Source organism: Aeromonas sp. 61P, assembly GCF_051919545.1.
GTDB classification, from domain to species: Bacteria; Pseudomonadota; Gammaproteobacteria; order Enterobacterales; family Aeromonadaceae; genus Aeromonas; species Aeromonas veronii.
In genome coordinates this window covers 120,565-232,304 of record NZ_JBQBEL010000001.1, presented here as the reverse complement: position 1 = coordinate 232,304, position 111,740 = coordinate 120,565, and the positions used below count along the sequence as shown (strand labels likewise).

The following is a 111,740-nucleotide window of genomic DNA, read 5'->3' as shown; positions in this document are numbered from 1 at the left end:
ACTCAAAAGAATATCAACGATTTTTTAAATGACATATAAATCAATGGTATAGTGTTGATTTATATACTTGCTGTTTTTGAACTCCTACTGCCGTAGTGAGGGCTCACATGCGACTTTATTGAAGAAGTTGTTAGTTGTGTAAAGTGAGAGTCAGATCTCCTTTAATCAACACGAGACATGCAGCAAATGGCCAGGAAAAGCGAGATGTTCCTATGGCTTAAGCCACATTATCTGGGCGTATGATGACTTGTGACTCAATCAGCAAAGCCAGCTATTTGTGCGTGAGGAGGCGGGATGAAAAGATATTGGCCGCCTGTATGGGTAGCACAGGCGACCTGATAAGAGCTTCTTTCAACACCACCTGCTCATCTGTTTCGCGCCAATTTCAGCATCACTACAGATGAGTCATCAGAGATAGCTGACAGTCACGATCGCCATGTTGCTGGCATTGGTCACTTTGTAGCTGATAGTGCTGCTAATTGAGCTGATTTGACCGGCTTGCTGCAAGTGAGCCAAAGGCATGGTTTGCTTGTTCATGCCTGAATAGCAGGTCACGCTGCTGTCAGAAAAATCACATGGAGATTCGTAGATAGTGCCAGTAAACGTCACTGAGCCATCAGCTGCAGAAGCAGTGGATGGCAACAAGGCGGTACCAAGCAGCAAGGAAGTGCATACAGAGAGAACTGTCTTGCGAACTAAACGGGAGGCGGTGTGTTGAGCTTTCATATCTATGTCCTTTTCGTCACAGGTGTTGTACGAAAAGGGCAACGCAATCAAAGAGTAATGCCATAAATCGGCAATAACATCACTCTTCTCAGATGGCAGCTCCGCTGTCTTAGGTATCAAAACCCTTAGACCGGTGGCTTTGCGTCCCGACCTTTCGATCGGTTTGCCCTTTACTCTATGTCTAGATGATAACACTCCACTTTGAGAAATCAATCGGCTTAAAAATCATGAGAGATGGATCACAGTTAGTCTGCATAATTAATAACGTATATTTATTTTTTTATCTCAAATCTTGCCTGTGAATATTGCGGGCAAGCCTCTATATTAGCGCGTCATATCTATGATTAATATGTAATGTAGTAGATGTATATTTATGTGTGTGCTGCCAATAATTTTATTACCTGATTACCTGATTACCTGATTACCTGATTACCTGATTACCTGATTACCTGATTACCTGATTACCTCTTTAGGGGGCGATTCATGAAGTGGTTGATAACTATTGTCAAAAATAGATAGGTTATCTTTGTTGTGTTTTTGTTGGAATTTTGTGTGCGACTTTAAATTCATAGTCTGACAATATTGCAATAGATGTCCTTTATATGAACTTTATTTATTTTATGATCTCGCTTTATGTTTTATTGTTGGCTTAAGCCATTGTTTTTTATGTGTTTATAAAAGAATTTATACAAATCAAAATGTATTTGATGTGCATCAAACGAGTCGTTAATTTGTTCGTCAAGCAAAAGCGGAATGCGGCTTTCTGCACAGACGACAAGGACGTATGTAGTTGTGCAGTTGAGGTGTAGCGGGAACTACCCCTGATGCGGTGTGCTGCTTTTGCTTATTTAAATAAACCTGAAGAGGCACAGTTTATTATTGGCATGATTTCTCATCGGCTTAATGAGAGACGAGCGCCAACAGTTGCTGTGCAGTATATCGCGGCATCACTTAATATCGTGACTCCAGCATGATTGGAGTGATGCAGTACAACACACGTTAATGTAGGTATAAACGAATGAAAGCTAATAAGATTCTGGTTGCTATGGGTGTTGGTTCAATGCTGCTGTGCGGCTCCGCTTTTGCTGCTGGTGGTGCCGGTTCCGGTAAAGTCACTTTTAACGGTGAAATCATCAACGCTCCTTGCTCTGTAGCCCCTGAGTCTGTTGACCAGGTAGTTGAAATGGGCCAGATCAGCACCAAAGAGCTGGCCAACGGTGGTGAGTCCAACTCCAAGCCGTTCAGCATCAAGCTGCTGAACTGTGAAATCTCCGACGCCGAAGATGCTGTCAAGGTGACTTTCAGCGGTGCCAAAGACCCGGTAGATTCCAGCCTGCTGGTGATCGGTGGTGGTGACGCCGCTGGTGCCGGTATCAAGATGACCGCTCCGGGTGGTGCTCCGATCGTGCTGGGTACTCCGACTTCAGCCTTTACCCTGGTTAATGGTGATAACGAACTGCCGTTCAGCGCCGTGCTGAAAGGCTATGCAAAACAAGACACCAACCCGCTGAAAGCCGGTGCTTTCACTGCAGTGACCAACTTTACTCTCTCCTACGAGTAATAGAGTGCCTTAACGTGTGACAAGGGTTGTGGTGGTGCGAGCCACCACAACTTCACACATTCTGTTTCCTCACATCGAACCCTAATCATGAAAACTTCAATGATGGCGGCCATGGTGCTGCAGCTGGTGATGATGGCGGGATCAGTCCACGCCAACGAACTCACGGATGGACTAGCCGAATCGGGCTGTACGCTGAAGGTGCTGCGCAGCATTCCACTGCAGGCTCAGCAACCGGGCACGTTGAAAATCAGCGGTTGTCAGGTTGACGGGGCGACGGTGGCATCACTGCCTTTTATTTCCATGTCCGTGCGTGGTGCCATGAGCGATGAGCTGGGCATTCTCAATAACGGCCAATATCACAAGGTATCCGGTGAGCGCTTTATTGTCTCGGATATCGTCAACAGTGATCTGGAATTCAATTTGGGGCTCATCAGCAGTCAGCTGTTTTTTCCGGACAGTACGACGCTGTTAGAACTCAATTATATGTAAGCAAACCAATTGCTTAGTGTAGATACCTCATTACGTGAGACCTTTATGCAATTCCTAGAGTGAAAATATGAGCGTTTCAACATCAGACTCTGTGAGAAAAAAACATTATTCAAAAATGGCTTTTATGCTATGCGTGCCCGGCCTGATGGCGGTGGCAAATCACGCATGGGCAGAAACGGAGTTTAATATTGATGCGCTCGATCTGGATGAGCGGACCAAGATCGACCTCTCCCAGTTTGCCGACGAAGGCTACATCCTGCCCGGCGACTACTACCTCGAGATTGAGGTCAACAAGAACAAGCTACCCCTGCAGAAAATCCCTTTCTACGAGAACGATACTGGCAAGGGAAAGGGTGGGGTGGCCTGCCTGCCGCAAGACGTGATCCCCAAGCTGGCGCTGACCGACGAGGCCATCGCCAAGATCGATACCTGGCACGATGGCCAGTGTGCCAACCTGTTGGCGCTGGACGGCGTAGTGATCTCGAACGATATCGGTAACGGCTTGCTGCGTATTGCCATCCCTCAGGCGTGGATGAAGTACAGCGATCCCAACTGGATTCCGCCCGAGCAATGGGATGAAGGGATCTCGGGGATGATGCTGGATTACAACATCAATACCCAGGTCAACGAAGGCGATGGTTACTCCAATCGCAACATCAGCAGCTATGGTACGCTGGGGTTCAACTACGGCGCCTGGCGTCTGCGGGGTGACTATCAGGCCAGCTCTTACTGGGGCGACAATGAGCGGACGTCGACCGAGCTGAACCGTATCTATGCCTATCGTCCGCTGCCGAACATGGCCGCCAAGCTGACAGTGGGTGAGCAGCAGCTCAACTCCCAGTTAATCGATGGTTTCCGCTATACCGGCGTCAACCTGGCCAATGACGAGCGCATGCTGCCGCCTAGTCTGCAGGGTTATGCGCCGGAAGTGAGCGGTATTGCCAAGACCAACGCCAAGGTCACCATCTCCCAGTCCGGCCGGATCATCTATGAAACCAACGTGCCGGCGGGCCCGTTTCGCATCCAGGGGCTGGACAGCTCGGTGCGCGGCCGCCTCGATGTGCGGGTAGAGGAGCAAGATGGCAGTGTCAATTCGTTCCAGGTAGACACGGCAACCGTTCCCTACCTGACTCGCCCTGGCTATGTCCGATACAACCTGGCGGTTGGTGCACCTTCCGAACAGACGGATTCGGTGCACGATGTGCACGGCCCAGCCTTTGTGACCGGTGATTTCTCCTGGGGGGTGGCGAACTCCTGGTCACTATACGGCGGCAGCCTGATTGCGGGTGAATACAACTCCATGGGATTGGGTATCGGTCGTGATCTCTATGCCTTCGGCGCTATTTCCGCCGACCTGACCCAGTCCATCGCCAAGTTGCCGGGCCTGTCGACCAAGATTGGCCAGTCGGTACGGGTGAACTACGCCAAGCAGTTTGATGAATACAACAGCTCGATCACCTTCGCAGGTTATCGCTTCTCCCAACATGACTTCATGACCATGTCGCAGTTCCTCAATAACAAGGATCGGTTGGAGAACAACACTACGACCTCGAGCGATGATTACAATACCTGGGGTGACAAGGAGCTCTACACCATCACCGCCAACAAGACCTTCTGGGCGGAGGATGCAGCCAAGGCGCTGACGGTTTATCTGGACTACACCCACAGAACCTACTGGGATCACGAGGCAGAGGATCGCTACGGCCTCACTATCAACAAGAACGTGAACATCGGCAGCTTCAAGGATGTTTCCGTCTATGTGTCGGCCTACAAGACCAAGACCGAGAACTACGAAGATGACAAGAGCGTCATGTTGACCCTCAGCGTGCCAATAGGGGACAGAAAGAGCGCGGGATACAGCGTACAGTCCTCCAACGGCAAGGTGACTCACCTGGCCACCTATCAGGACTACAGTCGACCGGATGATACCTATCAGTTGGGGGCGGGCGTGCAGAGCAATGGCCACGCCGTGGCGCGGGGTTACTACAACCACAACAGCGACATCGGAGCGGTCAGTCTCAATGCCTACAGCGTGCAGAGCGAATACACCTCGGTTGGTGCCAGCCTGCGTGGCGGTCTGACGGCGACCCAGCACGGTGCAGCCCTGCACCAGGCGACTCGTCGTGGCGGTACCCGTATGATGGTGGATACCGACAATACCTCCGGCGTCTCTTTCAACAATGGCCGCGCCGTGACCAACCGCTTTGGCGTCGCGGTGATCAGCGACATGACCGACTATCGCAAGAGCGACACCCGGGTCGATGTGGATCAGCTGAGCGACGACATCGATGCGATGAATGCCATCAAGCAGGGGACCCTGACCGAGGGCGCAATTGGGTATAATGCTTTCGAAATTGCGGAAGGGTTCAAGCTGCTGGCCAATGTCAGACTACCCGATGGCTCAGTGCCGCCGTTTGGTGCCACCGTCGTCAAGGATTCCGGCCGTGTGCTCTCGGTGGTGGATGAAGATGGCCTGGTCTATCTGACCGGGGTGAAACCGAATGAAGCGTTTGAACTCTCCTGGGGCGGGGCCCGCCAGTGCAAGATAGTGGCGCCGCAACAAGTAACCGATCTGTCGATGAAGACTCTCACTTGCAAGTAATGGGATACCGATGAAAAAGCTGCTCTCTTATATCTGTCTGGCTGCGCTTGGCATGACCTCACTCAACGTCAGTGCCGCCATTGTGCTGGATCGTACTCGTGCCGTTTATCCGGGCGGCGCAAAGTCCATCAGCCTCAACATCAAGAACGAGAACCAGAAGCTGCCCTACTTGGCGCAGGCCTGGATTGAAGATGCCCAAGGCCAGAAGATCTCTTCTCCCTTCGTGGTGCTGCCGCCGGTACAGCGGGTGGATGCCAACCAGAAGTCCATCGTGCGCATCGCCAGTGTGCCGGCCATCGACAGCTTGCCCAAGGATCGTGAGTCCATCTACTACTTCAACCTGCGCGAGATCCCGCCCAAGAGCGAGAAGAGTAACGTGATGCAGATTGCCGTGCAGTCCAAGATCAAGCTGTTCTACCGCCCCGAGGCCATTCTGCCCGAGCGTGGGGCTGTCTGGCAGGATCAGGTGCTGATCACCAAGCAGGGCAAAGCCCTCAAGGTCAACAACCCGACCCCTTACTACATCACCTACGTGGGCCTGGGTCATCAGCAGGGCAAGGAGCGGACCACTATCAAGGGGTTCTCCGCCTTTATGGTTTCTCCCAAGTCAGAGCAGACGGTCACCATCCCGGAAGCACTGGGTAATGAATTTGTGATCAGCTATGTCAATGACTACGGCGGATATATGGATATCAAATACCAGTGCACAGGCAATGCCTGTAAAGCCGTGAAGAGCGAGTAAGCCTTATGCTACGTTCTATCTTCTGTTCAAGTCTTATGTTGTTGGCAGGAACGGCATTGGCAAATGGCTATGTGACGCCTAACCCAACCCATGATTACTATATATCGTTGGACAAGGCTGACATTCAAAACAGACCTGGTTTTACTACCAAGGCATTTGAGTGGAATTTGGGAGGGCAATACTCAGGTATCGTTACCTGCCCAGATAGAAGCATTCCACAATCTCCAGTGTACTATAAAGCAACAATGACGGATGGCTTGCCTCAAGTTGGTGATGGTTTTGTAAAACTGAATGACTTTTTGGATATGAAAGTCGAAATTTGGATAGCCGGTTGGAAGAAAAAATTTGTTACAGCCCCATTCCCGAATGAAAGTAACGATTACCCAAATTACTCTTGTACTAAAGGGAAAGAGACAAGAATAAATAATTTCGAAAGCGGTAGCCGTGGAAAGGTAACTTTTCGCGTGAGAAAACAAATAATTAATGGTGTGCAAATATCAGATCGTCAAGTTGTAGAGATGTATGGCCGTCTAGGGGCTACAACGACAGACTTTAATAATTTGCCAATGTCTAGAATTACGATTACATCTGCAATTTTATATGTACCAGAAGAGTGCGTGATCAATGGTGGGCAGACGATTGAAGTAGAGTTTGGTGATTTGCCAGGATCAGGATTGGATGGAAATAACTTTGAAAAGACGGTTCCGCTGACATTTCAATGCCGTGGTGGTGTTTTCGAAGGGGATGCTTTGAAGATCAATCTTGGTATTTCTGGAAAACCAACCTCTTTCAGTCAAGACTATCTGCGGACAACTCGGGATGGCTATCAAGGTGGAAATGTTATTTCCGATTTAGGGATAAAATTCAAACAGCTGGATGGTTCTCAGCTGAAATTGAATACCTTCTATCCGGTTTCCATGCAGGGAAATATCGGTGACTGGGGCTTTATCGCGGCACCGGTAACCCCAGCAGGTGCAGATATTCCGGCGGGCGATTTCTATGCGACTGCCACCATCGTTGCCGAGTTCCAGTGAGGATTTGTAATATGTTGCGGACATTGTGGATAGGTTTGGCGCTTTGCCCGATGCTGGCCGTGACGGCGGCTCCTCGTGCCAGCAATGACCTGGAATTGCTTGGCAATACGGTTCATCTCCATGGCAGGATCATCGATCAGCCATGTGTGGTTTCTCCTGAATCCCTTGATCAGGAGGTCGAGATGGGGGTAGTTGACGTGAAGGAACTCTATGCCAACGGAGTCGGACAGCTAGTGCCGTTCTTCATTCGTCTGACCAATTGCAAGCCGGGTATTTTCCGCATGGCCAAGGTGACCTTTACTGGCTCGCAGGATACCGAACTCAGCGGCGGATTGGCATTCACGGCCGGGATTGCCAGGGGGGCAGGCATCCGCCTGTATGACGTGGCTCAATCACCTCTGAATTTGGGTAGTGCCTCCCGCGGCTATCTGCTAGGTGGTGCGGCAGATAATGAGCTGCAATTTTTTGCCAGAGTCGAAGGACATCCGGCGGCATTGACCGCCAAGAACATCCAGCCTGGCGACTATTCTGCCGTCGCCAATTTCATCGTTGCTTATGAGTAAACTCAGAAGTCGTTGCGCTGGATGACTTTTGTATTGCCATGGCTAGGCCAGGTGATGACGCCACCTAGATAACTGGAAAGGTAAATACCTCTGGGCAATTGAATGAACTTGGCTTTTTGTTTGGGGGGCGTTAGCGCCGCGACCAGAGTGGCGACCAGAGCGTTATTGGTCAGCGCCTGCTGGTCAATGAAATTGACAATGGTATTTTTTATCTCGACCGAAATATCGCTATTATCCCGCTCCAGATCCCCAACAGAATCCAGATTGAACAGTGTCTTTCCCTGATTGTCAGTGGCTATCACGGTGGCCACTACTATTTCTCTGTTCATAGTCACAATATATTTACTCTTTCTGGTCATTTCTACCCAGTTGTCTGGTGCCTGACAATCTCTGTGATATCTGACTGTGGTTTCTTGATTATTGTAATAGTTGTTGGAAACATTATTTCCCTGCTGGTTCATGGTTGTGATAACGCATTGAACTTCTTCGGCCACAGGGTGACCGCTACGCAACAGGAAGATATTTTCGGATAATTTCCTGCTGCTATTGTTGATGGAAAAATAGCTGATGGCTTCTTTTCCAACCAGAATTGAAATCTGCTCATCAGCTTTACGTGAAACAGGTTTTATCAAGGGCGTCAGTGAATCTATTTTCACATTCAGTGCTTTTTCCGTCTCGCTGGTCATGTAGAGAGAAATCTGACCTAAATTGATAGCGCGTAGTGTATTTGCTGTCGCATAGTTATAAATGACGAGGGCTAGTGAAGTCAGCGAGACCAGCAGCAATGCAAACAGCAAAATACGCTTTGGGCTGAAATATCGGTCATATTTGCGGCGAGTATATTGCCGCCTGGCTTGAGGTGCAGGGGAAGGCGTCGGCGCATGAATTTCTTCCGCTGGTGCTGGTTCTTCACTTTCCCCAGCGAGCTCAATCGGAGCACAAAACATATAGCCAACCCGTGGAATGGTATCGATCGCATCCATTAAGCCGAAGGATTCCAGCTTTCTTCTCAACGAGAGTATCTGCCGGTTCAAATTGGTATCGGTATTGTCCTGATTTGGCCACAAGGCATCCTGCAGTTTGCTTCTTGGAATGACAGTGCCAGCCTCATCACACAGCATTTCGAGTAGCTCGGCTTCCTTGTTGCTGAGCTTGATGCCCTTGTCCCCTTTCGAGATTCGGAATATTGCAGCGGAGAAAAAGATATCCTCTGCAATTTTATAAATTCTGTTACTCATGTGTGACTCGTCTTACTGCCAAGAAGAGCATTTTACCACCACGCAGTCTTTGTTCAAATAATGATAAATCGTCAATTTCTTTTATTATCATATGGTTAGCTTTCCTACTAAATGCATGGTGGAGGGTATGGTACTACAGCCAATTAATTTGGTTCAAAAAATGTGCAAAAAAAGGCCGTTTATGTAATCGTTCTCACTTATTCAGACTGAGGAGGAGGATTTTGATACCACCAGCATTTTATTTTGAGTCATATGTGTATTTGGATGGCTCCATTGTGTCAGTTTTTGTCGCATGAATAATTATTGCGACCTAATAATATTCTGAAATTGTTTTCGTTGTGGCTTGAGATTGCCGCCAAGATCGGGCCAGGGGAGCCAGTGGTCGGGCACCATAAAGCTGGGCAGGGTGCTGCGGATCCAGGCTGCCAGCTCGGAGTCGGGAACCGGCTCGCCGTGCCAGTCGATAAAGGCGGCGGGGCGTTGCCCCCACTCGTCGCTCGGTACCGGCACCACCAGCGCCTGGGCGACAGCGGGATGATCTATCAGTCGCTGCTCGATGGTTTCGGGCTGGATGTTTTCGCCACCCGAGATGAAGAGGTTATCGAGCCGTCCCTCTACCAGCAGCTCCCCTGCCGCAGTGAACCTCCCCTTGTCGCGAGTATGAAACCAGCCTTCGCCATCGAGGGGCAGATCCAGCTCGCCAGCCCGGTAGTAACCGGCAAACAGGGTGGCGCCGCGCACGCAGATCTCCTGCTCCCGGATGCACACTTCCCGCCCCGGTAGCGGTTTGCCAACTACGCCTGCATCGCCGGGGATAGCGGTACAGACCTGACTGCCCATCTCGGAGAGACCATAACTCACCTTTGGTTCGAGCCCCATGGCGCAGAGGCGCTTCACCAGCGGTTGCGGGATGGCGGCGCCACCGAGCAGCAGCTCGCGCAGGCGGGTACGGGCGGGGTCAAAACCCTCTGCCAGCAGGCGCCAGAGTTGGGTCGGCACCAGCGAGAGATGGGTAATGGGCTGCTGTTCAAGCCGCGCCTTGAGCGGCTGACTGCGATCGTCTAGCACCAACGTGGCGCCCGCCAGAAAGACCCGAAACAGGATGGCGTAGCCGCCCACATGGAACAGTGGCAGGGAGAGCAGCCAGCCGCAGGCCTCATCGAGGGGAATGAGGGTGGCAGAGCCGCGTGCCGAGGCAAGGTGGTTGCAGAGCCGGTGCGCCACCGCTTTCTGCGTACCGCTGGAGCCGGAGGTGAGGATCATGTTGTTGAGCTGAGTCGATTCCAGCGGCCACGCTTCCTCGCTTGCCGGCAGTTCGCGCGTGAAGTCGAGCTGCAAGGGCTGCCAGTTGTCTGCCGGGATCTCCCCTGCCGACCAGAAGGCATCGGCATCGAGTTGCACCGCCAGCTCGCGCTGCTTTTCGAGAGGAAAGGCGGGGTTGAGCGGGCAGAACACCACGCCGCTGCGTACGCAGGCCCACGCCAGCAGCACATCTTCCAGCGCACCGCGCACCACCGCCGCCAGATGAGCGCCACGGCGCACTCCAGCCTGTTCCAACTGTTGGCACAGGCTGTTAAGGCGGGCATCGAGCTGGCGATAACTGAGGGGCGAGGCTGTGTGGATGGCAATGCGGTTCGGGGTGGTGATTGCCCGGTGGCGTACCGGGCAAGGTGTCTGTTCGGGTGAACGGGAGGGGTCAATCACGGTAATACAGTTGCTCCAGTCGGCTCAGATCCGGTTTGCCATCTTCCCCCAGCAGGTTGCCCGCCATCCAGCGGCGGGTATCCAGACCCGGTGCCTGTTCTGGCGCCCATTCGCCTGCCAGATGAAACAGCTGGTTCAGGCCCAGATCCGATTCGAAGCAGGAGGAGATGATCACCTTGAGCCGCAGTTCGCGGGCGCGGGCGATCAGCGCTTCGCAGTTGGCGAGTGAACCGAGCAGGGTAGGCTTGAGCACCAGCGCGCGCAGTTGCGGGATCGGCTCCCACGGCTTGCCTTGTGCCAGCAGTTCGTCCAGCGCCACTGGCATGCCGGTGCGGTTGGCGACAAAGGCGATGTCGGCAAAGTCGGCGCAGGGGTCTTCCAGATACTCGATGCGATTCGGGTCGAGGTGGCCGCAGAAGGTCCACGCCTCCTCGCGAGTCCAGCCCTGGTTGGCATCCAGCACCAGCTTGAGGGAGGGAAGGCGGTCGCACAGCAGGCGGATCAGCGCCAGCTCGTCACGCATCGGGTAGCGCGCTACCTTCAGCTTGGCCTTGCCGGGCGTGCGGTGCAGCCACTCTTTCCAGTTGCGCAGCAGCTCCTGGGGGGAGCCTTGAATGAGGGGATAGGGCTCCGGCAGCGGGTTGCGCTGCTCGGGCCATGTCCGGCGCGCGCAGTCGAGGCCAAATTGCACCGACGGCAGCACGGGGTTCGGGGTATCGCCGGTGGCCAGGGCCGCCAGCGTGGCAAGGGCTTCTGCCTCTGCCTGTTGCAGGCTCTCTTTCGAGAAGCCGGGCAGGGGGGCGATTTCCCCCCAGCCGTCGTTGATGCGTACCAACAGCCCCTCTCGCGCCACCTCCACCTTGCCGTGAAAGGTCAGTGGCTGGGTAAAAGGCAGTTGATAGCGATACAGGGCGAGTGTCATCAGGGGTTCCGCTTGTATTTGGAGAAGTCGGGGCGACGCTTTTCGTTGAAGGCGTTGCGGCCTTCCTGACCCTCTTCGGTCATGTAGAACAGCATGGTGGCATTGCCCGCCAGCTCCTGCAAGCCCGCCTGACCATCACAGTCAGCGTTGAGGGCGGCTTTCAGGCAACGCAGCGCCATCGGGCTGTTTTGCAGCATTTCACGGCACCAGCGCACGGTTTCGCGCTCCAGTTCCGCCAGCGGCACGACGGTGTTGACCAGACCCATGTCGAGGGCTTGCTGGGCATCGTACATGCGGCAAAGGAACCAGATTTCGCGGGCTTTCTTCTGGCCGACGATGCGAGCCATGTAGGAAGCACCCCAACCGCCGTCGAAGGAGCCCACTTTCGGGCCGGTCTGGCCAAACTGGGCGTTGTCGGCGGCGATGGTCAGGTCACACATCATGTGCAGCACGTGGCCGCCACCGACCGCGTAGCCCGCTACCATGGCAACCACAGGTTTCGGGCAGGTGCGGATGTCGCGCTGGAAGTCGAGCACGTTGAGGTGGTGAGTTCCCTCGTCATCGCGATAGCCACCGTAGTCGCCACGGATCTTCTGGTCGCCGCCGGCGCAGAAGGCTTTCTCGCCAAAACCGGTCAGGATGATGGTGCCGATCTGATCGTCATAACGGGCATCGGCCAGCGCCTGCAGCATCTCTTTGACGGTGCGGGGCGGAAGGCGTTGCGCACCTGGGGACGGTTGATGGTGATCTTGGCAATACCATCGTTGGACTTGTGATAGAGGATGTCCTCGTAACCGGCGGAGCAATCCTGCCACTCAACCGGAGCATACAGTTCAGCTTCCGTCATTGCTTCAATCATGACTCGTCTCTTCTTGTTGGTTGACCCACTCCGCGAGGAGTCGGGCAAAGTTATCAGGCTGATGGGCGTGCAGATTATGGCCGCCATCCAGCACCAAGTGGTTGATTCTGCTATCCTGGTTCGCCAGCTGGCAAGCCAGCTGATGGAATTTGTGATCCCGCTTGCCACTCACATAAGTAACCGGCAGCTGGCTCGCCATGAGCCAGGGGTCGAGATCCGGCTGCTTGCCGAGCGAAGTGGCGCGTAGCATGGTGGCGATGCCCTGACCGTCGTTGCCAAGGCGGCGGTCGATCTGGCGGGCCCGGGCCGCATCGTCAAGATCGGCAAACACCCCTTGCCGGTACCAGTCTGCCAGCACGTCAGCCAGGGGCTCACGCTCAAAGCGCTGCGCCCACTGTTCATCGTGCTGGATGCGGGCGGCCCGCTCACAGGCCGGTAACCCCGGGTTGCAGTTCTCCAGCAGCAGCCCCCGCAGCCCGGTGGGCTCGCGGCTGGCGTGGTAGAGGGCCAGTCGCCCCCCCAGCGAATAACCCGCCAGCAGATAGCGTTCAATGTTGCGGCTGGCCAGCTCGGTGACCAGCCACTGGTGGCTCTGCTCAAAGTCGCTGACGTTGAGATCGCTATGCTGGCCGTGACCCGGCAGATCGAGGGCGATGCAGTGGATGGCGGGCAGCCGGTCAATCACCGGTTGCCAGTCGCCGCTATCCCCCAGCAGGCCGTGCAGCAGCACCAGCGGCACATTGGCATCTTTATTCGCCACGGATGGCGGCCCCCAGCGCCTTGAGATCATCGGCCACTTGCTCGCTCGGTACCCGGATCTCGATCAAGGTAACGCCATGTTGGAGGGCGGCGCGGTAATCGCGTTCGAACTCAGGCAGGGTGGTCGGCGCCCGATAGGCGAGACCAAACATGGCGGCAGCATGTTCAAAACTGAGGCCGTGGGGCAGCCGGTAGTAGCTCTCCAGCAGCTCCCCTTCGGTGGGCACCGGCAACATACGAAAGATGCTGCCGCCATCGTTGTTGAGCAGGATCACCACCAGCGGTCGACTCGCCTTGCTGAGCAGGGCGAGGCTGTTGAGATCGTGCAGGGCGCTGAGATCGCCAAGCAGCAGGGTGGTGGGCTCATCACTGTCCTGCTCGATTGATTGGGCAAAACCGTAGGCGGTGGCGATCAGGCCATCGATGCCGGAGGCGCCGCGGTTGGTCATCACCCGGCTCGGCCCCTTGCCCGTTTCGCCGAGCATATCCATCAGTCGGGCTGGCATGCTGTTGCCGACAAACAGTTGCCCTTCGATCAGGCGGTTGAGGCGATGGCAGACCCCGAGCTCGGAGAAGTGCTCGCAGGCGGCGGTGATCTGCTGGCTGGCGTTATGTTGCAGCTCTGCCAATGTGTGCCAAGGGGCTTGTGTGGTGACCGGATGGGCCGCAGCAAAGGCGCTGGCACTGCAGAGCAGCCGGTTGCGCAGCCGGTAGTCGGGATCTAGCCGCGCCGGTTGCGGATCCACCAGCCAGTAATCCTGCCATGAATGGTGTTTTATGAACTGGCCAAGCCGCTTGGAGACAAGCCGCGCGCCAAATTGCAGCAGCACCTCGGCGCGGCCCAGCTCGGCGACGAATTCAGGGTCGTTGAGCGCCATATCCATGTGGATGAGGTTGCGGCTATCGAAGCGGATCTGGCTCTGCAGGTCTGCCAGTAGCGGCCAGCCGAGTAGTTCTGCCAGTGTGGCGACGGCCTGTGCCTGATTCGGGTCTGTAATGCGGCCAGCTACAACGATGCCGCGCTGTTGCCGAAAGGTTTCCCACTCCGCCTGAGGTGGGCAGCTCGGCTCGTTTTGCTGCCACGGGCTCCATGGCTTGCGCGAGCCGAGCCAGTCACCGAGGGGGGCCAGATAGTCGGAGAAATCCTGATAGTGCTCGCCCGGGTAGAGGGGCTCGGGGTACATGCAGTTGAAGTGCACCACCCCGGGGGTGAGCGCCTGTTTGGCCAGCGCCTGATCCACCGAGCTCAGCACAAACGCCGCCGGAATGGTTGGGGTGGGGCTTGGCAGGTTCTGCTGATAGACGGGGTAGCGGCCGAAGATCCCCTGCTGGTCGATCGCCTGATTGGCGCCGTTGTCGATAAGCTCGTGAGGGCGATCGGCGGAGAGAATAATCAGCGGCACGCCGGTGAGCTGGGCCTCTGCCACCGCGGGCCAGAGGTTGGCTACCGCGGTGCCCGAGGTCATGAGCACCGCCACCGGCCGGTTGCTCCCCTTGGCCAGCCCCAGCGCCATAAAGCCGAGACCGCGCTCGTCAAAGTGCAGGTGACGACGAAAGCCTTGATGCGCTGCGGCGGCCATGGTCAGCGGCGCAGAGCGGGAGCCGGGGGCCAGCGCGATGTCGCGCACCCCGAGGCGAAAGAGCTCCTCCAGCAAGAGGGAGGACCAGACGTGGTTGAAGGTGGCGTGCTGGCTCGAAAACGGTGTGCAGGCAAACTCTTCGCTGGCAGGCTCTTTACGGGTGGGCATAGGGGCTCTCGTAGCGTGAAAAGGGTGAATGACTATCCCAGCAGGGAGAGCACATTGGCGATCTTGTTGTCGAGTTCGGCCCACTCGGCGACAGGCTCGGAACCGGCGACAATACCGGCACCGGCAAACAGGGTGACGCTGCCCGGCTGAATGCGGGCGCTGCGAATGGCGACCGAGAACTCGGACGTCTCCCGACTCAGCATGCCGCAGGCACCGGCGTACCAGCCCCGATCATAGGGCTCGAACTCGCGGATAAAGGCGAGCGCCGCCTCGCGCGGGGCACCGCCCACCGCAGGAGTCGGATGAAGGGCATCGAGCAACTGCCAGTCGCAGACGCCGGGCTTGAGTTCGGCCTCAATATCGCACTTGAGGTGTTGCAGCAGCCGCAGTTTGAGAATGCGTGGCTCGGTCAGGGTGGCATCGTGGGTCAGTGGCGCCAGACGGCTGAGGATGTCGGCGTGTACCAGTCGGTTTTCCAGCCGGTTCTTGCTGTCGGCCAGCAGTTCGGCGGCCAGTTGGGCATCCACCTCTTCATCGCCGGAGCGGCGGATGGTGCCCGCCAGTGCCTCGGTAAAGAGGTGGCGATCTTCCCGGCGGTAGAGCCGCTCGGGGGAGCAGGCGATAAAGGCCTGCTCGGGGGAGAATTGAAAACCGAAGTGGAAGCAGTCCTGGGCGTGGCGGGCCCACTGGTCGAGCATGGCCCAGGGATTGATATCCGCATCATGGTTCGGACTGGTCAGCACGCTCTCCCGCGACAGCACCACCTTGGGGGTGTGGGCCTGAAAATCGGGGGCGGTGACGCGCTCAACCAAGGTCTGCCACTGGGCGGGGCCGGGGCAATCCTGTCGCTGCCAGGGCTGCTTTTGCAGGGCGGGCAGCGGGGCTTCCGGGCGCAGGGCATCGAGGGCGGCTTCGGCCGCCTGCAGTTCGGCCTCGAGATTGTTTTCATCCAGCCAGAGGTTGAGGCAGAGGCTGACGCATTCGCCACGGCGCACCAGCTCGATGCGGGGCAGCACGAAACGGCAGGGGCCAAACCCTTGCCAGCCGGACTGGGCCGGATCGAACGCCAGCCCACCATAGTAGCGAGGGCTGTCGTCATGATGCTGGTTGGCTGTGTTAGTGCACACCTGCTTGATGGCGTGCGGCTCGGTCAATTCATGGATGGCGCCCAGCGCGACATACTCGGGACGAGCCTCTCCACGAGCCTGCCAGTAGATGCGGGGATAGAGGGTTTGCGCCGCGAGCCAGCCCAGAAAGGAGCGGATTTCGATCGCCACTCGCAACCGTACGAAGCCGCTGACGTTGCTGTGACGCAGGGCGTCCAGTTGTTGCTTTATATGGGTCTGAGCCAACATGGATTCTTTTCTGAGCCGGGTAGTAACGAGCGATCCGGTAGCTGGATGCCGTAGGTTTATGCCAAAGGGCGATGATTTCCTATATATTATCTGCCCATTCGTCCATGTAAATCGCCCGCGGGAGCTTCACTCTCCGGGGCCAAGTATACCCAAATCCGGTTCGATAACCCTTAACACGATCAATATCCGATTGTTTGGCCATCACAAAATGACAAATACCTTCTCTGTTTGGTTGCTGGCGGCGCGTTTGCGAACATTGCCGCTCGCCTGCTCTTCCATCCTGCTGGGCTCGGGGCTGGCTGCCAGTCGTGGCGCCTTTGATGGCACCATCATGGCGCTCTCCCTGCTGACCGCCATCTTGCTGCAGATCCTCTCCAATCTGGCCAACGATTACGGCGATGCGGTTTCCGGCGCCGACAACGGTGAGCGGATCGGTCCGCAGCGCGCGGTGGTCTCCGGTCTTATCACCAAAAAGCAGATGTGCGTGGCGATGGGGCTGACTGCGCTGGCGGCGGTGGCCAGTGGCCTGCTGTTGCTCGGTTGCGCCTTCGGTGGCCAGTGGCTGCAGATTTTGGCGTTTGTAGTGCTGGGTGGCGCGGCCATCGTCGCGGCGGTGACCTACACCGTCGGCAAGACCCCTTACGGCTATCGCGGGTTTGGCGACATCTCGGTGTTCCTCTTCTTCGGTCTGCTGGGGGTGCTCGGCTCCTACTACCTCTTCACCAAGACGCTGGAGTGGGATCTGCTGCTGCCCGCCACCGCCTGTGGTTTGCTGGCCACCGCCGTGCTCAATATCAACAATGTGCGCGACATCGAGACCGACGCCGCCAGCGGCAAGATCACCCTGGCGGTGCGCCTTGGCCGCAACCGCGCCATCGCTTATCACTGGGTACTGCTGGGGGCGGCGCTGCTGGCCACCATCGCCTTTATCCTGATCCAGCCCGCCAGTTTCTGGCCGTGGATCTTCCTGCCCGCCATGAAGCCCCTCAGCGATGCGGCCCGCACCTTGCGCGAAAGTTACGATGGTGAGGTGCTGACCGGTTCCCTCAAGAAGACCGCCATCAGCGCCTTTCTGTTCAGCCTGCTGCTCTCCATCGGGTTAGCGCTCTCCTGACCGCTGGTCGCAGCTCGCCAAGGCGAACAATGAAAAGGGCTCCCGAGATGGGAGCCCTTTTTGGTTTTGGCCGGTTTAGCTGGCGCGCGCCACCCTGAGAGGGCGGCGGGAGAAAATCAGGATATCCAGCAGCCAGATGGCGACCATGGAGGCGCCCACCAGCGGGAAGGCGATCCCCAGCAGGATCAACAGGGCGATGGCACCTCGCATCGGCGGGAGTTTGGCGGGCAGTGGCGGCGCGGCGAGACGGCCTTGCGGACGGCGGCACCACCAGATCCACAGACCACTCACGGCGCTGGCCAGCACCATCAGGCAGATGATCAGCATGGCGAGCTGATGGGGCCAGCCGTAGAGCTTGCCCATGTGCAGCATGACGCCGCTCTCCACTGTCTTGGCGACCGGGCCGTAATCCTGCCAGCGCACATCGGCCAGCACCTTGCCGCTGTATTGATCGATATGCAGGGTGGCGTCGTTGCGCGGATCGTCGGCAAACAGGGCGATGGTGTAGACGCCGGTGGCGCTGACCGGCGGGGTGATGCTGTAACCCGGTTGGACTCCCCGCTCATGGGCGATATCGACCACCTGTTGCAGCGCAATACGCTGGCTGGCCATCACCACTCCCTCATGCTCGCCGTGGTTCATGGCACCGTGATCGTGCCCCTCATCGACCGGCTGCGAGCTGGGCATGGGAGTGTTCTCCACCGCCCAGGGAACCGTCTGCTCGTGGGCCTGATTCAGGCTGCGAGCCAGCGGCGCCGATTTGGGCACCTCGTTCCACATGGCGGCGGGGAAGCGGTTCCAGACCGCAGCAAACTGATCGCCCCAGAAACCGGTCCAGGTCATGCCGCTCAACAGCAACAGCAGCAGGAAACCGGCGCCCCAGAAGCCGACTACAGCGTGCAGATCCCGCCACCAGAGGCGTCCACGCTGGCTCACTCTGGGCCAGAGGATGCCGCCCACCCCGGGCCCCTTGCGTGGCCACCAGAGGTAGAGACCGCTCAGCAGCAGTACCAGCCCCCAGCCAGCCGCCAGTTCGATCAGCCGGTCCCCCGTGGTGCCGAGCAGCAGGTCGGCGTGCAGGGAGCGAGCCACCGCTTGCAGATTCCACTTGTTATCCATGGTGCCGAGCAGGGCGCCGCTGGCGGGATCCATAAACAGAGTCAGATCGCGATCCCCCTGATTGACGATGAACTGGGCGCTCTGGTCGGGAGCGACAGGCGGCAGGTATTTACGCAGGCTGGCATCGGGCATGGTCATCACCGCCTTGGCCAGCAGCTGGTCGGCACTCAGGGTCTGGCTGGCGGGGGCGACCTTCATCAGCTCGGGGTACATCAGGTTGTCGAGCTGGGGTTTGAACAGATAGACGATCCCGGTCAGTGACAGCAGGATCAGGAAAGGGGCGACAAAGAGACCGGCGTAGAAGTGCCAGCGCCAGATCCGTTGGTAATGACTCGAGTCCCTGTTTTTCATTGCACATCCTTGTTGGGGTGCCAAACCTTTCGGCTGGTGGAATGTTTGTGGCGGCGCGGATAATAGCAGTAACGTTTCGTTAACTGCAATCACACATCTTGAGATCGATTCGGTGCGGGATGTCGGTAACATGAGGTGCCGACGGTTTGCTGGATAGGATGAGCACGCTTTGGGAAAAGCCTGTTTGCTGCTGGACTTTTCCTTATAAATTATTACCTTGTGGTAACAATTTGCAGGCGATGGTGGTGGTAACGGAATGGGAGCAGTCATGCAGCCAGATGGGCAATTTGACATGGAGCGCAGGGGTCAGATGCTGATCTGCCGCCCGAGTGGCCCCTTCAATCTGGCAGGTGCCATGGCCTATGAGGCGCGCTTTCGTCACGAACTGGCCGGATTGATGGATGGCCCCTGGGGGATTGTCGAGGTCGCAACCGAGTTTGAAGCGGCCGGGCCCGAGGTGCTGGCCCGTTTTCGTCGCCAGTTTGGCTGGTGTGCCGAGAGTGGCTGTCAGTTTCTGGCGGTGGTCTTCGTGGGGGGCTTCAAGCGCTATCTGGCGGATAACATCTTCAAGGGATTACCCTTTCGGGCGGTACGTTACTTCGAGCAAGAGGCAGCGGCCATCCAGTGGCTGGGGGAGCAGCTCAACACCGCTCCCTGTGAACCTGCGAGCGCTTGACCACCCTTATCCTGACTGGCCTTGGCTCAATCCAGCTTGATAAACCACTTGTCCCGCTCGTCAACGCAGTCGGGTTCACCCATTTCGAATTCACGGCAGATCAACGGCCGCACCTCGTACATGGATGGGGCACATCATCGTGGTGAGTGTATTCGAGGAGCCTGGTCAATCCAGCTTGATAAACCACTTGTCCCGCTCGTCAACGCAGTCGGGTTCACCCATTTCGAATTCGCGGCAGATCAGCGGCCGCACCTCGTAGATACGGCACATCATGGTGTTGCGGTCGAGGGCGGCGCACCAGCCATCGTCCAGCCGGCGCATGACCGGTATCTCGCCTTCCCGTTCCAGTACATAACGGTCCGGCACGCCGGTATCGGTAAAGAGCATCACTTCGAGGCGGCAGCAGCAGGCTTCGCAGTTCTGGCAGCTCACATCGGTTTGGATTGCTTGGGTCATGGTGCCTGTCTTGCCGCATGGCGGCATCGGAGATATGAAACAGGCGCCTGTCAGGCGCCTGTGGTCTGGCTAACGGCTTGCAAAAAACCTTAGCCCAGTTTGCGGGCGCGGTAGCTGCGACCCTTGATCTTGCCTTCCTGCAACCGCTTGAGGGCGGCGCTCGCCACGCTGCGCTTCACGGCGACGTAGGAGTACTGCTCGGAGATCTGGATCTTGCCCACATCGGCACCAGCAATGCCGCCTTCTCCGGTCAGGGCGCCCAGAATGTCACCGGCCCGCACCTTGGTCTTGCGGCCTGCATCGATGGAGAGGGTCACCATCTGCGGGGCGATCGGCTTGATATCGCGGCCGATGCTGTCGAGATCACCCAGCGGCATCGGAGCCTGCTGGTACTCTTCGATAAAGTTGACGCGCTGGGCCTCGTTCGGCTGATAGAGACTCAGGGCCAGACCCTGCTGGCCGGCACGACCGGTACGACCGATGCGGTGCACGTGCACTTCCGGATCATAGGTCAGCTCGTAGTTGATGACGGCGCCCAGCTCCTTGATGTCGAGGCCGCGGGCCGCCACATCGGTGGCCACCAGAATGGTGGCGCTGCCGTTGGCAAAGCGCACCAGCACCTGATCCCGCTCCCGCTGTTCCAGATCGCCATTCAGCGCCAGCGCCGAGAAGCCCTTGGCGGCCAGATGGTCGGCCACGTCGTTACAGGCGCGCTTGGTGTTGCAGAACACCACGCAGGAGCTTGGCTGGTAGTGACTCAGCAGCCAGGTGAGGGCGTCGAGGCGCTGACCGGCAGGCACTTCGTAAAGCTTCTGTTCGATGGCGCTCCCCTCGTGCAGGGACTCCACGCTCACCTCGACCGGATTGCGCTGCACGCCGCGGCTCATCTGGGCGATCCCTTCCGGATAGGTCGCGGAGAAGAGCAGGGTCTGGCGCTGCTGGGGGGCATAGCTGATGACCCGGTTGATATCTTCGCCAAAGCCCATGTCCAGCATGCGATCCGCTTCATCCAGCACCAGTGTCTTGAGGCCGGAGAGCTCCAGCGTGCCTTGCTCCAGATGTTTGAGAATGCGACCCGGGGTGCCAACGGCGATGTGGGCACCAAAGCTCAGGGTTGCGGACTGCGGTGCGGTCGGGGTGCCGCCGCACAGGGTCACCAGCTTGACGTTGGGCAGGGCGCGCGCCAGACGACGGATCTCCTGAGCCACCTGATCCGCCAGTTCGCGGGTCGGGCAGAGCACCAGCGCCTGCACTTCGAGGCGGTTGACGTTGAGCTTGGCCAGCAGGCCGAGGCCGAAGGCGGCGGTCTTGCCGCTGCCGGTTTTTGCCTTGGCGATCAGGTCTTTGCCATCGAGCACCAGAGGCAGGCTCTGGGCCTGGATCGGGGTCATCTGCAGGTAACCCAGGCTGGTGAGGTTCTCTTGCAGGGCGGGGGAGAGATTGAGGCTGCTAAATTCGCTGTTGTTCACAAAAGGACTCTATTTCGGAGAAAACGGGGATGCGCGAGCGCTAAGGCCGCGCATCATACCAGAATGTGGCACCGGATGTGGCGGATTTTTGAACGGCTGGCCACGAGGGGCCATTAAAGGTTCATTTGTTGCCAAACCGACCGCGGACGATCACCGACAATACGATAAGGACTATTTTTCAAACACTCATCTAATTATTTATCATGGATAAACGTTTTCTATTTTCAGTGTTTTAATATAATGACTGGAAAATATTGTGCGAGCAGTTACTGCGCCACAAGGAATGTTGCGAAAATGCTGATTAAATATTTTTAAAGAATATGAAAACGGCGCCACCATTACTCAACATTATGTTTTAAAAGGATTTATGTTATCTGTGTTGCGCGATTAATATCAGTTCATTGCACAATTAATTTAAAAACGTTTGTATTATCCTGCCTCCATAATATTGCGCGGGATTGTGATGGCTATCTGATTTTTAAATGTGCAAATGTCTATGATGGCGCCGGTCAAAAATTACAATTTACTCAGGTGCTACAGGTATGGAATACGTTCACTTTGTGCTCGGACTGGTGATGGTCCTCGCTCTCTCTCTGCTGGCTAACCGCCACAACTGGAAACAGATCAAACTGCGTTATATCGGCCAACTGCTGGTGGTCGAACTGGCGCTGGCCTGGTTCATGCTGAACTCCGAAGTGGGTCTGGCGGTGGTGGGGGGCTTCGCGGCCGGCTTCACCAAGTTGATGGAGTTTGCCAAACAGGGTACCGACTTCGTGTTCGGTGGTCTGGTCAACGAAGGGGCCTTCTCCTTCTTCCTGATGGTGCTGATGCCCATCGTCTTCATCTCCGTGCTGATCGGTATTCTGCAGTACATCCGCCTGCTGCCGCTGGTGATCCGCGGTATCGGTACCGTGCTGGCCAAGATCAACGGCATGGGCAAGCTGGAGTCTTTCAATGCCATCAGCTCGATGATCGTCGGCCAGTCCGAGAACTTCATCGCCCTCAAGAACATCCTGCCGCACCTGAACGAGAAGCAGATGTACACCCTGGCGGCGACTGCCATGTCTACCGTCTCCATGTCCATCGTCGGTGCCTACATGCAGCTGATCGAGCCGCGCTACGTGGTTGCCGCGCTGGTGCTCAACATGTTCAGTACCTTTGTGGTGCTGTCGCTGATCAACCCCTACGAGCCGGATAACTCCGTGACCGACATCAAGGCCATTGCCGAAGGTGACGAGCACCACACCCCGAAGAAAGAGAACTTCTTCGAGATGCTGGGTGAGTACATCATGGCCGGTTTCACCGTTGCCGTGATCGTGGGTGCCATGCTGGTGGGCTTCATCGCCCTGATCGCCCTGATCAACTACCTGTTCGAGATGGCATTTGGCGTGAACTTCCAGTTCGTCATGGGCTACCTCTTCTACCCGATCGCCTGGATCCTGGGTATCCCGAGTGGTGAAGCGCTGCAAGCGGGCTCCATCATGGCGACCAAGCTGGTAACCAACGAGTTCGTGGCGATGATGGATCTGGGCAAGGTGGCTGCCGAGCTCTCTCCGCGTACTGTCGGCATCCTCTCCATCTTCATGGTCTCCTTCGCCAACTTCAGCTCCATCGGCATCATCGCCGGTGCGGTAAAAGCGCTGAACGAAGAGAAGGGCAACATGGTTTCCCGCTTCGGTCTGAAGCTGGTCTACGGTTCAACTCTGGTCAGCCTGCTCTCTGCTGTTATCGCAGGCATCATGATCTGATCCTCTAGTGGCATCTGCCACGGTTTGAGCCCCTGACCTCGTCAGGGGCTTTTTTATTTCTGGCTTACAGGCGCCAGCCGCACCACCAGCCGGCAACCAGCAGGGTGAGGGTGCAAAAGCCGGTTTCGATGGCGCCGCCACTGCGCAGCGGCCAGCCCGGCAGGCGGTAACGGCGCTTGATGGGCCAGAAGAGCGGAATGCCCGCCGGGGTGAGCCAGTCCCCCAGCAGATGGCTGAGGTAGCCGACGATAAGCGCATCCTTGACCCCCATGGGCAAGGTGTCCGGCGGCAGGCTCTGGTTCAGCCCCCAGACGGCAGCGGCGACCGCCAGCAGACTGTGGGTGAAACCGCGATGCCCGAACAGCCGCGACAGAGGTTTCGAGATCCACGGCAGTCGTTGCCCCAGCACCGATTTGGGGTGGTCGAGGTCGGGCAACAGGGCGCTGGCCAGCGCGGCAGGGATGGTCTGCCACAGGCTGGCATCGGCCAGGGCCGGAGTGAGCTGCAGTTTGTGGGCGATCAGGGTGCAGGTAACGGAGAAGAGCAGGTGCCCTTGGGCGGTCATGATGATTACGGCGTGGACAAGATGGCGGCGCATCTTACCAGCCTGACGGTTGTGGTCAGCTCTTATTTTAAAAATCAGGATGTTACGGCGAAAAAGCGCCCATGTTGGGCGCCTTTAGGGTCTCTTTACAGCTTGCCTTTGACCAGCCACTTGTCGAGGGCGTTGGCGAAGCGCTGTTTGTCAGCGGCATTGAAGGGGGCCGGGCCGCCGGTCTGCACGCCGGCCGAGCGCAGCTCTTCCATAAAGTTGCGCATGCCGAGCCGCGCCTTGATGGTCTCGCGGGTGTAGATCTCGCCACGGGGGTTGAGCGCCTCGCCGCCAGCATCGATCACCCAGGAGGCGAGGGGGATATCACCGGTGATCACCAGATCGCCGGGCTGAACCTGCTGGGCGATGACATGATCTGCCACATCGAATCCCTTCTCCACCTGCTGGGTTTTGATGAAGGGCGAGGGGGGCACCCGCAACCCCTGATTGGCCACCAGGGTGGTGACGACCTGGGCGCGGTGGGCGGCGCGGTAGAGGATCTCCTTGACCGGAATGGGGCAGGCATCGGCATCAACCCAGATGGGCATGGCATGGTTTCCTGTAGTGAAAGCGGATGGAAAACGAGAGCGGCCATGTTAACACAGGCCTCCCCTTCCCGGCGCGGGGCTGAGTCGGCCCCGCCTTTGGTGTAAGCTGGGGCCAGCACATGAAACGAGAAGGAGACGAGATGGATCGGGTGCCCGGTGAAGTGATTTATGCCCTGACCCTGGATGGCAAGGGTGGCATGGCGCTGCTGACGGCGGGAAGCGAAGTCCCGGCGGCACATCCCGGCTGGCTGCATCTGGATTACGGCAATCCCGATTCGGCGCGCTGGCTGTTGCAGACCCCCTTGCTCAGCGAGGCGGCCAGGGAGTCGCTGCTCGGCCAGAGCAATCGTCCCAAGCTGGTGCGGATGGGGGAGACGGTGCTGCTGATCCTGCGCGGCATCAACCACAACAAGGATCACAGGCCCGAAGAGATGGTGGCGCTGCGCATCTTCATCACCCCGGATCTCATCATCAGCAGCCGTCGTCGTCCGCTGCTCTCCGAGCAGGATGTCTTCAACCAGCTCAAGCTGGGGGGCGGCGCCGATACCCCGGCCGACTGGCTGGTGGAGATCTGCGATGCCCTGACCGACCGGGCGGGGGAGTTTGTCGAGGAGCTGCACGACAAGATCCTCGATTTGGAGGAGATGGTGCTGATGCGCGACATGCCCGCCAATGGCCGGCTGGCGCTGATCCGCAAGCAGCTCATCATGATCCGTCGTTACCTCTCCCCCCAGCGGGATCTGGTGGCGCGGCTGGCCAACGAGAAGATCAGCTGGCTGGATGAGGATGATCGCCGTCGTCTGCTCGATATCGCCGATCGGCTGCGGCGCTGGCTCGATGACCTCGATGCCGGGGTGGCACGTACCGCCGTGCTGGCGGACGAGATCAACAATCTGATGGCGGAGGCGACCAACCGCCGCGCCTACCAGATGTCGGTGATGGCACTGCTCTTTTTGCCTGCCAGCTTCCTGACCGGCCTGTTTGGCATCAACCTCGGCGGTATCCCCGGTGCCGAGAATCCGACCGCCTTCTGGGTCTTCTGTGGTTCGCTGGTGGCGCTGGCCAGCGGGCTGGCTATCTGGCTCAAGCATCGGCGCTGGTGGTAAGGAGGCATAACCCATGTGGCAATCAATTGGCCTGACCCTGCTGCTGTTGCTGGGTCATACCCTGATCCGGCGGCTGATTCACAAGAGCCTGCTGGCGCTCGGTCAGAGCAGGCAGGTGAGCGAGAACCGGGTGCTCTACGTGGCCCATGTGTTCCACTTCCTGCTCGGCTGCGCCACCTTGCTGGTACTGGCCGGGGTGTGGGGGCTCGACTTCTCCCGACTGGTGGTGCTCGCCTCCTCCTTCTTTGCGGTATTGGGGGTCGCCATGGTCGCCCAGTGGTCGATCCTCTCCAACATCACCGCCAGCATCACCATCTTCTTCGCCTTCCCCTACAAGATTGGCGACCGGATCCGCATCCTCGACAAAGATGATTCGGTCACCGGCGTCATCACCGAGATTGGCTTGTTCTACGTGCGGGTGCGTGATGACAACGGCGATCTGGTCACCTATCCGGCCAACCTGATCCTGCAAAAGCCGGTCAGGAAGCTGGAGGGCAAGGTGGCGGAACCGCTGCAACCGGAATAGAAAGCAACCGGAATAACAAAAGGCTCCCTCGGGAGCCTTTTTACTGTGCGGTGGTTGGCGCTAGCGTTCGAAGAAGCGGTAGAGGTGCTCCACCTGAACCGGGCAGTCGGCCACCTGATGCAGATGTTCGCGGGCCTGCTCGACGGTGCCGAAACTGACCGGGCAGCCGAGGGTGTCGGTCAGCTCGTAGAGGGCGCCATCCTTGCCTCTGAATTCGATGATCCAGCCGGGAATAGCCACGTCGTGGAGTATTTCGGCCTCTTGCAGGATCTGTTGCTGATAGAGCTTACGAAGTTCACTGACTGTCATGATGCTCTCCTGTGGGGAATATCCAGCTCCAGTCTATGCCTGCCCTTTATATGCGGCAACGGGATCATCCCCGCAGGACCTCCCATGCCCAGCGGATGCGGATAAAGGTCTCGGCATTGCCGCCCCGATCCGGATGGTGCTGCAATGCCAGCTCCCGCCAGCGGCGGCGGATCGCCTCCTGACTCGCCCCTTCATTCAACTCGAACAGGGCCAGCGCCTCGGCTTTGTGCCCCTCACCGTCATAAGCGCGCCAGAAGCGGTTGAGCAGGGCCTCAACTTCGGCACGATCGGTCTGCCAGAACACCTGCCAGTCTAGATAGTAGCTACGCAGATTTTCGCCAAGGGCAAAGCCGTGGTTGGTTTGTAGGTTCTCGGCCAGCGGTTCGAGCCGGATATCCAGAGTGCTGATCACCAGCCACCATCCTTCTTGCCAAAGCTCGGCCTGCAACTGGTAGAGGGCGTTCATGATCAGGAAGTTGACCCGAAACAGCTGCAACTGCTCATCGTCGGCCAGTACCGGAATTGCCCCCTGCTGGCGCAGAGCAGCCATCAGTTCATGCACCTTGTAGCTGCCCGCCGCCTGCTGCAACAACGCCAGCAGCGGGGCAATCAGCGGGTTGACGTTCGGGTCACTCATGACGTTCGATTCTTCCATGTGAGGGTTTTTCTGCCTGTGGCGCCAATAGTGTGCGACGTACAGGCGAGGCGGTGCGGGATCAGAGTGGCATCTGCCAATGTGTGGGGCAAGGTGCAGTGGCAAGAGCGGCGCAGAAAAAGACCGCCAACAGGCGGTCATATCATTTCATGTGGCCGGATTAGATGGGGCTCTCCTTGTGGAGCTCGCCGACACAGTCGGCCAGCGCCAGTACCAGTGCGGAGCGCACCATCTGATCGAGCCGGTTGAGCTGCATCTGGTAGAAGGCCCAATCCTCTTCGCTGGCGGGGGGCTCCAGCTTCATCATGCCACCCTGATTGACCCCGTGCAGGCGGTCGAGCAGATCGCGGATCGGCTTGTCGCTGAAGCGGTAATCCTTGGGGTCGCGCACCAGAAAGTCGCGGATCTTGATATAGGCTTCGATATCCTGATAGCGCTCGAGTGAGATGAGGCCGAGGGCGAAGATGAGCTTGAGGCGCACCTCCAGCTGGCCGAGGGGGCCGCTCTGGTTGAGCAGGGGTTCGATGGCGTATTTGACGGCATACTCCTCCTGACGGAACGCGCGTCGCATCAGGGAGTCGACCGCCTCTTCCAGGATGGTCACGGCTTCGAGAAAGAAGCCGCGGGGGCCATCCTGCTCATTCAGTCGTTCCAGTACTTCATCTTCCTGGTGTGTGGTCATAGGTGCATTGGGTCCAGCTGACAGGGAGAGAGTGGGCCTCTCTCCCGGTTTTTATCATATGGGGCACATTCCCTTGCCATTCAAGCGCTTGGCGCGCTATCAGTGGTGGCTGAATGCGCCGCAAGCAGGGTTATTACAGGGTTTCGTAACGGGCGACGATGGCGCGAACCACTTCGCTCTCTTCATCCAGTCCGGTGACGCGGGCCAACGCTTTGGCCGGGCCAAGCTCCGCCAGCAGGGCTTGCAACTCCACCGCCTGCGGGTCATCGGCATTGCGATAGTGGAGCGCCGCGGCGATCCCCTCCTGCAACTGCTCGTTGGGCAGGCCGTACTCCAGGGTGCCCAGCAGCGGCTTCACCAGTCGATCTCCCGCCGCCAGCTTGCGCAGCGGCTGACGACCGACCCGGTCAATCTCGTCCACCAGATAGGGGTTGGCGAAGCGGGCCAGGATCTTCTCGATGTAGGCGGCGTGCAGACGCGGGTCGAAGCCGTAGCGTTTCACCAGCACGGCACCGCTCTCCTCCATGGAGCGGCGCACCTTGCTGCGGATCACCGGATCCTCGATCGCCTCGCGCACTGTGCGGTAGCCCCGCAGCTTGCCGAGATAGGCGGTGACGATGTGGCCGGTGTTGAGGGTGAACAGCTTGCGCTCGACGAAGGCCATCAGGTTGTCGGTGGGCTCCATGCCCGCCACCTGTGGCAGCTCCCCCTTGAACTGGGTCTGGTCGACGATCCACTCGCTGAAGCTCTCTACCGTCACTTCCAGCGGATCATCGTTGGCAGCCGCGGCGGGCGGCACGATGCGATCCACCGCCGAGTCGACGAAGCCGATACAGGATTCGAGCGTGGCATGATACGCGACCGGCAGGTACTTGAGTACCTCCCGCTTGAGGTGGCTGGTGCCGCGCACCATGTTTTCACAGGCGATGACGTTGAGCGGAGTCAAGTTGCCGGCATCGAAGCGGGCCTGCAGCCCCTTGGCCAGGGTGCTGGCAATCTTGTCCAGAATGTTGGGGCCCACTGCCGTGGTGACCAGATCGGCGGTGATGATACGGGCGATCACCTCGTGACCGGCGGAGCTCACCGCTGCCACGTTACGCACCACGTCCAGCTTCTGATCCGCTCCCACCACATGGACCTTGTACTCCTGGCGGTGGTTGAGCTGATCGATCAGGGTGTCGTTGACGTCGGCGAAGGTGACCTGATGGCTGGCATCCGCCAGCACTTTGCCGATAAAGCCGCGACCGATGTTACCAGCACCAAAATGCAATGTTTTCATGATATTAACCTCTTGAACCAAAGACGATGAAAGATGATTACGCAGCCTGTTCGGCACCCAGCAGATCCAGGAAGGCCTGGGGATCCGTGGTGCTGGCCAGCCGGTCGATGAGACCGGGTTCATCCAGTGCATTGGTCAGGCGGGTTATCACCTGCATATGTTCGTCGTTGCGGGCGGCGATACCGATCACCAGCCGTGCTACCTCATCGGCAGCCTCGCCAAAGGCGACCCCGGCCGGGTACTGGCAGATGACGATGCCGGTACGCTTCACAAACTCCTTGGCGGCGATGGTGCCGTGCGGCACGGCAATGGATTCGCCGAGGTAGGTGGAGACCAGTTGTTCCCGCTCCAGCATGGCGTTGACGTAGTCGGGCGCCACGTAGCCGCGCTCGGCCAGCAGTCGGCCTGCGGTCAGGATGGCGGCCTCCTTGTTGTCCGCTTTCAGTCCCAGATGCACGTCATGACGGCTCAGGGTAAAGACTTCGGCTGCCTGTGGTTCGTAGCTGTCGTCGTTGGCCGCCACCAGCAGTTGCGGGTTGGCGACATCATCGTTGGCGGCGCGGCTCAGGCTCTGTACCAGCTCCTGATAGAGGCCGTTGTCGAGGAAGTTGGTGAGCGAGATATGGTGAGCGTTCGGCGCATGGCGACGGGCCCGCTCGGTCAGATCCTTGTGGGTAATGACCCAGTCCACCTGATCGTCGAGCTGATCGATGGCGCGGTTGGTGACGCTGATATCGAGCCCTGCGGCCTGCACCCGCTTGCGCAGCATGCCGGCGCCCATGGCGCTGGAGCCCATGCCCGCATCGCAGGCGACCACGATATTGCGTACCGCCATCAGTTCGCCGCCCGGCTTCTTGGCCGCTGCGGTTTCGGGCTTGCCGCCCTTCATGGCTTTCATCTTGCGAGTGGCTTCACTGAGGGCATCGGCCTCGTCAGCTTCCGGCTGCTGGGCGCGGACGAACACGGCGGCGACCAGGAAAGAGACCAGAGTCGCGCTGATGATGGAGAGGGCGACCCCGATCAGGGAGGCTTTCGGCGTCATCAGCAGCACGGCGAAGATGGAGCCCGGCGACGCGGGGGAGACCAGACCGGCATTGAACAGGGTCAGGGTAAAGACCCCGGTCATGCCGCCGGCGATCACCGCCAGAATGAGGCGCGGGTTCATCAGCACATACGGGAAGTAGATCTCGTGGATGCCGCCGAAGAAGTGAATGATGGAGGCACCGGCAGCGGACTGCTTGGCGGCGCCGCGACCAAACACCATGTAGGCCAGCAGTACGCCCATGCCCGGGCCCGGGTTCGCTTCAATCAGGAAGAAGATAGAGCTGCCGTGCTCGGTCGCCTGCTGGATCCCCAGCGGCGAGAAGATGCCGTGGTTGATGGCGTTGTTGAGGAACAGGATCTTGGCCGGTTCGACAAAGATGGAGGTGAGCGGCAGCATGTGGTTATCCACCAGGAATCCGACGCCACCGGCCAGCACGCCGGAGAGCACCTTGACGAAGGGGCCGATCACGAAGAAGGCCAGGATCGCCAGCAGCATGCCGATAAGGCCGGCGGAGAAGTTGTTGACCAGCATCTCGAATCCGCTCTTGACGCGACCGTCCATCGCCTTGTCGAAGCGCTTGATGGCCCAGCCACCGAGCGGGCCGACCATCATGGCGCCCATGAACATGGGGATATCGGTCCCCACGATGACACCCATGGTGGTGATGGCGCCGACCACGCCGCCGCGCTCGCCGCCCATCAGTTTGCCGCCGGTGTAGCCAATCAGCAGCGGCAGCAGGTAGGTGATCATGGGGCCGACCAGCTTGGCCAAGGTTTCATTGGGCAGCCAGCCGGTGGGGATGAAGAGGGCGGTGATAAAGCCCCAGGCGATAAAGGCGCCTATGTTGGGCATGACCATATTGGACAGGAAGCGTCCAAAATTCTGTATCTTGACTTTGGTATCCGGTGATAACATGTCGGGACCCCGTTTTAAGCCTGTTTGATTAAAAGTGGTAGTCGGGATGGCCGGTTTTGCCGAACCGCCATCCCGGTCGTCCAAGCAACTTCAATCTACCAGCTTGATATCAAATTAGGCTGAAAACGGGGTGTCTTGTGATCCAGCTCTCAGATACCCAGCGATACCCCCTCCATAACCAGTGACCCACATCACATTCCCATGCTGTAATTCGGCTACATTTCGATCTTTTCTGTTTTGCATGGTCATTTTATGTGACTCAAGTCACTAAAGTTTCTTGGTGATCACCTTGCGTAAAGGTGATTCGTGTCACAAATTAAATTTTTGTATTCGAATGGGACAAATCACTCAGTCACTCATCAGCGGGTAGTGACGATGGATCTATCGAAACACTCCATTGCTTACCAATGAATCAATAAATTTGTAACCCGCTTTCAGTTTTTACGGTCGGCGATGAGCTCTCTTTTGCTGCTGGTTGATGGGAATGGGCGCCAACATGCAGGATGCTATCGAGCGGCAGATGTTCGGGGCGCTTGTTTGCCGCACAGGGCTGATAGCAGATAAAAACAAACCGCCAGCAGGCGGTTTGTCGGTTTTTGCGATCTGGCCCCTGTCGGGGACTGCGGCTTAGTAGAAACCGGCATCCTCGGGAGAGGGGCGGGTCTTGAAGCGGCGATGGAGCCACATGTACTGCTCCGGCGCCTTGCGCACGGCAGCTTCAATCTCGCGGTTGGCGCGGGCGGCATCGACCATGTCATCCCCGCTCGGGTAGTCGGCGAGCGGCGCCCCGATATGGAGGGTGTAACCCTCGCTGGTGCGGATGTTGTAGCAGGGCAGGGTGACTGTGTTCTTCACCCGCGCCAGAGTGGCGGTGCCGGTGATGGTGGCCGCCTGCTCCACCGCGAAGTAGGGCACGAACACGCTGGCGTGGGAGCCATAGTCGTGATCCGGCGCGTACCAGAGGGCGTCACCGTTGCGCAGCGCCTTGATCATCCCCTTCACGTCCATCCGGTCTACCAGATATTTGTTGGAGGCGCAGCGACCGTGGTACTGGGCATACTCCAGCACCGGGTTGGTGTTGGGGCGATAAACCCCGACCCCTGGCCGTACCAGACCGAAACAGCGGGCGTTGAGTTCAAGCGTCAGGAAGTGGCAGGAGAGCAGTAGCATGCCCTGACCTTTTTCCATGGCGGCAATGACATGCTCTTCCCCTTCCACCTTCATCAGGTTGCGCATCCGCCAGTCTGGCCAGAACCAGGCGATCCCCACCTCGAACACGGCGCAGCCCACGCTCTCGAAGTTTGCTTTTAGCAGTTTCTCCCGCTCATCCCGGGTCAGCTCGGGCATGGCCAGCTCCAGATTGCGACGGGCAATCTTGACCCGGGACTTCAATATCCTGGCGGCGAGACGACCGAGCTGACGGCCCAGCCACATCTGGCTACGCCACGGCAGCAGGGTCAGCAGCCAGAGCAGGCCTAGGCCGAACCAGCTGGCCCAGTAACGGGGATGAAACAGGCGGGGCTCCAGGCGGGGAGCGTTGTCGTGGGCCATGGCTAATCTCTTGTTCGCAAACACAATCGGGGGATTCTAGCCGAAAAGGGGGGGCGGGGGCGAATGGCTGTGTGCTGGTCAGAGGGGTAACCCGCGTCCGGTTAGCGTGACAGCGGCGGCAACTGCGGTCGGCTTTTTCTACACCGGATAAAAGAGTGTGATAAAATCGCCCGCTGATTTTTCAGGTTTTGAGAGTCGATACAGATGAAGATCACCCTGCCCGATTTTGAAAAAGCCCGCGTTCTGGTCGTTGGCGATGTCATGTTGGACCGTTACTGGCATGGCCCTACCGGTCGGATCTCCCCGAGGCACCGGTGCCCGTGGTCAAGGTTGAACACATTGAGGAGCGTCCCGGTGGCGCAGCCAACGTGGCCCTCAACTCCGCCGCCCTTGGCGCTCATGCCGTGCTGCTTGGCCTGACCGGTCAGGATGAAGCGGCCGATGCCCTGGCGGGTCAGATGGCTGGCGTCAAGGTGGCCTGTGATTTCGTTCGTCTGGCCGACTTCCCGACCATCACCAAGCTGCGGGTGCTGTCCCGCAACCAGCAGCTGCTGCGTCTGGACTTTGAAGAGCCCTTCCACTCCGTCGATGCCACCCTGCTGATGAGCAAGGTTGAGCAGGCGCTGCCGAATAGCGACGTGATGATCCTTTCCGACTATGGCAAGGGTGCTCTCAACGATGTGCCCGGCATGATCCAGCGCGCCCGAGCCGTGGGTATTCCGGTGCTGGTCGACCCCAAGGGGACCGACTTCGAGAAGTACCGCGGTGCCACTCTGCTGACCCCCAACATGTCCGAATTCGAGGCCGTGGTGGGCAAGGTGAAGAGCGAAGAGGAGCTGGTCGCCAAGGGGCTGGATCTGGTCAAGCGTTTCGAGCTGGATGCCCTGCTGGTCACCCGTTCCGAGAACGGCATGACCCTGATCCGCGAAGGTCAGCCGGAGCTGCATCTGCCGGCTCAGGCCCACGAGGTTTATGATGTGACCGGTGCCGGTGATACCGTCATCTCCACTCTGGCTACCTCACTGGCGGCAGGCAAGAGCCTGGACGAAGCCTGCGCGCTGGCCAATACCGCTGCCGGTATCGTGGTCGGCAAGCTGGGTACCTCCACCGTCAGTCCGGTCGAGCTGGCCAATGCCCTCTACACCGAGCAGGAGACAGGCTTCGGCGTCATGTCCGAAGCCCAGCTGAAAGTGGCGGTTCGTGCCGCCCGTCTGCGTGGCGAGAAGGTAGTGATGACCAACGGTTGCTTCGACATCCTGCACGCCGGCCATGTCTCCTATCTGGCCAATGCCGGTAAGCTGGGGGATCGCCTGATCGTGGCGGTCAATACCGACGAATCGGTTCGCCGCCTGAAAGGGCCGGGTCGTCCGGTCAACCCGACCGAGCGCCGCATGGCCGTACTGGCTGCGCTGGGCGCGGTGGATTGGGTTGTGCCATTTGGTGAAGATACCCCGCAGCGCCTGATCGCTGAGATCCTGCCGGATCTGCTGGTCAAGGGCGGCGACTACAAGCCGGAAGATATCGCCGGTTACGCCGAGGTGACCGCCAATGGCGGCGAGGTACGCGTCCTCAACTTCGAGGATGGCTGCTCTACCACCGACATCATCAAGACGATCCGCGAGCGCGGCTAACGTTCTGCTGGCCCCGCAATCTGGCGGGGCTCGCTATCGGCGGCTGCAAGCCGACAGAAATACGGATAACAAAAAGGCGACCTTGCGGTCGCCTTTTTCATTCCCGATAGCGGCTATCAGCCCTTGGCTTTTGCCGTGGCAGGCATCAGGCCCTGGTTCACTTCCACCAGATCCTGCGCTTCCAGAATACCGGCAGCCTGTTTCAGGCTCAGGATATTGAGAATGTAGTTGTAACGGGCTTCGGAGAGCTTCTGCTTGGCCTCGTACAGCTTGCGAGTGGAGTCCAGCACGTCGACGATGGTACGGGTACCCACTTCGTAACCGGCTTCGGTCGCCTTCAGGGCGCTGTCGGCGGAGACCACAGACTGGCTGTAGGCGCGCACCGAGCCGATGCTGGCGTTCACGTTGTTGTAGGAGGAGCGCACTGTGCTCTGCACCGAGCGGAAGTTCTTCTCCAGCAGTTCGCTGGCCGCTACGTAGTTGTATTGAGCCTGCTTCACCTTGGAGCTGGTGGCGCCACCGCTGTAGATGGGCAGCTTGAAGGTCAGACCGATATTGGCCTGATTGTCATTGCCGCCGCTCTGAATACTATCCAGCTTGTAATCGGTATTGCTGGTTTGCAGTCCGGCACCCAGATCCAGAGTCGGCTCATGGCCGGTTTTGGCCAGATCGATCTGCTCCTTGGCAATGTCCTTGCTGATGCGGGCACTGTGCAGTTGCAGGTTTTTGTCCAGCGCCAGCTCCAGCCACTTGTCGGAGCCGAAAGCGGTCTTCTGCGGGCTGAAACGATCGGTGTTCAGCACGTCCAGATTGCGGTGATCGATACCGGTCAGCTCGCGCAGGGTCTCGTAGCTGTTGTCCAGCGAGTTTTCGGCATTGATCTCGTCAGCCAGCGCTTGGTCGCGGGAGGCTTCGGCTTCATGAACGTCGGTGATGGCGGTCAGGCCCACTTCGAAACGCTGCTGGGTTTGCTCCAGTTGACGCTCTACGGCAACCTTGTTGGCACGAACGAACTCCAGGGTATCCATCGCCTTGAGCACATCAAAGTAGGCTTTGGCGGTGCGCACCATCAGGTTCTGGATTTCGAGGTTGTAGGCGACATCTGACTGGGTGGCCTGTTTCTCGCTGATATCCAGATTGACCCAGTTACTGCGACGATAGAGGGATTGCGACAGCGTCACTTCACCCTTGGCGTTGGTATTGCTCTGGGTATCGTCTTGTTTTGCAGATAATTGAGCCCGGCACCCAGATCGATCTGGGGCAGCAGAGGGGCGCGGGATTCGTTGATCTTCTCGAAGGCCTGGTCGCGAACGGCTTTGGACTGCAGCAACTGCGGGTCTTTGATCTGGGCTTGCTGGTAGATGTCGAGCAGGTTTTCGGCATGGGCACCGGCACTGACGCCCAGCAACACCATGACTGACAAAAGTGTTCTTTTCATAGATCGTTTTAACCTTATGTAGTAACCCAAACTGGTTGCTGGAGAGGCAAATATTGTCACCGACCAAGCTTGATTGCAGCTTAATCACTCTACTATAAGCAAAATTTAATGCTAAGAGTCTCAGGTCCGGTGACGGGAACGTCAAGAACCGGACGCAGTTTTCTCCCCGCGCGCCTAGCCAAATGGTCTGTGGCTGCTAAAATCCACCCCTCATTACCATGGCACGCCGAGTGAATGAACGTTCATTCATGTTCCTCGGATTTTATGGTCAAACTGATACAAGTCAAGCTGACGGGAGCCCCGGATGTCGCAGCAACCCTTGCCGCAAGATCGGCATTACGCCGCCGATGATGTGAAAATCATTGAAAAATCAGCTGGATATAACGGCTTCTTCAAGGTGAATGTCTATCGTTTGCAGCATCGGTTATTTGCTGGCGGCTGGAATCAGCCCATCGTGCGCGAGCTGTTCGAGCGGGGCCATGCTGCCGCGCTGCTGCCCTATGATCCAGTGCGCGACCAGATCGTGCTGGTGGAGCAGTTCCGCATCGGCGCCATGGAGACCAGTCCGACCCCCTGGCTGCTGGAGCTGGTGGCCGGCATCATAGACCCAGGCGAGGTCGCTGAAGACGTGGTGCGCCGGGAAGCGGTGGAAGAGGCCGGGATCGAGGTTGCCCGCTGCGAGCATGCCATCAGCTATCTGGTGAGCCCGGGCGGCAGCACCGAGCGGATCGAGGTCTTTGTGGGCGAGGTGGATGCCAGCAAGGCCGAGGGGCTGCACGGTCTGGCTGATGAAGGCGAGGATATCCGGGTGCAGGTGGTGAGCCGCGAACAGGCCTACGCCTGGCTCAAAGAGGGACGCATCGACAATGCGGCCTCGGTCATTGCCCTGCAGTGGCTGGCCCTCAACCATGGCGAGCTGCGCGCCCGCTGGCTGGCGGATCGCTGAGGTGGCGCTGACCCTGCAACAGAGCAAGCGCTATGTGCCTGATCTGATGTCCTTGCAGCGTACCTGCGAGGTCAACTACATGGCATTGATGAAACTGCTGCCGCCTGATGGGGAAGTCGGCGCCGAGCGCCGCTATCGGGTCGGCAACGATCTGCAGTTCCAGCTCACCATCATTGGCGAGAGTCGCTTCACCAATCAGGTGATCCTGAGCCAGCACAACCCCGAATTACCCGAATATTTACAAGCTCAGATAGAGATTCGTTTGTATCATGATGTGCGGATGGCGGAAGTGTGTGCAGCGCAACAGATTTCCCGTTTGCAACCACGTTATGATTATCCCAATAAAAAGATGCACCAGCGGGACGAAAAGGAGCAGGTAAATCTGTTTCTGGCCGAATGGCTAAAATTTTGTCTCAGACATGGTACCAGCCCGATCAATATCTCCAGTTGAACAAATAAAAAGAAGCGTGATTTTGGAAACAGAGCTCCCCCAGGCGCAGGACGGCAGTGTGCGCCTGTTGCAAATTACCGACACCCACCTCTTCGCGAGTGCCGAAGGGCGGCTGTTGGCTGTGCGCACCGCAGAGAGTCTGGCCGCCGTGCTGGAACAGGTGCAGGCCAATGAACACCCCTACGAGGTGATTCTGGCGACCGGCGATCTGTCGCAGGATCACAGCCCGGAATCCTATCAGCGTTTCGCCTCCATGATGGCGCCCCTGGGCCGCCCCATCTACTGGCTGCCCGGCAATCACGATGACAGCCCGCTGATGACCGAATATCTCCATGCCGCCGGGATCAGCGAATCCAAGCAGCTGGTGGGCGACCACTGGCAGGTGATCCTGCTCGACACCCAGGTGCGCGGCAAACCTCACGGCATGATTGGCGATCACCAGCTGGCCGCCCTCGACCGCGCCCTGCGTCAATATCCTGATCGCCACGCTCTTATCACCCTACACCATCAGGCGGTGCCGGTGGGCTGCGCCTGGCTGGATCAGCACAATCTCAAGAATGCCGATGACCTGTTCGCCGTACTGGCCCGTCATCCGCAGCAGAAGACCATCCTGTTTGGCCACGTCCATCAGGAGTTTGACGAGGTGCACCGCGGGGTGCGGCTGATTGCCAGCCCATCGACCTGCATCCAGTTCAAACCGCTCTCTGATGGCTTTGCGCTGGATGAATCCGGCCCGGGCTGGCGCTATCTCACCCTCTATCCGGATGGGCGGGTGGCCAGCGAGGTGTGGCGCCTGCCGGTGGGGCAGTTTGTGCCCGACCCCAACGCCACCGGTTATTGAGGAGAGCATTCCATGAAGTCGGTTCTCCTTTATCTGCACGGTTTCAACTCCTCACCGGGTTCCGCCAAGGCGCAGCAGATGGCTGCCTGGGTGGCCGCCAATCGGCCGGATATCGAGGTGATCATTCCGACCCAGCCCAATACGCCAGCGGCGGCCTGGGCGGCTATCGAGCAGACCATCGCCGATCTGCAGGGTCGTTATGGTAGTGAATTCAAACTCGGCGCCGTGGGCAGCTCCCTCGGCGGCTTTATGGCGACCCGGGTGAGCGAGCAGTACGGTTGCCGCGCTGCACTGATCAATCCGGCGGTGCGCCCGCATGAGCTGCTTTGCGACTACCTCGGCCCCCAGACCAATCCCTATACGGGTGAGCAGTACGAACTGCTGCCTGAACATATGGATGAGCTGCGGGCACTGGCGGTACCGGTGACGGCGCCGGAGCGACTCTGGATCCTGCAACAGCAGGGGGATGAGGTGCTCGACTATCGCAAGGCGCTGGATGAATACCGCTTTGCCCGCCTCTCGCTGGAGTGCGGCGGCGACCACGCCTTCGTGGCATTCGAGCGCTACCCCGCCCAGATTATCCGTTTCCTCGGGCTTTAATCATGCAACCGCCGTTGGCCGCCTTTCTGGAACAGGTACTGGCCACGGCGCAAGCTGGCCTCACCTACTCCAAAGACCCCTTCGATATCGGCCGTTTCGAGGCGCTGCGAGCTGCCACTGTGGCCCTTATCGCCAACCAGAGCGAGCTGGCGCCGGAAGCTATCAGCGACTGGATTGCCCTCGACAGCGGTTATCCCACCCCCAAGCTCGATGTGCGGGCCTTCATTCAGAACGATGCGGGTCATATCCTGCTGGTACAGGAGCGCAGCGACGACTGCTGGACTCTGCCCGGTGGCTGGTGCGATATCGGTGACTCGCCGGCGGATGCCGTGGTGCGTGAAGTGGTGGAGGAGACCGGCCTTGAGTGCCGTGCGGTGCAACTGCTGGCGCTGTTCGACAAGCTAAAACACCCTCATCCACCCCAGTTGCCCCACGCTCACAAGGCGTTCTTCCTGTGCGAGGTGATCGGCGGCCAGCTGCTGGGCGAAACCGATGAAACCAAAGGGGCAGGGTACTTCCCCATCGACGACTTGCCCCCGCTCTCCTGCCATCGGGTGGTGGCCTCCCAGTTGCGCACCCTCTATGAGCACTTGCTGCAGGGGCGGCGCGACACCCTGTTTGATTGACATCTGAGGAAGTGAACCCGTTCGAGCTGGGGGAGGTGCCGACGCGCGATGGCGTGCACCATCCAGCAGATCGACAGGTCTGAATGAAAGGGGCTCATATGTTCCTGTTGCGCCCTGCGGGGCAGTGTTAATCTTTAGCGGCCTGTTTACTTTGCCTCGCCCGGGGCAGGGGATGGCCTGACTCTTCTGAACTTCACTGCCAACAGGGAGCACGTTTGTGACAACTCCTTCTGCGCTGCCGGATCTGGTACTGGGCGCCTCTCTCTACTTTCCGCCGCTGTTCAAGGCGGTGCTGCTCGGCCTGCTCTGCTGGCTGCCGGTGCACCATCTGCTGCGTGACTGGCTCTATGGCGGGGATGTCTGGCACCCCTTGTTGATGGATCTCTCCCTCTTTATCCTCGCCGTCAGCGGCGCTCTATGGATGCTGTTACATGGCTAAATCACCTCTCGCGACCCTCAAATACTTCTCCACCCTGCTGGTCTGCGCGCTGGCGCTGGCGGCGGGCTGGTGGCTATGGAACTACTACATGCAGGGGCCCTGGACCCGGGATGGCAAGGTGCGCGCCGAGCTGGTCAGCATTACCCCCGAGGTGTCGGGCAAGATCATCAAGATCGTGGTGAAGGACAACCAGCTGGTGAAGGCGGGGGAGGAGATCTTTACGCTCGACCCCGAGCCCTACCGGATCGCCCTCGATAATGCCCGGGCGGCGTTGGCCAAGGCGAAATCGGATCTCGACAAGGCCGAGCATGAGGCGAACCGCCGTAGCGGCCTGTCGCGCAGCGTCATCTCAGCCGAGACGATGGACGAAGCGCGCCTCAATGCCCAGGCGATGCAGGCGGCCTATCAGGTGGCACAGGCCAATCTGGAGAAGGCGGAGTGGTCGTTGGCCAAGACCCGGGTGCATGCCGCGAGCGATGGCTACATCACCAACCTGCAGACCCGGGTCGGCAACTATGCTAGCGCCGGCGTGCCGCTGGTGGCGCTGGTGGATACTCACTCCTTCTATGTGCAGGGTTACTTTGAAGAGACCAAGCTTGGCCACATAGCGCCGGGCAAACCGGCCGAAGTGGTGCTCTACAGCGGTGAACAGCGGTTGCGCGGCGAGGTGGAGAGCATAGGGCGCGCCATCCACGATCAGAGCGTCGATGGCGGCAACGGCCTGCTGATCGACGTCAAACCCAACGTGCCCTGGGTGCGGCTGGCCCAGCGGGTGCCGGTGCGGATCAAGCTGCTGGATGTGCCGGCGGACGTGACGCTGATCGCCGGTACCACCTGCACCATCACCATTGGCGAGTAGGGTGAGCGAGTCATTCTGGCTGCGTACCCCCTGGGGGAGGGCGACAGGGGGGCAGTGGCGCTATGCCCTGCGCAACGCGCTGGCCATGTGCCTGTCGCTCTGGCTGGCCTTCGTGCTGCAGCTCGACTCCCCCTACTGGGCGATGAGCTCGGCTGCCGTGGTGAGTTTTCCCACCGTGGGCGGGGTGATCAGCAAGAGTCTGGGGCGGGTGGTTGGCAGCCTGATGGGGGCGATGGCTGCGGTGGTGATCACCGGTCTTGGCATCAGCGATCCCTGGCTGTTCAGCTTCCTTATCGCCCTCTGGTTGGGCTTGTGTACCTACATATCCAACCACTATCAGAACAACGTCTCCTACGCTTTTGCCCTCGGTGGTTACACAGCCGCCATCATCGCCTTCTCCTGCGTCAATGTGGCGGATCCCCACCATATCTTCGATATTGCCCAGGCGCGGGTGAGCGAGGTGATCATCGGTATCCTCTGCGGCGGCCTGATGATGATGATCCTGCCCAGCACCTCGGACAGTGAAACCCTGCTGGAATCCCTGCGCAAGAGCCAGACACGCCTGCTGGAACATGCCCAGCTGCTCTGGCTGGGGGAGATGACGCCCGAGGTGCGCAGCTCCCACGAAGGGCTGATCGGCCAGATCCTCACCATGAACGTGCTGCGCATTCAGGCGGTCTGGAGCCATCACCGGCTGCGGCGCCAGAACCGGCTGCTCAACTTCCTGCTCCATCGCCAGCTGCGGCTCATCAGCCTTATCTCCAGCCAGCGCCGCATGCTGCACAACTGGCCGGAACAACCGGAGGGTATTCAGGCGCTGCTCGCCACCCTGCTGGCCGAGCTTGGCAAACCGGGGTGCGACAAGTATCGGGTCGCGAGGTTGCTGGCTCCCCTGATGCCGACCAGCGAGCATGATTACCGGCTGCGCACCTTTTTGCTGCGGCTGCGCCACTTCTGCTGGAGCTATCTGGAGTGTCAGCGCTGGCTCGACCGGTTGACCCGTTACGACGATCAGGAGTGGCCGGCGCCGCCCCGTCACACCTCTCTCACCAGCCATACCGACACGCTAGAGGCCGCCTACAACGGCGGGCGCACCTTCCTCTGCGTGCTGCTCGGTTGCACCTTCTGGATCAACAGTCAGTGGGATGCGGGCAGCTCGGCGCTCACCATGCTCTCCATCTGCTGCGTGCTCTACTCGGCGACCCCGGCCCCGGCTCAGGGGGCCAACACCATGCTCAGGGCGATCCTGCTGCTCAGCCTCATCTGCTTTGCGGTCAAGTTTGGCCTGATGATCCGCATCGACGACTTTTGGGTTTTCTGCCTCTTGCTCTTTCCGGCGCTGCTCACCATGCAGCTCTGCAAACAACAGCAGGTGCGGCAGGCGGGCCTCTGGGGCCAGATGATCGTGCTGCTCGGCTCGTTTCTCGCCATCACCAATCCGCCCAGTTACGACTATCAGCAGTTCATCAACAGCAGCCTCGCCCAGATGCTGGGGGTGATGAGCGCCGCGCTGGCGTTCCAGCTGCTGCGACCCAGCTCGGATCGGCGCAAGAGCCGCCGGATTATCCGTTCCCTGCGCCGCCACTTCATGGATCAGCTGGAGCCGGCCCCGCGCCAGAGCGAGAGCCAGTTCGAGTCGCTCATCTACCACTGCATCAGCCAGCTCGGTCAGAGTCAGGATCAGACCGCCCGCCTCTGGGTGCTGCGCTGGGGCGTGGTGCTGCTCAACTGCAGCCATATTGTCTGGCAGCTGCGCCAGTGGCGCGGTGACGAACATCCTCTCTATCTGGTGCGTGACAACTGTATCCGCAGCCTGAAGGGGATCCTCACCGAGCAGGGGGTGCAGCACGCCTCCCTCGACCGCACGCTGGCCGAGCTGCAGCGGATCAGTCAGGGCCTGGCCAACCATGGCGATGGCACGGCGCGAGAGCTGGCAGGCATGGTGTGGCGGCTGCAAAGCTCGCTCTCCCAGCTGCAACAGGCGCTGCCAGGCCCCGCCGAAGGGAGCTGAAACAGCCTTGGGAGGGGCACAATCCCCTCCGGATCACCCTTTCCCGCAGCCAAGTTTGTCCAATACCCTCCCAACGAGTAAGATTCTCCCCAAACGTCAATTCGCAAGGCCCTCCATGTCTACTCAATACAATGCGGATGCCATTGAGGTCCTCAATGGCCTTGAGCCGGTGCGTCGCCGCCCCGGCATGTATACCGACACCACCCGGCCCAATCACCTCGGCCAGGAGGTCATCGACAACAGCGTCGATGAAGCGCTGGCGGGTCACGCCCGCAATCTGGAGGTGATCCTGCATGAAGACCAGTCCCTCGAAGTGATCGACGACGGCCGCGGCATGCCGGTCGATATCCACCCGGAAGAGGGGGTCAGCGGGGTGGAGCTTATCCTCTGCAAGCTGCACGCGGGCGGCAAATTCTCCAACAAGAACTACCAGTTCTCCGGCGGTCTGCACGGGGTGGGTATTTCGGTCGTAAACGCCCTTTCCGATCGGGTCGAGGTGACGGTGCGCCGCGACGGTCAGGTCTACGACATCGCCTTCGAGCGCGGCGAGAAGGTGCAGGAGCTGACCATCACCGGCACCTGCGGTCGTCGCAACACCGGCACCCGGGTGCGCTTCTGGCCGCAGGCGAGCTACTTCGATTCGCCCAAGTTCTCGGTCACCAAGCTGGAGCACCTGCTCAAAGCCAAGGCCGTGCTCTGCCCCGGCCTCACCATCAAGTTCCTCGACAAGAACACCGGCATCAAGCTGGAGTGGTGCTACGAAGATGGCCTCAAGGATTATCTGGTCGACGCGGTCAAGCAGTTCACCTGCCTGCCGGAGCAGCCCTTTATCGGCTCGTTCAGCTCCGAACAATCGGCGGTGGACTGGGCGCTCTGCTGGTTGCCGGAAGGGGGCGAATGCCTCGCCGAATCCTATGTGAACCTGATACCCACTGCGCAGGGCGGTACTCACGTCAACGGCCTGCGTCAGGGGCTGCTCGACGCCATGCGCGAGTTCTGCGAGTTCCGCAACCTGCTGCCGCGCGGGGTCAAGCTGACCCCGGAAGATATCTGGGATCGCTGTGCCTACATCCTCTCCATCAAGATGCAGGATCCGCAGTTCGCCGGTCAGACCAAGGAGCGCCTCTCCTCCCGTCAGAGCTCGGCGTTCGTCTCCGGCGTGGTGAAGGATGCCTTCAGCCTCTATCTGAACAGTAACACCGAGCTGGCGGAGCAGATCGCCGAGATCTGCATCAGCAGCGCCCAGCGCCGGATGCGCGCCGCCAAGACGGTGGTGCGCAAGAAGATTACCCAAGGCCCGGCGCTGCCCGGCAAGCTGACTGACTGTAACTGCGCCGACCCCATGCAGGGCGAACTGTTCCTGGTGGAGGGTGACTCCGCGGGCGGCAGTGCCAAGCAGGCTCGGGATCGCGAGTTCCAGGCCATCATGCCGCTGCGCGGCAAGATCCTGAACACCTGGGAGGTGGAGGCCGGTCAGGTGCTCGCCTCGCAAGAAGTTCACGATATCTCGGTCGCCATCGGGCTTGACCCCGATTCCGAGGATCTTAGCGGCCTGCGCTACGGCAAGGTGTGCATCCTCGCGGATGCGGACTCGGACGGTCTGCACATCGCCACCCTGCTCTGCGCCCTGTTTGTGAAGCACTTCCGCACGCTGGTGGAGAAGGGCCACGTCTATGTGGCCATGCCGCCCCTCTACCGGATCGATATCGGTAAAGAGGTCTACTACGCCCTCGACGAGGACGAGAAGAACGGGGTGCTGCAGCGGGTCGAAGCCGAGAAGAAGAAAGGCAAGGTGATGGTGACCCGATTCAAGGGCTTGGGCGAAATGAACCCGAAACAGCTGCGGGAAACCACCATGGATCCCAACACCCGCCGTCTGGTGCAGCTCACTATGGAGCCGGCAGGGGAGAGCGAAGGGGATGCGGCTGACGAGACCCTGCAGCTGATGGACATGCTGCTGGCCAAGAAGCGGGCGGGTGATCGCCGCGAGTGGCTGGAAGAGAAGGGCAACCTCGCCATCATTTAAGCTGTCGGCTGGCCCTGTCGGGGCCGGCAAGCATTTAGCCGGAGTCGCCCTGTGGCGGCTCCCGAACCGAAAGAGAAAATCACATGAGTGATGCTATCGAGCTCAGTCTGGACGGGGTAGAGCGCCAGCCAATGCGCACCTTTACCGAACAGGCTTACTTGAACTACTCCATGTACGTCATCATGGATCGGGCCTTACCGCATATCGGCGACGGCCTCAAACCGGTGCAGCGGCGCATCATCTACGCCATGAGCGAGTTGGGGTTGTCGGCCCTCTCCAAGCACAAGAAGTCCGCCCGTACCGTGGGTGACGTGCTGGGTAAGTACCACCCCCACGGCGACATCGCCTGTTATGAAGCCATGGTGCTGATGGCCCAGCCCTTCTCCTACCGCTACCCGCTGGTGGACGGTCAGGGTAACTGGGGTGCGCCGGACGATCCCAAATCCTTCGCCGCCATGCGTTATACCGAGGCGCGCCTGTCCCGTTTCTCCGAGCTGCTGCTCTCGGAGCTTGGTCAGGGCACGGTGGAGTGGACGCCGAACTTCGACGGCACCATGAAGGAGCCGGTGGTGCTGCCCGCCCGCCTGCCGCACATCCTGCTCAACGGGGTGACCGGTATTGCGGTGGGCATGGCGACCGACATCCCGCCCCACAACGCGCGGGAAGTGGCCTACGCCTGTGCCGAGCTGCTCGACAACCCCAATGCGGGTCTCGATGCATTGATGGCGCACATTCAGGGGCCGGACTACCCGACCAACGCCGAGATCATCACCCCGCGCGACGATATCCGCAAAATCTACGAGACCGGCAAGGGCTCCATCAAGCAGCGGGCGGTCTGGAGCGAGGAGGATGGCGACATCGTCATCACAGCGCTGCCCCATCAGGCCTCCGGTGCCAAGATCATGGAGCAGATCGCCGCCCAGATGGTGGCGAAAAAGCTGCCGATGGTTACCGATCTGCGCGATGAATCTGACCACGAGAACCCGACCCGTCTGGTGATCGTGCCGCGCTCCAACCGGGTGGACGTGGAGGGGCTGATGGCCCACCTGTTCGCCACCACGGATCTGGAGAAGAACTACCGGGTCAACCTCAACATCCTCGGCCTCGACAACCGGCCGCAGGTGAAGTGCCTCAAGACCATCCTCAGCGAGTGGATCCAGTTCCGCCGCGAGACTGTGCGTCGCCGTCTGCAATTCCGCCTCGACAAGGTGCTGGCTCGCCTGCACATCCTCGAAGGCTTGCTGATCGCCTACCTCAACATCGACGAGGTGATCGAGATCATCCGCACCGAGGATGAGCCGGGCAAGGTGATGGTGGAGCGCTTCAACATTACCGAGACCCAGGCCGAAGCGATCCTCGAGCTGAAACTGCGCCATCTGGCCAAGCTCGAAGAGTTCAAGCTGCGCGCCGAACAGAACGAACTGGCCGAAGAGCGCGACAAGCTGGAGCTCATTCTGGGCTCCGAGCGTCGTCTCAACACCCTGCTCAAGAAAGAGCTGCTGGCCGATGCCGAGAAGTACGGCGACGATCGCCGCACCCCGCTGGTGGAGCGGGCTACCGCCGTGGCGCTGACCGAGAAGGAGCTTATTCCCAGCGAACCGGTCACCGTCATCCTCTCCGACAAGGGGTGGGTGCGCGCCGCCAAGGGCCACGATGTGGATGTCGAGGGGCTCTCCTACAAGGCGGGGGACAGCTATCTGGCCCACGCCTGTGGCCGCAGCAACCAGCAGGCGGTGTTCCTCTCCACGTTGGGCCGAACTTACGCCCTCGAATCTCACACCTTGCCATCCGCGCGCAGTCAGGGCGAGCCGCTCACCGGCCGCTTTGCGCTTGGGGCAGGGGAAGAGGTACGTCATCTGGTGATGGGCAACGAAGGTGAGCCATATCTGATCGCCAGCGATGCCGGTTACGGCTTTGTCTGCACCTATGACGACCTGATCGGCAAGAACAAGAACGGCAAGGCGCTGCTCACCGTGCCGGAAGGGGGTCAGGTGATGGCACCCCAGAAGATCGGCTCGCCGGAGACCGATCTCTGCATGGCCATCTCCAACGAAGGGCGCATGCTGCTGTTCCCGCTCAACACCTTGCCGGTGCTCGGCAAGGGCAAGGGTAACAAGCTCATCAGCATTCCGTCGGCTCGGGTGAAAGCACGGGAGGAGTTTGTGGTGATGGCCGCCGTGATCCCGCAGGGTCAGTCGGTCACCCTGTTTGCCGGCAAGCGCAAGCTCACCCTCAAACCCTCTGATCTCGACTACTATCGCGGCGAGCGCGGCCGCCGCGGTGCCAAGCTGCCCCGCGGTTTGCAGCGGGTCGATCGCATCGAGATTGAACCCGCCGCCGGTGCCGAACCGGTAGCCGGGGAAAATCAGGAAGGGTAATTAATACAGAAGGGCGCGAAAGCGCCCTTCTTAACAAAAAAGTGACACTTCTTTTCATTTTAAGTTTTTTTAATAACGTTGAACTGATTTTTATGAACTCCTATGCTTCCAATTAATATATTTACATAACCCTTCCAAATCAGGAAATATAGTTCGACTACTAACACCATGTCGGTCTAATGATTTTAATAGAGACTCTCTATTTTCTTGTGGGATAACAATTTCTTGAATTGAGTCTTTTATTTTTTTGTTCTTTTCTAAAGAAACAAACCTATTGTTGGATGTTGAATATTTATGTGCTGTAAACCAGCCGTGCTGAGCGATTATTCTTGGGTTATTCAAAGTTGGCTTTATAACTTGAGTTTCCCCTTTATCAAATGGTCCTTTTTTCGGTTCGCTTAAAAATTCATCAGCTTTTAATGCATAAACATAAACGTCACCAGACTGCCAATCATTACAGGCAAAAAATAGAGCCGCAAGTGGATTGCTTGTCCAATCTAAGAGCCTAGTTTTCATGCCGAAATGTTGTGCCACGACCATTAACTCCCAATCATCCATATCGTTTCTTGGGAGAATAGAACTTCCCATTCTTCTAAGTTCTTGCAGGAGATTCTTTTCATCATTAGTTGAATCTAAATGAGGTTTTTCTCTCGCAACACTTGGAAGTAAGTTTCCTTTTCTAGCTTGCCCTCTGAATAGCATCAATTCAGCGCCATTACTGAGGTTTTCTATAGACGATATAAATTCTGAAAAGCTGGATATCCGCTGAGAGTTCATAGTTTAACCTTCTGTTGTGTTTTGAAAGTGCATATTCCCATGTGTATTAAGTTGTGAATATATTTAATGATAGTCTACCAATATATTACTCCAGATTATTGTGACTATAGTCACGTCTATAGGGGTAACAATAATACAGTCTTTTCAGGGCCGTAGGTTAGATTAGCGAAGCGTAAGCAGACGTTCGCGAAAGCCGGTTGCCGCTGTTCTGTCGCCAACCCTCTTTTATCCCTTTTCCTATCGCCACTGGGTCAATGGCGCGACCTATTACGCTGCGCTAATCGTCCCTACTCGTCCCCGCTAACTAAGCTTGAAGGGAGCACACAGTGCCAGGAGGCCAATCATGGAGATCGACAAAGCCATTGGACTGATCGAGGCCCACGGAGTCTTTCACGGGGATCACTACAGCTTCAACAGCGGCGAGTTCGTGCAGTGGTGCCAGGAAGATACCCACCAGACCCTCAGCCTGGAGCAGGCCAATCACGATCTGGCGCCCTTTTGCATCCGGGTCTGTTTCGCCGAACCGGTCCGGTCGTGGCGTTACTATCTCACCTGAACTACCTCACCTGAGGAGTGACGCAGCACGTAGGTCTGATTAGCGAAGCGTAATCAGATGATCGCGAAAACAGGTTGCCGCTATTATGTTGGTGCGCCAGTTGATCTCTTCTCTATGTCCATCGCCACCGAGATTGCGGTGTGGACGATTACGCTTCGCTAATCGACCCTACTTCTATCTGTTTTCTTTAACGTTCTGCTGCTTGTCGATGGTTTGCTCCCCTCATCCCCGACCCTTCTCCCCTTATCTATGACAAAGAGTGGGAGAAGGGAGCAGAGATCGCAGCCATTGATAGTGACCGTGGTATGGCGTGATAGCTAAGCGTGACAGCTAGGGCTTCAGGTTGGCAGGTGCTGATCCCCTCTCCCTTTGGGAGAGGGTTAGGGTGAGAGGAAGCTGACAATAGGGCAAACGCCGCAACAGGCGCCAGGTTGCCAACCTGAAAAAGAGCCATCCACCCCCCAAAAAAGAGGGCCCCGCCATCCATGATGGCGGGGCCCTTTGCATTAACAGCAGTGCCGCTGATTCAACCGTTCGCACTGGCATGGGCCACTGAAATGGCTGGCCCGAGCCCGATCAGACGGGGATAGCTGTCGCCGCCGGAGGTGGGGTGATTTTCGAGGCGATCAGCAGGCGCAGACGGGGCACCAGCAACAGCAGGACGATCCCGCCCGCCATCGAGCCCCAGCCGAGCATATTGAACACCGAGCTGTAGCCCGGGTTGGTGGCCACCGGAGAGCTGCCGATATTCTGCGGCATGGCGCCGGAGACATAGCCCGCCAGCACCGAGGCGATGCCGGTCACCATCATCCAGCAGCCCATCATCAAGCCTTGCAGGCTGGCGGGGGCCAGCTTGCCAATCATGGCGTAGCCGATGGGGGAGATCAGCAGCTCGCCAAAGCTCTGCAGCACATAGCTGATGGCGATCCACTTGAAGGCGACCAGCCCGTCGGCCCCCGCCAGATGAATGCCGATCGGCAGCACCAGCATGCCGAGCCCCATGCAGAACAGGGAGGCGGCAAACTGGGAGGGGATGTCGATATTCCAGCCCTGCTCGCGCAGTCGCTTGAACAGCAGCGCCATCAGCGGGCCACCGATGACGATGACGAGGGTGTTGATGTTCTGGATCCACTGGGGGGCGACCCGCAGCCCGAACACGTTGAGGTTGATGTTGTGCTCGGAAAAGAGCATCAGCCCCATGGGCGCCAGCTGGTAGAGCGACCAGAAGATGAGGGAGCCGAGGGCGAGGATCAGGTAGGCCACCATGCGGCTGCGCTCGGCGGCGTCCGAGTGACGGGCGGTCATCACGCAGAGCAGCACCAGCACCACGGCCCCCAGGATCAGCACGAAGCTGCCGCTGAAGCTGGCGTGGGTCAGCAGCAGGCGCAGGGCGGGCACCAGCATGGCCAGAATGGCGAGGCCGGCCAGCATTCGGCGGTAGAAGCCGCTCCCTTTGACATGGCGCAGCGGGGTGCTGATATCTGCCAGAATGGGCCAGCAGGCGAAGGTAGCGATGATGGCAATGATGTTGCCCAGCGTCGCAAACAGGAACAGGGTGCGGTAATCCTCGGTGAGCTGGAAGTAGCCCGCTACCGTGAAGCCGATAAAGAAGCCCAGATTCATCCCGGCGTAGTTCCACAGGAAGGCGCTCTCTCGGCGGTGATCATCCGGGGCGAAGCGCTGGGTCAGCATCATGTTGAGGCAGGTGACGTTGAGGCCGCTGCCGGTAAGGAACATGGCGAGCCCCCAGTAGAGGCCGGTGATCCCCATCTCGGCGATGAAGTAGCAGCCGATCACCTGCAGCACCATCCCCATCACGAACAGGTTGCGGTTGCTGAGGTAGCGCCCGCCGAGATAGCCGCCAAACAGGTGCAGGCCATAGTTGAAGGCCCCGAAGACCCCCATCATGGCGTTGGCCTGGGATTCACTGAAGCCGAGCCGCTTGGTGGCGTAGAGCACCAGGGTGGAGTAGAGCACGGCAAACCCCAGGGTCGAGAAGGTCTGGATAAAGAACAGGGCGCCTGAGCCGGGTGGGACGGCGGCGTGATGAGGGTGTGGTGTCGAAGCGCTCACGGTCTGTCTCCTGTGAGAAGAGAAAATCACAACTCATCCTGAGAGCGTACCGGTCTGCTGCCGGCTAGCCTTGTGCGCTTCCATGCTGGTCTGAAGGCCGGTCTGTCATTTAGCGGCCAAGCGGTGCAAATAGCCATACCTGAAATTTAATCTGGCGCGATTAATTGCTTTTTATTGATCTATTCCGCCTTTTTATGCGTGATTGAGCCGTGGTTTTAGCTCGATTTACCACGTGATTGCGACACGGTTGATGTGATCCAGTCGGCTATTTGGTGCCGATTATGGCGCTGTAACGGGATCTTCGTCCCGCTTTGTTGCCCCGAAACGCAGCTGGTGCCAAGTTGTTGTATTGCAGGTTGTTTATTCATCCTCGGGTCTTGAGTGAATAAATATCGGGAAGAGAAGGGGTTGCCTCAGGGTGACTTGCGCGTGTTCTCTCTTTGCTTGGGAGAGGTGAGGGGAGGATAGAACAACGCCCGGCGGGCCGGGCGTTGGGTTATCCCACATTGGGGGCAACAACAGAGGCGGCGAAAGCGGCCTTAGAAGTCGTGGTAGAGCGGCCAACCGAGCAGCGGGTGCTTGAGACCGGCGCGCATCTCGACGTTGTCGAGCTTCTCCGGTGAGGCGTTCTCTTTTTGCAGCAGCTGGTACTGGCGTACAAAGCCGAGGGTATGCAGCAGGTTGGGCACAAAGCCCGGGCTCAGCTCCTGACGCAGGGCGGCGGCCATGTCGGCGGGCAGCGCGCCCAGCATCAGGGCGAGCTGGGCAGCGAGGTAGTCGGTGTCGTACCAGCCCTCGTCTAGCTCAATCTCCCGCGCCAGCTTGCGCTTGAGATCCTGCTTCACCTTGAGGGGGGCGGCGCCACTGCCCTTGCCGCAGAGGATGCGGTAGAGCAGCGCTTCGGCCAGCTTGTCTTCCATGGTGGGGTGGTCGCTCTCGCAGGCGAAGAAGTGCTGGTCGATGAGCTCCATCAGGCGGCTCTTGTTGTGCTCGGTCAGCGCCTTCTCGTACTCCTGCCACCCTTGCCACTCCTCCACATCGGGCGGGCTCGAGATCTTGTCCAAGAGCCGCGCATCCACGTCACCGTAGAGGCTGTTGCCAGCCTGCTTGGGGCTGACGGTGATGAGCATGGACCAGCCCTTCTGGAACGGCTTGATGGGGCCTTCCGGCGCCTGCAACAGGGCCAGGGCCTTGGCCGGATCCCGTTGGGATAGCTCCTGCAGACCGAGGCTCACCACGCCGATGACGTCGTGGGCGGCCTGCTCCAGCAGGTGCATCTTGTACTTGTTGTAGTACTTGTCGGCGAATTTGAGGCTCATCAGCACCGCCTTGCCCTTGATGGCGGCGAGCTGCTGCTGACTCAAGAGTTCGTTGTCGCGGCCAAAGCGCAGCACCTGGGTCAGAAAGGGGCCCTGGTTGGCATCGCGAATGACTAACTGCATGAATGGGCTCCTTAATCCAGAAAGCTGAACATGTCGTCGACGTCGCCGTACTCGTCTTCCTCGACCTTGTTCTTCTCTTTGGCCTGCATCACCAGCTCGGCGGCAAACTTGTTGATGATGCCGTCCCAGGTGGAGTGCTCGTTGCGCAGCAGCGACTTGATGGATTTTTCCACCTCGGGGGCCAGCTCGCGAATGAGCATCAAGAGGCTGCGGGGGTCGTCCAGCGCATAGTCGTGGCTGTCTTCGGCCTGCTGGCGCTCGCTGTAGCGCAGGGACTCTTCGAGATCTTCCTCTTCGGCGTGCAGCACGTCGCGATAGCCTTCGTCCTCTTCATAGCGATCGCCGCGATAGAACTCGATAAAGGGGATGGCGAGGTAGAAGAGACCGGCCGGATCCTCGGCCACGCACTCGAGGATCTCCCGCTGCTTGGCTTCGCTATCCTGGGTGCGGATCAGGTAGTTGAGGAAGTCGAAGGTGTGCTGTTGCAGCTCGTCGGCGTTGTTCTTGATCGCCTCTTCCCAATAGAGCGGCTGCTGGCAGACGATGTCGCGGATCCGCTCCGGGGTCATCAGCTCGGAGATGATGGAGGGGAAGGAGATATCGTGCTGGCCGTTAATCTGGGTCAGGGTAACGATATCAATGTTTTCAATCACTTCTGCCAGCTGGTCGTCAGACATGGTCTTGGCGATCAGCTCGAACTTCTCGCTGGCCTGCTTCGGCTCGATAACGGCCAGCTCTTTGATCTCGATGGCGGTAATTTCTATCAGACTGTTGCTCATGCCTTGCCCCAATTAGAAACGGACTTCGTCGTACATATCCTGATCGCCGTCGTCATCACCATAGCGGTTACTGCCGCCGTGGTAGTCGGCGTCGGCATCTTCCCCGTCTTCATCTTCTTCGTCGCGCAGCTCATAGTCGTCATCGCCGCGGTGGCTGCCGCGCGGTAGCGGGTTGTCGAGCAGGAACAGCACGGCGCAGGCTTCCATCAGCTGATCTTCGCTCTGGGCCCGCACCGCTTTGACCAGCGGCAGGGCGGCGTTGTTGAAGCCGACGCTCACCTTGAACTCGTCCCAGCCCGGCTGCTCGCCGCTGGTGAGCCACTTGTTCCACTGCGACTTGGCCTTGGCCGGGAACTGCACCCGGCCATAGAGGGCCAGCGGCAGATACTCGGGCATAAACTCCAGCATGCTCATATCAGCCAGCAGCAGGCTCTTCATCTGGTCGGTGAACTGTTCCAGCCCCTTGGGGTCGTCCTGATCCCGGTAGGATTCGATGTTTTCGCTGGCATCGCTTTGCAGCGACTTGAGCCGCGCCTGGTCCCATCTCTTTTGCATAGTTGCTCTTTCTGCCTGCTGTTTCAGGGGTAGAACTGATCCCACATCTCCTGCATGGCGGAGGCGGGGTCGGTCACGATGACGTTGTTGAAATCCTTGATAAAGGCGGCCCGCTGTTTCGGATCGGACAGCACTTCATAGGCCTGCTTTACCTGGTGCAGCTTGATGGCTGCCTGCTCTTTCTCTTCTTCACTGGCCCCGTGCAGCTTGTCGGGGTGGTACTGGTTCGACAGCCGACGATAGGCTTTCTTGATGTCGTTTTCGCTGGCGTTGGACTTGACGCCCAGCACCCGAAAGTAGTTGTTCATGGCAGATCCTGCATCACTGGCATCATAGGATTCACGCTGCGAGTGCCTGATGGTGGGGATTGGCAAACCAGGCACGGCAAAAACCCGTCATTTTAACGGAAACAGCCCGCCAACGCGATGAGTTGGGCGATCAATTAACGGGCGAGATGAAGAGGTGTCAGTTGAGCGTCTATTGTTGCCAGTCGGTCTGGCCAGTGCAAGGGGCGGGCACGGGAAGGCGATGAAAAAATGGTCAGGGGCTAGTGTGGGGTGAGATGGCGGCGGCAGCGCAAATCGGGCTGCCGCCGCAGAGGTTACTCCTCCCAGAAGGAGGCGGAGGTGTGGTAGATCATCTTCTTGCTCATCCCGCCATCGACCACCAGATTGGCACCGTTGATAAAGTCGTTGCGAGGATCCGCCAGAAAGAGGCAGGCGCGGGTGATGTCGTCGGGGCGACCGACCCGGCCACTCGGGTGCTGGCGATGATCCGCCTCGGTCAGGGTGTGATAATCCTCCGCCTGGATCCAGCCCGGGCTGATGGCATTGACCGTGATGGGATGGTCGGCCAGCGAGTTGGCGAGGGACTGGGTGAGGGCGACCAGCGCCCCCTTGGAGGCGCCGTAGGCATCCCAACCCGGTTCGTTCTGCTGCCAGCGGGTGGAGGCAATATTGATGATGCGGCCATAGGGCAGATCGCGGTTGGCCTGCACAAAGGCGCGGGAGCAGAGCATGGCGCCGCGCACATTGACCGTCATCACCTGATCGAACTGGGCTGTGCTCAGATCCTCGAAGCGGGTGTGGAACTTGCTGATGGCGCCGTTGTTGATCAGCAAGTGGATGCCGCCATGCTGCGCACGCACCTCGGCAAAGAGGCGTTCGATGGCCTGCTCGTCCCGCAGATCGAGGGGGTGAAAGTGGATCTCGGGATGGTCAAAAGCGTGAGGGGCCAGATCGGTGGCGATCACCCGATAACCTGCCTCGGCCAGCCCGATGCAGAGCTGGCGGCCAATCCCGCCAGCGGCGCCGGTGACCAGCGCAATTTGGGGTTGGTTGGTCAGCTCGTTCATTGTGCCGCTCCGTTGCGAGCCCGCAACACCTTGATCAGGGCTGACACCTCCTGCTGACCAAACCCTTGCGCCACCCCTTCCTCAAACAGATCGGCGGCAAAGCGCGGGAAGCGGCTGTCGATCCCGGCGTCGGTGGCATGACCGGCCAAGCGGCTGATGGCGGCGCTCCAGGTTTTCAGGCTGGCGTAGGGGTGATCGAAATCATCGCTCGCCAGCGTCTTGCCAAGGTGGGCCACATCGCCACCGAGAATGGGCGAGAGCTCGCTGAACTGGGCGCACACCTTGGCCACCGGCAACCCTTCCGCCTCGCAGATCAGCGCGCCGTGCAGAGCACCGAGCAGACCACCGGCAAAGTAGGCGGCGACGGCACAATCTTGCGCCGCGGCGGCGCCCACCGCCTCGGCCACATGGTCGAGGGTGGGGGCGAGCAGGCGCAGCACCGGCTCGGCCTCGCTAAAGGCAGCGATGGCCCCCGAGCAGATGATGCTGGCATCGCTGGTGCCGATCTGATCCGGGAAGCAGAGGATGGCGCCATCGAGATAACGGGCACTGCGGGCATGGCTCCAGCTCTCCAGCGCTCTGGCCCCCTGCGGGCTGCCGGTAGAGAGCTGCACCAGCAGCTTGCCCGCCACCGCATCGCTCGCCTCATCCAGCAACTGCTGGCTGACGGCGTAGTTATCGACGCAGACAAGGGTCATATCGCTTGCGGCAATAGCCGCGCCAACCGAGGGGGCGAGAGTCGCGCCCAGCGCTTGCAGCGGGGCGGCCTTGGCGGCGCTGCGATTCCAGACGGTGACCGGATGGCCCGCCTTGAGCAAGGTGGTGGCGAGGGCGGAGCCCATGGCCCCGAGGCCGATGACAGAGAGAGGGCGCATGATGGCTCCTGACGGTATTGATAGACGCTGATATAGGGAATTGAGATGCCTTGTGGCAGGTAAGCCACTATATTTGCCCAGTGTCGCCGTGAAAAATGGCTTTTATGACTGTCTGGTATAGGTGAATTCTATGGATGTGCGAACCCTGCGTGCGTTTGTGGCTGTCTTCGAGGAGCGCAACATCACGGCGGCCGCTACCCGCCTCTTCATTACCCAGCCCACCCTCTCCACCACCATCAAAACGCTGGAGGATGAGCTGGGGGTGACCCTGTTTGTGCGGCAGGCGCGCGGGGTGGAGGGGACCGAAGCGGCGCACCGGCTCTATCCCCGCGCCAAGCGGCTGATCGCCGACACCGACTCCCTCGCCCGCGAGTTTCGTGAAACCTCCCCCTGCCTCGAGCTGACGGTGGGGATTGAGGCAGACCTTGGCGATGGTGTGGTGGGGGCGCTGGTCAACGGGGCGCTAGCCCACGAGGAGATCCTGCTGACTCTGGAGGAGGGCTGCTGTGGCGATGTGCGGCTGGGGTGTGAATCCCTGCGCTGTGGTGACGAGCTCTTTATCCCCCTGCTGGAGGAGGAGTTTGTACTGGTGCTGCCACCGGCTCACCCGCTGGCAGGCAAGGGGGCGCTCACTCCGGCAGCGTTGGCGGATGAACCCTGGGTCACCTGCCCGCGCCACGACTCCCACCTGCGGCTGATCGCCATCCTCGGCAATCAGGCGCCGATCTATCCACGGCGGGCGGGGTCGCTGCGACTGGCGGCGACCATGGTGGCCGCCGGGGCAGGGATCGGCTGGTTGCCCCGTTCGCTTTGCCCGCCCGGTTGTACAGTCACCGAGCTGGCGGCCTCTTCCTTCAAGCGGCGGGTGGGGCTCTGCTACGCCCCGGATGCGTTGCGCTCGGCGGCGGTGACCGCCCTGCTGGCTCAGGTGCGCGGGATGCAGCTCCCCGCCTGATGTCGGGATAAAAGGTCGGCATAAAAAAGGGCCATCCAGTTGGGATGGCCCTGTTGAGGCAATGTTGTTGCGTGGCTAGAGCGACGCCCACCAGAGCCGCAGCTGCAAGCCCCACTTCGAGCTCCAGCCGGTGGTGCTGCTCACAAGCGTCCCATCCTTGATGACGAGAAAAGTCGGGGTGACCCCTACCTGCCACTTGGCGGCCAGATCCCCCGACTCGTCTTTGTGGGTCGGGAAGGTGAGCCCCTTCTTGCTCATCCCTTTGCCTAACTGTTCCGAATTGCCGGAGCGCAGTGCCACCGTCAGCACGTTTTCCCCTTCCTGCCAGAGCTGCTGCACGGCCGGGGTGGTGAAACGGCAGACGCCGCACCAGCTGGCCCAGTAGTAAACCAGCAGCGGCTTGCCGCGGCTCAGGGTGGCGAGATCCGTACTGGTGCCATCCTGCAGGGTGACGGGGGCGCTCATCGCTCCCTCCGGCAGAGTCGGGCTGCGCCACAGATCCAGCAGGGTCGAGATGATCAGCGCCATCAGCAGCAGCCAGAGCGCCTCCTTGCCCCAGCGGCGCCAGCGGGGTTGAGGATTGGTGGTCATCCCTTACCCCTGCTTGGCCAGTTCGGCCTTCACCAGTTGCTCCAGCTCCTCATAGGGGATGGCGCCTGGCACCAGCTGGTTGCCAATCAGGGTCGCCGGAGTGCCCTGTACCCCCAGAATGGTGCCGATGCGCAGGCTGTTGCGCAGCTCTTCGATCGCCTTGGCGGCCGGTTTGAGCGCGGTGTTGCCGGTGGCGGCCAGCGCCTTGTTGATGTCCGCCTCGGTCAGCATCCCCTGCTTGCTCATCAGCTTGTCATGCAGGGCGAGGAAGCGGGCCGGATCCTGCTGCCACAGGGTCAGGCTGTACTGGGCCGCCTTGGCAGAACTCTGCCCCTTGAACGGCAGTAGCTTGATCACCAGTCCCAGATCGTCGGGATAGGCCTTGAGCAGCTTGGTCAGCCGGGGATCGAACTGCTTGCAGTAGGGGCAGTTGTAGTCGGTGAACAGCACCAGCGTCAGCTTGGGGTTTCTGGCGCCGAGGCGCGGGCTGGTTGGGCTGTTGAACAGCACATCCTTGTTGCCCTTGATGAAGTTGCCAAGTTGCGCCTGTTGGGCTGCCGCGTTCTGTTTCTCCCAGGATTCGGCCGCTTCGTCGAGGATCTTGGGGTTGGCGATCAGGGTCTCGCGGATCAGCTCCTTGATGCGGGCCTCCTGCTCCGGGGTGAAGGGGGTGGCGTGCAGGGCCGGAGCCAGCAGGGCTGCGGAAAGGGAGGCCAGCAGGGTCAGGGCGCTCAGAGTCGGTTTCATGGGTACTCCTTAAAATCGGGTGGTGCCAGCCTGAAGCAGGCCAGCCTTGTGCAATGTGGTCAGCAGATCGTCCTTGTCGAGCAGGGGTGACAGCGTGACCCCCTGCGGCAACTCCGGGCCGTAAATCTGGTTGAAGGGAACCGCAGCCGCGCCCCGCTGACGCAGGAAGGCGGCGATGGTGTCGCTTGGTTTGCTCCAATCGCCGCGCAGGGCCACCACATCGGGGGCCGAGAGGGCCTGTTGTACCTCATCGCGCAGCAACACGTTGTATTTGTTGGCCTTGCAGGTAACGCACCAGTCGGCGGTGACATCGATAAAGACCCGCTTGTTCTGGGCCAGCGCATCTGTGATGGCGCGTTCAGAGAGCGGCTGCCAGACCACCTTGTCAACGCTGGCCGAGCCGTGCGCGCTAAAGGCACCGCTCAGCAGCAGGGGGCTGCCAATCAGGGCTGCTAGGGCGATCGCCAGTGTGAAGCCGCGGATGCCGTAACGCCAGATGATGCCAATCAGCAGTGCCAGCAGCATGGCAACCATCAGCCAGCCGGTGGCATAAGTGCCGAGATGGTTGTCGAGCAGGCTGGTGAGCCAGAGGCTGGAGCCCAGCATCATCAGGCCGAGCAGGATGCGCAGATGGTTCATCCAGCGCCCTGGTTTCGGCAACCAAAGGGCTAGCCGTGGTAGGGCCGCCACCAGCAGCCAGGGCAGGCTCATGCCAATCCCCAATGCCGTGAAGATCAGCCAGAGCTGGCCAAGTGGCGCCGCCAGCGCAAAGGCCACCGCGGTACCGAGGAAGGGGGCCGAGCAGGGGGTCGCCAGCAGAGTGGCGAAGCTCCCCTGCAGGAAGTGACCGCCGAGGCCGTTGCCGCCGCTGGTGGCGAGGCGGGTGCTGAGGGCGCTGGGCAGGCGGATCTCGAACAGCCCCAACAGGTTGGCGCAAAACAGCAGGGTGACCAGCACCATCAAGCCGATAAAACCGGCGCTCTGGAACTGGATGCCCCAGCCGACGGCCCCTTGCGTGGCGCGCAGCAGGCTGCTCATGGCGGCCAGCACCCAGAAGGAGGCGATGATCCCGGCGCTGGCGGCGAGGAACTGCTTGCGCACCGCTCCCTGTTCACGTTCCTGATGTTGCAACACAGTTCCCAGCTTGAGCGCCAGCACCGGCAGCACGCAGGGCATCAGGTTGAGGATCAGGCCGCCGAGCAGCGCCGCCCCCAGCAACCAGAACAGCGAATGACTCTGGTTGGGTAGCGCGAGTGGCGCGCCGATCGTCCCCTTGCCCTGCCACGCCTGTTCGCCGCTGGTGAGCAGCAGGCCGAGGGATTGGCCGCGCAGATCCGGCGCATCCCCCTGCCAGCCATCGCTCACCGGCACCCGGGCGATCAGGGTGTTGCCCTCGACCTCAAGCGCCGGTTTGCCAAACTCGGCACCCTCCAGAGCGTCGATAAAGAGCGCTGGTGATTGCCAGCCCTCTGCCCGCTCGGCGCGCAGTTGCAGCTGGTTGTGCTGATAGCCGAGTTCGATCCGGGTCTCGGCAGGCAGCGGCTGGGGCAGGGTGCTCATCGCCTTCGCCCAGGCAAAATCGAAGTCGGCCGGGGCCTGCCCATCCACCGCGAGGGTGAAGGGGAAGTCGGTCAGGATGCAGACATTGCTGCAGGTGGAGAGGCGTAGAGTCCCCTTGAGCGGTTGCCCGGCGGGATAGTTGAGGCTCAGAGGGAAGGTCACATCACCCTGATAACCCTGGGTGCTGAGCCCGGCTACCTCGAAGTGGCGTGGCACCGGCCAGCGCCACTGAAAGGCACCGACCGGCTCATCCCACAGGATCTGGGGGGCAATGCCCCCTTCTCCCGGACTGTGCCAGTAGGTTTTCCAGCCTGACTCCAGCTCGACATCGAGCAGGATGCGGGTCTGATCTGCAGTGCTGCGGTCGGCCTGCAGCCGTACCCGGGCGTGATCATTCTGTGGGCTGGTGAGCCAGCCCGTGTCGCTGGCCAATCCCATGGATTGCCACAGCAGACCGCCCAGTAGCAGGGCCGTCTTGAAGAGATTCGACATCTTTTTGGTCTCGCAAAAATGAGTGACAGCTAACGAAAGAACGCTGCCAAACTCATTCCCGCCAGACGCAGAGGGTGAGGTGCAGACGCCGCTCGGGCGGCGAGATGACTCTGGGAGGGGGCAGTGGCGGTGTGTAGCGCCAAAGGGGGGCCAGCAGGGCGATCAGTACGGCCACGGCAAAGAAGAGCTGTTCGACGCAGAGCAGGGTGGCGGCGCTTAGCCACTTGCCGTTGAGCTGGCAGCTGGTGGGCTGCGGGCTGGCCGGTTTGGCATCCTCTTGATCCGTTGCCGAGCCTGGAACGGGCAGTGCCTGACAGCTGAGGGCGTGATCGAGCAGGGCAAGCCGGGCCAGCGGCTGGGCAGCACAATTGAGCACCAGCAGGCAGACCAGCAGCAGGAGATGTTTCGCTACCCGTTGTTGCAAAATCATGTTCGCCCCGTCCATCAAGATGGGGCCATCCTAACGACCAATGGCGGGTGGGGCAAGTCGGCGACGTATTGATGAGCAGGACTGTGGGTGGCGCGACGGGGAGGGTGGTCGGTTCTGTTTGGCGAACGCTTGTTCGCTAAAAGGGGGATCAGTATACTGCGCCGAGTTAAAACTCGAGGTGTTCGATGCTCAAAATTGCCCGTGTGCTGCTGCTTGGTCTGCTGCTCATTTTCTGGTTCCTGTTCGGCCTGCTGCTCTGTCTGGTTCGTCCGCGCCATCCCAACAACGTCTATGTTTTCGCCCGCATGTATCACGCGGTCTGCCCGCTGATCGGGCTGCGAGTCAAGGTGACGGTGGCCGACGAGGTCAAATCGGTCGGCCCGGCGGTCTACGTCTGCAACCACCAGAGCAACTTCGACATCTTCACCGTGACCGGTGCGGTGCAGCCTGGCGTGGTGGCGGTGGGCAAGAAGAGCCTGCTCTGGCTGCCGCTGTTCGGCCTTATCTTCTGGCTCTCCGGCAACGTGCTGATTGACCGCTCCAACCGCTCCCGTGCCATCGGCACCATAGGTCAGGTGGTGGATCGCATCAAGAATCGTGGCACCTCCATCTGGATGTTCCCGGAAGGGACCCGCTCCCAGGGACGTGGCCTGCTGCAGTTCAAGGCGGGTGCTTTCCACACTGCGGTACAGGCTGAAGTCCCCGTGGTACCCATCGTCTGCTCCAGCTACTTTGGTCAGGTCGACCTCAATCGCTGGGACAACGGCGAAGTGCTGGTGGAAGTGATGGCCCCGGTCTGCAGCAAGGAGCACGGTGCCAGCGGCATTCGCGATCTCTCCGACACCTGCCGCGCCCGGATGGAGGCCAAGCTGGCCGAACTGGACAGCAAGCTGGGCCACAGCCACGCCGCCTGACGGATAGCGCAGACGAATCTACAAGGGAGCCACAGGCTCCCTTTTTTGTTGGTGAAAATCACCACCTGGTTGGCTATTTTCACCAATAAACCATCCTTGAGTTTCCTCATTAAATTCCCATCTATATGTAAAACAACAATAATTTTTCTTGGCACGGCTCTTGTAATGCAATGGGAAGAGATAGCCATCCCATCAACAAGGAGCCAGACCATGAGCGTATTCAGCCGCCTGACCGACGTGATAAATGCCAACCTGCACAGCCTGCTCGACAAGAGTGAAGAGCCGGAGAAGATGCTGCGCCTGATGATCGAAGAGATGGAGCAGGTGCAGGTCGAGATGCGTACCCAGGCCGCCCGCCTGATTGCCGAACAGAAGCAGCTGGAGCGTCACCAGCAGGCGTTGCAGGCGCAGATCCTGGAGTGGTCGGCCAAGGCCGAGCTCGCCATTCAGAAGGGACGTGAGGATCTGGCCCGCGCAGCCCTCACCGAGAAGCTGGCGGAGGTCAAAAAATGTGAACAGCTGGAGCAGGACAAGGCCCGGGTGGCCGAGGTGCTGGCCCAGCTCACCGCCGACAGCGAGCGGCTGGCAGCCAAGCTGACCGAGGCGCGCGAGAAGCAAAAACTGCTGACCCTGCGCGAGCAGACGGCCCACAGCCGCATTCGTGCTCGCGCCCAGGTGGACAACCAGCGGATGCATGAGCTGATGGCGCGCTTTGATGGTTTTCAGGGCCGGGTCGATCAGCTGGAAGCCCAGCTGGAGGCGGCCACCCTGGGGCAGAATCCCTCGCTGGAGGCCCAGTTCCGCGAGCTGGAGCTCAATGACGAGATCGAGCGCGAGCTGGCTCGCCTCAAAGGCCAGAAGGCGGAGGTGTAATCATGAGCCCCTGGCCCAAGGATCTGGTGCATCGCAAGCTGACCGGGGTCTGCGCCGGTATTGCCAGGCGGTTGGGGGTCTCCAGAGTCACGGTGCGGGTGGTGGCACTGCTCGCCCTGATCCTGATGCCGCCGCTGGCACTGGCCGCCTATCTGCTGGCGGTGCTGATGATGCCGCCCCGTTATGAATTGAAGCGCTGGCTGGATTGACCGAAGGGTTGATCAGCCGGCAGAGAAGGTACTGATAAGGAGCAAGTTATGCTGGAATTTTTCATATTGCTGGTGGTGCTGCTGGTCATGGCACTGACCGGTTTTACCCTGGTAGCCATGTTGCTGGTGAGCGGCCTGTTCGTGCTGCTTGGGGCACTGGGCGGCATGCTTGCTCTGATCATCAAGCTGGCCCCCTGGTTGTTGCTGGTGCTGGCAGTTTGCTGGCTGATCAGTAACCGCAGCAAGCGTTCCAATACCTACCTCTAACCCGCCTGAGGTTGTGCAAGACGTTGTGTGATGCTCCCTGATTTCCCCTTTCCGGCCACTCATCGAGTGGCCTTTTTTTGCCTGTCGTCCTCAAGGCTGGGTGGCTGCGGGTAACCACTGGGGGCTCCAGCTCTGCCAGAGTGCCGGGCTGTGGATCAGCTGCTCCTTGAAGGATTTTGGCTGCTGCTTGAGGCGGTATTCGATGCGCAGGGCCGCCCCCTTCTCGCCGACTTCCTGTTGCCACGCCAGCGTCAGTGGCCCCTTGCCGCGCAGGGCGCGAGCGCCCTTGCCACTCTGATGCTGGCGCAGGCGGCGCAGCGGGTCCGTGCTAATCCCGGTATAGAGCAGGCCGGTGGCAGTACGCACTATATAGACAGACCAGCGGACAGGGGTGGATGGTTGCGGCGCTGGAGTGGTGGTCGCGGGTTCTCTCATTCAAATTCTCTGTGCCAAACTCAGAGGCAGCTCAAGGAGGTGCGATGAGAGTCTGGTTCTGGTTGTGGTTACTGTTGTCGGTCCCGGCTCTGGGGGAGACGATCCGTCTCTACGATTACCATCAGCATCCCCCCTTCAACACCGGAGTGGATGCAGGGCTGAGCCGCGAGCTGGTCAAGTATCTCAATGAAAAGCTGAGGGGTGAACCCAGAATCGAGCTTTGGCTGGTCAATCGCGCCCGGCTGGCGCTGGAGATGGCAGATCCCGACTTTGACGGTCTGGTGGTCTGGGTCAATCCCGCCTGGGTGGGAGATCCCCATCGTGAGCGCTATCTCTGGACCTTTCCGGTGATGCGCGACACCAACGAGCTGGTCTCTAACATTGACAACCCGGTCACCTATCGCGGGCCAGACTCCCTCAAGGGGTTGGTGTTTGGCGGGGTGGAGGGCTACCGCTATCAGGGGATCGATGATGCCGCTGCACGGGGAGAGCTGGTGCGTCAGGATGCCAAGAAGGTGAAGACCAATCTTGAGCTGCTGGTGCGCGGCCGCATCGATGTGACGCTGGTGAGTGGTTCATCGCTGGGCTTTTTCATCGACTCACAGCACTATCAGGGCAAGCTGTTTATCTCGCCCTTCCCCCAATCCAGCTATACCCGCCATATCCTGCTGCCCAAGTCTCGCCCCGAGCTGCATGCCACCCTCAACGACATCGCCGAGCAGATGGACAGAGATCCCCGTTGGCACAAGGTGCTGGAGTCTTATCGCGGTACGCCCTGAGGGCGGCGCTTGAGCCGATGCAGCGGTAACAGGCTCACCAGCAGACCTGCCCAGACAAAGGCGAAACCGACAGCCTTGATGGGGTCCGGCGCCTCACCAAACCAGTAGATGGCGAGCAGGAAGGCGAGGCTGGGCTCGATATATTGCAGCAGCCCCACAGTGCTCATCCGGGTTCTCGCTACTGCGTAGCAGAACAGCCCCACCGGCAGCAGGGTGGCGGGCGCACTGCCCATCAGCAGCAGCTTGTCGGCCAGATCCCCATTCACGAATGCCCCCTCCCCGTGCCACGCCAGCGTGCCGATGATGATCAGCGCGACGGGCAGTTGCACCATGGCTTCCAGATAGAGGCAGGTGCCGGTGTCGTAGTGGATCTTCTTCTTGATAAGGCCATAGCAGGCGAAGTTGGCCCCCATGATGAGGGAGAACCAGGGGAGTTGGCCGTAGCAGAAGAGCATGTATGCGAGCCCCGCCAGCGCCAGGGCGACCGCCAGATGCTTTTGCGGGGTGAGTCGCTCTTTGAGGAAGATGACGGCGAATACGATATTGAACAGCGGGGTCATAAAGAAGGCGAGGCTGGTGGTCAGCACCTGCCCGGTAGTGAGGCACCAGGTGAACATGCACCAGCTGATGGACATCACGGGGCCCGCCAGCAGAATGAGGCCGAGCTGGCGTGGCTCGCTGCGCAGTTGTGCCCAAGGCACCTTGTGGCCAAGCAGCAAAAACAGGGCCCCCAGTAGCACCACAGACCAGAGCACCCGGTGGGAGATCAGCTCCCACATGTTGACCTCGGGCATGAATTGATAATAGAGCGGCAGCATCCCCCACAGGATGAAGGAGAGGGTCGCGGTGCCGGTACCTAGCCAGTTTTTCATTATTTTCCGTTTATTAAATTAAACACCCATGACGATAGTAGGGGGCGCGCCCTGTTTCCACAAGAGGGAAAACAGGGAAATGCTGGTACTATCAACGTCATGCAGCGAATCGATAAGTTGTTTGAGCAAATCAGGGCCTGCCGTCTGTGCGAGGCTCATCTGCCGCTGGGGCCTCGTCCGGTGATCCGCGGGGCCGAGAGTGCCCGCTTGTTGATCATCGGTCAGGCGCCCGGCACCTGGGTGCATGCCAGCGGTATCCCGTGGGATGACCCCTCCGGTGATAGGCTGCGCCAGTGGCTCGGGGTCGATAAGGCCACCTTTTACGACGAATCCCGCATCGCCATCATGCCGATGGGGCTCTGTTATCCCGGCAGGGGAAAATCCGGCGATCTGCCGCCGCGCCCCGAATGTGCGCCCACCTGGCACGACAAGGTATTGATGCTGTTGCCCAATATCGAACTGACCCTGCTGATCGGCCAATATTCACAAGCCTACTATCTGCGGGGGGCAGCCAAAGGGTCACTCACCGACACGGTGCGCAGCTGGGCCGACTATGGCCCCGGCTGGCTGCCGTTGCCGCATCCCTCCCCGCGTAATACCCTCTGGCTCAGGAGGAATCCCTGGTTCGAGCAGGAGATCGTCCCCCATCTGCAGCAAAGGGTCGCCCCGCTTCTGGGGAGACCCTGAGTATTAGAGCGCTGGCTCGGCCAGCGGTTTTGGCTTGCTGCGCGCCATGGCGATAAGTGGCAGGACGATGCAGATACAGCCCAGCAGCAGCGGCAGGCCCGGCTGCTCGTCAAACAACCACACCCCGATGGCCACCGCCATCAGCAGACCGGTGTACTCCGCCGAGGCGATCTTGCTAGCCTCCGCCTTGCGATAGGCCACCACGCACAATCCCGCATAGACCATGATCAGCGCCGAGGAGCCAAAGGCGGGCCACCACATCTGCCACTGCCAGTCGCCCCCTTCCCACCAGGCCAGCGCGAGAATGAAGGGCATGCTCAGCACGTTGGTGAAAAACAGGGTCTGGGCGATGGGCTGCTTGAGCGGGATCCGCTTGATCAGCAGATTGTTCAGTGCCATCGACAGCGCCACCCCGAGCGCCGCCAGTGCGGCCCAGTTCACCTCGGTCGGGCGCAGCACGATCAATACCCCGATAAACCCGATAACCGCAGTCAGCACCTTCTGGCGCGAGATCGCTTCCCCCGCCATCCACACTGCCAGCGGCACCATCATCAGGGGGGCGGCATAGAAGAGGGCATTGGCAGTGGCGAGCGGCAAGCGGGTGAGGGCCACCACCATCAGGCAGACGCCGACCGCCCAAATATGGGCCCGCAGCAGGTGCCACTTGATGGCCACCGGTGGGTTGCGGCGCCATGACCAGAGCAGCCAGGGCATCAGCAGAATGGCGGCCGAGAGCTGGCGGAAAAAGACAAACTGGAAGATGGGCTGATCCGGCTCCAGCACCTTGACCAGCGCATCGGAAAAAACCGCCACCATATTGCCCAGCACCAGATAAAGGATACCGATCCCTACTGCATTCATACCACCTCCCACTTCAGATGAGCGGAGGGTAGCGTGCCGGTTGATATCCAGTAAAATGATAAAAAATGACCACTCATGAGATATTTAGATAATGAAACTTCCTCCCCTGCGTGCGGTGCAATATTTCGAGGTGGTGGCCCGGCTGCTCAGCTTCTCCCGTGCCGCCCTTGAACTGAACGTCAGCCAGAGTGCGGTCAGCCACCAAATTCGTCTGCTGGAGGATTTTCTGGGTGAGCGCTTGCTGCTGCGTCAGGGGAGGCTGCTTTCCCTGACAACCCAGGGGGAGAGTTACTTTGAGGGGATTGCCGCCGGGCTCAGCCAGATTGCCCAGAGCAGCGAACAGTTGCGTGGTGGCGGCGAGATGCGAGTCCGGCTCGCGGTCTACAGCTCGTTTGCGGTGAAGTGGCTGATCCCCCGCCTGGCCGGATTGCGCCAGCTCTACCCCGAGCTGGATTTGAGTCTGGAGATGGTGGCGGAAGATCCCGAACTTTCCGATCGGGTGGCGGACTGCTTTATCACAGTCTCACCCCACGGGCGTGGCTACTGTCACGATCTTATCTATCAGGAGCGGCTCTTTCCGGTCTGCAGTCGCCGTCTGTTGCAGCAGGTTAGCGGGGAGTGGCCTGAGGCCATCTGGCAGCTGCCGCTGCTCTCGGTGCAGTCCATTTACAAGGCGCGGGGGGAGGATTGGCAGCGCTGGGCCAAGGCGGGTGGGCTGGTGATCCCGGACGAGGCGCGGATGCACCATTTCAGCCATGTGCTGTTGGCGATGGAGGCGGCAGCCTGGGATCAGGGGGTGGCATTCGTGAATGATTACATGCTGCGGCCAGATGATCCCCAGCTGGTGGCCTTGCCGGTACACCAGCTGGAGACGGGGGATGCCTTCTACTTCACCTGCAAGCGCTCGCGGGCTCATGAGCCTGCCATCAGCCGGTTGCGCCAGTGGCTGATGATGGAGACACGCCAGAGCATGCCGCTCTAGCCTGCACCGTTACGCTCTCTTGAACTGGCTCAGCACAAACAGGCTGGTGGCACAGACGACGACCGAAGGCCCAGCCGGAGTATCCTGATACCAGGAGAGGGTCAGCCCGCCGAGTACGGCGAGGCAGCCGATCAGCGCGGCAAAGCCGGCCATCTGCTCCGGCGTCTGACTGAAACGGCGGGCGGTAGCGGCGGGAATGATCAGCAGGGAGGTGATGATCAGCGCCCCGACAAACTTCATCGCCACGGCGATCACCAGCCCAATCAGCAGCATAAGCACGCAGCGCAGCACATCGACCCGGATCCCTTCTACCCGTGCCAGCTCTTCCGAGATGGTCATGGAGAGCAGGGGATCCCACAACCGCCACAGGGTGAGCAGCACCAGCGCGCCACCGCCGTAGATCCAGAGCAGATCCATCGGTTGTACCGAGAGCAGGTCGCCAAACAGGTAGGCCATCAGATCCACCCGCACGTTATCCATAAAACTCAAGGTAACCAGACCGAGGGACAGGGCGCTGTGGGCCAGAATGCCGAGCAGGGTATCGGTTGCTACCTGCTGGTTGCGACTCATGATCACCAGCAGCATTGCCATGGCGAGGCAGCAGACCACTACCGCCAGGGTGAGATCGACCTGCAGCAGAATGCCCAGCGCGATGCCGAACAGACAGGCATGGGAGAGGGTATCGCCAAAATAGGCCATTTTTCGCCATACCACGAAGCTGCCGAGGGGGCCGGCCAGCAGGGCGATGCCGAGACCGGCTGCGAGGGCGTATAATAGAAAGCTGTCCACTTGAATGTCCTGTTGCTTGCGCTATTTGCTGTGAGCGTTGTTGCGAGAGGGCAGGCGGATGACGGGGGCCTGCGGTTCATGATGATGGTGTTCGCCGTCGCAGTGGTGATGGTGGGTATAGACCGCCAGCACCTCCTGCTCCGGTCGCCCGAACAGGCGGGCAAATTCGGGGTGGCGGGCCACGCTCTCCGGTTCGCCATGGCAGCAGACGTGGCGGTTGAGGCAGATCACCTCGTGGGTGCTGGCCATCACCAGATGCAGATCGTGGGAGACCATCAGCACGGCGCAGTTGAATTCGGCGGCGAGTTGGCCGATCAGGGCGTAGAGCTCGATCTGGCCAGTGATGTCCACGCCTTGAACCGGCTCGTCCAGTACCAGCAGCTCGGGTTTGACCAGCAGGGCGCGAGCCAGCAGCACCCGCTGCATCTCACCGCCGGAGAGTTTTTGCATCCGGTTTTCCAGCAATCCCTCTGCGCCCACCCGGGCCAGAGCTTCCTCGATAGAGAGGCGGCTATTTTTGCCCAGTTGCAGGAAGCGACGCACTGTCAACGGCAAGGTGGGATCCAGATAGAGGCGCTGGGGCACATAGCCAACCCGCAGGTCGCGGCTGCGGGTGATCTTGCCCGAATCCGGCGTGAGCAGGCCCAGCACCAGCTTGCTCAGGGTGCTCTTGCCCGCCCCGTTGGGGCCGACCAAAGTGGTGATTTTGCCTTTATTGAGGGTAAAGGAGACCTTGTCGAGCACAGAGCGTCCATCAAACGAGAGAGAGACCTCTTTCAGCTCTACCAGTTGGCTCATGACAACTCCGGGGTTTACAGCCAGTGAGAGTTATAATATAACAAAAAGCGGCTGTTATATTATCACATACTCACCCCCTGACGAGATTCATCAATGAGAATTATTGCGCTTTTCACTGCCCTGCTGGCGGTGAGTTTGCCTGTTCGTGCCATTGAGGTACTGACCACCATCAAGCCCCTTGGCTTCATTGCCGCGGCGATCACTGACGGGGTGAGCGAGCCCAAGGTATTGCTGCCGACCGGTGCCTCTCCCCACGATTTCTCCCTGCGTCCGTCCGATATTCGCAGCATCAACAGTGCCGATCTGGTGGTGTGGGTTGGCCCCGAACTGGAAGGTTTTATGGCCAAGCCGCTGGCCAACCATCCCCATGCTCTGGCCCTGACTCAGGTTGAGGGGATGCCGCTGTTTAACTACGCGACTCAGGATAGTCACGATTCCCATGACCATGATGATCACGATCATGCCGCCCACGAGCACGGTGACCATGATGAAGGGCATGAGGGACACCATCACGAAGGGGTCGATCCCCATATCTGGCTTGGCCCGACGCAGGCCAAAGTGATTGCCAAGGCGATCGCAAGTGAATTGGGCAAGCTGGATCCGGACAATCAGGCTCGCTATGACGCCAACCTCGCGGCATTTGATACCAAGGTGGATGCCAAAGACAAGGTGATTGCTGGCCAGATGAAGGCGGTGAATGAGAAGGGGTACTTTGTCTTCCACGAGGCGTATGGCTACTGGGAGCGCCACTACGGCATGAGTTCAAAGGGTCACTTTACCGTGAGCCCTGAGCGTCGCCCGGGCGCCAAGACCCTGGTGGATATCCGCAAGGCACTGGAAGAGAAGCAGGCGAGCTGCATTTATGCCGAGCCGCAATTCTCACCGGCTGTGATCGAATCGGTGGCACGCAATACCGGCGCCAAGGTGCTGTTGCTTGATGAGGTGGGTGAACAGGTACCGCTCGGCCCGGATGGTTATCCCCAATTCATGCAGCAACTGGCAGACGCATTCGCCCAGTGTCGCTGATCAGCGGCTGAGCCTCTCATCCGGAGGGGCTATACTGACCTCCAGCATCTGACATGGAGTGTCCGGTATGAAATGGTTGTTGATCCCGGCTTGCACGTTGGCGCTATGTTGCGCCAACGTGCAGGCTTCGCGTCTTTCCGAATATATTGCCAGTCCGGATCTGCGGGCCAAGCTGCAGGAAGTGTATGGTGGCCGCGCCATTCAACGGGCCGAGGCATTCTCTCGCCTGCTCACCCCCAGAGCGGGTACAACCGACCAGCAGAAGATCGAGCTGGTGAACAACTACTTCAACAATCTGACCTACAGCGAGGATCCCAAGCTGTGGGGGGATGAGGATTACTGGGCCAATCCGCTGGAGTTCATCGGTGCCCGGGGTGGGGATTGCGAGGATTACAGCATTTCCAAGTACTATACCCTGATGGAGCTGGGGGTGGATGAGAAGAAGCTGCGGCTGGCCTACGTCAAGGCTGTGCGTTACAACCAGTTCCACATGGTGACGCTCTACTTCCCGACACCCAAGGCTGACCCACTGGTGCTCGACAACATCAACAGCCGGATCCTCCCGGGCAGCAAGCGTACCGATCTCATTCCCGTTTACAGTTTCGATGCCAAAAGCATCTGGATCATGAAGTCACGGCGGGAAGGGACGCTGGCGGGGAGTGCCGATCGGTTGGCGCAGTGGACATCGATGAAGACCCGTTTCTCCAGCGAGCAACTGCGCTCTCCCCGTCGTCAGTTATAGCTTGCCCGCCGCTTTCAGCTCCTCGAAATATTTAGCTGCGCCCGGATGCTGCTCAATACTCAGCACCGGGCCGGTTTTATTGCGTGCCCGGTGAAACATATTGGCGTAGCCATAAGTCTGCTCATTGAACTTGGTCTGCTGGGTCAGCATGGCCTTGGTCAGACGATAGACAGACTCTTCCGGCATGGTGGCATTGGTGACCAGGGTGGCGGCAATGGCAAAGGTGGGGGTCGCCTTCAGATTGCCGGGGTAGATGCGGGCGGGCACCTGACTACGTTGGTAATATTTGACCCCTTTGAGTAGCTGATCACGGGTGGCCCCATCGATGGGGAGGAAACTGACCGCGCAACGTTTGGCGGTGTCGAGCACAATCCGGTTAGGGTGTCCCATCACCAATGCAAATGCATCGATCTGCTTGCTACAAAGCGCATCCGGCAGGTTGGCCATGCTTTTCAGATCGAGATCCTGCTCTTTCGCTCCCAAGATGTTGAACAGGGTCAGCGCCGTCTGGCGTGTTCCCGAGCTCTTCAACCCCATGTCGATGGGGGCGAGCTTGAGCTGTTCCAGTGAAGTGATATCGCCATCGGCACGGATCACTATGGTGAAGGGCTCGGCATGGGTGGCAAACAGGGCGCGCAGCTCAGGTTGCGGCTGCGTGGCAAAAGGGCCCAAGCCCTGGCTTGCCTGATATAGCCAGTCTGACTGCACCATGGCGTAGGCGGTCTCGCCACTCTTGAGTCGCGTCAGGTTTTCTATTGAACCCGATGAGCTCTGCAGTGTGCACGCAAGTTGCTCGTCGACCTCATGAGCCAGACGGCAAAACTCTTTGGTTATCTGGTGATAAATCCCCTGCTCACCCCCGGTGGTGATAGTGACGGTTTCAGCCATCAGGCCGGGTTGCCACAGCAGGGGCAACAGCATGGCGAGCTTCTTCATGATTGCGCCTCCTTGGCATAACCATCGATACCCCAGGTCCGCAGTTTGTCGATGTCGCGACACTCTCCCGATTCTGCCAGCAGGGTATAACCGGCGGCATGCATGGTTTGGGAGAGCAGATTCCAGTAGAGCGGCGCATCGGTCAGCTGACAGCTGATAAAAATGGGATTGAGCGGATCAAGTTGATTGAAGGTATCCGCATTGAGGGGAATGGCGCTGAAGGCGAGCTCACACCCCTGTTCCTGTAGCGCGGCCAATGTGGACTGGCCGTGGGCGGGGAATGTGGCCACATCCCAGCGCCAATCCAGTGTTTTTCCTCGACCCTGGCTTAGCAGAGGGGCAATCTCGGACCATTGCGGGTGATTGAGCAGGGAGAGGGGCAGCAAGATCCCTTCTATATGAGAGTGCTGCCACTGTTGCAGGGCGCTCTGGATGGTTGCGAGCTCGCTGTCGGCACCGAGGGGTTGACTGGGCAAGAAACGCTGATAGAGCGCGATCTCCCCTTGTGTGGAGACAAATTTTTGCAGTTGCCCACCTTCCGGCAGCGGGCTTACTCCTTGCAGCGGCTGTGGGGTCGTCAGTGGCAGCTGTTTTCCCAGCTGGGTGATTTTGAGTCGTTGTTGCAGCAGATCCCGTTTGCGTTCGGAAACCAATTGGTTGATGGAAAGTGCCACTTCTTTGAGGTCTTGCAACCAGGGAGTGGGCAGGGTGCTGCTGAACTGGTGTTTGCGGATACGGATCAGTTGCAGGTTGATCTGCTCCAGGGGCTGCAGCAGGCGTTTGCACACCAGGGAGATGATCAGGGTAAATACGACGAGGCCCGCCAGCAGCGCCAGACCGGTGCGACTGATGGCATTCCACAGATGCTGATAGGCGTAGCCGCTATGCCCCTCAAGGGTCAGAGTGCCCAGCATGCGCCAGCCATCGGTCAACTCTTGCTCAATTTTGACGGGCGGCATGCCGATAACCGAGGGAAGCCAGCCGGGGACATTTTGTTGGGTAGAGTGGAAGACCTTCTGAAACAGCAACTGGCCATCAGGATCGATCAGGGTGACCGAGCTGACGAAGCCGCCATCGAACATGGCATTGACGATGGTCTCGGCCAGCACATTGTCGTCATTAAGCAGGGTTCCTTGCAGCACCAGCCCGAGAGCGGTGATGGCGGTTTCCAGGTTGGCTGACATCTGGTCGAGGATGGATTGGCGGACCGTCGTGACTTCCAGTGCAAACAGCAGCGCTGCACCGATCAGGAACAGGACGACAATTATTCTGATTAACAGTTTTGCTAACGACATATCCACTCCATGGAAAAGTTATCGCAACATTTTGGGTTTCTATTCAGTAGCGAATCCGACCCGGTTCTTAAAAATAGGAAAAAATGGTTAAAAAAGACGATCATTTCTGCCCATCCGGGCGGGTTATGCATAAAATGTGAGGTTCATGCAGATTGTGATGAACTATTTGTAACTATTTGTGTCCAACAAACAGTTTTATACGGTTTTGTCACAACTGACATCACAACTCACACTCTTTAGATCTAAATACAGGATAGCGGATGAAACGTCTCCGTCCCTTGGTAGTACAGGCTGCCAATTGGGAACCACCGGTTCCCCGCAAACACTTTTACGCCATGCTGATGCTGACGGCCATGACCCTGTCAGCAGTGGCATTATTGCCAGCTCCGGGTGACATCCTTGAGCGGCCGCTGCGTCTTGAGTTGCCCATTGATACCGCAGGTACGGCAACCAACGAAAACAACACCGACTTTAACGAAATCCCCGATCACGAACTGGTTGATCAGAGTGCGCCGGATGACGACATCCCGGTTGACACCACCCCCCAGTGGCAGGATTACAGGGTCCGCAACGGCGAAAACCTGACCGCCATTTTTAACAATCTCGGTCTCTCCACCACCACCCTCTACAAGGTGCTGGACGCGGACAACAAGAACTATCTGGCGCGCCTCAAGCCGGGCCAGAATATTGAGCTGCTGATCGATCAGGACAACATCCTGCAGCAACTCAAAATCCGCCTGAACATCAAGCAGACGCTGGTGATGGCTCGCAGCGACGATGCCTATACCGCCTCCATGATCAATGAGAAGGTTGAGTGGCAACCGCAGCGTTACAACGGCGTGATCAACGGCAGCTTCTATGTCAGTGCCCGCAATGCGGGGATTCCAGCCAACCATATCCAGAAAATTGCCAACCTGTTCCAGTGGCGAATGAATTTCGCCAAGGATCTGCAGAAGGGCGACAAGTTCAAAGTGCTGGTACGCCAGGAGACGGTGGAAGGCAAGAGCACTGGCAACAGCCAGCTGCTGGGTGTGGAAGTGACCAGCCAGGGCAAGACGGTGTCGGCCTGGCTCTCCGATGACGGCAACTACTACGACGGTCAGGGCAACAGTCTGGAGCGCGGATTCCGCCGCTACCCGACCCACAGCCGCTATCGGATCAGCTCCAACTTCAACCCAGCGCGCAAACATCCGGTAACCGGTATGGTGCGTCCTCACGAGGGCACTGACTTTGCGGTGCCGGTGGGCACGCCAGTGCTGGCGACTGGCGATGGTATCGTCCAGAAGGCAACCAGCCACCCGCTGGCGGGTACCTATATCGTCATCAAGCATGGCCGTACTCTCTCTACCCGTTATCTGCACCTGAGCAAGCTGCTGGTCAAAACCGGTCAGCGAGTGAAGATGGGCGACAAGATCGGCCTCTCCGGCAACACAGGTCGCTCGACCGGTGCTCACCTGCACTACGAGCTGCGGATCAACAACCGCCCGGTCAATGCCATGACCGCCAAGCTGCCGATGGCTGAACCGCTCAGCGGCAAGGAGCGTCGTCAGTTCCTTGCCAAGGTGAAGAGCTACCGCAAGGAGCTGGCAGCGGGTTGATTCCTGTCGTCACAGCCTGAAATGAAAGGCCCCGCCAGATTGGCGGGGCCTTTTTACATGCGCAGTGACGGTCAATAACCCTTGTCGAAGTCGATTTTGCCATCCAGTGGTTGGCCATCGATAAAGCGGATGTAGTTGCGCACAAAGATCTGGGCCACATCATCCGGGAAGCTGTAGGCGCTGTTGTGGGGGGTGACGATGAGGTTGGGTTGGCCCCACAATGGACTGTCGGCGGGCAGCGGCTCCTGCTCGAACACATCCAGCACCGCCATCGCCAGCTTGCCGGTACGCAGTGCGGTGAGCAAATCGCCCGAGTGCACGGCGCTGCCACGACCGACGTTGAACAGGATGGCGCCCGGTTTGCAGTGTTCGAAGCGGGCGGCATTGAACAGATGACGGGTATCGCGGGTGGCTGGCAGCACGCTGACGATGACATCGGCCTGCGCCAGCATCTTGTTGAGCGCAGGTAGCTGATAAACCTGATCAAACCCGGCCCGCTCCCGACCGCTGCGGCTGATGCCCAGCACCTTCATGCCAAAATGTTTGCCGGTGTGGGCAATATGCTGACCAATGCTGCCGGTCCCCAGGATCAGCATGGTGCGCCCCTTGAGGCCCTGATAGGGGTGGCTTTGCCACAGTCGCTGTTTCTGCTGTTCCCGATAAAGGGGGATTTGGCGCATCAGGCTGAGCAGATGACCAAAGACATACTCGCTCATCAGCGGGCCGAAGATGCCGCGCACATTGGTGAGCTGGTAGTCGCGGCGACTGTCAGGGTCGAGCAACACATCGACTCCCGCATAGGTGGACTGGAACCAGCTCAGCTTGTTGGCTTTGGGCAGCAGCGGTTTGGCACGGGCCGGTTCGGCCATCAGAATATGGGCTTCGCCGATCAGCTTCTCGGCATCGCTCTGGTTATCGGCTCGCAGAATGCGCAGATGGGGGAGATTGGCGGCCTTGAGCAGCCGTTCGTAGTGAGCATTATCCTGGCTGAGCAAAAGAAGGGTACGTTGGCTCATACTCTTGTTCCTTATCAGAATTTGCGGCGCAACAAGATGCCGCTCTCGACCCATCTTACCTGACTTCATATCGCAACATAGCCGACCAGGGCGCTTTTTCGTTTTCGCCGCGCGCCTCGTGGGCTACAATCTGCCCCACATTTTGCAAAGGATCCGACTCCAGTGTTTGGTGACAAGTTTTATAAGCGACTGGCCGAGCTACAGCCTTGGCAACAGACCGTCTACACCCTGGCGCTGGCAGAGCGCATGTACCCCAACTATGCCCTGTTCTGTCAGGCCTCCGGTTTTGGCAATGCTGGCGCTTTCCGGCATGCGCTGGATCAGATGTGGGTCTACCTCACCGTCAAGGGATCCCGGGTCAATCTGGGGGCCATTCTCGAAGAGTTCGAGTCTCACATTCCGGATCCCCGCAAGTTTGAATCCTACGGTGCCTATCCGGCGCTTGATGCCTGTGTTGCGCTGGGCTGCGCCTACAACTCGGTGATCTGCCGGGTCGGCGAAGAGGCCAACGATGCCAGCCATGCGTCGGTCGGTACCGTGGCCGGTTTTATCGAGCTGCTGGAAGAGCGGGATCTGACCGAAGAGGAGCTCTACGAGCACGAGTACATGGAAGCTGAGCTGGAGTTCCAGGTTGAACTGCTCAAGCGGGTTGCCCATGAGCGTGACAGCGATCGTATCCTGGCCATCAGAGCATTCGCCTCTCAGGATGGCGTCTCCAATATCGGGATCAGCCTGGAAGAGTAATCCTCTACGACCCCTGATAGAACAAAGCTCCCGTTCGGGAGCTTTTTCATATGAGCTGCAGCTCTGCCTGTCATTGGTTTTTATAGGCGCAAATCTCCCTTTACGGCATAGTGGTCGTACCAAGTACAAGGAGAGACTCATGTTCCTGCTGACCCTGGGGGTTGCGCTGTTTACCCTGATCCATCTCTACCCCTGTTTTGCGGTGGCCCATCGGGCGCGGCTGCGCGAGCGGCTGGGTGAGAATCGCTACAAGGGGCTCTTCTCCCTGCTGGTGTTTGTCGCCATTGCCTGCATCATCGCCGGTTGGCGCTCGGCCAGCTCGCTGCCGCTCTACTTCCTGCCGGAGTGGGGTCCGATGACCATGACGGTGATGATGCCCTTTGCGCTGATCCTCTTTTTCTCCGGCCAGGGGCCCAACCATCTGCGCCGCTGGCTGGTGCATCCCCAACTGCTCGGTACCCTGCTCTGGGCGGTGGCCCATCTGCTGGTCAACAGCGAGGCGCGCTCTCTGGTGTTGTTTGGCGGCATCGGGCTGTGGGCGCTGGTGAGCATGGTCTGGATTTCGGTGCGGGACTGGCAGCGATATCCCCGTCCTGCGGCCAACTGGACGGGCACCGGCATCAGCGTCGGGGCGGGCCTGGCTGCCACCGCGCTGCTGGTGTTCTGGGGCCACGGCTGGCTGACCGGCATTCCATTGCATTGAGAGTGAACTGCGGCTCTGGTAACCGCGTATGATGGACAAAACAAAAGGAGTCTTGGCGATGAAATGGTTCACTCTGTTGCTGTTATTGGGGGCTGGCGCGGCCTCTGCGGCGTGCCCCGATTATTTCAATGTGGAGATGCGGGAGCTAAACAACTCTCAGCGCCATAACCTCTGTCAGCTGACCGAGGGCAAGGTGGTACTGGTAGTCAATACCGCCTCCTACTGCGGCTACAGCGGCCAGTTCCGCGATCTGGAGCAGCTCTACCAGAGCTACAAGGATAAGGGATTGATTATTCTCGGTTTCCCCTCCAACGACTTCTGGCAGGAGGCGGGCAACGAGACCAAGACCGCCGAGGTATGCCGCCGCGACTATGGCGTCACCTTCCCGATGTTCAATCGGGTAGCGGTGCGGGGCTCCAATGCTGTGCCACTGTTCAAGGGGCTGGCGGCTGCCGCTGATGGGGATGAGCCGAACTGGAACTTCCACAAGTATCTGGTGGGGCGGGATGGCAAGCTGATCGCCAGCTACGGCGCCAACCAGAATCCGGCTGACGACCCCCTCAAACTGCAGATCACCCGGGCGCTGGGCCTCTGACTCTACCCCTTGGCGGGCGGCTCTGGAATAATGGGCTCCCGCCACTCAATCCGGTTATCTTGTGCTGCAACGTCTTCCTCAAATGGTGATCTTCGATGCGCTGGTGCGCGAGCAGGGGATCTCTGCCGCCGCCCGTCGTCTCGGGGTCTCCAAATCCCATATCAGCAAGCAGCTGGCGCTGCTGGAGACCACCCTTGGCGCCCAGCTGGTCCAGCGCACTACCCGCCGCTTTGTCCTGACCGAGCTGGGTCAGGAGTATGCCCGTCACTGTCATGCGCTGGTGGCGGTGGCGCAGGAAGCGGACTCCATGATCGCCGAGCGGCGCGGCAAGGTGAGCGGCGTGCTCCATCTCGGGGTGGGCCAATCATTTGGCCGTCTGCACGTCATTCCCCATCTCAAGGCGTTTCAGGATCGCTATCCCGAGCTGGAGCTGGAGGTCTCGCTGTTTGACCACAGAACCAATCTGGTGGATGAGGGGCTGGATCTCTGGCTCACCACCTATGAGGACAAGCCGGAAGGGCTGGTGGGACAGCGGCTGGCCGACATCGGCTTCGTGGTGGCGGCGTCGCCGGATTACCTGCTGAGCCACGGCACGCCGCTTCATCCCAAGGATCTGGCCCAGCACAACTGCATCACTTACCAGAGTCGGGAGCGGCGCTATCACCAGTGGTCGTTTCGCCAGGGCAAGGAGCGCCAGACGGTGCAGGTGGCGGGCAACTATCGGGTGGATATGGCGGAGGCGGTGCGGGATGCGGCACTGGCCGGGCTCGGCATCGCCTATATCGCCAACTACTTGCTGGACAAGGAGTTACAGAGCGGCAAGCTGATCCCGGTGTTGCCAGGGTGGCGACCGAACCAGCAAATGGCGGTACACGCCGTTTACGCTCGTCGCGAACATCTGGATCCCAAGATCCGTCTCTTCATCGATTTCCTCAAAGCCCGCTTTGGCCCCGAACCCTATTGGGAGCAGCGACTGGCCCCCTGGCTCGGGGGTAAATTGTCCGGTGGCGAGGAATAATTGTTTCCATATAAGAACTCTTGATTTCTCCTGATACTAAAATTGAACCAAATCAGCCAGTTGGCGCAACCGATATCGTGCAAACGTTTTTTCTAACAGGGTTGTAACCAAGCGGACTTGCAGTGACGGGGGGAGAGGCGCAGAATCCGCGCCCATCTTTTGCCCCACCTGATGGAGTCCCTATGATTGCCCTGCTCGGCATCCTGAGTATCCTGGCGCTTGCCGTCATCTGCTCTGATAATCGTCGTCGTATCCCGTTGCGAACAGTTGGTCTTGCCCTCTGTCTGCAAGTCATGTTTGCCGGTCTGGTGCTCTGGCTGCCTGCCGGTCAGCACGTGCTGAACGGGGTCAGCGAGAGCGTAAGCAGCGTGATCGGTTATGGTCAGGAGGGGATCGCCTTCCTGTTCGGTGATCTGGCCAAGTTCAAGCTGGGCTTCATCTTTGCCTTCAACGTGTTGCCGGTCATCATCTTCTTCTCTGCGGTGATCGCCATCCTCTACCACATCGGCATCATGCCGCGGGTGATCGCCCTGCTGGGTGGTGGCTTGCAGAAATTGCTGGGCACCGGCCGTGCCGAGAGCCTCTCCGCGACCGCCAACATCTTCGTTGGCATGGTGGAAGCGCCGCTGGTGGTCAAACCCTACCTTTCCAAGATGTCCGACTCCCAGTTCTTCGCTGTGATGAGCTGTGGTCTCGCCTCCGTCGCCGGTGGCACCCTGGTGGGCTATGCCAGCCTCGGGGTTGAGCTGAAATACCTGATCGCTGCCGCCTTCATGTCGGCCCCTGCCGGTCTGGCGATGGCCAAAATCCTGGTGCCGCCGGGAGCTGAAGAGGTCGATCACCATCAGGATGTTGAGATCCCCCGCGCCACCAATGTGATCGAAGCGGCTGCCGATGGCGCCATGTCCGGCCTCAATATCGCGGTGGCGGTCGGTGCCACCCTGCTGGCTTTCGTTGGCGTGATCGCCATGCTCAATGGCCTGCTCGGTTGGGCTGGCGGTCTGGTAGGGCTGGATCTGAGCTTCCAGATCATTCTGGGCTGGCTGTTTGCCCCCGTCTCCTGGCTGATCGGGGTGCCCTGGGATCAGGCGCAAGCCGCTGGCGCCCTGATCGGTACCAAGATCGTGGTCAACGAGTTCGTCGCCTTTATCGGTCTGGTGCAGGATCAGACCCTGAGCGAGTCGAGCAAGGCCATCGTGACCTTCGCCCTGTGCGGCTTTGCCAACATCTCCTCCATGGCGATCTTGATCGGCGGTCTGGGCTCCATGGTACCGGAGCGCAAATCCTTCATCGCCCGTTACGGCATGCGCGCCATTCTCTCCGGCGTACTGGCGAACCTGATGAGCGCCTGTCTGGCCGGTCTGTTCCTCGCCCTGTAACCGCTGCGGTACGGAATAGATGTAACAAGGGCGCCCTGATGGCGCCCTTGTCATATGGATAAAATGAAGCCCCGGCCTTGGTCGGGGCTTCTTGTTGCTACTCAGTCGACGTAGAAGGTCTGCTGGAAGCTGAGGTTCTGTTGCTGCCCGCCGCCCATGATCTTCAGGGTGAACTGATAGGTATCTTCGTTGCGGTAGGGGAGGGTCGCCAGATAGTAGATGGCATCGCCCTCTTTTACCTCCTGAAAGTTCAGGGTGCGGATGGTGCCGGTCAGGTTCTTGGCCTCACCGGTGATCCCCACGGCTTGCGCCACTTTCTGCTTGTCCTGTACCGCGATATTGATGATGGCGTTGTAGCGGCTGCGCTCCAGTCCATACGCTTTGGCGACCTCGGGGGTGAGGAAGCTGGAGTTGAAGGCGTTGTAGTGCACCAGCCAGGGCCCTAGCTCCTTCATCTGTTCTGCCTTGAGCGGCAGGGTCATCAGCAGTGCCAGCAGGCCACTCATCCAGGCTGTTTTCATCTGTCATCCCTCTCATATCTACGGTTGGCGCAGGCCGATTCATTCAGCCTTGCGTGTCATTCAGCAGTGTACTCACTTCTTGCGGCAACTGTTTGGGGCTGTCGATGGCGACGGTTTTGTGTCGCCCCAGCTCGCCCCGCACTATGGTTACCTGGCCCTTGGCCACCTTGAACTGCTTGGCCAGAAACTTGATCAGATGGCTGTTGGCCTGGCCATCGACGGGCGGCGCCGTGATGGCCACTTTCAGCTCTTCGCCATGCAATCCGATGATCTGATCCCGACTCGCCTTGGGCTGGATCACCAGATGCAGTACCAGTTCATCCCCTTGTTGCAGGACGGCTGGCATCAAATCATCCACCACAGCTGGCCAAACAGGTCACCCAGCAGGTAGTTGATGGCTTGCAGGCCGATAAAGGCGACCAGCACCGAGAGATCCAGTCCGCCCAGTGCCGGCAGTACGCGGCGGATAGGGGCTAGGAAGGGCTCGGTCAGCTGATGCATCACGTATTCGATGGGGTTGCGGCCCTGGCTGACCCAGCTCAGGATGGCGCGGATCAGCAGTACCCAGAAGATCATCGAGCCCGCTTTTTTCAGTACGGTCAGCGCGGCGAACAGGCTGATGCTGAGCCAGTCCGCCAGCAGCACGTTCATGCTCTTGAGCAGGGCCAGCTTGGCGAAGGCGATGGCCAGCGCCAGCACCACGGAGGCGAGGTCTATGCCGCCAAAGCCCGGGATAACGCGGCGCAGCGGGATCACCAGCGGATTGGTCAGCTTGACCACCATCTGGCTCATCGGGTTGTAGAAGTCGGCACGGGCCCACTGCAGCCAGACGCGCAGCAGGATCACCATCAGGTAGAGATCGAAAACGGTGTTAATCAGAAAGTAAGCAGTGTTCATCTGGGCTCCTGTTAGAAGAGGGTTTCCATTTCGGTGGCGCGAGCAACGGCCGCCTGCATGGCTTGCGCAGTCAGCGGCATCAGCCCCTGCTGCAGGAATGTCTTGATGGCTTCGGCTGTGGTGCCGCCCTTGCTGGTCACCTGCTCACGCAGGGTCTGCAGCGCCAGCTCCGGGTTTTGCTCCACCATGGCGGCTGCGCCCAGCGCGGTCTGCTGCACCAGCAGGCGTGCCTGATCGGGCGAGAAACCCATCGCCTCCGCCTCTTCGGCGATCGCCTGCATAAAGAGGAAGAAGTAGGCCGGAGCACTGCCCGCTGAGGCGATGACGCCGTTGATGCCAGACTCCTGCTCCACCCAGAGGGTCTTGCCGACCGCCTGCATCATCTGCTCGGCAAAGTTGCGATCACTGGCTCCAATATGCTCGGGCGCGTAGAGACCGGTCATGCCCAGACCCAGCAGGGCCGGGGTATTGGGCATGGTGCGGATGATGCGGTCGTGGCCACCGGCCATCTCGCCAAGGCGCGCAACCTTGATACCGGCCGCGATGGAGATGAGCAGCTTGCCTTCAAGGGAGCCCAGCTCTTCAACCAGTGCTGCCAGCATGCCGGCCATCAACTGCGGCTTGACCGCCAGCACGATCACTTCGGCGTCACGGGCCGCCTCGGCATTACTCTGGGTGATGCGAATGCCATGTTCGCTCGCCAGCGCCTCCAGCTTGGGCAGACTGGGGTTGGCAGCAGTGATCTGCCCGGCGGGATAACCCGCCTTGACCAGTCCGGCGATGATGCTGCGGCTCATGTTGCCCGCGCCGATAAAGGCCAGCGTTCTATGCTGCATCAGATGCTCCTGTTGCACATGGGGTCGCGGCGGGGTGGGTGCTGCCTGCACCACCAGACGCCAGAATTCGGTGTTCCATCAAACGCTCCTGTTGATGAAGTCGCGGCAAGAGGCGGACGTATGGGTTATCCGCTGGCCTTGCCTATGAGTAGTCACGGGCGCCGAAGATGGCGGTGCCGACCCGCACCATGGTGCTGCCGTGGGCTATCGCCAGTTCAAGATCCTCGGTCATTCCCATCGAGAGGGTATCCACCGTGGGGTATTGTCGCGCAAGCTCGGTGAACAGAGTCTGCATACGGGTCATTTGGGCGGCCAGTACGCTCTCGTCACTGGTGTGCTCGGGAATGGCCATCAGTCCCCGCAGTACCAGTCGCTCACTGTGGGAGACCAGCTCGGCAAGGCGGAAAATCTCTTGTTCCGACGTTCCGGATTTGCTGCTCTCTCCGCTAATATTGATTTGCAGACAAACATTTAGCGGTGCCATGCTGGCGGGACGCTGGTTGTTGAGGCGGTCGATCAGCTTGTCCCGATCCACGCTCTGTACCCAGTCAAACCGTTCGGCGACCAGTTTGGATTTGTTCGATTGCAAAGGGCCGATAAAGTGCCACTCTATGTCGCTATATTCCGGCTGCTGGCGCAAGGTATCGATCTTGGCCGCTGCTTCCTGAGCGTAGGATTCGCCAAAGCAGCGCTGACCTGCGGCATGGGCAGCCATGATGGCCTCGACCGGCTTGGTCTTGCTCACGGCCAGCAGGCGGATCTGCTGCAGGTGGCGGCTCGCCCGTTCGGCGGCCTGGGCAATACGTTCCTTTACCTGAAACAGGTGCTGGGCAATCTGGTTCATATTTCGTTAGTGATCTTGTGATGGGAGAATGACAAGTCTATGGATATCACAGAGTTATTGGCTTTCAGTGTAAAGCATAAAGCCTCGGATCTACACCTCTCGGCCGGGGTTCCCCCGATGATCAGGGTTGATGGTGAGGTTCGCAAGATCAATTTGCCCGCCCTGGAACATCGGGAAGTGCATGCCCTCATTTACGACATCATGAACGACCATCAGCGCAAGGAGCTGGAGGAGAACTTCGAGGTCGACTTCTCGTTCGAGGTGCCCAATCTGGCCCGTTTCCGGGTCAACGCCTTCCAGCAGGCGCGCGGCTCGGGCGCGGTATTTCGTACCATCCCCAGCACGGTGCTGAGCCTCGAAGATCTCGATGCGCCGGAGATCTTCCGCAAGATCGCCGAGTTCCCGCGGGGTCTGGTGCTGGTGACCGGGCCGACCGGTTCCGGTAAATCGACCACGCTGGCGGCCATGGTCAACTACATCAACGAGAACTTCCATCACCATATTCTCACCATCGAAGACCCCATCGAATTCGTCCACGAGAACAAGCGCTGTCTGGTGAACCAGCGGGAAGTGCACCGGGATACCAAGAGCTTCAGCAACGCTCTGCGCTCTGCACTGCGGGAAGACCCGGACATCATTCTGGTGGGCGAGATGCGCGACCTTGAGACCATTCGTCTGGCCATGACTGCCGCCGAAACCGGCCACCTAGTGTTTGGCACCCTGCACACCTCGTCGGCGGCCAAGACCATCGACCGTATCATCGATGTCTTCCCCGGCGCAGAGAAAGACATGGTGCGCTCCATGCTCTCCGAATCCCTGCGGGCAGTTATCTCCCAGACCCTGCTCAAGCGCATTGGCGGTGGCCGGGTGGCGGCTCACGAGATCATGATGGGCATTCCGGCGGTGCGTAACCTCATTCGGGAGGACAAGATTGCCCAGCTTTACTCGGTGATCCAGACCGGGATGACCCACGGTATGCAGACCATGGATCAGAGTCTCAAGCAGTTGGTGAGTCGTGGTGTGGTGGCATCCCTCGATGCCAAGGCCAAGGCCGTGGATCCCAACAGCATTTAAGAGACTCGCACCCAGGGAGGGATAGATGATGAATCTGGATGATCTGCTGAGCGAGCTGGTCGAGCGAAAGGGATCGGATCTGTTTGTGACGGTGGGCTCGCCGCCCACCCTCAAGGTAAATGGCCATCTGGTGTCGCTGGGGGGGGAGGCGCTCGACAAGAAGGGGGCTCTGACGCTGGTCAGGGATACCCTCAGCAGCGATCACTTCGAGCGCTATATCCGCACCAAGGAGGCCAACTACGCGATTTATCGCGAAGCGCTTGGCCGTTTTCGGGTCAGTGCCTTCTGGCAGCAGGAGCTGCCCGGCATGGTGGTGCGGCGTATCGAGACCCGCATTCCCACCTTTGAAGATCTGCAGCTACCCAAGATCCTGCAAGAGGTGGCGATGGCCAAGCGGGGGCTGGTGCTGTTTGTCGGCGCCACCGGGGCGGGCAAATCGACCACCCAGGCGGCGATGATCGGCTATCGCAACCAGCATGCCGATGGTCACATTCTGACGGTGGAAGATCCGGTGGAATTCGTCCATCAGCATGGTCGCAGTCTGGTGACCCAGCGAGAGGTGGGGATCGACACCGAGTCGTTCGATGTGGCGCTAAAAAGCTCACTGCGTCAGGCGCCGGACGTGATCCTGATCGGCGAAATCCGAAGTCAGGAGACCATGGAGTTTGCCCTGCAGTTCGCCGAGACGGGACACCTTTGTCTCGCCACTTTGCATGCCAACAATGCCAACCAGGCGCTGGATCGCATCCTCCATCTGGTGCCGCAAGACAAACACCGCCAGTTCCTGTTCGATCTCTCTTTCAACCTCAAGGCCATCATCGCCCAGCAGCTGGTGCCAAGTATGGATGGCAAGCGGCGCTGCGCTGCGTTCGAGATCCTGCTCAATACCCCGCTCATCACCGACATCATCCGCAAGGGAGAGATGCATCGCCTCAAGGAGGTGATGACCAAATCCACCGAGCTGGGTATGCAGACCTTCGATCAGGCGCTCTTCAGCCTGTTCTGCGCCGGCCAGATTGGCTACAGTGAGGCCCTCGCCCACGCCGACTCGGCCAACGACCTGCGACTGCTGATCAAGCTCTCCGGTCGCGAACGGCTCGGCACCGGTACGCTGGACAATGTGACGCTGGATGAATGAATCATGGGGCCGCTCTGCCGTTCGGCCCCTCGCCATAAAGGAACGTTATGCTGATTGTGGTTTCCCCGGCCAAGACGCTGGATTACGAGTCACCGCTGGTGACACCCCGTTTCACCCAACCCGAGCTGCTGGATCACTCCGCCGAACTGATTAGCCGGGCCCGCCAACTGAGCCCGGACCAGATCGCCACTCTGATGAAGATCAGCGACAAGCTGGCCGGTCTCAATGCCGCCCGTTTTGCCGAGTGGCAGCCAGATTTCACCCCCGCCAACGCCCGTCAGGCGCTGCTGGCTTTCAAGGGGGATGTCTACACCGGTTTGGCGGTAGAGGATTTCAGCGAGGCCGATTTTGACTTCGCTCAGGCACACCTGCGGATGCTCTCCGGCCTCTACGGCGTGCTTCGCCCCCTCGACCTGATGATGCCCTATCGGCTGGAGATGGGGACCAAACTCGACAATAGTCGCGGCAAGGATCTTTACCAGTTCTGGGGGGAGGTGATCACTCACCATCTCAACGACGCGCTGGCAGCGCAGGGGGATGAAGTGTTGATCAATCTGGCCTCCGACGAGTATTTCAAGTCGGTACGCCCCAAGAGCCTGAAAGGGCGGATTGTCACACCGGTGTTCAAGGATGAGAAGAACGGCCAGTTCAAGATCATCAGCTTCTACGCCAAGAAGGCGCGCGGCATGATGGCTCGCCACATCATCAAGCACCGTCTGACCGAGGTGGAGCAGCTGACCGGTTTCAACGCCGAGGGCTACTACTTCGTGCCGGAAGAGTCGGACGCCAATACCCTGATGTTTAAACGCGCCGAAAATTAATTACAAAAAGAGGGAACCAATCTTTCGACCCACGGGTCTGAATATGTGAATCCTCTGTTGTAAGCACTTTTTATTCGCCGACGTTTGATACGTCGGCTTTTTTATTGCCGTTTTTATTGTCCATCGATTGCCTTCGCCGGGACTATGTGGTTCAGATAGACTCAAGACAGGGAGCGAGTCGTTGCGAGGTGAATATGGAACAGAAAAATGCCATTCGGCAGGTTGCCGTCCCTTGGGCTCCGTCCCGCCAGCTACCGCCCGGTCTGGTTGTGGCCGAGTTGCATCAGGATCTCTGGAGCGACTCCCTGACCATCATGCTGGGGCGGGCACGCAGCATCGATCTGCCCCCGCAAATCCTCTGCCGGGTCTATTTTCGCCATATCTATGCCCTGCGGGTCATTGAGGATTGCGATCTGGCCGAGGGGAAGGATAGTCACGCTATCGAAGAGCAGATCCAGCTCATCACCCCATCCCGTTTTGCCAGCTGGTTCCATCAGGAGTCGGACGGCCTGCATCTGGATGAAGATCTGCAGCACTATCGCATCTCGACCTGGGATTATTGCGCCGATGTGCTGACCTCCTCGGCGCCGGAACTGCAGTTCCTGCCCCAGAGCGAGTAGCCAGCTGTTACGTCAGAGGCGAAGGATGATCCTTCGCCTCTTGGTTTTTGGGCGGGCGCAGATTTTGTGGCGTTCAGGCCATTCAACCCAAGTGGTGGCCTGTTGTGTCGACACAAAAAAAGCGCCTCAGAGGAGGCGCGGGGAAAAAGACAGATTGGAAGCGTCACATGGGTGCTACTTGAATCAGCGAATGAGCCGTGCCATTCAAGTATGGAGCCATCATGCCAAGCTCAATCTGAAGTAGTTCTGAGGCGATTCTTCATTTTCTGTTCATCTTGTCAGCAAAGCGTGGCACTGGCTGAAAGCCTTTTCATTCTGGTCACGATATTGTCTCGCCCTCTCTAGGGCGGTCATCGTGTCATGGGGCCAGCTCGAATGTTGTGCCTGCCTGTTCCAGTGCCAGCAACCAGCGCTTGATGGGAATGCCGCCAGCATAACCGGTCAGATCGCCGCTGCGTCCGATCACCCGATGGCAGGGCACTATGATGCTCAGCGGATTGCGCCCATTGGCAGCGCCCACAGCCCGCACCGCCTTGGGATTGCCGATAGCCTGGGCAATCTCGAGATAGCTCACGGTCTCGCCATAGGGGATATCACACAAAGCGTTCCACACCGTTTGCTGGAACGGGGTGCCCTTCGCTGCCATGGGCAGATCGAACTGCTGTAATTTTCCGGCAAAATAGGCGTTGAACTGGGCAAGATAGAGGGCCAGTGCCTTGTCATCCCGTTGCCAGTCAGTTTGCGGCATGACGGGACGCTCCCCGTGCATGAACTCCACGTGGCGCAGGCCATCCTGATCGATGGCGACCAGCAGCGGGCCGCGGGCGCTGTCGCAAAAACTGTATCTCATCGGCTGACATCCTTTGGGGGCGGGGAGGCTCAGTCCAGAACTGGCTTGCCGCGGGCGGACTTGATATCCCCCTTGCGCTTTTTGGCATCGACCCGTTTGCGCTGGGAGCTGCGGGTCGGCTTGGTGGCATGGCGAGCCTTGGGGCGCCAGGCTGCTTTTTTCAGCAACTCCACCAGACGGCTCATCGCCTCCTTGCGGTTCATGTCCTGGCTGCGATGGCTCTCGACCCGGATCAGGACAAAGCCATCGTGTACCCGGCTGTCGCTCAGCTTGTCGAGACCCTCCTTGTAGAGCGGGGTGAGGCTTGGGGAGTTACGGTAATCGAAGCGCAGCCAGACGGCGGAGTCGGTCTTGTTGACGTGCTGTCCACCGTTGCCCTGTGCCCGCATGGTCTGAAATTGCAGCTCATGCCAGGGAATCGTGACGCTGTTGGAGATAACTAACATGCTGTTTTGCTCTTGTTTGGTGCATACCCGCTGACCGCTGCAGCATGGTGCCTCATTATGGGGCGTGCTGGCCGGTTATGGGGATGTGCCTGGCGAATGGCGCCGGCATTAAACTATATCTATATGAAATATAACAATAAAAATACTTGGCATAAGAATTGAAACCCGATTCATGACACACCATGGATTGGGAGCAACCAGATGAAGCTGATTAGTGCGATTATCAAACCGTTCAAGTTGGACGATGTCCGCGAGGCTATTGCCAACCTGGGGGTGGAAGGGCTGACCGTGTCCGAGGTCAAGGGATTTGGCCGCCAGAAGGGACACACCGAATTATACCGGGGAGCCGAGTATCAGGTCGACTTCCTGCCCAAGGTGAAGCTGGAGATTGCTACCGCCGATGATAACGTGGAAGGGGTGATCGAGGCGATCTGCAAGGCGGCCTATACCGGCAAGATCGGCGACGGCAAGATTTTTGTCTACGACTTGCTGCAAGCGGTGCGCATCCGCACCGGCGAGAGTGACGACGAGGCGCTGTGATGAACCGCATCAGTGACGTACAGATCTGTTGACCTCCCGATCTCGGGGAATCCCGATGGAGTGAGCGCTTATTGAAGCCTGATCAACATAACGTTTTGCTCAGAAGAGGCCGAATGGGATTCCATCCGGCCCTTTTCATTTATGGGCGATTAAATATGTGATGTGGCGACGGCGAGCTTTCTTGATCCGCTTATAAGATGTATGCAGAATGCAAACGGAAATCGTTATCACTCTGTATAGCTAATCAAGGAATGGATGATGAAAATGAAGATGTTGGCACTGGCTTTCTCTGCGTTGGCAGCTCAGTCGGCATTGGCGGCCGGGGAAGTGAATGTCTACTCCAACCGGCAGGATGAGCTGATCAAGCCCATCATCCAGCAGTTCGAGAAGGAATCTGGCATCAAGGTGAACGTGGTGTTCGCCAAAGAGGGATTGAACGAGCGTCTGGAGCGGGAAGGCAAGCTCTCTCCGGCCGACCTGATGCTGACCGTCGATATCAGCCGTCTGACCGATCTGGTGGACAAGGGGTTGGTGCAGCCGGTGGACAGCAAGATCCTGCAGGAGAACATCCCCGCCATCTATCGTGATCCGGAGAATCGCTGGTTCGCCCTGACCACCCGGGTTCGCGCCATCTACTCCAGCAAGGATCGCCTCGGCAAGCTCGATACCATCAGCTACGAAGATCTGGCCAAACCGGAATTCAAAGGGAAAATCTGCGCCCGCAGCGGCAAGCATGAGTACAATGTGGCGCTGGTCTCCTCCATGATTGCCCATCACGGCATGGCTGAGACCAAAACCTGGCTGGAAGGGGTCAAGGCCAACCTGGCGCGCAAGCCGCAGGGCAACGACCGGGATCAGGTCAAGGCGATCAAGGATGGTATCTGTGACGTGTCACTCGGCAACAGCTATTATCTGGGCGCCATGTTGAAAGATCCTGCGCAGAAGTCCTGGGCGGATGCGGTCTATATCAACTTCCCGAACCAGGCTGACCGCGGTGCCCACGTCAACGTGAGCGGCGTGGCCATGACCAAGTATGCCAAGAACAAGGCAGAGGCCCAGAAGCTGATGGAGTTTCTGGCTGGTGACACCGCCCAGCACATGTATGCGGACGTGAACGCCGAATATCCGGTCAAGGCCGGAGTCGAGCCTTCCGCCATGGTCAAGTCTTGGGGCAGTTTCAAGTCTGACGCACTACCGGTCAGCGATTACGCCAAGCACCGCAAGGACGCCTTGCAGTTGCTGGATGAAGTGAAGTTCGATTTGTAATCAGATGGGGCCAACGGCCCCATCAACATCTGTGGTCTCATGAAAAATTTTGGATGGATGACCGGCAGCTGGGCCATCGCCCTGCTGCTGGGTTTACCGGTTATAGCCCTGCTTTTCTCTGCCTTCTCGGCTGAGGGAGATCTCTTTCGCCACCTCGCCGATACCGTGCTGCTCGATTATCTGGGCAATACCCTGGGGCTGGTGGTCGGCGTAGTATTGCTAAGCCTGCTATTTGGCGTGCCCACCGCCTGGCTGGTGGCCATGTGTCAGGTGCCGGGGCGGCGCGCTTTGCAGTGGGCCTTGATGCTGCCGATGGCGATGCCCTCCTATATCGTCGCCTACGTCTATACCGACTTGCTCGATTACTCGGGCCCGCTACAGGCCGGGTTGCGAGCACTATTTGGCTGGAACAGTCCTGCCGATTACTGGTTTCCGGCCATTCGCTCCCTTGGCGGCGCCGCCTGGGTGCTGGCGCTGGTGCTGTTCCCTTATGTCTATCTGCTGACCCGCGCCTCTTTTCTCGAGCAGTCAGTCAGCCTGATCCACTCCAGCCGCCTGCTCGGCTGTACCCCGTGGCAGAGTTTTCGCCGCCTCAGTCTGCCGCTGGCGCGCCCCGCCATCATGGTGGCGGTATCGCTGGTGGCCATGGAGACGCTGGCCGATTTCGCCACCGTCCACTTCTTTGCCATCAACACCCTGACCACGGCGGTCTACGACACCTGGCTCGGCTACGGTAGTCTGGCCACCGCGGCCAAACTCTCCTGCCTGATGCTGCTGGCTGTGGTGCTGCTGATCGCGCTGGAGCGCCGCTCGCGCAGTCGGCAGCAGGTGTTCCAGAAGTCCATGGGCCATGAGCAGCCGCTGCGCTATCCGCTCAAGGGGATTGGCCGTTGGTTGGCCGGTCTCTGGTGCTGGGGGCTGGTGCTGGCCGGTTTCGGCCTGCCATTCGTCATCCTACTCGATTACGGCGTGCGTTACTTCGAGTTGTCGTGGACGCCGGAGTTTGTCCGCTTCGCCGGCAACAGTTTGGCTATCTCGGCGCTGACCGCTCTGCTGGCGATGGGCATCGCCCTGCTGCTCGGCTTCTTCCGCCGTCTCGATGGCGGGTTCAAGAGTTTGCTGCCCCTGCGCATCGCCGCCATGGGCTACGCCATGCCGGGCACCGTGCTCGCTATCGGGGTGCTGGTGCCGCTCACCGCCCTCGACTTTGCCATCAACGATCTGGCCGAGTGGCTCGGGCGTCAGGGGCCGGGCTTGCTGCTGACCGGCACCATCACCGCCATCGTGTTCGGCTATCTGGTGCGCTTCGTGGCCATCGCCATCGGCTCGGTGGAGAGCAGCATGGGCAAGATCTCCCCCAGTCTCGACATGGCAGCCCGCTCCTTGGGGCAGGGGGATGGCGGCATGCTGCGGCGGGTCCATCTGCCGCTGGTGCGCCGTGGTCTGTTTGCCGGTGCCATGCTGGTATTCATCGAATCCATGAAGGAGCTGCCCGCCGCTCTGCTGCTGCGGCCGTTCAACTTCGATACTCTGGCGACTCACGTCTATCAGTTTGTCTCGGACGAGATGCTGGAGCGCGGCGCGCTGGGGGCTATCGTCATTGTGCTGGTGGGACTGTTGCCGCTGATCTGGGTCAACCGCAGTCTGGATAGTCCGGGCCACTGAGTCGCCGCGTCGGTCAATGAAATTGCATGCGGTGTGCTGAACCGAAAGGCAGCGCGCCGCCAGAAACGAGAGGAAGTCAGCCTTGTCCTGTTTGCAGGTTGAAAATGTCAGCTGCCGTTACAACGGCCGCAATGTGCTGGAGCAGCTCTCCCTGACGGTGGCAGACAACGAGATCGTCTGCCTGCTGGGAGCCAGTGGCTGCGGCAAAACCACGCTGCTCAAGGCCATCGCCGGGCTGCTGCCGCTGGCAGAGGGCTCGATTCGCCTCGGCGATACCCTGCTCGACGGGCCGGGTGCCAGCGTGCCGCCCGAGGCGCGCAATATCGGGATGATCTTTCAGGATTACGCCCTCTTCCCCCACCTGACTGTGGCCGACAACGTCGGCTTCGGTCTGACCAAACTCGACCGCGGTGCCCGCCAGCAGCAGGTGGACGAGGCGCTGGCGCTGGTCAATCTGCAGGGGCTGGGGGATCGTTATCCTCACCAGCTCTCCGGTGGCCAGCAGCAGCGAGTGGCTATCGCCCGGGCGCTGGTGTGCAAGCCACGGCTGATGCTGCTGGATGAGCCCTTCTCCAACATCGATACCCAGGTGCGGATGAAGTTGATCCTCGAGATCCGCGCCCTGCTCAAGCAGCAGGGGATCGGCGCCATCTTCGTCAGCCACAGCAAGGAGGAGGCGTTTGCCTTCGCCGATCGGCTAGCGCTGTTTCGCGCCGGTCACATCGAGCAGGTGGGCCAGCCGGAGCAGCTCTATCGCCGCCCGCAAAACCGCTTCGTGGCGGAGTTTCTCGGCGGGGTCAACTATCTGGCTGCCGAGGTGGTGGACAGCCACTGCGTGCAGACGGCGCTCGGGGTCATCTGTGGCAGCGAGCCCCATGGCCGGGTGGTGGGCGAGCAGTTGCAGCTGATGCTCAGACCCCAGCAACTGCTGCTGGAGAGCGCCGCAGATGGCGAGCTCAAGGTGGTGGAGCAGCAGTTCCTCGGCCACCACTGCCGGGTGCTGTTCGAGTGTGGCGATCTGCAGCTGGAGGCGAGCATTGGTGAGCCCCTTGATGGGATGCGGGCACGGATCAAGGTTGCCCCCCATGGGCTGGTGTTGTTTGACCCTTTGCCCTGAACGCGTGATATCGTCGTGAAATCAAAGAACTGGATCCACTCTGGTTTATAATCGCGCAACGCAAATAGCCCGTAACGCTAACGCCTACTCAGGGGAGAGATATATGAAAGCCCAAGCCGGGATCTGCGCAGAGCCGAATCTGCACGCCCTCTATCTGATGTTCAATCGCACCGGCGATGCCGCCGAACTGGTCGGCCGTCTGGCCAAACTGCCCGCCCTGTGGCAGGCGGTGGCTGCCGATTTCCCCGATGCCGGGTTCAGCGGTCTGGTTGCCGTTGGCGCCGATGCCTGGGATGGTCTCTACCCTGCCGCCCGTCCGCCCCAGTTCCGCAGCTTTATGGCGCAATCCGCCAACGGTCAGGAAGCCCCCAACACCCCGTTTGATCTCTTTATTCAGCTGCGCGCCGATCGGGTGGATGTGCTGCACCACGCCGGTCACCGTGTGATGGCACTGCTGGCCGGACTGGTAGAGCTGGCCGAAGAGGTGCGCGGTTTCCGCAACCTGGATTTCCGTGACCTGACCGGTTTCGTTGACGGCACCGAGAACCCGCAGGATGAGCACCGTGCCGAAGTGGCGTTGCTGGCCGATGGCGAGTTTGCCGGTGGCTCCTACATTCACGTCCAGCGCTGGGTCCACGCCATGAGCGACTGGGAGAAGCTGGCGCAAAAAGAGCAGGAAGACATTATCGGTCGCACCAAGCCCGACAACATCGAGTATGAATCTGCCGCCAAGCCGCTGACCGCCCACATCAAGCGGGTCAACCTCAAGACCCCGAAAGGGGAGTCCATGGAGATCCTGCGCCAGAGCATGCCCTGGGGCACCATGACCGAGCAGGGGCTCTACTTCATCTCCTGCTGCCGCACTCAGCAGCACTTCAACGCCATGCTGGCCAGCATGTACAAGGGGGAGGGCAGCCACTTCGATCACCTGCTGCGTTTCACCAAGGCAGTGACCGGCGCGGCTTTCTTCGCCCCATCGGAGGGTTTTCTGATGGCGCAGGGCAAATAAGCCCGCCTGACGAAGCTGCAGAAAAACAAAAATCCCGGCCTTGGCCGGGATTTTTCGTTCTGGCGTGACCGCTATGACGCGGTAGCGGCCATTACGGCGTCTGTTCGAACAACTCGAGGGCGGAGAGGTAGAGCTCTTCGATATCGGTGTCGCTGGTCGGGGTGATGAAGATAGTGTCATCACCGGCGATGGTGCCGAGGATCCCCTCTGCCTTGCCGAGGGAGTCGAGCAGGCGGGCGATCAGCTGGGCTGCGCCCGGGCTGGTGTGGATCACCACCAGTGCGCCGTTGTGATCGACGTCCAGCACCAGATTCTTGAGCGGGCTGGAGGTGGTGGGCACGCCCAGTTCCACCGGCAGGCAGTAGACCATCTCCATCTTGGCATTGCGAGTGCGAACGGCGCCGAAGCGGCTCAGCATGCGCGATACCTTGGACTGGTTGATGTTCTCGAAGCCCAGCTCTTGCAGGGCGGTGACGATTTCTGCCTGGGAGCCAAAGCGCTCTTCTTTCAGCAAGGCTTTAAAGGCCTTGGCCAGTTTTTCTTGCTTGTCGTTGTGTTTCATCTTGGTCTCACGAATGAGGAGGTGTGGCGGCCTGTGCGATACAGGCGGCAGATACGAACAGCGGGGCCATTTTGCATTCATATGCCGTTTTTTGCAAGGAAGCGGCGCTTGTTCTGCATATTGATTCAAAAATGGCTTGCATCAACCTTTATTAGGGATAGAATCGGGATGAAATTTTGAAAACTTATTCAATTGGGCTGTATGGGTATTGAATTAATAGGTATCGAGAAGTCCTGGCACAAGGTGCCGGTTCTGCAACAGGTCAGCTTTCGGACATCCCCCGGTGAAACCTTGGTGTTGCTGGGCCCGAGCGGTGCTGGCAAGAGTTCCCTGCTACGGATGATGAACCTGCTGGATACCCCGGATGCGGGTGTTCTGCGGATTGGCGAAAGTGAATTTTCTTTCCCGAACTCCCTCTCTGCTGCCGAATTCAACCGCCAGTCCCAACTGCTGCGTCGCAAGGTGGGGATGGTGTTCCAGCAGTACAATCTCTGGCCACATCTCACTGTGATGGAGAATCTTATTGAAGCGCCGGTCAAGGTGCTCGGCATGAGCAAGGAGGCCGCCATCGAGAAGGGGGCCTACCTGCTGGCCCAGCTGCAACTGGCCGACAAGCGCGATGCCTGGCCTGCCCGTCTCTCCGGCGGTCAGCAGCAGCGGGTGGCCATTGCCCGTACCCTGATGATGGACCCGGAAGTGCTGCTGTTTGACGAGCCGACTGCCGCCCTCGATCCCGAGATCACCAAGGAGGTGGCCGAGATCATCCGCAACCTGAGCCAGACCGGCATTACCCAGGTGGTGGTGACCCACGAGGTCGACTTTGCCCGCAAGGTGGCCAGTCAGGTGATTTATCTGGAGAAGGGGCGGATCATCGAATCCGGCACCGCTGCCATTTTCCAATCCCCGCAAACCAGCCGGTTTGCCGAATTCTTGATGCATTGATATTGAATCGATAAGGAAGCTGTCATGAAAAAGAGTCTGTTGTTGGTTGCTGCCATGGGCCTGTTGAGTACCTCCGTCATGGCCAAAGAGATCAAGTTCGCCACCGAGGCCACCTACGCACCGTTCGAATACCTGGATGACAAGAACGAGTTTCAGGGTTTTGACATCGATCTGGCCCGCGCCATCTGCGAGCAGGCCAAGCTGGAATGCAGCTTCCACAACCAGGCCTTTGACAGCCTGATCCCCAGCCTCAAATTCCGTCGCTACGATGCCGCCATCGCCGCCATGGATGTGACCCCGGAGCGCTCCGCGCAGGTCGATTTCTCCGACATCTACTACGAGAACTCGGCAGTATTCGTCGCCAAGAAAGGTGCCTTCAAGGGGCCGGAAGAGATGGTCGACAAGACAGTCGGTGTGCAGAACGGCACCTCCCACCAGTCCTATCTGGTGGATAACTGGGTGAGCAAGGGGCTGCTGACCGTGCCCTACGCCAGCTACCAGAGCGCCTTCCTCGACATGATGAACGGCCGTACCGACGGCGTGTTTGCCGATACTGCCGTTGCTGCCGACTGGCTGAAGCAGCACAAGGAGTATGCGGTGGTGGGTGCGCCGGTGACCGATGCCAAGTACTTCGGTACCGGCTTTGGCATCGCGGTCGCCAAGGGCAATCAGGAGCTGCTGACCCAGCTGAACAAGGGGCTGGCCGAGATCAAGGCCAACGGCACCTATCAGAAAATCTTCGACAAATACTTCGCGCAGTAAGCCATGTTGAGCCTGTTGTTGGATGCAGCCTGGATGACCCTCGGGCTGGCCTTGGCATCACTGGTCGGGGGCATGGTATTGGCACTGGCGTTCAGTGCCGCCGAGCTCAGCAAGCAGCGTGCGCTGGTGTGGCCGGTGGCCACCCTGACCACGCTGATCCGTGGCCTGCCCGAGTTGCTGGTGGTGCTGTTCATCTATTTCGGTTCGACCCAGGTGCTGTTCCTCATCACTGGCGAGTATGTGGAGTTCAGTCCGTTCGCCTGTGGCGTGCTGGCGCTTTCCCTGCTGTTCGCCAGCTATGCGACCCAGACCCTGCGGGCGGCGCTTAATGCGGTGCCTTCAGGTCAACGGCTGGCGGCGCTGGCGTTGGGGTTGAGCAAGAGCCACATCTTCTTTCGCATCGTGTTGCCGCAGGCGTGGCGCCATGCCCTGCCGGGCCTCGGCAACCAGTGGCTGGTGTTGCTGAAAGATACCGCGCTGGTGTCGCTTATCGGGGTCAACGAGATGATGCGTCAGGCCCAGATGGCCTCGGCCAGTACCTATGAGCCTTTCACCTGGTATGCCGCTGCGGCCCTCATCTATCTGGCCATCAGTCTGGTGAGTGAATATGGCCTCGGGCTGGCTGCCCGCTACACCCGCCGCTACGGAGGCTAACTGATGCAAGAGTATCTCGTTACGTTGCTGGGCGGTCTGGTCACCACGCTGGAGCTGACCCTGTTCAGTCTGCTGCTGGGGATTGTGTTGGCGGCCCTGATGACCTGGGTGCTGGAGCTGCGCCTGCCGGTGGCGACCCAGCTGGTGCAGCTGTGGGTGCTGCTCTTTACCGGTACGCCGCTGCTCATTCAGATCTTCCTGATTTACTACGGGCCGGGCCAGTTCGAGTGGCTGAAAGCCAGCCCGCTCTGGCCGCTGCTCAAGCAGCCCTGGTTCTGCGCCGTGCTGGCGCTGGGTCTCAACACGGCGGCCTACTCCACCCGGTTGTTCAAGGGGGCGCTCGATGCCATCCCGGCCGGTGAAGTAGAGGCGTGTCGTGCACTTGGTTTTAATGGCCGCCAGACCTTGTGGATGAAGGTGCGCCACGCCGCCCGTCATCTGGTGCCTGCCTACTCCAATGAGGTGATCCTGGTGCTCAAGGGGAGCTCCCTCGCCAGTACCATCACCATCATGGACATCATGGGGCTGGCGCAGGGGTTGAACGCCCAGACCTACGATACCCTGGCGGTGTTCGGGGTGGCTGGCGGGCTTTATCTGGCGATGAACGGATTGTTAACAATTGGTTTTCGCTGGTGTGAAAAACGGGCGCTGGCATTCCAATCCTGAGATCCTCAGATCTACCTCTTTATGGTAAGGAGAAGTGCAGAAAAACTGTGCTTCTCCTCCAACTTTTTGTATTTCCCTCCAATTTTTGCTCCCGCATGTTTCGTGGCTCACAGAACCCGTGACTGCAACTGTTATCAGATTGTTTTTTATGGGGGGATCCATTAAGGTTGGGCGCACAACAACAAACAACCTTAAACCTACGCTTAAACATGGAGTTGATCATGAAAGTTGCCGTTCTGGGTGCCGCTGGTGGCATCGGTCAAGCCCTCGCTCTGCTGTTGAAAAACCGTCTGCCGGCTGGCTCCGAGCTGAGCCTGTATGACATCGCCCCGGTCACCCCGGGTGTGGCCGTTGACCTCAGTCATATTCCTACCGACGTCGCCATCAAGGGCTTCTGCGGTGAAGATCCGACTCCTGCGCTGGTTGGGGCCGATGTGGTGCTGATCTCCGCCGGTGTGGCACGCAAGCCGGGGATGGATCGCTCCGACCTGTTCAACATTAACGCCGGTATCGTCAAAAATCTGGTCGAGAAGTGCGCGGCCACTTGCCCGAAAGCGCTGATCGGCATCATCACCAACCCGGTCAACACCACTGTGGCCATCGCCGCCGAAGTGCTGAAGAAAGCCGGTGTCTATGACAAGCGTCGTCTGTTCGGTGTCACCACTCTGGACGTGATCCGCGCCGAGACCTTCGTGGCCGCCGCCAAAGGGTTGAACATCGACAAGGTACGCGTCAATGTGATCGGTGGTCACAGTGGCGTCACCATTCTGCCGCTGCTCTCCCAGATTGAAGGCGCCTCCTTCACCGCTGAAGAAGTGGCAGCCATGACCAAGCGCATCCAGAATGCCGGTACCGAAGTGGTAGAAGCCAAGGCCGGTGGTGGTTCTGCGACCCTCTCCATGGGTCAGGCGGCTTGCCGTTTCGGTCTCTCCCTCATCAAGGGTCTGCAGGGCGAAGCCAACGTTGTCGAGTGCGCCTACGTGGAAGGCAACGGCGAGCACGCCACCTTCTTCGCGCAGCCGGTACTGCTGGGCAAGAACGGCGTCGAAACCGTACTGGATTACGGCAAGCTGAGCGCCTTCGAGCAGGAAGCGATGGAAGGCATGCTGGCTACCCTGAAAGCCGATATCCAGCTGGGTGTCGATTTCGTCAAGTAAGCGGGTCAACCGTCCAACAAGGGAGCTTCGGCTCCCTTTTGTATTGATGAGATCCGCCCGGCAGGCTAAGGGGATGGGGCTTGGTGCCGATAACAGAGTGCAGCAGGAGATCCTTATGATGAAACCCCTTACCCTACTCATTCTTGTCGGTGCATTCACCGCGCCCCTCTATGGTGCCGAAGCGGTATCGGCTGCCGTATCGAGCGATGCGCCTGCAGCAACTGCATCGGTACCGACTACAAGCAGTGCTGCGGTGGCAACGGCGCCTGTCTCTGCTGCTACGCCAGCGCCCTCTGAGGCCGTCCCCGTCTTGCTTCCGGCCGAGCCGGTCACTCCCGTTGCCAGCAGTGGCGAGGGGGCCGCGCCGCTGCCAAAACCGGCGGAGTCTGCCGCTGTGGTGGCGCCTCCCGCACCTCTGGCCGCAGGCGAGTTGCAGGCGGTGCCGCTCTATCGTCAGGACGAGCTGCTCAACTGGATTGAGCAGGGGCGCCACCTCACTCAGGTGAAGCAGGATCGCTGTCAGCTGACGCAGGATATCGAAGCACGCGCCTCGGTGATGAAGATCCCGGCCTATCAATTCCTCTGGGGGGATATGCTGGCGTGGGGTGTCTGTACCAAACCCAATGCCGAGATCGGGGTGCAATACATGTGGGAGGCGGCCAATCAGGGGTTGGCGCCGGCGCTGGAGCAGTTGGGCCGCTACTACTGGAAAGGAACTTTGGTGCAGAAGGATTTGGTGCGAGCCGAGACCCTGATGCGCGAGGCAGCCAGCCTCGGTTTTCTGCGGGCTCGCATCGAGTGGGTCGAGATGCTGTTGCAGGGGATGGGCAGTCCGCTCGATTATGAGGACGCCTATCGCTGGCTCCATGGCTCCGTCATAGGTGACAAGGCGCTGCACCAGAAGGCGGCGACTCTGCTCAACCGTCTTGGCAACAGGATGCCGGCCAACGTGGTGGCCCGCGCCAAGGCGATGCACTGATCCAAAAAAAATGACCCACAGATCTGCACCTGTGGGTCCGGTTCCAGCCGCCGTGCCATGACAGGCCGGAACCTCCCTCTGTTATATGGCTGCCCGCGCTTTAGAGATCTTGGTGGGGGCCAAAAACTTCGTAATGGCGCTGCCCCGTTGGTACCCCAGCAGCCAGCAGCTGCCGCTTGATCTCTTGCATGAAGCCGACAGGGCCACAGAAGTAGTAGTGGGCCTGCGGCGTGATGCGCTCCTTCACGGCAGTCAGATCCATGGTGCCGGCCAGATCGTAATCTTGACCCTGCACATCACTGGCCTCCGGCTCCCGATACCAGACCCGGCTCAGCAAGTTGGGATGCTGGCGGGATTTTTGCTGAATATCCTCCCGGAAGGCGTGTACAGCACCCTGTTCGCAGGCGTGTAGCCAGGTGATATCAGCCTGATGGCCGCTCGCCAGCAGCTGGTTGAGCATGCTCATCATCGGTGTCACGCCGACACCGGCGGAGAGCAGTACCACCGGGGTCTGGCTGTCGGCTTTCAGGTAGAAATCGCCGGTGGGGGGCATCACTTCGATCTTGTCACCCGCCTGCAGGTGATCGTGCAGCAGGTTGGAGACCTGACCCTGTGGCTCGCGTTTGACGCTGATGCGGTAATCCTGCCCGTTGGGGGCATCTGAGAGGGAGTACTGGCGGATCTCCTGATATTCCAGCTCGGGGTGAACCAGCTTGATGCTGAGGTATTGGCCCGGTTTGAAGGCCAACACTGGCTTACCATCTTCCGGTGCCAGCAGGAAGGAGGTGATGAGGGAGCTCTCGGCCCGCTTCTCTTTGATGATGAAGGTGCGGGTACCTTGCCAGCCGCCATCCTGATTGGCCTTCTCCTGATAGATCTCTCGCTCGCGGCCGATGAAGATGTCTGCCAGCACGCCATACGCCTTGCCCCATGCCTCCAGCACCTCGTCGGTGACCGCACTTCCGCCCAATTCTTTGAGCGTGGCCAAGAGATGACTACCTACAATGTGATATTGTTCCGGCTGGATCAGGAATCCGGTATGTTTGTGCGCAATCCGCTCGACCGCACCGGCGAGTGCCCCCAGATTGTCAATATTCTTGGCATACGCGGCGACTGCATTGAACAGGGCCAGCGGCTGGCCGCCACTGCGTTGATGGGCCAGGTTGAAGATATCTTTCAGCTCCGGGTTATGGCTGAACATCCGCTGGTAGAAGTGCTGGGTGAGGGCAGGGCCTGCCGATTCGAGCAGCGGAATAGTGCTTTTGATGACGGCAACGGTGGTTTGATCTAGCATAGGGGCCTCGTTCTAATTGAACATATAAAATGTCATTTAATAAGTGGCATCCTAGATGTTTATTTGATTTGAATCAATACTCCACTTTTCGCATCGCGCTAATCAGGTTTTATGAGACTAACCAGTTATACAGATTTTGGATTGAGAGCCCTGCTCTATCTTGCCACCCTGCCGGAAGGGGAGTTGTCGAGCGTTGCCAAGGTATCGGCCCTGTATGGCGTTTCCCGCAACCACATGGTGAAGGTGGTCAATCAGCTGGTGAAGCTGGGCTATCTGCAATCCCAGCGTGGCAAGAATGGCGGTATTCGTATGGCTTGCGATCCCGCCACCATCAATATCGGGCAGGTGATCAGGGCGCTGGAAGGCAATCTGGACGGCATTGACTGCGGTTCGCCCGCTTGTCACATCGTCTCTGTCTGTCTGCTCAAGAGTGCGCTGAAAGAGGCGATGGATGCGTTTCTGGCGGTGATGGACAGCTATACGCTGCAAGACCTGCTGGCCAATCGTGACGAGCTGCAACGGGTGTTTGGTGAGTTGATCCCGACGCTGGTGCTGGAGCCGGATGATGACGATGAGCAATAGAAAAGGGCTGCCACTGGCAGCCCTTTTTCAATCTTGTGAATCCGACTCCGCCCGGTACGATGCCGGCATGATCCGCGCCATCTTCACCATGTTGTTCTCCACATCGAGGATCTCGATAGGATAACCGGCCAACCGGATCCCGATGTTGGGCTGGGGGATCTCCTCCAGATATTCGAGGATCAGGCCGTTGAGGGTACGCGGGCCGTCGATGGGCAGGTGCCAGTTCATCTCCTTGTTCAGCTCACGAATATTGGCTGAGCCTTCGACCAGATAAGAACCATCTGACTGTGGATGGATCTCGTCGCTCGGCGCTGGCGTCATGGAGGTGGTGAAGTCGCCCACGATCTCTTCCAGAATGTCGTCCAGAGTGATTAGCCCCTGAATATCGCCGTATTCGTCGACGATCAGGCCAATTCGCTCCTTGTTGCGCTGGAATTTGGCCAGTTGCACGTTGAGCGGCGTTCCTTCCGGAATGAAGTAGATCTCGTCCACTTCCCGCAACAGGCTCGATTTGTTGAACTGATCCCTGGCTACCAGTCGCAGGGCATCGCGCGCGTGCAAAAAGCCGACAACGTCGTCGATATTGTCGCGATAGAGCAGGATCTTGGTGTGAGCGCAGTGGGCCAGCTGGCGCTGGATGCTCTTCCAGTCATCGTTGATGTCGATGGCGTAGATATCGCTGCGTGGCACCATGATGTCCTCGACCAGCATCTTGTCGAGATCCAGAATGCTCAGCAGCATCTCCTGATGACGCTGGGGGATCAGGTTACCCGCCTCATTGACGATGGTGCGCAGCTCCTCGGTGTTGAGGGAGTCATCCTTGTTGGGATTGATCTTCAGCATCTTGAGCAGGCCGCTGGTGATGCCGTTGATCAGCCAGACCAGCGGTGAGAGCGGCACCATCAGCCCCTTGAGGATCCAGGAGGCGGGATAGGCGATCTTCTCCGGAAACATGGCGGCCAGGGTCTTGGGGGTCACTTCACCGAATACCAGTACCACCAGGGTCAGCCCGAAGGTGGCGATGGCGACCCCGAGATCACCAAACAGCCGGATACAGACGATGGTGGCGATGGCGGAGGCGAGGATATTGACCAGATTGTTGCCGATCAGGATCAGTCCCAGCAGGCGATCGGGGCGGGCGAGCAGTTGCTCGACGCGACGTGCGGCTTTGTGTTTGGTTTGTGCCAGATGCCGCAGTTTGTAGCGGTTGATGGACATCAGGCCGGTTTCGGCACTGGAGAAAAAGGCGGAAAGAAGGATCAAGATAACGAGAACAATCAGTAATGTACTCGTTGAGATGCTGTCCAAAAAGGGCTCCTGTTGGATGGTATGGCTAAAAGAGTATAGGTGTCAGCTCAACAGCACTTCTTTGACGAAGCGGCTGCCAAAGTAGGCAAGAGTCAGGATGAAGCTGCCGATCAGACTGAGTGTGATGACTTTACGGCCGCGCCAGCCATAGGTGTGATGTCCCCACAGCAGCAACACGTAGACACACCATGCCAGGATGGAGAGCACTGCCTTGTGAGACTTGCCCTGGGCGAACATATCTTCGAGGAAGAAGAGGCCGGAGGCGATGGAGAGTGTCAGTAGCAGCACCCCTGCAAAGATCAACTGAAACAGCCGTTTCTCCACCGTCATTAGTGGTGGCATGGCTGGCAGGTTGCTGATTTTTCGAGATTTTAGTTGCTTGTCCAGACAGGCGAGCTGCAGCGCAAACAGACAGGCGATCATCAATACCGAGTAGGCCATCAGGGCGAGGCCGATGTGCAGCAACAGCTGGGGATGGGCCTCCAGATGGGTTATGTAGCGACCAGGGATCAAGGCGCTGGCAGCCAGCAACATGGCCGAGAAGCTGTAGACCACCGGCAGCAGGATCCAGCCGTTGAAGCGGCGGGTCACGCAAGTCATGAAGCAACTGATGATGAGGCTGACCAGCGAGGCAACGTTGAGCATGCTCAGGTTCTGGCCGTAACTCTGCAATACCTCTGAACCGAGGGCGCTGGCATGGGCGATCAGAGCCAATCCGATACAGGCAAACAGGGAGCGCTGTCCCACCGGCTTGGCGCTCAGTAACAGATGCAGGGAGGCGATGATGGCCAGCAGATAAAACGCCAGGGCCAGAACAGAGATTACGATCATAACCAGGTCGTTGTTGCACAAGCTTTTGAGGGTAAGAGGGGCAGTATACCTTGCACGAGAAGTGCTCGCCAGTTGTGCAACGGCCGATCTGCCCATATATAGGGAGAAGCTCCCTGCTGCTGCGGTGCGGTGAATAATCGTCCTCGCGCCAGCTCTGGGTTATAATGCCCCCAATTTATTACGCCAAGAACCGGAATCCGTCATGTTTGAGAATTTGACTGAACGACTCTCGCGCACCTTGCGCAATGTCAGTGGCCGTGGTCGCCTGACCGAAGACAATATCAAGGAAACCCTGCGTGAAGTCCGCATGGCGCTGCTCGAGGCGGATGTCGCCCTGCCGGTCGTGCGTGATTTCGTGGCGCGTGTCAAAGAGCGCGCAGTCGGGCAGGAAGTGGCCAAATCCCTGAGCCCGGGCCAGGCATTCATCAAGATTGTGCACGGTGAACTGGTCACCGTGATGGGGGAGGCCAACGAACAGCTCAACCTGGCTGCCCAGCCGCCAGCGATCATCCTGATGGCCGGTCTGCAGGGGGCCGGTAAGACAACCACGGTTGGCAAACTGGCCAAGCTGCTCAAAGAGCGCAGCAAGAAGAAGGTGCTGGTGGTCAGTGCTGACGTTTATCGTCCGGCGGCGATCAAACAGCTGGAAACCTTGGCCAATGACATCGGTGTCGACTTCTTCCCAAGCGATGCCAGCCAGAAGCCGGTCGATATCGCCACCGCAGCCATCGATCAGGCGCGCAAGAAATTCTATGACGTGGTGATCGTCGATACTGCCGGTCGTCTGCACGTTGATAGCGAGATGATGGCCGAGATCCAGGATCTGCATGCCACCATCAAGCCGGTCGAGACCCTGTTCGTGGTGGATGCCATGACCGGTCAGGATGCTGCCAACACCGCCAAGGCGTTCAATGAAGCGCTGCCGCTCACCGGTGTCATCCTCACCAAGGCGGATGGCGACGCCCGTGGTGGTGCCGCGCTGTCGGTACGTCACATCACCGGCAAGCCGGTCAAGTTTATCGGTATGGGTGAAAAGACCGATGCGCTGGAGCCGTTCCACCCGGATCGTCTCGCCTCCCGCATCCTCGGTATGGGCGATGTGCTCTCTCTTATCGAAGAGGTCGAGCGCAACGTCGATAAAGAGAAAGCGGCCAAGCTGGCCAGCAAGGTCAAGAGCGGCAAGGGCTTCGATCTGGAAGATTTCCGCGAGCAGCTGGCCCAGATGCGCAACATGGGCGGCATGATGGGGATGCTCGACAAGCTGCCCGGCATGTCCAGGCTGCCGGATAACGTGAAAGATCAGATGGATGACAAGCTCACTGTGCGGATGGAGGCGATCATCAGCTCTATGACGCCCAAGGAGCGCGCCCATCCCGATCTCATCAAGGGGTCCCGTAAACGCCGTATCGCAGCAGGTTCCGGCATGCAGGTGCAGGATGTGAACAAGCTGCTCAAGCAGTTCACCGAGATGCAGCGCATGATGAAGAAAATGTCCGGCAAGGGCGGCATGCGCAAGATGATGAGCCAGATGAAGAACATGATGCCCCCCGGTTTCGGTGGCGGTCGCGGCCCGTTCTGATCCGGCCTGCGTGTTGATGGGGGTCTGCAGTGGCAGGCCCCTTTTCATTGCCGCTCTGCGCAAAAAATGGCTGGCTTGGTTGCAATTATTACGAATCCAAGTAGAATTACGCGGCTTATTTTAAGCTAGGGTCCGCGTGTTTGCGGGCCTTGTTCATTAGATGTTAATGAGGACGATATGGTAACCATTCGTTTACAACGTGGTGGCGCGAAAAAGCGTCCGTTCTACCAGGTAGTAGTTTCTGACAGCCGTTGCGCCCGTGACGGTCGCTTCATCGAGCGCGTTGGTTTCTTCAACCCGGTTGCTGCTGGTCAAGCTGAAAAGCTGAACCTGGACCTGGCTCGTATCGAGCATTGGGTTGCTACTGGTGCCGCTGTTTCTGACCGCGTTGCCAAGCTGATCAAAGACGCTAAAAAAGCTGCTTAATCAGCCCAACGGTAAGGAGTTAAGGTGGAAAAACCTGTAGTTCTGGGCACCCTGGGTACCGTTTATGGCATCAAGGGCTGGCTTAAAGTGAACTCCTTCACCGATGTTGCCGAAGCGATTTTCGATTACAACCCCTGGCTGATTAATCAGAACGGGGTGTGGCGTGAAATCCGGGTTTCATCCTGGAAACGTCACAACAAGGGTCTGATTTGCAAACTCGATGGTATTGATGTGCGCGAAGATGCCCTGGCATTGACCAATGTCGAGATTGGCGTACCCGCCGATCTGTTGCCTGCGTTGCCTGAAGGTGAGTTCTACTGGCGTGACCTGATTGGTTGCTCGGTAGTGACCACTAAGGGATACGACTTGGGCAAGGTGACCGAATTGATGGAAACCGGCTCCAACGATGTGTTGGTGGTTGAGGCCAATGTAAAAGATGCCTTTGGTGCAAAGGAGCGGTTGATTCCGTTCCTGGAAGAGCAGGTGATCAAGAATATTGATCTGACTGCTCGAACAATCGAAGTTGATTGGGATCCTGGTTTCTAGTTTCCCGCGCTAACACGGGTGCCGGAGGTTTCTTATGTGGATTGGGGTCATTAGCCTCTTCCCTGAAATGTTCCGAGCCATTACCGAGCACGGGGTAACGGGTCGGGCCGTCAAGAGTGGCCTGCTGCAGATTGAGTGCTGGAACCCCCGGGAGTTTACCCACGATAAACACCGTACGGTCGATGATCGTCCTTATGGTGGTGGGCCCGGCATGTTAATGATGGTTCAGCCGCTGCGTGACGCGATTCATGCAGCCAAGCAAGCGGCGGGAGACGGGGCGAAAGTCATCTATCTCTCTCCTCAGGGACGCAAGCTGACTCAAGCGGGCGTGACCGAGTTGGCGACGAATCAGAAACTGATTCTGGTAGCCGGTCGATACGAAGGTATCGATGAACGCGTGATACAAACCGAAGTCGACGAAGAGTGGTCTATCGGGGATTACGTGTTAAGTGGTGGCGAGTTGCCTGCCATGACCCTGATCGATGCGGTTTCGCGTCTGGTTCCAGGAGTCTTGGGTGATCAGGCCAGTGCCGAGCAAGACTCCTTTACGGATGGCTTGCTGGATCATCCCCACTATACTCGGCCGGAGGTGTTGGATGGATTGGCGGTGCCCGAGGCGCTGACAAGCGGCAATCACGAAGTGATTCGACGCTGGCGTCTCAAGCAGTCGCTCGGACGAACCTGGCAAAGAAGGCCGGAACTTATTAACAACCTAGCTCTGACTGACGAGCAAGAATCACTTCTTGCCGAGTATGTCCGCGAAGTGCGTGACAGCGTTAAGTAGAGTTTTCAGTTTATCCTAGGTAAGGAAAGACAATGAGCAAGATTATTCAGCAGCTTGAACAAGAGCAACTGCGTACCGACATCCCGGCTTTTGCCCAGGGCGACACTGTACGTGTTCAAGTTCGTGTTAAAGAAGGTGGTAAAGAGCGTCTGCAGGCTTTCGAAGGCATCGTTATTGCCAAGCGTAACCGCGGTCTGCACTCTGCTTTCACCGTTCGCAAGATCTCCAACGGCGAAGGTGTTGAGCGTGTATTCCAGACTCACTCTCCGCTGATCCACAGTGTAGAACTGAAGCGTCGTGGTGATGTTCGCCGCGCCAAACTGTACTACCTGCGCAACCTGTCCGGCAAAGCTGCTCGTATCAAAGAGAAGCTCAACTAATTCGATTCGAATTGGTGTCGGTATGTCGGCAAATAGCTCGACAGGTAGTGAAAAGGCTCGCCAATGGCGAGCCTTTTTTGTATCCGTCTATTGGCTCTCTGGTTGCCGTTATTGGATGACCCGTACCACCGAGTTGTCACGCCCGAAAGGGCCAGGCACATAGTCGTCCGCAGCCCAGTCATTCTCGTAGAGGGTCTCACCTTCCGGAGTGATGAGCTGGTAGCAATATTCAAAGTAGCCCGGGCCGTCGGTCGGCAGATTGAGGGTGGCTTTGAACTCGCCGCTCTTCATGCGTTTCAGCTCGACCGGTTGCCACTGGGTGAACTCGCCGATCAGCATCACCTGTTCCGCCCCTGCAGCCGCCTCTTTCTCTACTGCAAAGGTCACCTTGACCTCGGGCTTGGACTTCAAAAACTGTTTGATCAGTGGCATGACGCCTCCTTGTCTGTGAGTTAAAAATGGCTCCTGTCTATTTTTATACCACCATATGACAAAGATGTTGATAAGGCAGATCAAGTCGGCAAGGCAAAATAGCGTTGCAGCAAACTGTGGGTAAAGTCGATCTTGAGATAGAAGCCGCGTGGCAGGGTCATGATGGGTTGACCATCGCGGCCGATGGCGCGAGTCAGCGCCTTGTTGTTGGCCGCCTTGGGCCGCAGTTGCATCACCTGGCCGTGGCGTGCGCTGATCTGCTCCACTTCTCCCAGCACTATCATGTCCATCAGCTCCTCCCAGTCCTGACGCAGTAGCCGATCTTCCTCTTCATTCGGGCTCCACATCAGCGGCATGCCGACCCGCCGCTCGCCAACCGTGATCTCCCGACTGCCTTCCACCGGGATCCAGAGCACCCGGGAGAGCTTGTTACGCACGTTGGACTCCTCCCAGCGCTGGCCGCTGACGCCGATCAGCGGGGCGACGCAGACGAAGGTGGTCTCCAGCGGTTTGCCTTGAGGATCCACGGGGATCGTCTTGAGTTCGATCCCCAGCTCCGGGAAGTCCTGCTCCGGCTTGCTCCCGGCGCTGGCCCCCAGTTGCAGCTCGATCAACTGACCGACCCACCCCTTGTCACGGCGCAGGTCTTTGGGCACAGCGACGCCAGCCTCGGCGGCCAGCTGCGCCAGCGTGAAGCCGGCCATGGCATAGGCGCGGCTCAATAACTCCTGCTCGGATTGGGGATTGCTTGGCATAGTTGGCTCCATCTTGCTCGCCATATTCTAACAGGGGAGGATCCCGAGAAGGATCGCTGTTTTTATAACCGATCCTGAGTGGATAAGATCAAATGCAGAGAATTTGGGGGCTTTTAACTCATCATTATGATTTTAAAGGATTTTGTCTATTTTATCGAGTAGTGATCCTGGTCTGGTTTGACCTCTAAATAGTTGTCCAAGGGTTTGTGCATGATGTTACACACAGTTATCCACAGAAATCTTGGATAAGTGGATGAAAGTGGTTGGAGTCGCTGATATGTTACAAAAAATTGTGAATGCCACCCCATTTTTACAGGCTAAACGGGGTAGATATTGTGCCACTCCTGTGGATAATTTCGCCGCGGTGGATCTTTGAGCAGTTGAACTTGTTCACAATCCGGATCATGGATCAGGCTCTTGGGGGAACATGGATCTAGATCCAGTTGTTTTATCTCAAGATAATGAAAAATAATGATTTTTTATATTTTGTGTCGCGTGGTGATGCGGAGAGGCACTTTTCGCGTACAGTTTAAAAGTACTGTATATACCCGTTTGCTAACAGCTTTATGCACAGCCTGGGTGGGCAACTTGGGGTAGCGGATCCTTGGATTTGTTTATAAGTATGTTTGAAATTGAAAGTTATTCATGAAACAGGGGATTCACTCCTTGTTTGCTGCCACGGAGTGAATGTGGAACAATCTCCTTATAGATTCAGCCTTTATAAGGTGATCACGTGATTGATGGCGACGGATTTCGTCCCAATGTCGGTATCGTGATCTGTAACCGTGAAGGACAAGTGTTGTGGGCTAAACGCTATGGGCAGCACTCCTGGCAGTTTCCGCAGGGGGGGGTTGATGATGGTGAAACGCCAGAGCAGGCCATGTATCGAGAGCTGTATGAGGAGATTGGCCTCAAGCCCGAAGATGTGACCATCATGGCCACCAGTCGTAACTGGCTAAAGTACCGTTTACCCAAACGTCTTGTCCGCTGGGACAGTTCACCGGTCTGTATTGGCCAAAAACAAAAATGGTTCCTGTTACAGCTGAATTCGGGCAAGGAGTCGCGGATCCAGTTCGGTTGTCATGGCCATCCCGAATTTGACGATTGGCGTTGGGTCAGCTTCTGGTACCCGGTGCGTCAGGTCGTCTCGTTCAAGCGGGAGGTTTATCGCCGGGTCATGAAAGAGTTTGCCCCGCTGGCGATGCCAGTGCCGGCAGTGCAGGTCAACAAGAAGGATGGGCGGCGCAACCGCGCCCGTTAAGGAGCACAGATTAGTTGTTAACGGAACTGAGACGCATCGTCGAGAGCATGGCCGAGGCCAATACCCTCGAGCAGGCCTTACAGGCATTGGTGAGCCAGACCCGGCACGCCATGGCAGTGGACTGCTGCTCCGTCTATGTCTCGGAACCCGAGGTGCGCCGCTATCGCCTGGCGGCTACCGACGGCTTGGCCCCGTCCGCGGTCGGCAAGGTGACCCTGCCCTACGAGCAGGGTATCGTTGGTCTGGTGGGTCAGCGGGAAGAGCTGATCAACCTGGCTGATGCCCCCGCGCACCCCAGTTTCAAATTCCTGCCCGATGTTGCCGAAGAGGCGTTCCGCTCCTTCCTCGGTGCCCCCATCATGCACCAGCGTCAGGTGGTCGGCATTCTGGTGGTGCAGCAGAAGGAGAGTCGCCGCTTCGATGAGGGAGAAGAGTCCTTCATGGTCACCCTGGCGGCCCAGCTGGCGGCGCGGATCGCCCAGGCGCAAGCCAAGGGGTGGTTGCAGAAGACCGACTGGAGCAAGCCGCTGCGCGGTATTGCCGGTGCCAGCGGCATCGCCATGGCCAAGGCCTGGGTGTGGCGGCCCCGCAAAGCGCTCTCGTCCATTACCCCGCGCAAGGATGAAGACCATGCCAGCCAGCTGGCGCGGCTGGAGCTGGCGGTTGAGGAGGTGCGGCACGACTTGGAGAGTCTGGCGCTGCGTTTTCGCGAGAGCTACAGCCAGGATTCGGTGGCGATTTTCGATATCTACCTCCATCTGCTGAACGATCCCGGCTACATCAAGCCGATTCGCAACAAGGTGAGCAAGGAGCACTGGACTGCGGTCTCTGCGGTCAAGCTCATCAGTGATCGCTTGATCGAGCAGTTCAAGGGGATGAAGGATCCCTACTTGCAGGAGCGCTCCACCGACGTGAAGGATATTGCCCAGCGGCTGATCAGCCGACTGGTGCAGAATGAACCGGAACATATCTCCATCGGCGAGCCGGTGGTGCTGGTCGCCGACGAGGTGACAGCCACCATTCTGGCGGAAGTGCCCCGCGAGTATCTGACCGGGGTGGTCTCGCTCAAGGGGGGAACCAACTCCCATGCGGCCATTCTGGCCCGCGCCATGGGGGTGGCCGCCATCATGGGGGTAGATCTGCCCCTTGGTGACATCGGTGGTCGCATGCTGGTCGTCGATGGCTACAGCGGCGATCTCTTCATCGAGCCCAATCAGGTGATCCTGACCGAGTATCGTCAGCTGCTGAGCGAAGAGCGGGCGCTCGATACCCTGGTGCGCAGCGTCGACAACCTGCCATCCGAGACGGCCGACGGCACCAAGGTCTCTCTGCTGCTCAACGCCGGGCTCAGTGCCGATACCGAGATCTCCCTCAATCAGCTGGCGGACGGGGTCGGTCTCTATCGCACCGAGATCCCCTTTATGCTGCAGGAGAGCTTCCCCTCCGAGTGGGAGCAGACTGCCCGCTATCGCGGCATTCTGGAGACCTACCGCAACCGGCCGGTCTGCATGCGGACGCTGGATGTGGGCGGCGACAAGCCGTTACCCTATTTCCCCATCGTCGAGGAAAATCCCTTCCTTGGCTGGCGGGGGATCCGGATCACCCTGGATCACCCCGAACTGTTTCTGGTGCAGCTCAAGGCGATGCTGAGGGCCAGTGAAGGGCTGGACAATCTGGCCATCATGCTGCCGATGATCAGCAGCGTCAGCGAAATCAAAGCCTCCCGTCGTCTGCTGGATCAGGCGTGGCGAGAGGTGTCGGAAGAGGCGGCGAGCCGCGATGCAGTGATCCGCTACCCCAGCCTAGGGGTGATGATCGAGGTGCCCTCAGCCCTCTTTATCTTGCCGGAGATGGCGCCGCTCATCGACTTCTGGTCGGTGGGCAGTAACGACCTGACCCAGTACCTGCTGGCGGTAGATCGCAACAATTCCCGGGTTGCCAACATCTATGATGCCTTCCATCCTGCGGTGATCCGCGCCCTGCAACAGCTGGTTGATGCCTCCCATCGCTACCAGAAGCCGGTGTCGGTGTGTGGCGAGTTGGCCGGTGATCCGGTCGGTGTGCTGCTGTTGCTTGCCATGGGCTATCGCCGCTTCAGTATGAACACCCACAACATCGCCCGGATCAAGTACGTGCTGCGTCAATCCACCCTGAGCGAGTTGACCGAACTGATGGCCGATGGCCTCAAACATGACAACCCCCACGTACTGCGCGGCCTGTTTGCCCGCTATCTGGAGGAGCATGGTTTGGGCGGTTTGCTGCGAGCCGGTCATAAATCGAAACAGAGTGATTGATAATCATGCCTTGTCCCTGCTGACGAATGATCGGAAAATGCGGCTTTTATTTTGACTGGGGCCGCATATGCAGCACGATGGATATTGGGTTTTCTCGCAGATTGATCCCGTAGCATTCAGTTTGGGACCACTATCGGTACGCTGGTATGGTCTCATGTACCTGTTCGGTTTCGCGTTTGCCATGTGGCTTGCCGGCCGTCGCGCCGATGCGCCGAACAGCGGCTGGACCCGCAACGAGGTGTCTGATCTGCTGTTTTACGGTTTCCTCGGGGTGATCCTCGGGGGCCGTGTCGGTTACGTGCTGTTCTACAACTTCGATCTCTTCCTCGCGGATCCCACCTACCTGTTCAAGATCTGGACCGGCGGTATGTCGTTCCACGGTGGTCTGATCGGGGTGATCACCGCGATGATCTGGTTTGCCCACAAGACCAAGCGCCACTTCTTCACCGTGGCCGACTTTGTGGCACCGCTCATTCCGTTCGGTCTCGGTGTTGGCCGGATCGGCAACT

At 59.0% G+C, this 111,740-nt stretch carries 113 protein-coding genes, 3 pseudogenes and 1 riboswitch (1 of these 117 running past the window's edge); of the genes and pseudogenes, 63 read left to right on the top strand and 53 right to left on the bottom strand.

Annotation, left to right across the window (positions count from 1 at the left end):
- Positions 1–408: 408 nt before the first annotated feature.
- Positions 409–726, bottom strand: coding sequence for a hypothetical protein (locus ACTG2O_RS01165; protein ID WP_058057921.1), 318 nt, complete (start codon positions 724–726; stop codon positions 409–411).
- A gap of 91 nt (positions 727–817) precedes the next feature.
- A riboswitch (cyclic di-GMP riboswitch) is annotated at positions 818–904 on the bottom strand.
- Between the two features lie 840 nt (positions 905–1,744).
- Between ACTG2O_RS01165 and ACTG2O_RS01160 the strand changes: the two genes are divergently transcribed.
- From ACTG2O_RS01160 to ACTG2O_RS01135, 6 genes are all read left to right on the top strand, one after another.
- Positions 1,745–2,287: a fimbrial protein gene (locus tag ACTG2O_RS01160; protein ID WP_026034942.1), complete on the top strand. Its 543-nt coding sequence runs from the start codon at positions 1,745–1,747 to the stop codon at positions 2,285–2,287.
- Between the two features lie 99 nt (positions 2,288–2,386).
- Positions 2,387–2,776: a hypothetical protein gene (locus ACTG2O_RS01155; protein ID WP_019445468.1), complete on the top strand. Its 390-nt coding sequence runs from the start codon at positions 2,387–2,389 to the stop codon at positions 2,774–2,776.
- Between the two features lie 67 nt (positions 2,777–2,843).
- A complete protein-coding gene (locus ACTG2O_RS01150; protein ID WP_019445469.1) occupies positions 2,844–5,378 on the top strand; it encodes a fimbria/pilus outer membrane usher protein in 2,535 nt (844 codons plus the stop codon).
- 10 nt (positions 5,379–5,388) lie between these two features.
- Entirely contained in the window at positions 5,389–6,120 is a 732-nt protein-coding gene (locus tag ACTG2O_RS01145; protein ID WP_439975236.1) for a fimbrial biogenesis chaperone, read from the top strand.
- Between the two features lie 5 nt (positions 6,121–6,125).
- Positions 6,126–7,154, top strand: a complete 1,029-nt coding sequence (locus ACTG2O_RS01140) for a fimbrial protein (RefSeq protein ID WP_058057924.1) — start codon at positions 6,126–6,128, stop codon at positions 7,152–7,154.
- Between the two features lie 11 nt (positions 7,155–7,165).
- A complete protein-coding gene (locus ACTG2O_RS01135; RefSeq protein ID WP_019445472.1) occupies positions 7,166–7,717 on the top strand; it encodes a fimbrial protein in 552 nt (183 codons plus the stop codon).
- A gap of 2 nt (positions 7,718–7,719) precedes the next feature.
- Here the strand turns inward: ACTG2O_RS01135 and ACTG2O_RS01130 are convergent, their stop codons facing one another.
- From ACTG2O_RS01130 to ACTG2O_RS01100, 7 genes and pseudogenes are all read right to left on the bottom strand, one after another.
- On the bottom strand, positions 7,720–8,955 hold the full coding sequence (locus ACTG2O_RS01130; RefSeq protein WP_019445473.1) for a winged helix-turn-helix domain-containing protein: 1,236 nt from the start codon (positions 8,953–8,955) through the stop codon (positions 7,720–7,722).
- A gap of 300 nt (positions 8,956–9,255) precedes the next feature.
- On the bottom strand, positions 9,256–10,659 hold the full coding sequence (menE, locus tag ACTG2O_RS01125; RefSeq protein WP_439975235.1) for an o-succinylbenzoate--CoA ligase: 1,404 nt from the start codon (positions 10,657–10,659) through the stop codon (positions 9,256–9,258).
- A complete protein-coding gene (menC, locus tag ACTG2O_RS01120; RefSeq protein ID WP_019445475.1) occupies positions 10,652–11,581 on the bottom strand; it encodes an o-succinylbenzoate synthase in 930 nt (309 codons plus the stop codon). Before menC ends, menE begins: the two co-directional genes overlap by 8 nt.
- A pseudogene (menB, locus tag ACTG2O_RS01115) lies at positions 11,581–12,440 on the bottom strand (1,4-dihydroxy-2-naphthoyl-CoA synthase). Before menB ends, menC begins: the two are co-directional and overlap by 1 nt.
- Complete coding sequence (gene menH / locus ACTG2O_RS01110; protein ID WP_439975234.1) at positions 12,433–13,230, bottom strand: 2-succinyl-6-hydroxy-2,4-cyclohexadiene-1-carboxylate synthase; 798 nt, start codon at positions 13,228–13,230, stop codon at positions 12,433–12,435. The pseudogene menB and the gene menH overlap by 8 nt, the downstream one beginning before the upstream one ends.
- The gene (gene menD / locus ACTG2O_RS01105) at positions 13,190–14,947 is read right to left on the bottom strand and encodes a 2-succinyl-5-enolpyruvyl-6-hydroxy-3-cyclohexene-1-carboxylic-acid synthase (RefSeq protein ID WP_439975233.1); all 1,758 of its coding nucleotides are present in this window, start codon (positions 14,945–14,947) and stop codon (positions 13,190–13,192) included. The genes menH and menD overlap by 41 nt, the downstream gene beginning before the upstream one ends.
- A gap of 32 nt (positions 14,948–14,979) precedes the next feature.
- Positions 14,980–16,302, bottom strand: coding sequence for an isochorismate synthase (locus ACTG2O_RS01100; protein WP_201953393.1), 1,323 nt, complete (start codon positions 16,300–16,302; stop codon positions 14,980–14,982).
- A 208-nt stretch (positions 16,303–16,510) separates the two neighbouring features.
- Here ACTG2O_RS01100 and ACTG2O_RS01095 point away from each other — a divergent pair, with 208 nt between their 5' ends.
- On the top strand, positions 16,511–17,416 hold the full coding sequence (locus ACTG2O_RS01095) for a 1,4-dihydroxy-2-naphthoate polyprenyltransferase (protein ID WP_181363464.1): 906 nt from the start codon (positions 16,511–16,513) through the stop codon (positions 17,414–17,416).
- Positions 17,417–17,491: 75 nt separating this feature from the next.
- Here the strand turns inward: ACTG2O_RS01095 and ACTG2O_RS01090 are convergent, their stop codons facing one another.
- On the bottom strand, positions 17,492–18,886 hold the full coding sequence (locus tag ACTG2O_RS01090) for a PepSY-associated TM helix domain-containing protein (protein ID WP_439975232.1): 1,395 nt from the start codon (positions 18,884–18,886) through the stop codon (positions 17,492–17,494).
- Between the two features lie 268 nt (positions 18,887–19,154).
- Between ACTG2O_RS01090 and ACTG2O_RS01085 the strand changes: the two genes are divergently transcribed.
- Positions 19,155–19,562 (top strand): hypothetical protein, encoded by a 408-nt coding sequence (locus ACTG2O_RS01085; protein WP_439976642.1) that lies wholly within the window; start codon positions 19,155–19,157, stop codon positions 19,560–19,562.
- A gap of 165 nt (positions 19,563–19,727) precedes the next feature.
- Here the strand turns inward: ACTG2O_RS01085 and ACTG2O_RS01080 are convergent, their stop codons facing one another.
- Together ACTG2O_RS01080 and dbpA are read right to left on the bottom strand one after the other, a co-directional pair.
- Positions 19,728–20,018 (bottom strand): YkgJ family cysteine cluster protein, encoded by a 291-nt coding sequence (locus ACTG2O_RS01080; protein ID WP_005363120.1) that lies wholly within the window; start codon positions 20,016–20,018, stop codon positions 19,728–19,730.
- An 89-nt stretch (positions 20,019–20,107) separates the two neighbouring features.
- Positions 20,108–21,487, bottom strand: a complete 1,380-nt coding sequence (gene dbpA, locus ACTG2O_RS01075; RefSeq protein WP_005335919.1) for an ATP-dependent RNA helicase DbpA — start codon at positions 21,485–21,487, stop codon at positions 20,108–20,110.
- A 542-nt stretch (positions 21,488–22,029) separates the two neighbouring features.
- Here dbpA and ACTG2O_RS01070 point away from each other — a divergent pair.
- Positions 22,030–23,235 carry a NupC/NupG family nucleoside CNT transporter gene (locus ACTG2O_RS01070; protein ID WP_005363118.1) on the top strand — a complete coding sequence of 402 codons (1,206 nt, stop codon included), beginning with the start codon at positions 22,030–22,032 and terminating at the stop codon, positions 23,233–23,235.
- Positions 23,236–23,299: 64 nt separating this feature from the next.
- On the opposite strand, the gene ACTG2O_RS01065 is transcribed toward ACTG2O_RS01070, so the two are convergent.
- Together ACTG2O_RS01065 and ACTG2O_RS01060 are read right to left on the bottom strand one after the other, a co-directional pair.
- Positions 23,300–23,800 (bottom strand): metal-dependent hydrolase, encoded by a 501-nt coding sequence (locus ACTG2O_RS01065; protein WP_041234360.1) that lies wholly within the window; start codon positions 23,798–23,800, stop codon positions 23,300–23,302.
- A 125-nt stretch (positions 23,801–23,925) separates the two neighbouring features.
- Positions 23,926–24,375 (bottom strand): YaiI/YqxD family protein, encoded by a 450-nt coding sequence (locus ACTG2O_RS01060; protein ID WP_005335916.1) that lies wholly within the window; start codon positions 24,373–24,375, stop codon positions 23,926–23,928.
- A 140-nt stretch (positions 24,376–24,515) separates the two neighbouring features.
- Here ACTG2O_RS01060 and zntB point away from each other — a divergent pair, with 140 nt between their 5' ends.
- Both zntB and ACTG2O_RS01050 read left to right on the top strand, forming a co-directional pair.
- Positions 24,516–25,481: a zinc transporter ZntB gene (gene zntB / locus ACTG2O_RS01055; protein ID WP_439976641.1), complete on the top strand. Its 966-nt coding sequence runs from the start codon at positions 24,516–24,518 to the stop codon at positions 25,479–25,481.
- A gap of 13 nt (positions 25,482–25,494) precedes the next feature.
- A complete protein-coding gene (locus tag ACTG2O_RS01050; RefSeq protein ID WP_005354921.1) occupies positions 25,495–26,007 on the top strand; it encodes a mechanosensitive ion channel domain-containing protein in 513 nt (170 codons plus the stop codon).
- Positions 26,008–26,067: 60 nt separating this feature from the next.
- Here the strand turns inward: ACTG2O_RS01050 and ACTG2O_RS01045 are convergent, their stop codons facing one another.
- The 6 genes from ACTG2O_RS01045 to lpxL all read right to left on the bottom strand — a co-directional run bounded on the left by ACTG2O_RS01045 (position 26,068) and on the right by lpxL (position 32,443).
- A complete protein-coding gene (locus ACTG2O_RS01045; protein ID WP_005354919.1) occupies positions 26,068–26,316 on the bottom strand; it encodes a hypothetical protein in 249 nt (82 codons plus the stop codon).
- 64 nt (positions 26,317–26,380) lie between these two features.
- Positions 26,381–26,953: a DNA-J related domain-containing protein gene (locus tag ACTG2O_RS01040; RefSeq protein WP_236285639.1), complete on the bottom strand. Its 573-nt coding sequence runs from the start codon at positions 26,951–26,953 to the stop codon at positions 26,381–26,383.
- Between the two features lie 178 nt (positions 26,954–27,131).
- Positions 27,132–27,653: an MltR family transcriptional regulator gene (locus ACTG2O_RS01035; RefSeq protein WP_005335907.1), complete on the bottom strand. Its 522-nt coding sequence runs from the start codon at positions 27,651–27,653 to the stop codon at positions 27,132–27,134.
- Positions 27,654–27,786: 133 nt separating this feature from the next.
- Positions 27,787–28,932, bottom strand: coding sequence for a mannitol-1-phosphate 5-dehydrogenase (locus ACTG2O_RS01030; protein WP_439975231.1), 1,146 nt, complete (start codon positions 28,930–28,932; stop codon positions 27,787–27,789).
- Positions 28,933–28,969: 37 nt separating this feature from the next.
- Entirely contained in the window at positions 28,970–30,892 is a 1,923-nt protein-coding gene (locus tag ACTG2O_RS01025; protein WP_439975230.1) for a PTS mannitol transporter subunit IICBA, read from the bottom strand.
- Positions 30,893–31,519: 627 nt separating this feature from the next.
- On the bottom strand, positions 31,520–32,443 hold the full coding sequence (lpxL, locus tag ACTG2O_RS01020) for an LpxL/LpxP family Kdo(2)-lipid IV(A) lauroyl/palmitoleoyl acyltransferase (RefSeq protein ID WP_021231687.1): 924 nt from the start codon (positions 32,441–32,443) through the stop codon (positions 31,520–31,522).
- 204 nt (positions 32,444–32,647) lie between these two features.
- Between lpxL and hldE the strand changes: the two are divergent.
- A pseudogene (gene hldE / locus ACTG2O_RS01015) lies at positions 32,648–34,074 on the top strand (bifunctional D-glycero-beta-D-manno-heptose-7-phosphate kinase/D-glycero-beta-D-manno-heptose 1-phosphate adenylyltransferase HldE).
- A 116-nt stretch (positions 34,075–34,190) separates the two neighbouring features.
- Here hldE and tolC read toward each other — a convergent pair.
- Positions 34,191–35,512 (bottom strand): annotated as a pseudogene (gene tolC / locus ACTG2O_RS01010) (outer membrane channel protein TolC).
- A 304-nt stretch (positions 35,513–35,816) separates the two neighbouring features.
- Between tolC and nudF the strand changes: the two are divergent.
- The 10 genes from nudF (at position 35,817) to parC (ending at position 46,689) form a co-directional block, all read left to right on the top strand.
- Positions 35,817–36,458, top strand: coding sequence for an ADP-ribose diphosphatase (nudF, locus tag ACTG2O_RS01005; protein WP_236285645.1), 642 nt, complete (start codon positions 35,817–35,819; stop codon positions 36,456–36,458).
- 1 nt (position 36,459) lies between these two features.
- Positions 36,460–36,909: a DUF1249 domain-containing protein gene (locus ACTG2O_RS01000; RefSeq protein ID WP_043826046.1), complete on the top strand. Its 450-nt coding sequence runs from the start codon at positions 36,460–36,462 to the stop codon at positions 36,907–36,909.
- Positions 36,910–36,931: 22 nt separating this feature from the next.
- On the top strand, positions 36,932–37,750 hold the full coding sequence (gene cpdA, locus ACTG2O_RS00995) for a 3',5'-cyclic-AMP phosphodiesterase (RefSeq protein ID WP_041202814.1): 819 nt from the start codon (positions 36,932–36,934) through the stop codon (positions 37,748–37,750).
- 12 nt (positions 37,751–37,762) lie between these two features.
- Positions 37,763–38,350 carry a YqiA/YcfP family alpha/beta fold hydrolase gene (locus ACTG2O_RS00990; protein ID WP_236285648.1) on the top strand — a complete coding sequence of 196 codons (588 nt, stop codon included), beginning with the start codon at positions 37,763–37,765 and terminating at the stop codon, positions 38,348–38,350.
- A 2-nt stretch (positions 38,351–38,352) separates the two neighbouring features.
- Positions 38,353–38,976 carry an NUDIX hydrolase gene (locus ACTG2O_RS00985; protein ID WP_236285649.1) on the top strand — a complete coding sequence of 208 codons (624 nt, stop codon included), beginning with the start codon at positions 38,353–38,355 and terminating at the stop codon, positions 38,974–38,976.
- 196 nt (positions 38,977–39,172) lie between these two features.
- Positions 39,173–39,415 (top strand): DUF1656 domain-containing protein, encoded by a 243-nt coding sequence (locus ACTG2O_RS00980; protein ID WP_033113020.1) that lies wholly within the window; start codon positions 39,173–39,175, stop codon positions 39,413–39,415.
- Positions 39,408–40,274 carry an efflux RND transporter periplasmic adaptor subunit gene (locus tag ACTG2O_RS00975; protein WP_236285651.1) on the top strand — a complete coding sequence of 289 codons (867 nt, stop codon included), beginning with the start codon at positions 39,408–39,410 and terminating at the stop codon, positions 40,272–40,274. Before ACTG2O_RS00980 ends, ACTG2O_RS00975 begins: the two co-directional genes overlap by 8 nt.
- 1 nt (position 40,275) lies before the next feature.
- Positions 40,276–42,285: an FUSC family protein gene (locus tag ACTG2O_RS00970; RefSeq protein WP_236285653.1), complete on the top strand. Its 2,010-nt coding sequence runs from the start codon at positions 40,276–40,278 to the stop codon at positions 42,283–42,285.
- Between the two features lie 115 nt (positions 42,286–42,400).
- The gene (parE, locus tag ACTG2O_RS00965; RefSeq protein WP_005363090.1) at positions 42,401–44,311 is read left to right on the top strand and encodes a DNA topoisomerase IV subunit B; all 1,911 of its coding nucleotides are present in this window, start codon (positions 42,401–42,403) and stop codon (positions 44,309–44,311) included.
- An 83-nt stretch (positions 44,312–44,394) separates the two neighbouring features.
- Positions 44,395–46,689 carry a DNA topoisomerase IV subunit A gene (parC, locus tag ACTG2O_RS00960; protein WP_439975229.1) on the top strand — a complete coding sequence of 765 codons (2,295 nt, stop codon included), beginning with the start codon at positions 44,395–44,397 and terminating at the stop codon, positions 46,687–46,689.
- Positions 46,690–46,779: 90 nt separating this feature from the next.
- Here the strand turns inward: parC and ACTG2O_RS00955 are convergent, their stop codons facing one another.
- On the bottom strand, positions 46,780–47,466 hold the full coding sequence (locus ACTG2O_RS00955) for an FRG domain-containing protein (protein ID WP_301481947.1): 687 nt from the start codon (positions 47,464–47,466) through the stop codon (positions 46,780–46,782).
- A gap of 343 nt (positions 47,467–47,809) precedes the next feature.
- On the opposite strand from ACTG2O_RS00955, the gene ACTG2O_RS00950 reads away from it, so the two are divergent.
- The gene (locus ACTG2O_RS00950) at positions 47,810–48,022 is read left to right on the top strand and encodes a hypothetical protein (protein ID WP_439975228.1); all 213 of its coding nucleotides are present in this window, start codon (positions 47,810–47,812) and stop codon (positions 48,020–48,022) included.
- Positions 48,023–48,598: 576 nt separating this feature from the next.
- On the opposite strand, the gene ACTG2O_RS00945 is transcribed toward ACTG2O_RS00950, so the two are convergent.
- From ACTG2O_RS00945 to ACTG2O_RS00915, 7 genes are all read right to left on the bottom strand, one after another.
- Positions 48,599–50,095 (bottom strand): peptide MFS transporter, encoded by a 1,497-nt coding sequence (locus ACTG2O_RS00945; protein WP_439975227.1) that lies wholly within the window; start codon positions 50,093–50,095, stop codon positions 48,599–48,601.
- 539 nt (positions 50,096–50,634) lie between these two features.
- Positions 50,635–51,537: a cold adaptation protein AtcC gene (gene atcC, locus ACTG2O_RS00940; RefSeq protein WP_019446673.1), complete on the bottom strand. Its 903-nt coding sequence runs from the start codon at positions 51,535–51,537 to the stop codon at positions 50,635–50,637.
- Between the two features lie 11 nt (positions 51,538–51,548).
- The gene (atcB, locus tag ACTG2O_RS00935) at positions 51,549–52,316 is read right to left on the bottom strand and encodes a cold adaptation protein AtcB (protein WP_026035107.1); all 768 of its coding nucleotides are present in this window, start codon (positions 52,314–52,316) and stop codon (positions 51,549–51,551) included.
- A 12-nt stretch (positions 52,317–52,328) separates the two neighbouring features.
- Positions 52,329–52,871 (bottom strand): cold adaptation protein AtcA, encoded by a 543-nt coding sequence (gene atcA / locus ACTG2O_RS00930; RefSeq protein ID WP_439975226.1) that lies wholly within the window; start codon positions 52,869–52,871, stop codon positions 52,329–52,331.
- Positions 52,872–52,894: 23 nt separating this feature from the next.
- Entirely contained in the window at positions 52,895–53,179 is a 285-nt protein-coding gene (gene atcJ / locus ACTG2O_RS00925; protein WP_005343121.1) for a cold adaptation protein ActJcold adaptation protein ActJ, read from the bottom strand.
- A 293-nt stretch (positions 53,180–53,472) separates the two neighbouring features.
- Positions 53,473–54,225, bottom strand: coding sequence for an SDR family NAD(P)-dependent oxidoreductase (locus tag ACTG2O_RS00920; RefSeq protein WP_439975225.1), 753 nt, complete (start codon positions 54,223–54,225; stop codon positions 53,473–53,475).
- Entirely contained in the window at positions 54,222–55,100 is an 879-nt protein-coding gene (locus tag ACTG2O_RS00915; RefSeq protein WP_439975224.1) for an NAD(P)-dependent oxidoreductase, read from the bottom strand. Before ACTG2O_RS00915 ends, ACTG2O_RS00920 begins: the two co-directional genes overlap by 4 nt.
- A gap of 130 nt (positions 55,101–55,230) precedes the next feature.
- Between ACTG2O_RS00915 and ACTG2O_RS00910 the strand changes: the two genes are divergently transcribed.
- A complete protein-coding gene (locus ACTG2O_RS00910; protein ID WP_439975223.1) occupies positions 55,231–56,055 on the top strand; it encodes a LysR family transcriptional regulator in 825 nt (274 codons plus the stop codon).
- A 75-nt stretch (positions 56,056–56,130) separates the two neighbouring features.
- Here the strand turns inward: ACTG2O_RS00910 and ACTG2O_RS00905 are convergent, their stop codons facing one another.
- The 4 genes from ACTG2O_RS00905 to ACTG2O_RS00890 are packed head-to-tail and all read right to left on the bottom strand — an operon-like array spanning position 56,131 to position 59,875.
- Entirely contained in the window at positions 56,131–56,646 is a 516-nt protein-coding gene (locus tag ACTG2O_RS00905; RefSeq protein ID WP_439975222.1) for a protein disulfide oxidoreductase, read from the bottom strand.
- A gap of 3 nt (positions 56,647–56,649) precedes the next feature.
- The gene (locus ACTG2O_RS00900) at positions 56,650–57,393 is read right to left on the bottom strand and encodes a DsbA family protein (RefSeq protein ID WP_439975221.1); all 744 of its coding nucleotides are present in this window, start codon (positions 57,391–57,393) and stop codon (positions 56,650–56,652) included.
- 9 nt (positions 57,394–57,402) lie between these two features.
- On the bottom strand, positions 57,403–59,445 hold the full coding sequence (locus tag ACTG2O_RS00895; RefSeq protein WP_439975220.1) for a protein-disulfide reductase DsbD family protein: 2,043 nt from the start codon (positions 59,443–59,445) through the stop codon (positions 57,403–57,405).
- A 52-nt stretch (positions 59,446–59,497) separates the two neighbouring features.
- Positions 59,498–59,875 (bottom strand): hypothetical protein, encoded by a 378-nt coding sequence (locus tag ACTG2O_RS00890; RefSeq protein ID WP_005335876.1) that lies wholly within the window; start codon positions 59,873–59,875, stop codon positions 59,498–59,500.
- A gap of 185 nt (positions 59,876–60,060) precedes the next feature.
- Here ACTG2O_RS00890 and ACTG2O_RS00885 point away from each other — a divergent pair, with 185 nt between their 5' ends.
- From ACTG2O_RS00885 to pspG, 4 genes are all read left to right on the top strand, one after another.
- Complete coding sequence (locus ACTG2O_RS00885) at positions 60,061–60,789, top strand: 1-acylglycerol-3-phosphate O-acyltransferase (RefSeq protein ID WP_429035909.1); 729 nt, start codon at positions 60,061–60,063, stop codon at positions 60,787–60,789.
- Positions 60,790–60,999: 210 nt separating this feature from the next.
- Positions 61,000–61,662 carry a phage shock protein PspA gene (pspA, locus tag ACTG2O_RS00880; RefSeq protein WP_439975219.1) on the top strand — a complete coding sequence of 221 codons (663 nt, stop codon included), beginning with the start codon at positions 61,000–61,002 and terminating at the stop codon, positions 61,660–61,662.
- 2 nt (positions 61,663–61,664) lie between these two features.
- On the top strand, positions 61,665–61,871 hold the full coding sequence (locus ACTG2O_RS00875; RefSeq protein WP_043826074.1) for a PspC domain-containing protein: 207 nt from the start codon (positions 61,665–61,667) through the stop codon (positions 61,869–61,871).
- A 48-nt stretch (positions 61,872–61,919) separates the two neighbouring features.
- Positions 61,920–62,138, top strand: coding sequence for an envelope stress response protein PspG (pspG, locus tag ACTG2O_RS00870; RefSeq protein ID WP_005335871.1), 219 nt, complete (start codon positions 61,920–61,922; stop codon positions 62,136–62,138).
- Positions 62,139–62,228: 90 nt separating this feature from the next.
- Here pspG and ACTG2O_RS00865 read toward each other — a convergent pair whose 3' ends face one another.
- Positions 62,229–62,573: a GIY-YIG nuclease family protein gene (locus ACTG2O_RS00865; RefSeq protein ID WP_111900253.1), complete on the bottom strand. Its 345-nt coding sequence runs from the start codon at positions 62,571–62,573 to the stop codon at positions 62,229–62,231.
- A 44-nt stretch (positions 62,574–62,617) separates the two neighbouring features.
- Between ACTG2O_RS00865 and ACTG2O_RS00860 the strand changes: the two genes are divergently transcribed.
- On the top strand, positions 62,618–63,352 hold the full coding sequence (locus ACTG2O_RS00860; protein ID WP_236341438.1) for a substrate-binding periplasmic protein: 735 nt from the start codon (positions 62,618–62,620) through the stop codon (positions 63,350–63,352).
- On the opposite strand, the gene rarD is transcribed toward ACTG2O_RS00860, so the two are convergent.
- Positions 63,334–64,224: an EamA family transporter RarD gene (rarD, locus tag ACTG2O_RS00855; RefSeq protein ID WP_139440940.1), complete on the bottom strand. Its 891-nt coding sequence runs from the start codon at positions 64,222–64,224 to the stop codon at positions 63,334–63,336. The two genes, ACTG2O_RS00860 and rarD, sit on opposite strands and share 19 nt — an antisense overlap.
- Before the next feature lie 99 nt (positions 64,225–64,323).
- Between rarD and ACTG2O_RS00850 the strand changes: the two genes are divergently transcribed.
- On the top strand, positions 64,324–64,911 hold the full coding sequence (locus tag ACTG2O_RS00850) for a uracil-DNA glycosylase family protein (protein ID WP_439975218.1): 588 nt from the start codon (positions 64,324–64,326) through the stop codon (positions 64,909–64,911).
- A 3-nt stretch (positions 64,912–64,914) separates the two neighbouring features.
- Here ACTG2O_RS00850 and ACTG2O_RS00845 read toward each other — a convergent pair whose 3' ends face one another.
- Positions 64,915–65,772 carry a DMT family transporter gene (locus tag ACTG2O_RS00845; protein ID WP_058057958.1) on the bottom strand — a complete coding sequence of 286 codons (858 nt, stop codon included), beginning with the start codon at positions 65,770–65,772 and terminating at the stop codon, positions 64,915–64,917.
- 91 nt (positions 65,773–65,863) lie between these two features.
- Here ACTG2O_RS00845 and ACTG2O_RS00840 point away from each other — a divergent pair, with 91 nt between their 5' ends.
- Positions 65,864–66,754 (top strand): LysR substrate-binding domain-containing protein, encoded by an 891-nt coding sequence (locus ACTG2O_RS00840; RefSeq protein ID WP_075116033.1) that lies wholly within the window; start codon positions 65,864–65,866, stop codon positions 66,752–66,754.
- Positions 66,755–66,763: 9 nt separating this feature from the next.
- Here ACTG2O_RS00840 and znuB read toward each other — a convergent pair whose 3' ends face one another.
- Together znuB and znuC are read right to left on the bottom strand one after the other, a co-directional pair.
- Positions 66,764–67,543, bottom strand: coding sequence for a zinc ABC transporter permease subunit ZnuB (gene znuB, locus ACTG2O_RS00835; protein ID WP_005354863.1), 780 nt, complete (start codon positions 67,541–67,543; stop codon positions 66,764–66,766).
- Between the two features lie 21 nt (positions 67,544–67,564).
- Complete coding sequence (gene znuC, locus ACTG2O_RS00830; RefSeq protein WP_005354861.1) at positions 67,565–68,341, bottom strand: zinc ABC transporter ATP-binding protein ZnuC; 777 nt, start codon at positions 68,339–68,341, stop codon at positions 67,565–67,567.
- A gap of 93 nt (positions 68,342–68,434) precedes the next feature.
- Between znuC and znuA the strand changes: the two genes are divergently transcribed.
- Together znuA and ACTG2O_RS00820 are read left to right on the top strand one after the other, a co-directional pair.
- Positions 68,435–69,367 (top strand): zinc ABC transporter substrate-binding protein ZnuA, encoded by a 933-nt coding sequence (gene znuA / locus ACTG2O_RS00825; protein ID WP_019445610.1) that lies wholly within the window; start codon positions 68,435–68,437, stop codon positions 69,365–69,367.
- Between the two features lie 67 nt (positions 69,368–69,434).
- Positions 69,435–70,109 (top strand): transglutaminase-like cysteine peptidase, encoded by a 675-nt coding sequence (locus tag ACTG2O_RS00820; protein ID WP_005335848.1) that lies wholly within the window; start codon positions 69,435–69,437, stop codon positions 70,107–70,109.
- Here the strand turns inward: ACTG2O_RS00820 and ACTG2O_RS00815 are convergent.
- Positions 70,104–71,045, bottom strand: coding sequence for a TAXI family TRAP transporter solute-binding subunit (locus tag ACTG2O_RS00815; RefSeq protein ID WP_439975217.1), 942 nt, complete (start codon positions 71,043–71,045; stop codon positions 70,104–70,106). The two genes, ACTG2O_RS00820 and ACTG2O_RS00815, sit on opposite strands and share 6 nt — an antisense overlap.
- Positions 71,042–72,340 carry a LapD/MoxY N-terminal periplasmic domain-containing protein gene (locus ACTG2O_RS00810; RefSeq protein WP_439975216.1) on the bottom strand — a complete coding sequence of 433 codons (1,299 nt, stop codon included), beginning with the start codon at positions 72,338–72,340 and terminating at the stop codon, positions 71,042–71,044. The genes ACTG2O_RS00815 and ACTG2O_RS00810 overlap by 4 nt, the downstream gene beginning before the upstream one ends.
- A 260-nt stretch (positions 72,341–72,600) precedes the next feature.
- On the opposite strand from ACTG2O_RS00810, the gene mepM reads away from it, so the two are divergent.
- The gene (gene mepM / locus ACTG2O_RS00805; RefSeq protein ID WP_005354854.1) at positions 72,601–73,938 is read left to right on the top strand and encodes a murein DD-endopeptidase MepM; all 1,338 of its coding nucleotides are present in this window, start codon (positions 72,601–72,603) and stop codon (positions 73,936–73,938) included.
- A gap of 71 nt (positions 73,939–74,009) precedes the next feature.
- Here mepM and ACTG2O_RS00800 read toward each other — a convergent pair whose 3' ends face one another.
- Positions 74,010–74,954: a D-2-hydroxyacid dehydrogenase gene (locus ACTG2O_RS00800; RefSeq protein WP_005363043.1), complete on the bottom strand. Its 945-nt coding sequence runs from the start codon at positions 74,952–74,954 to the stop codon at positions 74,010–74,012.
- 162 nt (positions 74,955–75,116) lie between these two features.
- Here ACTG2O_RS00800 and ACTG2O_RS00795 point away from each other — a divergent pair, with 162 nt between their 5' ends.
- The 5 genes from ACTG2O_RS00795 to ACTG2O_RS00775 all read left to right on the top strand — a co-directional run bounded on the left by ACTG2O_RS00795 (position 75,117) and on the right by ACTG2O_RS00775 (position 79,393).
- Positions 75,117–75,698 (top strand): YjaG family protein, encoded by a 582-nt coding sequence (locus ACTG2O_RS00795; RefSeq protein WP_021231718.1) that lies wholly within the window; start codon positions 75,117–75,119, stop codon positions 75,696–75,698.
- A 139-nt stretch (positions 75,699–75,837) separates the two neighbouring features.
- Positions 75,838–76,401 (top strand): NnrU family protein, encoded by a 564-nt coding sequence (locus ACTG2O_RS00790; RefSeq protein WP_042084306.1) that lies wholly within the window; start codon positions 75,838–75,840, stop codon positions 76,399–76,401.
- Between the two features lie 58 nt (positions 76,402–76,459).
- The gene (locus ACTG2O_RS00785) at positions 76,460–76,996 is read left to right on the top strand and encodes a glutathione peroxidase (protein WP_439975215.1); all 537 of its coding nucleotides are present in this window, start codon (positions 76,460–76,462) and stop codon (positions 76,994–76,996) included.
- Between the two features lie 82 nt (positions 76,997–77,078).
- On the top strand, positions 77,079–78,014 hold the full coding sequence (locus ACTG2O_RS00780) for a LysR family transcriptional regulator (RefSeq protein ID WP_005340335.1): 936 nt from the start codon (positions 77,079–77,081) through the stop codon (positions 78,012–78,014).
- Between the two features lie 182 nt (positions 78,015–78,196).
- A complete protein-coding gene (locus ACTG2O_RS00775; protein WP_005357935.1) occupies positions 78,197–79,393 on the top strand; it encodes a NupC/NupG family nucleoside CNT transporter in 1,197 nt (398 codons plus the stop codon).
- A 101-nt stretch (positions 79,394–79,494) separates the two neighbouring features.
- On the opposite strand, the gene ACTG2O_RS00770 is transcribed toward ACTG2O_RS00775, so the two are convergent.
- From ACTG2O_RS00770 to ACTG2O_RS00750, 5 genes are all read right to left on the bottom strand, one after another.
- Positions 79,495–79,914 (bottom strand): DUF4426 domain-containing protein, encoded by a 420-nt coding sequence (locus tag ACTG2O_RS00770; protein ID WP_005340339.1) that lies wholly within the window; start codon positions 79,912–79,914, stop codon positions 79,495–79,497.
- A 43-nt stretch (positions 79,915–79,957) separates the two neighbouring features.
- A complete protein-coding gene (gene yggU, locus ACTG2O_RS00765) occupies positions 79,958–80,260 on the bottom strand; it encodes a DUF167 family protein YggU (RefSeq protein ID WP_201958626.1) in 303 nt (100 codons plus the stop codon).
- On the bottom strand, positions 80,260–80,811 hold the full coding sequence (locus ACTG2O_RS00760; RefSeq protein WP_005341416.1) for a YggT family protein: 552 nt from the start codon (positions 80,809–80,811) through the stop codon (positions 80,260–80,262). Before ACTG2O_RS00760 ends, yggU begins: the two co-directional genes overlap by 1 nt.
- An 11-nt stretch (positions 80,812–80,822) precedes the next feature.
- A complete protein-coding gene (proC, locus tag ACTG2O_RS00755; protein WP_439975214.1) occupies positions 80,823–81,647 on the bottom strand; it encodes a pyrroline-5-carboxylate reductase in 825 nt (274 codons plus the stop codon).
- Between the two features lie 142 nt (positions 81,648–81,789).
- Positions 81,790–82,491, bottom strand: coding sequence for a YggS family pyridoxal phosphate-dependent enzyme (locus ACTG2O_RS00750; protein ID WP_219594751.1), 702 nt, complete (start codon positions 82,489–82,491; stop codon positions 81,790–81,792).
- 39 nt (positions 82,492–82,530) lie between these two features.
- On the opposite strand from ACTG2O_RS00750, the gene tapT reads away from it, so the two are divergent.
- The 4 genes from tapT (at position 82,531) to ACTG2O_RS00730 (ending at position 86,144) form a co-directional block, all read left to right on the top strand.
- Positions 82,531–83,565: a type IVa pilus ATPase TapT gene (tapT, locus tag ACTG2O_RS00745; protein ID WP_005340354.1), complete on the top strand. Its 1,035-nt coding sequence runs from the start codon at positions 82,531–82,533 to the stop codon at positions 83,563–83,565.
- Positions 83,566–83,593: 28 nt separating this feature from the next.
- Complete coding sequence (gene tapU / locus ACTG2O_RS00740) at positions 83,594–84,703, top strand: type IVa pilus ATPase TapU (RefSeq protein WP_439976640.1); 1,110 nt, start codon at positions 83,594–83,596, stop codon at positions 84,701–84,703.
- 47 nt (positions 84,704–84,750) lie between these two features.
- Positions 84,751–85,524 (top strand): peroxide stress protein YaaA, encoded by a 774-nt coding sequence (gene yaaA / locus ACTG2O_RS00735; protein ID WP_005340358.1) that lies wholly within the window; start codon positions 84,751–84,753, stop codon positions 85,522–85,524.
- A 194-nt stretch (positions 85,525–85,718) separates the two neighbouring features.
- Positions 85,719–86,144, top strand: a complete 426-nt coding sequence (locus ACTG2O_RS00730; RefSeq protein WP_005340360.1) for a hypothetical protein — start codon at positions 85,719–85,721, stop codon at positions 86,142–86,144.
- Positions 86,145–86,502: 358 nt separating this feature from the next.
- Here the strand turns inward: ACTG2O_RS00730 and ACTG2O_RS00725 are convergent, their stop codons facing one another.
- Positions 86,503–86,994: a methylated-DNA--[protein]-cysteine S-methyltransferase gene (locus tag ACTG2O_RS00725; protein ID WP_323892733.1), complete on the bottom strand. Its 492-nt coding sequence runs from the start codon at positions 86,992–86,994 to the stop codon at positions 86,503–86,505.
- A 29-nt stretch (positions 86,995–87,023) separates the two neighbouring features.
- On the bottom strand, positions 87,024–87,440 hold the full coding sequence (gene arfB, locus ACTG2O_RS00720; protein WP_019445599.1) for an alternative ribosome rescue aminoacyl-tRNA hydrolase ArfB: 417 nt from the start codon (positions 87,438–87,440) through the stop codon (positions 87,024–87,026).
- A gap of 201 nt (positions 87,441–87,641) precedes the next feature.
- Here arfB and glnK point away from each other — a divergent pair, with 201 nt between their 5' ends.
- From glnK to ACTG2O_RS00695, 5 genes are all read left to right on the top strand, one after another.
- Positions 87,642–87,980 (top strand): P-II family nitrogen regulator, encoded by a 339-nt coding sequence (gene glnK / locus ACTG2O_RS00715; RefSeq protein WP_005341406.1) that lies wholly within the window; start codon positions 87,642–87,644, stop codon positions 87,978–87,980.
- A gap of 258 nt (positions 87,981–88,238) precedes the next feature.
- Positions 88,239–89,246: a Fe(3+) ABC transporter substrate-binding protein gene (locus ACTG2O_RS00710; RefSeq protein ID WP_323892730.1), complete on the top strand. Its 1,008-nt coding sequence runs from the start codon at positions 88,239–88,241 to the stop codon at positions 89,244–89,246.
- Between the two features lie 39 nt (positions 89,247–89,285).
- Complete coding sequence (locus ACTG2O_RS00705; protein WP_439975213.1) at positions 89,286–90,911, top strand: ABC transporter permease; 1,626 nt, start codon at positions 89,286–89,288, stop codon at positions 90,909–90,911.
- An 82-nt stretch (positions 90,912–90,993) separates the two neighbouring features.
- Complete coding sequence (locus ACTG2O_RS00700) at positions 90,994–92,028, top strand: ABC transporter ATP-binding protein (protein ID WP_201902585.1); 1,035 nt, start codon at positions 90,994–90,996, stop codon at positions 92,026–92,028.
- A gap of 103 nt (positions 92,029–92,131) precedes the next feature.
- Positions 92,132–93,037, top strand: coding sequence for a Dyp-type peroxidase (locus ACTG2O_RS00695; RefSeq protein WP_421342469.1), 906 nt, complete (start codon positions 92,132–92,134; stop codon positions 93,035–93,037).
- A gap of 91 nt (positions 93,038–93,128) precedes the next feature.
- Here ACTG2O_RS00695 and argR read toward each other — a convergent pair whose 3' ends face one another.
- Positions 93,129–93,599: a transcriptional regulator ArgR gene (gene argR, locus ACTG2O_RS00690; RefSeq protein WP_005340378.1), complete on the bottom strand. Its 471-nt coding sequence runs from the start codon at positions 93,597–93,599 to the stop codon at positions 93,129–93,131.
- Positions 93,600–93,800: 201 nt separating this feature from the next.
- Between argR and ACTG2O_RS00685 the strand changes: the two genes are divergently transcribed.
- The 6 genes from ACTG2O_RS00685 to ACTG2O_RS00660 all read left to right on the top strand — a co-directional run bounded on the left by ACTG2O_RS00685 (position 93,801) and on the right by ACTG2O_RS00660 (position 98,759).
- Positions 93,801–94,541 (top strand): ATP-binding cassette domain-containing protein, encoded by a 741-nt coding sequence (locus ACTG2O_RS00685; protein WP_005357971.1) that lies wholly within the window; start codon positions 93,801–93,803, stop codon positions 94,539–94,541.
- Between the two features lie 24 nt (positions 94,542–94,565).
- A complete protein-coding gene (locus ACTG2O_RS00680) occupies positions 94,566–95,303 on the top strand; it encodes a transporter substrate-binding domain-containing protein (protein ID WP_019445594.1) in 738 nt (245 codons plus the stop codon).
- 3 nt (positions 95,304–95,306) lie between these two features.
- Complete coding sequence (gene artQ, locus ACTG2O_RS00675; protein WP_043826111.1) at positions 95,307–95,957, top strand: arginine ABC transporter permease ArtQ; 651 nt, start codon at positions 95,307–95,309, stop codon at positions 95,955–95,957.
- Positions 95,958–95,960: 3 nt separating this feature from the next.
- Positions 95,961–96,623, top strand: a complete 663-nt coding sequence (gene artM, locus ACTG2O_RS00670; protein ID WP_005348902.1) for an arginine ABC transporter permease ArtM — start codon at positions 95,961–95,963, stop codon at positions 96,621–96,623.
- 221 nt (positions 96,624–96,844) lie between these two features.
- Positions 96,845–97,780 carry a malate dehydrogenase gene (mdh, locus tag ACTG2O_RS00665; protein WP_005340384.1) on the top strand — a complete coding sequence of 312 codons (936 nt, stop codon included), beginning with the start codon at positions 96,845–96,847 and terminating at the stop codon, positions 97,778–97,780.
- A gap of 394 nt (positions 97,781–98,174) precedes the next feature.
- Positions 98,175–98,759 carry a tetratricopeptide repeat protein gene (locus ACTG2O_RS00660; protein ID WP_123174217.1) on the top strand — a complete coding sequence of 195 codons (585 nt, stop codon included), beginning with the start codon at positions 98,175–98,177 and terminating at the stop codon, positions 98,757–98,759.
- 100 nt (positions 98,760–98,859) lie between these two features.
- Here the strand turns inward: ACTG2O_RS00660 and hmpA are convergent, their stop codons facing one another.
- Positions 98,860–100,053, bottom strand: a complete 1,194-nt coding sequence (hmpA, locus tag ACTG2O_RS00655; protein ID WP_439975212.1) for an NO-inducible flavohemoprotein — start codon at positions 100,051–100,053, stop codon at positions 98,860–98,862.
- A gap of 111 nt (positions 100,054–100,164) precedes the next feature.
- Between hmpA and ACTG2O_RS00650 the strand changes: the two genes are divergently transcribed.
- Positions 100,165–100,635, top strand: a complete 471-nt coding sequence (locus tag ACTG2O_RS00650; protein WP_058057978.1) for an Rrf2 family transcriptional regulator — start codon at positions 100,165–100,167, stop codon at positions 100,633–100,635.
- Between the two features lie 27 nt (positions 100,636–100,662).
- On the opposite strand, the gene ACTG2O_RS00645 is transcribed toward ACTG2O_RS00650, so the two are convergent.
- Complete coding sequence (locus ACTG2O_RS00645; RefSeq protein WP_005348906.1) at positions 100,663–101,943, bottom strand: HlyC/CorC family transporter; 1,281 nt, start codon at positions 101,941–101,943, stop codon at positions 100,663–100,665.
- A gap of 42 nt (positions 101,944–101,985) precedes the next feature.
- A complete protein-coding gene (locus ACTG2O_RS00640; RefSeq protein WP_439975211.1) occupies positions 101,986–102,774 on the bottom strand; it encodes a cytochrome C assembly family protein in 789 nt (262 codons plus the stop codon).
- 202 nt (positions 102,775–102,976) lie between these two features.
- Between ACTG2O_RS00640 and ffh the strand changes: the two genes are divergently transcribed.
- The 5 genes from ffh (at position 102,977) to rplS (ending at position 106,489) form a co-directional block, all read left to right on the top strand.
- Positions 102,977–104,353: a signal recognition particle protein gene (gene ffh, locus ACTG2O_RS00635; RefSeq protein WP_019445586.1), complete on the top strand. Its 1,377-nt coding sequence runs from the start codon at positions 102,977–102,979 to the stop codon at positions 104,351–104,353.
- A gap of 177 nt (positions 104,354–104,530) precedes the next feature.
- On the top strand, positions 104,531–104,779 hold the full coding sequence (gene rpsP / locus ACTG2O_RS00630) for a 30S ribosomal protein S16 (RefSeq protein WP_005340392.1): 249 nt from the start codon (positions 104,531–104,533) through the stop codon (positions 104,777–104,779).
- A gap of 24 nt (positions 104,780–104,803) precedes the next feature.
- A complete protein-coding gene (gene rimM, locus ACTG2O_RS00625) occupies positions 104,804–105,325 on the top strand; it encodes a ribosome maturation factor RimM (RefSeq protein WP_019445585.1) in 522 nt (173 codons plus the stop codon).
- A gap of 34 nt (positions 105,326–105,359) precedes the next feature.
- Entirely contained in the window at positions 105,360–106,109 is a 750-nt protein-coding gene (gene trmD, locus ACTG2O_RS00620; RefSeq protein ID WP_005340400.1) for a tRNA (guanosine(37)-N1)-methyltransferase TrmD, read from the top strand.
- 32 nt (positions 106,110–106,141) lie between these two features.
- A complete protein-coding gene (rplS, locus tag ACTG2O_RS00615) occupies positions 106,142–106,489 on the top strand; it encodes a 50S ribosomal protein L19 (RefSeq protein ID WP_005313505.1) in 348 nt (115 codons plus the stop codon).
- A 108-nt stretch (positions 106,490–106,597) separates the two neighbouring features.
- On the opposite strand, the gene ACTG2O_RS00610 is transcribed toward rplS, so the two are convergent.
- Together ACTG2O_RS00610 and mutH are read right to left on the bottom strand one after the other, a co-directional pair.
- On the bottom strand, positions 106,598–106,921 hold the full coding sequence (locus ACTG2O_RS00610; protein ID WP_019445584.1) for an isoamylase early set domain-containing protein: 324 nt from the start codon (positions 106,919–106,921) through the stop codon (positions 106,598–106,600).
- 80 nt (positions 106,922–107,001) lie between these two features.
- Positions 107,002–107,676: a DNA mismatch repair endonuclease MutH gene (mutH, locus tag ACTG2O_RS00605; RefSeq protein WP_019445583.1), complete on the bottom strand. Its 675-nt coding sequence runs from the start codon at positions 107,674–107,676 to the stop codon at positions 107,002–107,004.
- Positions 107,677–108,409: 733 nt separating this feature from the next.
- Between mutH and rppH the strand changes: the two genes are divergently transcribed.
- The 3 genes from rppH to lgt all read left to right on the top strand — a co-directional run.
- Entirely contained in the window at positions 108,410–108,937 is a 528-nt protein-coding gene (gene rppH, locus ACTG2O_RS00600) for an RNA pyrophosphohydrolase (protein WP_005340421.1), read from the top strand.
- Between the two features lie 14 nt (positions 108,938–108,951).
- On the top strand, positions 108,952–111,231 hold the full coding sequence (gene ptsP / locus ACTG2O_RS00595) for a phosphoenolpyruvate--protein phosphotransferase (RefSeq protein WP_005340422.1): 2,280 nt from the start codon (positions 108,952–108,954) through the stop codon (positions 111,229–111,231).
- 67 nt (positions 111,232–111,298) lie between these two features.
- A protein-coding gene (gene lgt / locus ACTG2O_RS00590) for a prolipoprotein diacylglyceryl transferase (RefSeq protein ID WP_041201849.1) crosses the window boundary here: on the top strand, positions 111,299–111,740 show its 5' portion. The gene runs 383 nt beyond the window's last position; the window shows 442 of its 825 coding nt (coding positions 1–442); it begins with the start codon at positions 111,299–111,301; the stop codon falls past the right edge of the window.

Coding starts and splice junctions, on each gene's coding strand:
- ACTG2O_RS00875 (WP_043826074.1), top strand. CDS start 61,665: ATGAGCCCCTGGCCCAAGGATCTGGTGCATCGCAAGCTGACCGGGGTC.
- ACTG2O_RS01080 (WP_005363120.1), bottom strand. CDS start 20,018: ATGACCCAAGCAATCCAAACCGATGTGAGCTGCCAGAACTGCGAAGCC.
- menH (WP_439975234.1), bottom strand. CDS start 13,230: ATGATCTCAAGGCGCTGGGGGCCGCCATCCGTGGCGAATAAAGATGCC.
- glnK (WP_005341406.1), top strand. CDS start 87,642: ATGAAGCTGATTAGTGCGATTATCAAACCGTTCAAGTTGGACGATGTC.
- ACTG2O_RS00680 (WP_019445594.1), top strand. CDS start 94,566: ATGAAAAAGAGTCTGTTGTTGGTTGCTGCCATGGGCCTGTTGAGTACC.
- ACTG2O_RS00845 (WP_058057958.1), bottom strand. CDS start 65,772: ATGAATGCAGTAGGGATCGGTATCCTTTATCTGGTGCTGGGCAATATG.
- ACTG2O_RS00990 (WP_236285648.1), top strand. CDS start 37,763: ATGAAGTCGGTTCTCCTTTATCTGCACGGTTTCAACTCCTCACCGGGT.
- ACTG2O_RS01065 (WP_041234360.1), bottom strand. CDS start 23,800: ATGACCGCCCAAGGGCACCTGCTCTTCTCCGTTACCTGCACCCTGATC.
- ACTG2O_RS01145 (WP_439975236.1), top strand. CDS start 5,389: ATGAAAAAGCTGCTCTCTTATATCTGTCTGGCTGCGCTTGGCATGACC.
- ACTG2O_RS00775 (WP_005357935.1), top strand. CDS start 78,197: ATGATTGCCCTGCTCGGCATCCTGAGTATCCTGGCGCTTGCCGTCATC.
- ACTG2O_RS00910 (WP_439975223.1), top strand. CDS start 55,231: ATGGATGTGCGAACCCTGCGTGCGTTTGTGGCTGTCTTCGAGGAGCGC.
- ACTG2O_RS00695 (WP_421342469.1), top strand. CDS start 92,132: ATGAAAGCCCAAGCCGGGATCTGCGCAGAGCCGAATCTGCACGCCCTC.
- atcA (WP_439975226.1), bottom strand. CDS start 52,871: ATGCAAAAGAGATGGGACCAGGCGCGGCTCAAGTCGCTGCAAAGCGAT.
- ACTG2O_RS01030 (WP_439975231.1), bottom strand. CDS start 28,932: ATGAAAACATTGCATTTTGGTGCTGGTAACATCGGTCGCGGCTTTATC.
- rplS (WP_005313505.1), top strand. CDS start 106,142: ATGAGCAAGATTATTCAGCAGCTTGAACAAGAGCAACTGCGTACCGAC.
- ACTG2O_RS00750 (WP_219594751.1), bottom strand. CDS start 82,491: ATGAACCAGATTGCCCAGCACCTGTTTCAGGTAAAGGAACGTATTGCC.
- atcB (WP_026035107.1), bottom strand. CDS start 52,316: ATGAGCAACAGTCTGATAGAAATTACCGCCATCGAGATCAAAGAGCTG.
- ACTG2O_RS01035 (WP_005335907.1), bottom strand. CDS start 27,653: ATGACCACACACCAGGAAGATGAAGTACTGGAACGACTGAATGAGCAG.
- ACTG2O_RS00985 (WP_236285649.1), top strand. CDS start 38,353: ATGCAACCGCCGTTGGCCGCCTTTCTGGAACAGGTACTGGCCACGGCG.
- ACTG2O_RS01045 (WP_005354919.1), bottom strand. CDS start 26,316: ATGACAGTCAGTGAACTTCGTAAGCTCTATCAGCAACAGATCCTGCAA.
- ACTG2O_RS00810 (WP_439975216.1), bottom strand. CDS start 72,340: ATGTCGTTAGCAAAACTGTTAATCAGAATAATTGTCGTCCTGTTCCTG.
- ACTG2O_RS01090 (WP_439975232.1), bottom strand. CDS start 18,886: ATGAAAAACAGGGACTCGAGTCATTACCAACGGATCTGGCGCTGGCAC.
- nudF (WP_236285645.1), top strand. CDS start 35,817: ATGTCGCAGCAACCCTTGCCGCAAGATCGGCATTACGCCGCCGATGAT.
- pspA (WP_439975219.1), top strand. CDS start 61,000: ATGAGCGTATTCAGCCGCCTGACCGACGTGATAAATGCCAACCTGCAC.
- parE (WP_005363090.1), top strand. CDS start 42,401: ATGTCTACTCAATACAATGCGGATGCCATTGAGGTCCTCAATGGCCTT.
- ACTG2O_RS01155 (WP_019445468.1), top strand. CDS start 2,387: ATGATGGCGGCCATGGTGCTGCAGCTGGTGATGATGGCGGGATCAGTC.
- ACTG2O_RS00865 (WP_111900253.1), bottom strand. CDS start 62,573: ATGAGAGAACCCGCGACCACCACTCCAGCGCCGCAACCATCCACCCCT.
- ACTG2O_RS00850 (WP_439975218.1), top strand. CDS start 64,324: ATGCAGCGAATCGATAAGTTGTTTGAGCAAATCAGGGCCTGCCGTCTG.
- tapU (WP_439976640.1), top strand. CDS start 83,594: ATGAATCTGGATGATCTGCTGAGCGAGCTGGTCGAGCGAAAGGGATCG.
- zntB (WP_439976641.1), top strand. CDS start 24,516: ATGGATCGGGTGCCCGGTGAAGTGATTTATGCCCTGACCCTGGATGGC.
- znuC (WP_005354861.1), bottom strand. CDS start 68,341: ATGAGCCAACTGGTAGAGCTGAAAGAGGTCTCTCTCTCGTTTGATGGA.
- znuA (WP_019445610.1), top strand. CDS start 68,435: ATGAGAATTATTGCGCTTTTCACTGCCCTGCTGGCGGTGAGTTTGCCT.
- ACTG2O_RS00730 (WP_005340360.1), top strand. CDS start 85,719: ATGGAACAGAAAAATGCCATTCGGCAGGTTGCCGTCCCTTGGGCTCCG.
- ACTG2O_RS00950 (WP_439975228.1), top strand. CDS start 47,810: ATGGAGATCGACAAAGCCATTGGACTGATCGAGGCCCACGGAGTCTTT.
- ACTG2O_RS00920 (WP_439975225.1), bottom strand. CDS start 54,225: ATGAACGAGCTGACCAACCAACCCCAAATTGCGCTGGTCACCGGCGCC.
- ACTG2O_RS01165 (WP_058057921.1), bottom strand. CDS start 726: ATGAAAGCTCAACACACCGCCTCCCGTTTAGTTCGCAAGACAGTTCTC.
- ACTG2O_RS01050 (WP_005354921.1), top strand. CDS start 25,495: ATGTGGCAATCAATTGGCCTGACCCTGCTGCTGTTGCTGGGTCATACC.
- ACTG2O_RS01150 (WP_019445469.1), top strand. CDS start 2,844: ATGAGCGTTTCAACATCAGACTCTGTGAGAAAAAAACATTATTCAAAA.
- yaaA (WP_005340358.1), top strand. CDS start 84,751: ATGCTGATTGTGGTTTCCCCGGCCAAGACGCTGGATTACGAGTCACCG.
- ACTG2O_RS00895 (WP_439975220.1), bottom strand. CDS start 59,445: ATGTCGAATCTCTTCAAGACGGCCCTGCTACTGGGCGGTCTGCTGTGG.
- ACTG2O_RS00705 (WP_439975213.1), top strand. CDS start 89,286: ATGAAAAATTTTGGATGGATGACCGGCAGCTGGGCCATCGCCCTGCTG.
- ACTG2O_RS01025 (WP_439975230.1), bottom strand. CDS start 30,892: ATGTTATCACCGGATACCAAAGTCAAGATACAGAATTTTGGACGCTTC.
- menD (WP_439975233.1), bottom strand. CDS start 14,947: ATGCCCACCCGTAAAGAGCCTGCCAGCGAAGAGTTTGCCTGCACACCG.
- ACTG2O_RS01040 (WP_236285639.1), bottom strand. CDS start 26,953: ATGAGTGACCCGAACGTCAACCCGCTGATTGCCCCGCTGCTGGCGTTG.
- proC (WP_439975214.1), bottom strand. CDS start 81,647: ATGCAGCATAGAACGCTGGCCTTTATCGGCGCGGGCAACATGAGCCGC.
- ACTG2O_RS01130 (WP_019445473.1), bottom strand. CDS start 8,955: ATGAGTAACAGAATTTATAAAATTGCAGAGGATATCTTTTTCTCCGCT.
- tapT (WP_005340354.1), top strand. CDS start 82,531: ATGGATATCACAGAGTTATTGGCTTTCAGTGTAAAGCATAAAGCCTCG.
- ACTG2O_RS00955 (WP_301481947.1), bottom strand. CDS start 47,466: ATGAACTCTCAGCGGATATCCAGCTTTTCAGAATTTATATCGTCTATA.
- atcC (WP_019446673.1), bottom strand. CDS start 51,537: ATGCAGTTAGTCATTCGCGATGCCAACCAGGGCCCCTTTCTGACCCAG.
- ACTG2O_RS00905 (WP_439975222.1), bottom strand. CDS start 56,646: ATGACCACCAATCCTCAACCCCGCTGGCGCCGCTGGGGCAAGGAGGCG.
- ACTG2O_RS00760 (WP_005341416.1), bottom strand. CDS start 80,811: ATGAACACTGCTTACTTTCTGATTAACACCGTTTTCGATCTCTACCTG.
- rarD (WP_139440940.1), bottom strand. CDS start 64,224: ATGAAAAACTGGCTAGGTACCGGCACCGCGACCCTCTCCTTCATCCTG.
- ACTG2O_RS00610 (WP_019445584.1), bottom strand. CDS start 106,921: ATGCCACTGATCAAACAGTTTTTGAAGTCCAAGCCCGAGGTCAAGGTG.
- hmpA (WP_439975212.1), bottom strand. CDS start 100,053: ATGCTAGATCAAACCACCGTTGCCGTCATCAAAAGCACTATTCCGCTG.
- ACTG2O_RS00975 (WP_236285651.1), top strand. CDS start 39,408: ATGGCTAAATCACCTCTCGCGACCCTCAAATACTTCTCCACCCTGCTG.
- ACTG2O_RS00770 (WP_005340339.1), bottom strand. CDS start 79,914: ATGAAAACAGCCTGGATGAGTGGCCTGCTGGCACTGCTGATGACCCTG.
- ACTG2O_RS00685 (WP_005357971.1), top strand. CDS start 93,801: ATGGGTATTGAATTAATAGGTATCGAGAAGTCCTGGCACAAGGTGCCG.
- ACTG2O_RS00860 (WP_236341438.1), top strand. CDS start 62,618: ATGAGAGTCTGGTTCTGGTTGTGGTTACTGTTGTCGGTCCCGGCTCTG.
- ACTG2O_RS00800 (WP_005363043.1), bottom strand. CDS start 74,954: ATGAGCCAACGTACCCTTCTTTTGCTCAGCCAGGATAATGCTCACTAC.
- pspG (WP_005335871.1), top strand. CDS start 61,920: ATGCTGGAATTTTTCATATTGCTGGTGGTGCTGCTGGTCATGGCACTG.
- parC (WP_439975229.1), top strand. CDS start 44,395: ATGAGTGATGCTATCGAGCTCAGTCTGGACGGGGTAGAGCGCCAGCCA.
- atcJ (WP_005343121.1), bottom strand. CDS start 53,179: ATGAACAACTACTTTCGGGTGCTGGGCGTCAAGTCCAACGCCAGCGAA.
- arfB (WP_019445599.1), bottom strand. CDS start 87,440: ATGTTAGTTATCTCCAACAGCGTCACGATTCCCTGGCATGAGCTGCAA.
- ACTG2O_RS01135 (WP_019445472.1), top strand. CDS start 7,166: ATGTTGCGGACATTGTGGATAGGTTTGGCGCTTTGCCCGATGCTGGCC.
- ACTG2O_RS01085 (WP_439976642.1), top strand. CDS start 19,155: ATGCAGCCAGATGGGCAATTTGACATGGAGCGCAGGGGTCAGATGCTG.
- ffh (WP_019445586.1), top strand. CDS start 102,977: ATGTTTGAGAATTTGACTGAACGACTCTCGCGCACCTTGCGCAATGTC.
- ACTG2O_RS01160 (WP_026034942.1), top strand. CDS start 1,745: ATGAAAGCTAATAAGATTCTGGTTGCTATGGGTGTTGGTTCAATGCTG.
- ACTG2O_RS00790 (WP_042084306.1), top strand. CDS start 75,838: ATGTTCCTGCTGACCCTGGGGGTTGCGCTGTTTACCCTGATCCATCTC.
- yggU (WP_201958626.1), bottom strand. CDS start 80,260: ATGCCAGCCGTCCTGCAACAAGGGGATGAACTGGTACTGCATCTGGTG.
- ACTG2O_RS00915 (WP_439975224.1), bottom strand. CDS start 55,100: ATGCGCCCTCTCTCTGTCATCGGCCTCGGGGCCATGGGCTCCGCCCTC.
- ACTG2O_RS00815 (WP_439975217.1), bottom strand. CDS start 71,045: ATGAAGAAGCTCGCCATGCTGTTGCCCCTGCTGTGGCAACCCGGCCTG.
- argR (WP_005340378.1), bottom strand. CDS start 93,599: ATGAAACACAACGACAAGCAAGAAAAACTGGCCAAGGCCTTTAAAGCC.
- ACTG2O_RS00725 (WP_323892733.1), bottom strand. CDS start 86,994: ATGAGATACAGTTTTTGCGACAGCGCCCGCGGCCCGCTGCTGGTCGCC.
- ACTG2O_RS00780 (WP_005340335.1), top strand. CDS start 77,079: ATGGTGATCTTCGATGCGCTGGTGCGCGAGCAGGGGATCTCTGCCGCC.
- ACTG2O_RS01060 (WP_005335916.1), bottom strand. CDS start 24,375: ATGCCCATCTGGGTTGATGCCGATGCCTGCCCCATTCCGGTCAAGGAG.
- ACTG2O_RS01100 (WP_201953393.1), bottom strand. CDS start 16,302: ATGTTGGCTCAGACCCATATAAAGCAACAACTGGACGCCCTGCGTCAC.
- ACTG2O_RS00710 (WP_323892730.1), top strand. CDS start 88,239: ATGAAAATGAAGATGTTGGCACTGGCTTTCTCTGCGTTGGCAGCTCAG.
- mepM (WP_005354854.1), top strand. CDS start 72,601: ATGAAACGTCTCCGTCCCTTGGTAGTACAGGCTGCCAATTGGGAACCA.
- ACTG2O_RS00885 (WP_429035909.1), top strand. CDS start 60,061: ATGCTCAAAATTGCCCGTGTGCTGCTGCTTGGTCTGCTGCTCATTTTC.
- ACTG2O_RS00840 (WP_075116033.1), top strand. CDS start 65,864: ATGAAACTTCCTCCCCTGCGTGCGGTGCAATATTTCGAGGTGGTGGCC.
- ACTG2O_RS00890 (WP_005335876.1), bottom strand. CDS start 59,875: ATGATTTTGCAACAACGGGTAGCGAAACATCTCCTGCTGCTGGTCTGC.
- ACTG2O_RS00900 (WP_439975221.1), bottom strand. CDS start 57,393: ATGAAACCGACTCTGAGCGCCCTGACCCTGCTGGCCTCCCTTTCCGCA.
- ACTG2O_RS00640 (WP_439975211.1), bottom strand. CDS start 102,774: ATGATCGTAATCTCTGTTCTGGCCCTGGCGTTTTATCTGCTGGCCATC.
- menC (WP_019445475.1), bottom strand. CDS start 11,581: ATGACACTCGCCCTGTATCGCTATCAACTGCCTTTTACCCAGCCACTG.
- ACTG2O_RS00820 (WP_005335848.1), top strand. CDS start 69,435: ATGAAATGGTTGTTGATCCCGGCTTGCACGTTGGCGCTATGTTGCGCC.
- lpxL (WP_021231687.1), bottom strand. CDS start 32,443: ATGGCCCACGACAACGCTCCCCGCCTGGAGCCCCGCCTGTTTCATCCC.
- artM (WP_005348902.1), top strand. CDS start 95,961: ATGCAAGAGTATCTCGTTACGTTGCTGGGCGGTCTGGTCACCACGCTG.
- mutH (WP_019445583.1), bottom strand. CDS start 107,676: ATGCCAAGCAATCCCCAATCCGAGCAGGAGTTATTGAGCCGCGCCTAT.
- ACTG2O_RS01140 (WP_058057924.1), top strand. CDS start 6,126: ATGCTACGTTCTATCTTCTGTTCAAGTCTTATGTTGTTGGCAGGAACG.
- ACTG2O_RS00650 (WP_058057978.1), top strand. CDS start 100,165: ATGAGACTAACCAGTTATACAGATTTTGGATTGAGAGCCCTGCTCTAT.
- artQ (WP_043826111.1), top strand. CDS start 95,307: ATGTTGAGCCTGTTGTTGGATGCAGCCTGGATGACCCTCGGGCTGGCC.
- ACTG2O_RS00785 (WP_439975215.1), top strand. CDS start 76,460: ATGAAATGGTTCACTCTGTTGCTGTTATTGGGGGCTGGCGCGGCCTCT.
- ACTG2O_RS01070 (WP_005363118.1), top strand. CDS start 22,030: ATGGAATACGTTCACTTTGTGCTCGGACTGGTGATGGTCCTCGCTCTC.
- ACTG2O_RS01095 (WP_181363464.1), top strand. CDS start 16,511: ATGACAAATACCTTCTCTGTTTGGTTGCTGGCGGCGCGTTTGCGAACA.
- mdh (WP_005340384.1), top strand. CDS start 96,845: ATGAAAGTTGCCGTTCTGGGTGCCGCTGGTGGCATCGGTCAAGCCCTC.
- rpsP (WP_005340392.1), top strand. CDS start 104,531: ATGGTAACCATTCGTTTACAACGTGGTGGCGCGAAAAAGCGTCCGTTC.
- trmD (WP_005340400.1), top strand. CDS start 105,360: ATGTGGATTGGGGTCATTAGCCTCTTCCCTGAAATGTTCCGAGCCATT.